This window comes from Streptomyces sp. NPDC057280 (assembly GCF_042668605.1).
In the GTDB taxonomy this organism is placed as follows: domain Bacteria; phylum Actinomycetota; class Actinomycetes; order Streptomycetales; family Streptomycetaceae; genus Streptomyces.
On sequence record NZ_JBHUYR010000001.1, the window covers coordinates 1,469,060 to 1,584,402 of the forward strand.

At 70.8% G+C, this 115,343-nt stretch carries 87 protein-coding genes, 1 tRNA gene and 2 pseudogenes (1 of these 90 cut by a window edge); 40 read left to right on the top strand and 50 right to left on the bottom strand.

Annotation, left to right across the window (positions count from 1 at the left end; genetic code table 11):
* Window positions 1-130: 130 nt before the first annotated feature.
* Both ACFUO4_RS06785 and ACFUO4_RS06790 read right to left on the bottom strand, forming a co-directional pair.
* Window positions 131-799 (bottom strand): annotated as a pseudogene (locus ACFUO4_RS06785) (4'-phosphopantetheinyl transferase); the annotation flags it as partial.
* A complete protein-coding gene (locus ACFUO4_RS06790) occupies window positions 796-1,656 on the bottom strand; it encodes a metallophosphoesterase (RefSeq protein ID WP_079307699.1) in 861 nt (286 codons plus the stop codon). The gene ACFUO4_RS06790 and the pseudogene ACFUO4_RS06785, both read right to left, overlap by 4 nt.
* Before the next feature lie 247 nt (window positions 1,657-1,903).
* Between ACFUO4_RS06790 and ACFUO4_RS06795 the strand changes: the two genes are divergently transcribed.
* Entirely contained in the window at window positions 1,904-3,031 is a 1,128-nt protein-coding gene (locus ACFUO4_RS06795; RefSeq protein ID WP_079307701.1) for an ATP-grasp domain-containing protein, read from the top strand.
* Window positions 3,032-3,212: 181 nt separating this feature from the next.
* Window positions 3,213-4,898 carry a carbohydrate binding domain-containing protein gene (locus ACFUO4_RS06800; RefSeq protein WP_383480536.1) on the top strand — a complete coding sequence of 562 codons (1,686 nt, stop codon included), beginning with the start codon at window positions 3,213-3,215 and terminating at the stop codon, window positions 4,896-4,898.
* Between the two features lie 71 nt (window positions 4,899-4,969).
* Here ACFUO4_RS06800 and ACFUO4_RS06805 read toward each other — a convergent pair whose 3' ends face one another.
* The 4 genes from ACFUO4_RS06805 to ACFUO4_RS06820 all read right to left on the bottom strand — a co-directional run bounded on the left by ACFUO4_RS06805 (window position 4,970) and on the right by ACFUO4_RS06820 (window position 11,446).
* Window positions 4,970-6,220: an alpha-L-fucosidase gene (locus tag ACFUO4_RS06805; protein WP_383480538.1), complete on the bottom strand. Its 1,251-nt coding sequence runs from the start codon at window positions 6,218-6,220 to the stop codon at window positions 4,970-4,972.
* A gap of 3 nt (window positions 6,221-6,223) precedes the next feature.
* The gene (locus tag ACFUO4_RS06810; RefSeq protein ID WP_383480540.1) at window positions 6,224-9,265 is read right to left on the bottom strand and encodes an alpha-mannosidase; all 3,042 of its coding nucleotides are present in this window, start codon (window positions 9,263-9,265) and stop codon (window positions 6,224-6,226) included.
* An 82-nt stretch (window positions 9,266-9,347) separates the two neighbouring features.
* On the bottom strand, window positions 9,348-10,685 hold the full coding sequence (locus ACFUO4_RS06815) for a 6-phospho-beta-glucosidase (RefSeq protein ID WP_383480542.1): 1,338 nt from the start codon (window positions 10,683-10,685) through the stop codon (window positions 9,348-9,350).
* Window positions 10,682-11,446: a DeoR/GlpR family DNA-binding transcription regulator gene (locus ACFUO4_RS06820; RefSeq protein WP_383482341.1), complete on the bottom strand. Its 765-nt coding sequence runs from the start codon at window positions 11,444-11,446 to the stop codon at window positions 10,682-10,684. The genes ACFUO4_RS06815 and ACFUO4_RS06820 overlap by 4 nt, the downstream gene beginning before the upstream one ends.
* Window positions 11,447-11,574: 128 nt before the next feature.
* Here ACFUO4_RS06820 and ACFUO4_RS06825 point away from each other — a divergent pair, with 128 nt between their 5' ends.
* From ACFUO4_RS06825 to ACFUO4_RS06870, 10 genes are all read left to right on the top strand, one after another.
* Window positions 11,575-12,594: a carbohydrate kinase family protein gene (locus ACFUO4_RS06825; protein WP_383480544.1), complete on the top strand. Its 1,020-nt coding sequence runs from the start codon at window positions 11,575-11,577 to the stop codon at window positions 12,592-12,594.
* 64 nt (window positions 12,595-12,658) lie between these two features.
* Window positions 12,659-13,945, top strand: coding sequence for an ABC transporter substrate-binding protein (locus ACFUO4_RS06830; protein ID WP_079307709.1), 1,287 nt, complete (start codon window positions 12,659-12,661; stop codon window positions 13,943-13,945).
* Window positions 13,945-14,895, top strand: a complete 951-nt coding sequence (locus ACFUO4_RS06835; RefSeq protein ID WP_079307711.1) for a carbohydrate ABC transporter permease — start codon at window positions 13,945-13,947, stop codon at window positions 14,893-14,895. The genes ACFUO4_RS06830 and ACFUO4_RS06835 overlap by 1 nt, the downstream gene beginning before the upstream one ends.
* A gap of 12 nt (window positions 14,896-14,907) precedes the next feature.
* Entirely contained in the window at window positions 14,908-15,747 is an 840-nt protein-coding gene (locus ACFUO4_RS06840; protein ID WP_079307713.1) for a carbohydrate ABC transporter permease, read from the top strand.
* Window positions 15,744-18,683: a glycoside hydrolase family 2 TIM barrel-domain containing protein gene (locus ACFUO4_RS06845; protein WP_383480547.1), complete on the top strand. Its 2,940-nt coding sequence runs from the start codon at window positions 15,744-15,746 to the stop codon at window positions 18,681-18,683. Before ACFUO4_RS06840 ends, ACFUO4_RS06845 begins: the two co-directional genes overlap by 4 nt.
* A gap of 57 nt (window positions 18,684-18,740) precedes the next feature.
* Window positions 18,741-20,576 carry a LamG-like jellyroll fold domain-containing protein gene (locus ACFUO4_RS06850; RefSeq protein WP_383480549.1) on the top strand — a complete coding sequence of 612 codons (1,836 nt, stop codon included), beginning with the start codon at window positions 18,741-18,743 and terminating at the stop codon, window positions 20,574-20,576.
* A 23-nt stretch (window positions 20,577-20,599) separates the two neighbouring features.
* Window positions 20,600-22,267, top strand: a complete 1,668-nt coding sequence (locus ACFUO4_RS06855) for a histidinol-phosphatase (RefSeq protein ID WP_383480551.1) — start codon at window positions 20,600-20,602, stop codon at window positions 22,265-22,267.
* On the top strand, window positions 22,267-23,118 hold the full coding sequence (locus ACFUO4_RS06860; protein WP_383480553.1) for a hypothetical protein: 852 nt from the start codon (window positions 22,267-22,269) through the stop codon (window positions 23,116-23,118). The genes ACFUO4_RS06855 and ACFUO4_RS06860 overlap by 1 nt, the downstream gene beginning before the upstream one ends.
* 55 nt (window positions 23,119-23,173) lie before the next feature.
* Window positions 23,174-23,995, top strand: a complete 822-nt coding sequence (locus ACFUO4_RS06865) for a PaaX family transcriptional regulator C-terminal domain-containing protein (protein ID WP_383480555.1) — start codon at window positions 23,174-23,176, stop codon at window positions 23,993-23,995.
* A gap of 142 nt (window positions 23,996-24,137) precedes the next feature.
* A complete protein-coding gene (locus ACFUO4_RS06870) occupies window positions 24,138-25,031 on the top strand; it encodes an alpha/beta fold hydrolase (protein ID WP_383480557.1) in 894 nt (297 codons plus the stop codon).
* 12 nt (window positions 25,032-25,043) lie between these two features.
* Here the strand turns inward: ACFUO4_RS06870 and fxsT are convergent, their stop codons facing one another.
* From fxsT to ACFUO4_RS06910, 8 genes are all read right to left on the bottom strand, one after another.
* Entirely contained in the window at window positions 25,044-29,114 is a 4,071-nt protein-coding gene (gene fxsT / locus ACFUO4_RS06875) for an FxSxx-COOH system tetratricopeptide repeat protein (RefSeq protein ID WP_383480559.1), read from the bottom strand.
* Window positions 29,101-30,399 (bottom strand): TIR-like protein FxsC, encoded by a 1,299-nt coding sequence (locus ACFUO4_RS06880; protein ID WP_383480561.1) that lies wholly within the window; start codon window positions 30,397-30,399, stop codon window positions 29,101-29,103. The genes fxsT and ACFUO4_RS06880 overlap by 14 nt, the downstream gene beginning before the upstream one ends.
* A 42-nt stretch (window positions 30,400-30,441) precedes the next feature.
* Window positions 30,442-31,278 carry an aminoglycoside N(3)-acetyltransferase gene (locus tag ACFUO4_RS06885; protein ID WP_383480563.1) on the bottom strand — a complete coding sequence of 279 codons (837 nt, stop codon included), beginning with the start codon at window positions 31,276-31,278 and terminating at the stop codon, window positions 30,442-30,444.
* Entirely contained in the window at window positions 31,275-33,401 is a 2,127-nt protein-coding gene (locus tag ACFUO4_RS06890) for an FxsB family cyclophane-forming radical SAM/SPASM peptide maturase (protein WP_383480565.1), read from the bottom strand. Before ACFUO4_RS06890 ends, ACFUO4_RS06885 begins: the two co-directional genes overlap by 4 nt.
* A gap of 419 nt (window positions 33,402-33,820) precedes the next feature.
* Window positions 33,821-34,276: a MaoC family dehydratase gene (locus ACFUO4_RS06895; protein WP_383480567.1), complete on the bottom strand. Its 456-nt coding sequence runs from the start codon at window positions 34,274-34,276 to the stop codon at window positions 33,821-33,823.
* On the bottom strand, window positions 34,273-35,787 hold the full coding sequence (locus ACFUO4_RS06900) for a long-chain fatty acid--CoA ligase (protein WP_383480569.1): 1,515 nt from the start codon (window positions 35,785-35,787) through the stop codon (window positions 34,273-34,275). Before ACFUO4_RS06900 ends, ACFUO4_RS06895 begins: the two co-directional genes overlap by 4 nt.
* 10 nt (window positions 35,788-35,797) lie before the next feature.
* Complete coding sequence (locus ACFUO4_RS06905; protein WP_383480571.1) at window positions 35,798-36,673, bottom strand: amidohydrolase family protein; 876 nt, start codon at window positions 36,671-36,673, stop codon at window positions 35,798-35,800.
* The gene (locus ACFUO4_RS06910; RefSeq protein WP_079307735.1) at window positions 36,673-37,590 is read right to left on the bottom strand and encodes an SDR family NAD(P)-dependent oxidoreductase; all 918 of its coding nucleotides are present in this window, start codon (window positions 37,588-37,590) and stop codon (window positions 36,673-36,675) included. Before ACFUO4_RS06910 ends, ACFUO4_RS06905 begins: the two co-directional genes overlap by 1 nt.
* Before the next feature lie 140 nt (window positions 37,591-37,730).
* Here ACFUO4_RS06910 and ACFUO4_RS06915 point away from each other — a divergent pair, with 140 nt between their 5' ends.
* Together ACFUO4_RS06915 and ACFUO4_RS06920 are read left to right on the top strand one after the other, a co-directional pair.
* The gene (locus ACFUO4_RS06915; protein ID WP_079307737.1) at window positions 37,731-38,231 is read left to right on the top strand and encodes a MarR family winged helix-turn-helix transcriptional regulator; all 501 of its coding nucleotides are present in this window, start codon (window positions 37,731-37,733) and stop codon (window positions 38,229-38,231) included.
* Complete coding sequence (locus tag ACFUO4_RS06920) at window positions 38,228-39,007, top strand: IclR family transcriptional regulator (RefSeq protein ID WP_079307739.1); 780 nt, start codon at window positions 38,228-38,230, stop codon at window positions 39,005-39,007. The genes ACFUO4_RS06915 and ACFUO4_RS06920 overlap by 4 nt, the downstream gene beginning before the upstream one ends.
* A gap of 63 nt (window positions 39,008-39,070) precedes the next feature.
* On the opposite strand, the gene ACFUO4_RS06925 is transcribed toward ACFUO4_RS06920, so the two are convergent.
* Window positions 39,071-40,348 (bottom strand): lipase family protein, encoded by a 1,278-nt coding sequence (locus ACFUO4_RS06925; RefSeq protein WP_383480574.1) that lies wholly within the window; start codon window positions 40,346-40,348, stop codon window positions 39,071-39,073.
* Between the two features lie 200 nt (window positions 40,349-40,548).
* On the opposite strand from ACFUO4_RS06925, the gene ACFUO4_RS06930 reads away from it, so the two are divergent.
* Window positions 40,549-41,877, top strand: coding sequence for a sensor histidine kinase (locus tag ACFUO4_RS06930; RefSeq protein ID WP_383480576.1), 1,329 nt, complete (start codon window positions 40,549-40,551; stop codon window positions 41,875-41,877).
* Entirely contained in the window at window positions 41,874-42,542 is a 669-nt protein-coding gene (locus ACFUO4_RS06935; RefSeq protein ID WP_383480578.1) for a response regulator, read from the top strand. The genes ACFUO4_RS06930 and ACFUO4_RS06935 overlap by 4 nt, the downstream gene beginning before the upstream one ends.
* Here the strand turns inward: ACFUO4_RS06935 and ACFUO4_RS06940 are convergent.
* On the bottom strand, window positions 42,539-42,973 hold the full coding sequence (locus ACFUO4_RS06940) for a VOC family protein (protein WP_383480580.1): 435 nt from the start codon (window positions 42,971-42,973) through the stop codon (window positions 42,539-42,541). The genes ACFUO4_RS06935 and ACFUO4_RS06940 overlap by 4 nt on opposite strands.
* A gap of 230 nt (window positions 42,974-43,203) precedes the next feature.
* Between ACFUO4_RS06940 and ACFUO4_RS06945 the strand changes: the two genes are divergently transcribed.
* The 4 genes from ACFUO4_RS06945 (at window position 43,204) to ACFUO4_RS06960 (ending at window position 51,561) form a co-directional block, all read left to right on the top strand.
* Window positions 43,204-45,306, top strand: a complete 2,103-nt coding sequence (locus ACFUO4_RS06945) for an MMPL family transporter (protein ID WP_383480581.1) — start codon at window positions 43,204-43,206, stop codon at window positions 45,304-45,306.
* A gap of 391 nt (window positions 45,307-45,697) precedes the next feature.
* Window positions 45,698-46,933, top strand: coding sequence for an Ig-like domain-containing protein (locus tag ACFUO4_RS06950; RefSeq protein WP_383480582.1), 1,236 nt, complete (start codon window positions 45,698-45,700; stop codon window positions 46,931-46,933).
* 169 nt (window positions 46,934-47,102) lie between these two features.
* Window positions 47,103-48,488 (top strand): glycoside hydrolase family 16 protein, encoded by a 1,386-nt coding sequence (locus ACFUO4_RS06955; protein WP_079307749.1) that lies wholly within the window; start codon window positions 47,103-47,105, stop codon window positions 48,486-48,488.
* A gap of 136 nt (window positions 48,489-48,624) precedes the next feature.
* Window positions 48,625-51,561, top strand: a complete 2,937-nt coding sequence (locus tag ACFUO4_RS06960) for a TIR domain-containing protein (RefSeq protein WP_383480583.1) — start codon at window positions 48,625-48,627, stop codon at window positions 51,559-51,561.
* A 4-nt stretch (window positions 51,562-51,565) separates the two neighbouring features.
* Here ACFUO4_RS06960 and ACFUO4_RS06965 read toward each other — a convergent pair whose 3' ends face one another.
* Complete coding sequence (locus tag ACFUO4_RS06965; RefSeq protein ID WP_079307753.1) at window positions 51,566-52,459, bottom strand: AraC family transcriptional regulator; 894 nt, start codon at window positions 52,457-52,459, stop codon at window positions 51,566-51,568.
* A 160-nt stretch (window positions 52,460-52,619) separates the two neighbouring features.
* Between ACFUO4_RS06965 and tkt the strand changes: the two genes are divergently transcribed.
* The 8 genes from tkt to ACFUO4_RS07005 are packed head-to-tail and all read left to right on the top strand — an operon-like array spanning window position 52,620 to window position 62,948.
* Window positions 52,620-54,704 (top strand): transketolase, encoded by a 2,085-nt coding sequence (gene tkt, locus ACFUO4_RS06970; RefSeq protein WP_383480585.1) that lies wholly within the window; start codon window positions 52,620-52,622, stop codon window positions 54,702-54,704.
* A 19-nt stretch (window positions 54,705-54,723) separates the two neighbouring features.
* Window positions 54,724-55,869, top strand: coding sequence for a transaldolase (tal, locus tag ACFUO4_RS06975; protein WP_383480587.1), 1,146 nt, complete (start codon window positions 54,724-54,726; stop codon window positions 55,867-55,869).
* Window positions 55,866-57,425 (top strand): glucose-6-phosphate dehydrogenase, encoded by a 1,560-nt coding sequence (gene zwf, locus ACFUO4_RS06980; RefSeq protein ID WP_079307757.1) that lies wholly within the window; start codon window positions 55,866-55,868, stop codon window positions 57,423-57,425. Before tal ends, zwf begins: the two co-directional genes overlap by 4 nt.
* Window positions 57,422-58,360 (top strand): glucose-6-phosphate dehydrogenase assembly protein OpcA, encoded by a 939-nt coding sequence (opcA, locus tag ACFUO4_RS06985; protein ID WP_383480589.1) that lies wholly within the window; start codon window positions 57,422-57,424, stop codon window positions 58,358-58,360. The genes zwf and opcA overlap by 4 nt, the downstream gene beginning before the upstream one ends.
* Window positions 58,353-59,999 (top strand): glucose-6-phosphate isomerase, encoded by a 1,647-nt coding sequence (gene pgi, locus ACFUO4_RS06990; protein WP_383480591.1) that lies wholly within the window; start codon window positions 58,353-58,355, stop codon window positions 59,997-59,999. Before opcA ends, pgi begins: the two co-directional genes overlap by 8 nt.
* 1 nt (window position 60,000) lies before the next feature.
* Window positions 60,001-60,876: a phosphogluconate dehydrogenase (NAD(+)-dependent, decarboxylating) gene (gene gnd / locus ACFUO4_RS06995; RefSeq protein WP_059195116.1), complete on the top strand. Its 876-nt coding sequence runs from the start codon at window positions 60,001-60,003 to the stop codon at window positions 60,874-60,876.
* 7 nt (window positions 60,877-60,883) lie between these two features.
* A complete protein-coding gene (locus ACFUO4_RS07000; protein ID WP_383480594.1) occupies window positions 60,884-61,471 on the top strand; it encodes a histidine phosphatase family protein in 588 nt (195 codons plus the stop codon).
* A 46-nt stretch (window positions 61,472-61,517) separates the two neighbouring features.
* Complete coding sequence (locus ACFUO4_RS07005; protein ID WP_383480596.1) at window positions 61,518-62,948, top strand: membrane-associated oxidoreductase; 1,431 nt, start codon at window positions 61,518-61,520, stop codon at window positions 62,946-62,948.
* On the opposite strand, the gene ACFUO4_RS07010 is transcribed toward ACFUO4_RS07005, so the two are convergent.
* Both ACFUO4_RS07010 and ACFUO4_RS07015 read right to left on the bottom strand, forming a co-directional pair.
* Window positions 62,935-64,722 (bottom strand): bifunctional sugar phosphate isomerase/epimerase/4-hydroxyphenylpyruvate dioxygenase family protein, encoded by a 1,788-nt coding sequence (locus tag ACFUO4_RS07010; protein ID WP_383480598.1) that lies wholly within the window; start codon window positions 64,720-64,722, stop codon window positions 62,935-62,937. The genes ACFUO4_RS07005 and ACFUO4_RS07010 overlap by 14 nt on opposite strands.
* Window positions 64,723-64,736: 14 nt before the next feature.
* Window positions 64,737-65,612, bottom strand: coding sequence for a shikimate dehydrogenase (locus ACFUO4_RS07015; RefSeq protein ID WP_383480600.1), 876 nt, complete (start codon window positions 65,610-65,612; stop codon window positions 64,737-64,739).
* A 158-nt stretch (window positions 65,613-65,770) separates the two neighbouring features.
* Between ACFUO4_RS07015 and ACFUO4_RS07020 the strand changes: the two genes are divergently transcribed.
* Entirely contained in the window at window positions 65,771-66,436 is a 666-nt protein-coding gene (locus ACFUO4_RS07020) for a TetR/AcrR family transcriptional regulator (protein ID WP_383480602.1), read from the top strand.
* A 175-nt stretch (window positions 66,437-66,611) separates the two neighbouring features.
* On the top strand, window positions 66,612-67,961 hold the full coding sequence (locus ACFUO4_RS07025) for an MFS transporter (protein WP_383480604.1): 1,350 nt from the start codon (window positions 66,612-66,614) through the stop codon (window positions 67,959-67,961).
* A gap of 69 nt (window positions 67,962-68,030) precedes the next feature.
* Here the strand turns inward: ACFUO4_RS07025 and ACFUO4_RS07030 are convergent, their stop codons facing one another.
* Both ACFUO4_RS07030 and ACFUO4_RS07035 read right to left on the bottom strand, forming a co-directional pair.
* The gene (locus ACFUO4_RS07030) at window positions 68,031-68,441 is read right to left on the bottom strand and encodes a VOC family protein (protein ID WP_383480606.1); all 411 of its coding nucleotides are present in this window, start codon (window positions 68,439-68,441) and stop codon (window positions 68,031-68,033) included.
* 289 nt (window positions 68,442-68,730) lie between these two features.
* Window positions 68,731-69,168 carry a PPOX class F420-dependent oxidoreductase gene (locus ACFUO4_RS07035; protein ID WP_383480608.1) on the bottom strand — a complete coding sequence of 146 codons (438 nt, stop codon included), beginning with the start codon at window positions 69,166-69,168 and terminating at the stop codon, window positions 68,731-68,733.
* A gap of 84 nt (window positions 69,169-69,252) precedes the next feature.
* Between ACFUO4_RS07035 and ACFUO4_RS07040 the strand changes: the two genes are divergently transcribed.
* The 3 genes from ACFUO4_RS07040 to ACFUO4_RS07050 all read left to right on the top strand — a co-directional run bounded on the left by ACFUO4_RS07040 (window position 69,253) and on the right by ACFUO4_RS07050 (window position 72,438).
* A complete protein-coding gene (locus tag ACFUO4_RS07040; RefSeq protein ID WP_383480610.1) occupies window positions 69,253-69,831 on the top strand; it encodes a TetR/AcrR family transcriptional regulator in 579 nt (192 codons plus the stop codon).
* Complete coding sequence (locus tag ACFUO4_RS07045) at window positions 69,828-71,144, top strand: MFS transporter (RefSeq protein WP_383480612.1); 1,317 nt, start codon at window positions 69,828-69,830, stop codon at window positions 71,142-71,144. Before ACFUO4_RS07040 ends, ACFUO4_RS07045 begins: the two co-directional genes overlap by 4 nt.
* A gap of 64 nt (window positions 71,145-71,208) precedes the next feature.
* Window positions 71,209-72,438 carry a serine hydrolase domain-containing protein gene (locus tag ACFUO4_RS07050; RefSeq protein WP_383480614.1) on the top strand — a complete coding sequence of 410 codons (1,230 nt, stop codon included), beginning with the start codon at window positions 71,209-71,211 and terminating at the stop codon, window positions 72,436-72,438.
* On the opposite strand, the gene ACFUO4_RS07055 is transcribed toward ACFUO4_RS07050, so the two are convergent.
* The 4 genes from ACFUO4_RS07055 to ribA form a co-directional block, all read right to left on the bottom strand.
* Window positions 72,439-73,593: a saccharopine dehydrogenase family protein gene (locus ACFUO4_RS07055; RefSeq protein WP_383480616.1), complete on the bottom strand. Its 1,155-nt coding sequence runs from the start codon at window positions 73,591-73,593 to the stop codon at window positions 72,439-72,441.
* A complete protein-coding gene (locus ACFUO4_RS07060) occupies window positions 73,586-74,647 on the bottom strand; it encodes a saccharopine dehydrogenase (protein WP_383480618.1) in 1,062 nt (353 codons plus the stop codon). The genes ACFUO4_RS07055 and ACFUO4_RS07060 overlap by 8 nt, the downstream gene beginning before the upstream one ends.
* A complete protein-coding gene (locus ACFUO4_RS07065) occupies window positions 74,644-75,783 on the bottom strand; it encodes an NAD(P)/FAD-dependent oxidoreductase (RefSeq protein WP_383482344.1) in 1,140 nt (379 codons plus the stop codon). Before ACFUO4_RS07065 ends, ACFUO4_RS07060 begins: the two co-directional genes overlap by 4 nt.
* Before the next feature lie 84 nt (window positions 75,784-75,867).
* Window positions 75,868-76,527 (bottom strand): GTP cyclohydrolase II, encoded by a 660-nt coding sequence (gene ribA, locus ACFUO4_RS07070; protein ID WP_079309412.1) that lies wholly within the window; start codon window positions 76,525-76,527, stop codon window positions 75,868-75,870.
* Window positions 76,528-76,568: 41 nt separating this feature from the next.
* Here ribA and ACFUO4_RS07075 point away from each other — a divergent pair, with 41 nt between their 5' ends.
* Window positions 76,569-77,345 (top strand): creatininase family protein, encoded by a 777-nt coding sequence (locus ACFUO4_RS07075; protein WP_383480620.1) that lies wholly within the window; start codon window positions 76,569-76,571, stop codon window positions 77,343-77,345.
* Between the two features lie 80 nt (window positions 77,346-77,425).
* Here the strand turns inward: ACFUO4_RS07075 and ACFUO4_RS07080 are convergent.
* From ACFUO4_RS07080 to ACFUO4_RS07100, 5 genes and pseudogenes are all read right to left on the bottom strand, one after another.
* Window positions 77,426-78,544 (bottom strand): annotated as a pseudogene (locus tag ACFUO4_RS07080) (YbhN family protein); the annotation flags it as partial.
* On the bottom strand, window positions 78,541-79,491 hold the full coding sequence (locus ACFUO4_RS07085; protein ID WP_383480622.1) for a class I SAM-dependent methyltransferase: 951 nt from the start codon (window positions 79,489-79,491) through the stop codon (window positions 78,541-78,543). The gene ACFUO4_RS07085 and the pseudogene ACFUO4_RS07080, both read right to left, overlap by 4 nt.
* Before the next feature lie 353 nt (window positions 79,492-79,844).
* A complete protein-coding gene (locus ACFUO4_RS07090; protein WP_079309410.1) occupies window positions 79,845-81,035 on the bottom strand; it encodes a glycosyltransferase family 4 protein in 1,191 nt (396 codons plus the stop codon).
* On the bottom strand, window positions 81,032-81,430 hold the full coding sequence (locus ACFUO4_RS07095) for a 6-carboxytetrahydropterin synthase (protein WP_079309409.1): 399 nt from the start codon (window positions 81,428-81,430) through the stop codon (window positions 81,032-81,034). The genes ACFUO4_RS07090 and ACFUO4_RS07095 overlap by 4 nt, the downstream gene beginning before the upstream one ends.
* Window positions 81,431-81,546: 116 nt before the next feature.
* Window positions 81,547-82,530, bottom strand: a complete 984-nt coding sequence (locus ACFUO4_RS07100) for a zinc-binding alcohol dehydrogenase (protein WP_383480624.1) — start codon at window positions 82,528-82,530, stop codon at window positions 81,547-81,549.
* A 107-nt stretch (window positions 82,531-82,637) separates the two neighbouring features.
* Here ACFUO4_RS07100 and ACFUO4_RS07105 point away from each other — a divergent pair, with 107 nt between their 5' ends.
* The gene (locus ACFUO4_RS07105) at window positions 82,638-83,396 is read left to right on the top strand and encodes a CDP-alcohol phosphatidyltransferase family protein (protein WP_079309408.1); all 759 of its coding nucleotides are present in this window, start codon (window positions 82,638-82,640) and stop codon (window positions 83,394-83,396) included.
* A 1-nt stretch (window position 83,397) separates the two neighbouring features.
* Here the strand turns inward: ACFUO4_RS07105 and ACFUO4_RS07110 are convergent, their stop codons facing one another.
* Genes ACFUO4_RS07110 through ACFUO4_RS07125 form a run of 4 tightly spaced genes read right to left on the bottom strand, consistent with a single transcriptional unit; the run spans window position 83,398 to window position 88,440 of the window.
* Window positions 83,398-84,624: an MDR family MFS transporter gene (locus ACFUO4_RS07110; protein ID WP_383480627.1), complete on the bottom strand. Its 1,227-nt coding sequence runs from the start codon at window positions 84,622-84,624 to the stop codon at window positions 83,398-83,400.
* Window positions 84,621-86,396: an ABC transporter permease subunit gene (locus ACFUO4_RS07115; protein WP_383480629.1), complete on the bottom strand. Its 1,776-nt coding sequence runs from the start codon at window positions 86,394-86,396 to the stop codon at window positions 84,621-84,623. The genes ACFUO4_RS07110 and ACFUO4_RS07115 overlap by 4 nt, the downstream gene beginning before the upstream one ends.
* Window positions 86,397-86,399: 3 nt before the next feature.
* On the bottom strand, window positions 86,400-87,896 hold the full coding sequence (locus tag ACFUO4_RS07120) for an ABC transporter substrate-binding protein (protein WP_383480631.1): 1,497 nt from the start codon (window positions 87,894-87,896) through the stop codon (window positions 86,400-86,402).
* Between the two features lie 7 nt (window positions 87,897-87,903).
* On the bottom strand, window positions 87,904-88,440 hold the full coding sequence (locus tag ACFUO4_RS07125; RefSeq protein ID WP_383480633.1) for a GNAT family N-acetyltransferase: 537 nt from the start codon (window positions 88,438-88,440) through the stop codon (window positions 87,904-87,906).
* Between the two features lie 133 nt (window positions 88,441-88,573).
* Here ACFUO4_RS07125 and ACFUO4_RS07130 point away from each other — a divergent pair, with 133 nt between their 5' ends.
* Window positions 88,574-89,509: an ATP-binding protein gene (locus ACFUO4_RS07130; RefSeq protein ID WP_383480635.1), complete on the top strand. Its 936-nt coding sequence runs from the start codon at window positions 88,574-88,576 to the stop codon at window positions 89,507-89,509.
* A 39-nt stretch (window positions 89,510-89,548) separates the two neighbouring features.
* The gene (locus tag ACFUO4_RS07135) at window positions 89,549-89,941 is read left to right on the top strand and encodes an SCO5389 family protein (RefSeq protein WP_079309404.1); all 393 of its coding nucleotides are present in this window, start codon (window positions 89,549-89,551) and stop codon (window positions 89,939-89,941) included.
* A 6-nt stretch (window positions 89,942-89,947) separates the two neighbouring features.
* Here ACFUO4_RS07135 and ACFUO4_RS07140 read toward each other — a convergent pair whose 3' ends face one another.
* From ACFUO4_RS07140 to ACFUO4_RS07170, 7 genes are all read right to left on the bottom strand, one after another.
* Window positions 89,948-92,266: a DUF4132 domain-containing protein gene (locus ACFUO4_RS07140; protein ID WP_383480637.1), complete on the bottom strand. Its 2,319-nt coding sequence runs from the start codon at window positions 92,264-92,266 to the stop codon at window positions 89,948-89,950.
* 125 nt (window positions 92,267-92,391) lie between these two features.
* Complete coding sequence (locus ACFUO4_RS07145; protein ID WP_383480640.1) at window positions 92,392-93,234, bottom strand: alpha/beta fold hydrolase; 843 nt, start codon at window positions 93,232-93,234, stop codon at window positions 92,392-92,394.
* A 54-nt stretch (window positions 93,235-93,288) separates the two neighbouring features.
* A complete protein-coding gene (locus ACFUO4_RS07150) occupies window positions 93,289-94,707 on the bottom strand; it encodes a NarK family nitrate/nitrite MFS transporter (protein ID WP_383480643.1) in 1,419 nt (472 codons plus the stop codon).
* A 164-nt stretch (window positions 94,708-94,871) separates the two neighbouring features.
* Entirely contained in the window at window positions 94,872-96,230 is a 1,359-nt protein-coding gene (locus ACFUO4_RS07155) for a GH1 family beta-glucosidase (RefSeq protein WP_383480646.1), read from the bottom strand.
* A gap of 20 nt (window positions 96,231-96,250) precedes the next feature.
* Window positions 96,251-97,090 (bottom strand): carbohydrate ABC transporter permease, encoded by an 840-nt coding sequence (locus tag ACFUO4_RS07160; RefSeq protein WP_079309399.1) that lies wholly within the window; start codon window positions 97,088-97,090, stop codon window positions 96,251-96,253.
* A gap of 7 nt (window positions 97,091-97,097) precedes the next feature.
* Window positions 97,098-98,090, bottom strand: a complete 993-nt coding sequence (locus tag ACFUO4_RS07165; RefSeq protein ID WP_079309424.1) for a carbohydrate ABC transporter permease — start codon at window positions 98,088-98,090, stop codon at window positions 97,098-97,100.
* A gap of 5 nt (window positions 98,091-98,095) precedes the next feature.
* Window positions 98,096-99,412, bottom strand: a complete 1,317-nt coding sequence (locus ACFUO4_RS07170) for an ABC transporter substrate-binding protein (protein ID WP_383480650.1) — start codon at window positions 99,410-99,412, stop codon at window positions 98,096-98,098.
* Window positions 99,413-99,635: 223 nt separating this feature from the next.
* On the opposite strand from ACFUO4_RS07170, the gene ACFUO4_RS07175 reads away from it, so the two are divergent.
* Window positions 99,636-101,381 (top strand): coagulation factor 5/8 type domain-containing protein, encoded by a 1,746-nt coding sequence (locus ACFUO4_RS07175; protein WP_383480653.1) that lies wholly within the window; start codon window positions 99,636-99,638, stop codon window positions 101,379-101,381.
* Window positions 101,382-101,398: 17 nt separating this feature from the next.
* Here ACFUO4_RS07175 and ACFUO4_RS07180 read toward each other — a convergent pair whose 3' ends face one another.
* The 4 genes from ACFUO4_RS07180 to ACFUO4_RS07195 form a co-directional block, all read right to left on the bottom strand.
* Window positions 101,399-102,313, bottom strand: a complete 915-nt coding sequence (locus ACFUO4_RS07180) for an LLM class flavin-dependent oxidoreductase (protein WP_383480656.1) — start codon at window positions 102,311-102,313, stop codon at window positions 101,399-101,401.
* 131 nt (window positions 102,314-102,444) lie between these two features.
* Complete coding sequence (fusA, locus tag ACFUO4_RS07185; RefSeq protein ID WP_383480659.1) at window positions 102,445-104,490, bottom strand: elongation factor G; 2,046 nt, start codon at window positions 104,488-104,490, stop codon at window positions 102,445-102,447.
* 358 nt (window positions 104,491-104,848) lie between these two features.
* Window positions 104,849-104,933, bottom strand: a tRNA-Leu gene (locus ACFUO4_RS07190).
* 164 nt (window positions 104,934-105,097) lie between these two features.
* A complete protein-coding gene (locus ACFUO4_RS07195; RefSeq protein WP_383480662.1) occupies window positions 105,098-105,802 on the bottom strand; it encodes a GntR family transcriptional regulator in 705 nt (234 codons plus the stop codon).
* A 234-nt stretch (window positions 105,803-106,036) separates the two neighbouring features.
* On the opposite strand from ACFUO4_RS07195, the gene ACFUO4_RS07200 reads away from it, so the two are divergent.
* On the top strand, window positions 106,037-106,462 hold the full coding sequence (locus ACFUO4_RS07200; protein WP_079309394.1) for a PAS domain S-box protein: 426 nt from the start codon (window positions 106,037-106,039) through the stop codon (window positions 106,460-106,462).
* 71 nt (window positions 106,463-106,533) lie between these two features.
* Here ACFUO4_RS07200 and frc read toward each other — a convergent pair whose 3' ends face one another.
* Window positions 106,534-107,790, bottom strand: coding sequence for a formyl-CoA transferase (frc, locus tag ACFUO4_RS07205; protein ID WP_079309393.1), 1,257 nt, complete (start codon window positions 107,788-107,790; stop codon window positions 106,534-106,536).
* A gap of 29 nt (window positions 107,791-107,819) precedes the next feature.
* Window positions 107,820-109,568, bottom strand: coding sequence for an oxalyl-CoA decarboxylase (gene oxc, locus ACFUO4_RS07210; RefSeq protein ID WP_079309392.1), 1,749 nt, complete (start codon window positions 109,566-109,568; stop codon window positions 107,820-107,822).
* Between the two features lie 257 nt (window positions 109,569-109,825).
* Here oxc and ACFUO4_RS07215 point away from each other — a divergent pair, with 257 nt between their 5' ends.
* Complete coding sequence (locus ACFUO4_RS07215) at window positions 109,826-111,436, top strand: FadD7 family fatty acid--CoA ligase (protein WP_383480667.1); 1,611 nt, start codon at window positions 109,826-109,828, stop codon at window positions 111,434-111,436.
* A gap of 3 nt (window positions 111,437-111,439) precedes the next feature.
* Here ACFUO4_RS07215 and ACFUO4_RS07220 read toward each other — a convergent pair whose 3' ends face one another.
* The 3 genes from ACFUO4_RS07220 to fdhF all read right to left on the bottom strand — a co-directional run.
* Entirely contained in the window at window positions 111,440-112,381 is a 942-nt protein-coding gene (locus ACFUO4_RS07220; protein WP_383480670.1) for a LysR family transcriptional regulator, read from the bottom strand.
* 114 nt (window positions 112,382-112,495) lie between these two features.
* Complete coding sequence (locus ACFUO4_RS07225) at window positions 112,496-112,708, bottom strand: formate dehydrogenase subunit delta (RefSeq protein ID WP_383480673.1); 213 nt, start codon at window positions 112,706-112,708, stop codon at window positions 112,496-112,498.
* Window position 112,709: 1 nt separating this feature from the next.
* Window positions 112,710-115,343, bottom strand: the 3' portion of a protein-coding gene (fdhF, locus tag ACFUO4_RS07230) for a formate dehydrogenase subunit alpha (protein ID WP_383480676.1). Its footprint extends 135 nt past the window's final position; 2,634 of the gene's 2,769 nt are visible here — the last part of the coding sequence; the start codon falls outside the window, past its right edge; its stop codon occupies window positions 112,710-112,712.

Here is a 115,343-nt window from a genome sequence, read left to right on the forward strand (position 1 = left end):
GGGGGGGGGGGGGGGTCTTTTGCGGCGGGGTGGGGGGGGGGGGGGGGGGGGGGGGGCCCGCCCGCGGGGGGGGGGGGGGGGGGGGCGCCCCCCCCGGGGGGGGGGGGGGCCCCCCGGCGGGGGGGGCCCCCACGACCACCGACGTGGCCACCAGGCCGTCCCGGACGGTCCAGCGCCCTTCGAAGACACCCCGCCGCCGCCCGCCCAGGACCGGTCCGGGGACGAGCAGTTCGGCGCGCAGCCGACCACGGGGGACCTCGCCGGGGTCGGCGAGGATCTCGATGTCGGCCTCGGCGAAGTCGAGCCAGGTGCCGGTGAGCGGGAACCACGCCTTGTAGACGGACTCCTTGGCGCTGAACAGCAGCCGGTCCCAGTGGACGCCGGGCCGGCTCTCGGCGAGCCGGCGCAGTCTGATCCGCTCGCCGGGCAGCGACACACTCTCGAGGACGCCGTCCGGGAGCGGTCCGTGCGGTTCGGCGTCGATGCCCAGCGAGGCGAGGTCGGCCGCGCGGACGAGGGCGGCGGCGCAGTAGCCGTCGCAGTGGGTCATGCTGCCGGTCAGGCCGGCGGGCCACTGCGGGGCGCCGCGCTCGCCGGGCAGCACCGGCTGCGGGGGGACGCCGAGCTTCTCCATCGCCCGCCGGGCACAGGACCGTACGAGGGCGAACTCGCGGCGGCGCTTGGCGACGGACTGCGCGACGAGCGCGGCCTCCTCGGGGTACAGCGTGATGGTGTCCGCCTCGGCCTGGCCGAAGGTCTCCACGGCCACCACGGAGGCCGGCAGCAGGTCCTCGATCACAGCGCGCCGACCTCCCCGGGCGCGATGCGGCGCAGCCGTCCCGGCGGCTCCGGACGCTTGCGCCACTCGCGCGGGTAGCCCACCGACACCTCTTCGAAGCGGACCCCGTCGAGCCAGGTGGTACGGGGGATGTGGAGATGGCCGTAGACCATGGTCTCGACGCGGAACCGGCGGTGCCAGTCGGCGGTCAGGGTGGTGCCGCACCACATGGCGAACTCGGGGTGCCACAGGACGTCCGTGGGGTGCCGGTCCAGCGGGTAGTGGTTGACCAGGACGGTGGGCAGATCGTCCGGCAGCGACTCCAGCCGGCGCTCGGTCTCGGCGACCCGGGCGCGGCACCAGTCCTCGCGGCTCGGATGGGGGTCGGGATGCAGCAGGTGTTCGTCGGTGCAGACGATGCCGGTGCCGTACGCGTACTCCAGGCCCTGTTCCTTGGTCGTGCAGCCGGTGGGCAGGAAGGAGTAGTCGTAGAGGAGGAAGAGCGGGGCGACGGCGACCGGGCCGCCGGGGCCCTCCCAGACGGGGTAGGGGTCCTCGGGGGTGAGGACGCCGATCTCGCGGCAGACCTCGACGAGGTGCTCGTAGCGGGCGACGCCGCGCAGGGTGACCGGGTCGCTGGGGTGGGTCCACAGTTCGTGGTTGCCGGGAGCCCAGATCACCTTGCGGAAGCGGCCGGCGAGGGTTTCCAGCGCCCAGCGGATCGCCTCGACGGTCTCCGCGACGTCACCGGCGACGAGCAGCCAGTCGTCGTCCGTCTCCGGGCGCATCGCCTCCACCAGGGCGCGGTTCTCGGGGTAGCCGATGTGCAGGTCGCTGATGGCCAGCAGTTGTGCGGCGCCACCGGCCCTCGACGTCACGTCCCGCCCCCTCCGTGCGCCCGGATACGACCAGGACAGGATATGCGGGCGCCGCCGGGAGAGTGGTTCAAGATCGAAAAATCCGTAACACGCACGTTGCACGCGAGGGCCCCGGCAGGCCGTATGATCGCCCCAACACCACCGCCATGAACTTCCCTTCTTACAGGGCGGTTTGGTGTCCCTAAAAACCACCCTGGCCGGGCGCGGCCTGCTTCGCCGTGCCCGAAAACCCCGAAAGGCGGCCTGCATGATCTCTCGCGTACGCGTCTGGCTCAACCGCACGTACGCGGAGAACGTGTTCTTCATGGATCAGCTGCGGAAAAATCCCAGCGATCGCGCCGTCGAGATCCATGCCACGCACGGCGACGCGGACTCCCCCGTACTGGCCGCCGCCGACACGGCGGACCTGGAGCCGGAGGGCCTCTCCCCCGCCGGGTACGTGGAGTACGCGCTCGACCAGTGCCAGCGCCGCGGCATCGACGTCTTCGTGCCCCGGCTGCACCAGTCGGCGATCGTGGCGCACCGGGCCGAGTTCGAGGCGGTGGGGACGGCACTGCTGGCGCCGCCGCCGGAGGCCGTGGCCGTCTTCGAGGACAAGGTGATCGCCTACGAGGCCGTGCAGGCGATCGGGGTACCGGTGCCGCCGTGGTTCCGGGTGCGGTCCGCCGACGAACTCGTCGCGGCGGTCGAGGAGTTGGAGGCTGACGGCCACAAGGCGTGCTTCAAGCCGGCGTCCGGTGCGGGCGGGGTGGGCTTCCGCGTGATCACGCGCGCCCCCTTCTCGCTCGTTCACCTCAACGGCTTTCCCAGCCCGTACGTCCCGCTGGACGTCGTCGTCGAGGCCTTGCGGCAGGCCGACGAGGCGGTGGACTGGCTGGTGATGCCGCGCCTCGAGCAGCCGGAGGTGTCGGTGGACTGCCTCACGGGGCCCGACAACCGGATCCGGCTGGCGGTGGGCCGTACGAAGAACGGGCGCCGGCGCGGGTTCACGCTGCACGAGCAGTGGCTGGAGCCGGCGCGGTTGATCGCGGAGGGGTTCGGGCTGCACTACCTGTCCAACATCCAGTTCCGGATGTTCGGGGACCGGCCTGTTCTCATGGACGTCAACACGCGTCCAGCTGGGGGTTTGCACCAGCTGTCGCTGTGCGGGGTCAACGCGCCCTGGGCCGCTGTGCAGTTGGCGCTGGGTGAGGACCCGGGGGAGATGGTGCCGCCGTTCCTGGGTCAGGACTACACGGTGGTGTCCGGGCCGAGGCCGTTGCGGGCCGTTTCACTGCCGCAGCAGAGGGCTTTGGAGCCGTTGCCCGCGGTGCCGGCGCCGGTGATGGCGGAGCCGGTTGCCACCGAGGCCGCGGCTTCTGTACTGCCGCTTTAGGTCTGTCGCCGGGTGCGGGTTGTCTGTGGCTGATCGCGCAGTTCCCCGCGCCCCTGGGTATCTCACCCCACCGGTATGGACCAATTCTCGTCAGTCATCTTGACAGGCGGATTGGTCCATACCAACTTTGTTGCGCACCCCCCTGCACTCCCGAACACCCCCATTCCTTCAGGGAGATCGCGTGCGCAACAAAGCCAGGCGTCCCAGACATCGTCTCCTCGCCCTTCTCGCCACCGCCGGGCTCGCGCTCACCGGAGCCGTCGCTCTGCCCGGTACCGCTCAGGCGGCGAACATCCTGACCAACCCCGGCTTCGAGTCGGGCAGCGTCTCGCCCTGGTCCTGTACCGGGAACCTCGGCTCGGTCGTCTCCTCCCCCGTGCACAGTGGCTCCAAGGCCCTTGCGGGGGCGGTGAGTTCGAGTGACAACGCCAAGTGCAGCCAGACCGTGGCCGTGAAGCCGAACACCGCCTACACGCTCAGCGGCTGGGTGCGTGGCAGCTACGTCTACCTCGGCGTGGACGGCGGTGCCTCCACCTGGACGTCGTCGCCGTCGGCGTACGCCCAGCTCAGCGTCAACTTCACCACCGGCGCCTCGCAGACCAGCGCCACGATCTACACCCACGGCTGGTACGCGCAGGGCACCTACTACGCCGACGACATCAGCCTCGACGGACCCGGTGGCGGCGGCGGTTCGGACACGCAGGCGCCGACCGCGCCGACCAGTCTGCGGTCCACGGCGAAGACCTCCTCCACCGTGTCGCTGGCCTGGAACGCCTCGACCGACAACGTCGGCGTGACGGCGTACGACATCTACAGCGGCTCCAACCAGGTGCTGAGCGTCTCGGGTACGACGGCCACCGTGAGCGGGCTCTCCGCCAGTACCGCCTACACCTTCACCGTGAAGGCCCGGGACGCGGCCGGCAACACCTCGGCGGCCTCCAACTCCGTGAGCGTCACGACCGACGCGGGCGGCGGGGGCGGCACCGGGTTCAAGCAGGCCGCGCCTTACCTGTACGAGGGCTGGGGCGATCCGCCCAGTGTGTCGACGGTGATGAGTTCGACCGGCATCAAGTGGTTCACGATGGCGTTCATGCTGGACGGCGGCGGCTGCAACCCCATGTGGGACAGCGCCCGGCCGCTGACCGGCGGGGTCGACCAGTCGGTGATCAACCAGATCCGCTCAGCGGGCGGGGACATCGTGCCCTCGTTCGGCGGCTGGCAGGGCAGCAAGCTGGGCGCCAACTGCTCCTCCGCCAGTGCGCTCGTCGCCGCGCTGCAGAAGGTGATCGACGCCTACTCGCTCAAGGCGATCGACATGGACATCGAGAACACGGACGAGTTCGAGAACGAGGCCGTGCAGGCGAGGATCCTCACCGCGCTGAAGACGGTCAAGGCCAACAACCCCGGCCTGAAGACCATCGTCACCTTCGGCACCTCGACCACCGGACCGACCTACTACGGCAACCGGCTGATCGAGCAGGCCAAGTCCATCGGCGCCGACATCGACGTCTTCACCATCATGCCGTTCGACTTCGGCGGCGGCTCCGACATGTACGGCAACACCGTGAACGCCACGGAGGGGCTGAAGGCCAAGCTGAAGTCCACCTTCGGCTGGGACGACGCCACCGCCTACGCCCACATCGGCATCTCGGGCATGAACGGGCTCTCCGACCAGCAGGAGAACACGACCCCGGCGATCTGGACCCAGATCCGGGACTGGGCGAACTCGCACCACATCGCCCGGCTCGCGTTCTGGTCGGTCAACCGCGACCGGCCCTGCCCGGGCGGCGGCGTGGTCAGCAACTGCTCCGGCATCAGCCAGAACAACTGGCAGTTCACCTCGATCACGGCCGGTTTCACCGGCTGAGCGGGCGGTCCTGCCGGTCCCGCAACCAACGGTGCCTGCCGGTCCCTGAACCGGCAGGCACCGCCGCGGTGTCAGAACCGGCCCGAACCCCGGTACAGCTCCGACTCCCCGTCCAGTTCGACCTTGAGGACGGTGGCGTACGGGTCGAGGTCCGCCGCGGCCGGCGGGTCGATCCACACGATGCCCACGGCCTCGTGCAGGCCGCCCACCTTGCGGTGGCCCAGTTCCGTGCCGGTGCCGAGGACGGTGACCTTGCGGACCGGGGTGACCAGTCCGCGCAGGCCGATCTCGGCGCGCGGCGCGTCGAAGAGGACCAGGTACAGCGTCCGGCCGTCCGCGGAGAGGGTGCTGGGACCGTAGTGGTGCCCGGCGGGCAGTCCGCGCCGGGTGCCGTACACCGCCTCGGCGTGCTTCCCGATCCACTCCCCCAGTCCTTCGAGCCGCTCCACCTGCGGCTGCGGGATGCTGCCGTCCTCCATCGGGCCGACGTCGAGCAGCAGGTTGCCGCCCCCGCCGATGGTCTCGGTGAAGTAGCGGATCAGCTGGGCGAGCGACTTGTGGTTGTGGTCCTGGTGCTGGTAACCCCACGAGTCGTTGATCGTCAGGCACAACTCCCAGGGCCCGTCCGGCGGTTCGATGGGCGCGCCCTGTTCGGGGGTGGCGTAGTCGCCCTCGCTGAGCATGCGGGCGTTGAACACGACGTCCGGCACGTACGACCGTATGAGCGCGGCCAGTTCCGGGATGCGCCACTGCTCCTCGCTGCGGTCCCACTCGCCGTCGAACCACATCAGGTCCGGCCGGTAGCGGGAGGCCAGTTCGCGGATCTGGCCGTCGCGGTAGGCGATGAAACGCTCCCAGGCCTCCAGGTCCTCGTCCTCGGCGGCCACCTCGGAGTAGCGGTTGTCCTCCTGCTCCGGCGGGCGGCCCGGCTTGCGCGTGGAGGCGTAGTCCGGGTGGTTCCAGTCGGAGTGGGAGTAGTAGAAGCCGACCTTGAGGTTCTTCTCGCGCAGGGCCTCGGCGTAGGGGCCGACATAGTCCTTGCCGAGGTTGAGGTCGCCGAACCCGGTGTCCCACAGGGCGACTCCGTCGTGGTGACGGGTCGTCAGCACGGCGTACCTGGCGCCCGCGCGGGCGAACAGGTCGGCCCACGCGCGCGGGTCGTACCTGGCGCCGGTGAAGCGCTCCAGCTGGGACATGTACCGGTCGTGCGGGACGATGTCGTCGTAGAACGACCAGGACTCCTGGACGCCGTCGACGGCGTAGATGCCCCAGTGCACGAAGATCCCCAACTTGGCGTCGGTGAACCACGGTTGCATCGGCATCGGTCACCCCCTCTGCAGGCGGAGCGTCAGGATCTGGAAGGGCCGCAGCACGACGGAGACGGCTGTGTCGGTGACGTCGGCGGCCTCCAGGGGGCGCTCCAGCAGGTCGGTGACCTCGGCTCCCGCAAGCGGGAAGCCGGTCCGCAGCCGCCCCTGCGCACGGCCGCCGCGCGACTCGTACAGCCGCACCACCACGTCACCCGACCCGTCGTCGGCGAGCTTGACGGCCTCGACGGTGATGCCGTCGCCGTCGACCGAGACGACCGGCTCGGGCGCGCCCGCCGCGTCGGCCACCCGGAGCGGCAGGTTGAGGGCGTAGCCCTCGGCGACCGCGTCCTCGATGCTCGCGCCGGGCAGCAGCGCGTAGGTGAAGCGGTGCTTGCCCTGGTCCGCCTCCGGGTCCGGGATGCGCGGGGCGCGGACCAGGCTGAGGCTGACCTTGGTCGTCGTGCCGCCGTCCTCGCGGACCGTGCGGGTGACGTCGTGGCCGTACGTCGAGTCGTTGATGACGGCGACGCCGTAGCCGGGTTCGCCGACGTGCACCCAGCGGTGGCCGGAGACCTCGAAGCGGGCCGCTTCCCAGCTGGTGTTGGTGTGGGTGGGGCGCTGGATGTGGCCGAACTGGATCTCGGCGGAGGAGTGCGCGGCGCGGACATCCACCGGGAAGCCGGCTTTGAGGATCTTCTCGGCCTCGTGCCAGTCGATCTCGGTCTCGAAGTCGATGCGGGGGCTGCCGGCGCGCAGGGTGATGGTCTGGACGAGCTTGGAGCCCTTGCCGAAGTCGCGCGTGACGCGGACCGCACCGAGCAGCGGGTCGTCCGAGACGACCTCGACCGCCGAGGCCTCCAGGAGGTCCGTGTACCGGTTGCGGTAGTGCTTGTCGATGTCCCAGGCGTCCCAGTAGTTCGGGAGGTCGGTGTGCAGGCGCAGGAGGTTGCCCGCCTCGGCGAGGACTTCACGCTGAGCCCGCAGGTCGTACACGGACGACAGCGTGCCGTCCTCCGCCACCTCCACCCGCACCAGGCCGTTGTCGAGGACCCGGCCCTCGACCGTCACCGGCTGCGCGGGCTCGGACGGCGTCACGGCTGCGCTGCCGTTGGCGGGCACCGACACGTAGGCCAGGGAGCCCTCGGCCGTACGGATCACCTCGGCGCGCTGGTACGGGCTGGTGTTGAAGACCCGCGCGCTGCCGCCGCCCAGGGCCGCGACCGCCTCCGCCGTCAGCGCCTCCAACTCCTCGGCGACGCGGGCGTATTCGGCCTCCGCCTCACGGTGCACCCAGGCGATCGAGGAGCCCGGCAGGATGTCGTGGAACTGGTGGAGCAGGACCGTCTTCCACAGCCGGTCCAGCTTGTCGTACGGGTAGGTGTAGTCCGGCGCGTGCAGCGCGGCCGTCGTCGCCCACAACTCGGCCTCGCGCAGCTTGTGTTCGCTGCGCCGGTTGCCCTGCTTGGTGCGGGCCTGGGAGGTGTAGGTGGCGCGGTGCAGCTCAAGGTAGAGCTCGCCGTGCCAGACGGGGGCGTCCTCGTACTCGGCGCGGGCCTTGGCGAAGAACTCGTCGGGGTGCTCGACGACGACCTTGGGCGAGCCCTCCAAGTCGGCGAGACGGCGGGCGCGTTCCATGATCTCGCGGGTGGGGCCGCCACCGCCGTCGCCCCAGCCGAAGGGGGCGAGCGAGCGCGTACCGGCGCCCTTCTCGGCGTAGTTGCGGACGGCGCGGTCCATCTCCTCGCCGGAGAAGCGGGCGTTGTAGGTGTCGACGGGCGGGAAGTGGGTGAAGATGCGGGTGCCGTCGATGCCCTCCCACCAGAAGGTGTGGTGGGGGAACTTGTTGGTCTGGTTCCAGGAGATCTTCTGGGTGAGGAACCAGTCGTTGCCGGCGAGCTTGGCGAGCTGCGGGTAGGCGGCGTTGTACCCGAAGGAGTCCGGCAGCCAGACGCCCTTGGTCTCGATGCCGAAGTGCTCGATGAAGAACCGCTTGCCGTGGATGAGCTGGCGGGCGATGGCCTCGCCGCCGGGCAGGTTTCCGTCGGACTCGACCCACATGCCGCCGACCGGCGCCCACTGGCCCTTCTTCACGGACTCCTGGATGCGGGCCCAGACGTGCGGGTAGTTGTCGCGGACCCACTCGTACTGCTGGGCCTGGGAGCAGGCGAAGATGAAGTCGTCGTACTCGTCGGCGAGCGAGGTGACGTTGGAGAAGGTGCGGGACGTCTTGCGCTTGGTCTCGCGGATGGGCCAGAGCCACGCGGAGTCGATGTGGGCGTGACCCACGCCGGAGATGACGTGGGCGCTGGCGTGGGCGGGCTTGGCGAGGACGGGGGCCAGCACCTCGCGGACGGCCGCCGCGCTGCCGGAGATGTCGTCCAGGTCGAGGACGTCCATGGCCCGGTCGAGGGCGTGCATGATCTCGTGGCGGCGCGGCTCGTGGTCGCCGAGGTGGTTCATGACGCCGAGCAGCACCTGGATGTCCAGGTCGAGGTGCCAGACCTCCTCGTCGAGGACGGCGATGTCGGCGCGCTGGAAGGTGTAGAGCGGCTTGTCGCCCGCCGTCAGCACATCGCCCAGCAGGGTGGGCTGGGAGAAGTTGTTCGCCAGGATGTCGGGGTTGGAGGCGGCCTCGACCAGGTAGTCGATCCGCTCGCCGCCGGTGGCCGGGTTGGCGATCGGGACGTACTGGTTGAGCGGGTTGACCGCCTTCAGGGGGCGCCCGTCGGGCAGGTGGACCAGGGCTTCGGCCTGGTTGCCGGGCCAGTCGCCGACGAAGCCGAGGTCGATGACCGCCTCGACCCGCTTCCCGGCGAACGCGGCGGGCACCTCGCCGCGCATCCGGAACCAGGTGGTGCCCCACGGCGGGCCCCAGGGGGTGTTCATGGCGAAGGGCTCGTAGCGGGCGGCCGCGGCCTCCTCGAAGGAGACCGGCTCCCCGGGCGCCTGCCACGCCTCGACCTCGAAGGGGACGGTGGCGGCGTAGATCGCGGGCTTGATGCGCTGGGTGTGGAGGCGCTCTACGCGCTCCTCGATCCGTCGGCGTTCGTCGTGCATGGAGAGCTCCAGGGAGGAGGAAGAGAAGGGGTCGGCGGAGGCGGCGGGGACACGCGCTTGGAAAGCGCTTACCGGCAGGTGTTCACCTAAGGTACGCCAGGCCTGGATGGACCTCGCGATAGCCCTCCACCAGCCGCCGGGCGACGTTCACGGAGTCCACGAGCGGGTGCAGCGCGAAGGCCTTCACGGCGGTCTGGCGGGAGCCGGACCCGGCCGCGGCGAGCACCTCGCGCTCGACCGCCTTGACCGCGCAGACCAGGCCGGTGGCATGGTCGGGCAGCGGGGCGACGGTGACCGGGTGGGCGCCGTTGGCGTCCACGAGGCAGGGGACCTCGATCACGGCATCGTTGTCGAGCACCGCGAGGGTGCTCTGGTTGCGGACGTTGAGGATCAGGGTGGTGCGCTCGTCGCGGGCGATGGCCCGCATCAGGGCGAGGGCGACCTTCTCGTAGCCGCCGGAGAGGTCGTCGGCGTCGCGCTCGCCCGCGCCGGCGGTCTCGCGGTTCTCGGACATGTAGGTGGCCTCGCGCTCGGCGCGGGTGCGGTCCCAGACGTCCAGTGCCTTCGCACCGGGGGCGCCGACCTCGTCGTAGAAGCGGGCCTGCTGGTCGTGGAGGAAGGCGCCGCGGGTCTTCTCGGCCTGCTGGTAGGCGCGGACGGCCTCGCGGTTGAAGTAGTAGTAGTGCAGGTATTCGTTGGGGATCGCGCCGAGGGCCTGGAGCCAGTCGACGCCGAAGAGCTTGCCCTCCTCGAAGGAGCCGAGGAGCTCCGGGTCGGCGAGCAGGCGCGGGAGCTCGTCGCGGCCGGCCACACGCAGTCCGCGGACCCAGCCGAGGTGGTTGAGGCCGACGTAGTCGATCCAGGCCTCGCGCGGGTCGGCGCCGAGCACGCGCGCGATACGGCGGCCGAGGCCGACCGGCGAGTCGCAGATGCCGATGACGCGGTCGCCGAGGTGGCGGGACATGGCCTCGGTGACGAGGCCTGCCGGGTTGGTGAAGTTGATGACCCAGGCGTCGGGCGCGAGGCGGGCGACGCGCCGGGCGATGTCGACGGCGACCGGGACCGTGCGCAGGCCGTAGGCGATGCCGCCCGCGCCGACCGTCTCCTGGCCGAGGACGCCCTCGGCGAGGGCCACCCGCTCGTCGTTGGCGCGGCCTTCGAGGCCGCCCACCCGGATCGCCGAGAAGATGAAGTCGGCGCCGCGCAGGGCCTCGTCGAGGTCGGTCGTGGCGGTCACCACGGGGGCGTCCGGGACTGCCGCGGCCTGCTCGGCGAGGACCCGGGTCACCGCGGTGAGCCGGCCGGCGTCCAGGTCGTGCAGGACGACCTCGGTCACCCGCCCTTCGCCGCGGTCGCCCAGCAGCGCCCCGTACACGAGCGGCACACGGAACCCGCCGCCGCCCAGAATCGTCAGCTTCACGTTTGAGCCTTTCCTACCGGCACCACCTCGACCCCGGCCTCCTCCAGGGAGGCCCGCGTCGCCGGGTCCACCGGCGCGTTCGTCACCACCACGTCCAGGTCCTCGGGACCGCAGACCTTCGCCATCCCCGTACCCGGGAACTTCGCCGCGTCGGCGAGCAGCACCACCTTGTCGCTCGCCTTGATCATGGCGCGTTTGACCGGCACCTCGACAACCGTCGTGTCCATCACCTGCCCGCCGGGGCGCACTCCACTGGTGCCGAGGAAGAGCCAGTCCGCGTGCAGCTGGCGCAGGTTGTCCTCGGTGAGGAAGCCGACCAGGGAGCGGTACTCGCGGCGGACCATGCCGCCGAGCAGGACCAGCTCGATGCCCTCGTCGTCGGCGAGCTCCTCGTAGACCACCAGGTTGCTGGTGATCACCGTGAGACGGCGGCCGTGCAACTGGCGGGCGAGGCGGTAGGCGGTGGTGCCGATGTCGAGGAGGACCGACTGGCCGTCCCGGACCATGGCCGCCGCATGAGCGGCTATGGCGTCCTTCTCGGCCACCCTGACCTCGGCGACCTCGGCGAAGGGCTGGTCGCCCTCCTCGGCGCGGGCGCCGCCGTGGACCCGGGTGAGCAGCCCGTCCTCCTCCAGTTTGACCAGGTCACGCCGGATGGTGGCGGGGCTCACACCGAGCTGCTCGGAGAGGTCGGTCACAGCCGCGGGGCCGCCCGAGCGCAGGGCCCGCAGGATGAGTTGATGTCGTCGTTCCGCCAGCATGCCGTGAACAGTACTCGTCATCTTCAATCATTTCCATGCTCAGTTCTGCTCGGGTATTGACCAATCGTGCGGAGCGGCGCACGATTCCGGTCATCGAAATTGACGAGTTTTGACGAGAGGTGCCGAGTGTGGATGACGACAGGCCCGACGTACTCCTGACCGGGCTGCTCTTCTACGACCTCGTCCTCACGGGGCTCGGAAAGCCGCCGACGCCGGGCGAGGAGATCTGGACCGGCGGCATGGGCTGCGGCCCCGGCGGCATCGCGAACCTCGCGGTGGCCGCCTCCCGCTTCGGCCTGCGCACCTCGCTCGCCACGGTCTTCGGCGACGACTTCTACGGCGAGTACTGCCGGGACGTGCTGTGCGACCAGGAGGACATCGACCTCGCGCTCTCCCGCACCGCGGACGGCTGGCCCACCCCCGTCACCGTCTCGCTGGCCCAGGGCCACGACCGGGCCCTCGTCACCCACGGCTCCGAGCCGCCCTTCTCGCAGGACGCGCTGATGGGCGACCCGCCCGAGGCGCGCACCGCCCTCGTCCACCTGGAGGCCGAGCCCCGCGAGTGGATCGCCAAGGCCGCCGCGAACGGCACCCACATCTACGCCGACGTCGGCTGGGACCCCACCCAGCAGTGGTCCACCGACCTCCTGGACCAGCTCAAGCTGTGCCACGCCTTCCTCCCCAACGAGGCCGAGGCGATGGCCTACACCCGCACCGACAGCGCACGGGCGGCGCTCGGCACGCTCTCCGAGCTGGTGCCGGTGGCCGTCGTCACGCGCGGCGGTGACGGCGCCGTCGCGGTCGACCAGACGACGGGCGAGTACGCGGAAGTCCCCGCCCTCGACATCGATGTCCTGGACGCCACCGGCGCCGGCGACGTGTTCGGCGCGAGCTTCGTCGCCGCCTCGCTCGGCGGCTGGCCGCTTCAGGAGCGGCTGCGCTTCGCGGTCCTCGCGGCCGGGCTCTCCGTCCAGCGGCCCGGTGGCGCACTGGCGGCTCCCGGCTGGTACGGCGTCGACCGCTGGTGGCGCTCCCTGACCGACCCCGACCTGAAGTCGGCGTACGGCTTCCTGGCGGACCGGCTCCCGGACGATCCCGGGCCACCGGTCGCGTACGCCCCCGTGACCCCACCCGCACGGCAGACCTGACTCCCCCCACGCCCCGTCCCCTTCCCTGCGAAGTCCCGAAAAGATCCGAAAGGCGGTGGGAGCTGTGCGGCTCTCACGAAGAGGCCTGCTCCGCGCGGGCCTGGCCGGTACGGCCGCCACGGCGCTCGGCGGCCTGGCGTCCGGCTGTGCCGTTCCGACCGGCTCCACCGGCCGGAACATGGTCCTGTGGTACTGGAGCGGCGGTCTGAGCGACACCGTCGTGAAGAACGCCAAGGCCCGCTACGACCGCTCGGTCGACCTCCAGGCCATCCAGATCGGCGGCCAGTACCGCTCGAAGCTGATCACGACCATCACCGGCCGGGCCCACATCCCCGACATCGCGGGGCTCAAGGGCGAGGACATGGCCGCGTACCTCCCCAACGCGGACCAGTTCATCGATCTGCGGACGCTCGGCGCGGAGAAGTACAGGAGCCAGTACCTGTCCTGGAAGTGGGACCAGGGCATCGCCGACGACGGCACGATGGTCGGCTTCCCGATCGACTGCGGGCCGGTCGCGCACTTCTACCAGTACGACATCTTCCAGAAGGCCGGACTGCCGTACGAACCGGCGGACGTGTCCCGCGAGTTGAACACCTGGGAGAACTTCTTCGCCGCGGGTGAGCAGCTCAAGAAGCGGCTCCCGGGGACCATGCTCCTCACCGACGTCAACTCCGTCTTCGAGAACGTCGTCCAGCAGGGCTCCAAGCGGTACGTCGACAAGGACCGCCACTTCATCGGCGACCAGGAACATGTGCGCCACGCCTGGGCGCTCGCCGTGGAGGCCAAGCGCCGCGGCATCGTCTCCGACCTCGTGAACGGCACCCCGGACCAGCTGTCGGCCAAGCAGGAGGGCAAGCTGCCGAGCGAACTGGGGGCCTCCTGGGCGGCGTTCGACATCAAGAACGGTGTGCCGAAGACCAAAGGCCGGTACCGGGTCGCCGACATGCCGGTGCGGCCCGCGAACAACGGCGGCTCGTTCCTGTCGATCACCAAGGAGTGCCGGGAGCCCGAGCAGGCCTTCCGGATCATCACCTGGATGCTCAACGCGCCCAACCAGGCCCAGGGTTACGTCGACGCGGGCCTCTTCCCCTCCACGCCCGCCTCCTACGGCCTGAAGCAGATGCAGGAGCCGGACCCCTTCTTCGGCGGCCAGGTCACCACCGACGTCTTCGGACCGGCCGCACAGAAGATCGCGGTCGCCTACAACAGCCCGTTCGACGTCGCTCTCGGGCAGCCCATCAAGGACGAGATCAAGAACGTCGGCGTCCTCGGCAAGGACCCGAAGAAGGCCTGGAGTGACGCCATGAGCAAATGCCGTCGCATCGCGAAGCACCTGGGGGTGAGCTACTGATGGCCGTCCTCGAACAGACCCCGCCGGCAGTGGCGCAACCGTCCATGACCAAGCCCAGAAGCGGCTTCCGCAAGTACTGGCATCTCTACGCCGCGATCTCCCCCTTCTACCTGATCTTCCTCGCCTTCGGCCTCTTCCCCGTCGGCTTCTCGCTCTACCTGTCCTTCCACCGCTGGGACGGCCTCGGCTCGATGGAGTGGGCCGGGCTCTCGCAGTACCAGTACCTGCTGAGCGACAGCGACTTCTGGAACTCGATCGGCAACACGGTCATCATCTGGGCGCTGGCCACCTTCCCCATGATCTTCCTGGCGATGGTCACGGCCGTGATGCTCAACTCGGCGGTCCGGTTCAAGGGCCTGTACCGCGTCGCGTACTTCCTCCCGAACGTCACCTCGGTCGTCGCCATCGCGATCGTCTTCGGGTCGATCTTCTCCACCAACAACGGCGTCGTGAACGCCGTGCTGCACGGGGTCGGACTCGACCAGGTGGCCTGGCTGAACACCCCATGGGGCATCAAGGTCACCATCGCCGCGCTCATGACCTGGCAGTGGACCGGCTACAACGCGATCATCTTCCTCGCGGGCCTCCAGACCATCCCGAGCGATCTCTACGAGGCCGCCCGCATGGACGGCGCCGGTCCGGTCCAGACCTTCTTCCGGATCACACTGCCGCTGCTGCGGCCGACGCTGCTCTTCGTCCTGGTCGTCTCGACGGTCACCGGCCTGCAGAGCTTCTCCGAACCGCAGGTGCTGCTCCAGACCTCGTCCAACGACTCAACGTTCGCGGGCGGTCCGGGCCACTCCGGCCAGACGATGGTCCTCTACTTCTTCCAGCAGACCTTCGACAACAACGACTTCGGGTACGGCGCCGCCGTGGCGTGGGGCATCTTCCTCGTCGTCGTCCTCTTCTCGATCATCAACTGGCGCCTCGTGCAGCGCCGGGGCGACTAGGAAGGGCCCGCCATGTCTTCCATCAAGGGGTCCCGCCGCAGAGGGATCGCGCTGCACCTCCCGCTGATCCTCGGCACGATCGTCTCGGCCTTCCCGTTCTACTGGGCCGTGATCATGTCGACGCACAGCTCGACCGAGATCTTCTCCTACCCGCCCAAGCTGCTGCCGGGCACGCACTTCCTCGAGAACGTCCGCCATCTCTTCGACGCCGTCGACTTCTTCGGGTCGATGTGGAACTCGCTGATCGTCGCGGTGTCGGTGACCTTCCTGGTCCTGCTCTTCGACTCGCTCGCAGCGTTCGTCTTCGCCAAGTTCGAGTTCCCAGGAAAGAACGTCCTGTTCGGGCTGCTGATGGTCATCTTCATGGTGCCGGCGCAGCTGTCCGTCATCCCGCAGTTCGTGATCATGGCCAAGATCGGCTGGATCGGCTCGATGACCGCGCTCATCGTGCCGGCCGCGGCCAACGCTTTCGGCATCTTCTGGATGCGCCAGTACATGAAGTCCGCCATCCACGACGAGCTCCTCGACGCCTCCAAGCTCGACGGCGCGAACTTCCTTCGCCAGTACTGGCACGTGGCGCTCCCGGTGGTCCGCCCCGGTCTCGCCTTCCTCGGCATCTTCACCTTCATGGGCCAGTGGAACGACTTCGCCTGGCCCCTGATCGCCCTCACCAACCCCGACAACGTGACCTTGCAGGTCGCCCTGTCCCAGCTCAACGGCACCCACGGCACCACGGACTACGGCATCGTGATGACGGGCGCGCTGCTCGCCCTCATCCCGCTGCTGATCGTGTTCGCGGTCGGCGCCAAGCAGATCATCGGCGACCTCGCGAAGGGAGCCGTCCGCGGATGAACCGCGATCCGCTCGACCCGCTCATCGCCCTGCGTCCCTGGGAGGCACCCGAGGTGACCTCCTGGGGGCGGCTCCCCATGAACGCCGTCGACCGGCGCTCCGGATCACTCCCCCTGGACGGCGACTGGCGCTTTCAGCTGCTGTCCGGTCCGGACGCGCCGGTCGGCGGTTCCTGGTCGTCGGCCCACGTCCCGGGCGTCTGGACGACGCAGGGCACGGACGACCTGCCGCAGTACCTGAACGTCCGGATGCCGTTCGCGGAGTTCCCGCCGTCCACACCCGCGGCGAACCCGACGGGCGTGTACGAGCGTGAAGTGACCGTCCCGGCCGAGTGGGCCGGACGCCGGATCGTCCTCCAGGTCGGCGCCGCCGAGAGCGTGCTCCTCGTCCATGTCGACGGGCATCCGGTCGGCATCTCCAAGGACTCCCACCTGGCGTCCGAGTTCGACCTGACGGGCCTGATCGCGCCCGGTTCGGCCGGCGTGCTGCGTCTCACGGTCGTCAAGTGGTCCGACGCCTCGCACATCGAGGACCAGGACCAGTGGTGGCACGGCGGGATCACCCGCTCGGTGCGGCTGTACGCCACGGACCCGCTGCATCTCGCGGACGTGACCGTACGGGCCGCGCACGGCGGCGAGCTGCGGGTCGACTGCCGGGTACGGGACGCGGACGGCCCGCTGCCCGCGGGGTGGTACGTCAGCGGGGACCTCGACGGCCTCCCGCTGACGCAGGACACGGAGTTCGACCGCCTGAACACCGAGGACGAGCGCGTCTCCGACTTCCTCGGCGAGGCGCGCATGCGGACCGTCGTGCCCGACGTGCGCACCTGGAACGCCGAGACGCCCGAGCTGTACGGCCTGACGGTCCGACTGCACCGCGCGGACGGCACGGTCGCCGACACGTCGTCCCACCGCATCGGCTTCCGTGACGTCGAGATCGTGGGGCGGGACCTGCTGGTCAACGGCGAGCGGATCTACGTCCGGGGCGTCAACCGCCACGACTTCCACCCGCTGACCGGGCGGACGGTGTCGTACGACGACATGCGCGCGGACCTGATCCTGCTGAAGCGCTTCGGGTTCAACGCGATCCGCACCGCCCACTACCCGAACGACCCCGCTCTGTACGACCTGGCCGACGAGCTCGGCTTCTACGTCGTCGACGAGGCCGACATCGAGTCGCACGACCACGCCCACGAGATCGCCGACGACCCGCGCTATCTGAACGCCTTCGTCGACCGCGTCTCGCGGATGGTGCTGCGCGACAAGAACCACCCCTCGGTGATCATCTGGTCCCTCGGCAACGAGTCCGACTACGGCGCCAACCACGACGCCGCGGCGGGCTGGGTGCGCCGGCACGATCCGACGCGGCCGGTCCAGTACGAGGGCGCGGCCAAGCTGGGCTGGGCGGAGCCGGGGGTGGCCTCCGACATCGCCTGTCCGATGTACGCGCCGCTGGAGGACTGCGTGGCCCACGCGCTGTCCGGCGAGCAGACCAAGCCGCTCATCCAGTGCGAGTACTCGCACGCCATGGGCAACAGCAACGGCACGCTGGCCGACCATTGGGCCGCCATCGAGTCCACCCCGGGTCTTCAGGGCGGGTTCATCTGGGAGTTCTGGGACCACGGAATCCTTCAACGCGTGAGCGACGGAAGACCGGTCGGGCGTGGGGGCGCCGGGCTCTATGACAACGGTGTCGCCGCGCCCGGGTACCGCTGGGCGTACGGCGGCGACTTCGGCGAACGCCTCCACGACGGGGCGTTCATCGCGGACGGCGTGGTGTTCCCGGACCGCACGCCCAAGCCGGTGATGTACGAGCACCGCGAGATCGCGGCGCCGGTCCGGATCGAGGCCTACCGGCACGAGGGCATCGTGCTCGGCAACCATCAGCACTTCCGGGGTCTGGACTGGCTGTCCGGCGAGTGGGAGCTGTCCTTGGCCGACGGCCGGGTGCTGACGGCGCCGGCCGAGCTGCCCGACCTGCGGCCGGGGCAGACCGCGGCCGTACCACTGCCCTTCGCGCTGCCGGGGGACGGCGGGGAGGCGTGGCTGACGCTGCGGATCACCACCGCGCGGGAGGAGGCGTGGGCGCCCGCGGGGACCGTGGTGTGTCTGCCGCAGGTGCGGTTGCGGGCGGCGGGCGCGGTGCCTGAGGGCTTGACGAACCGTTTCTCCGCAGCACCTGTCGAAGTGGACGCCGACGGTCTGCTCGTCCACCCGGTCCTCACCACCGCCCCCACGCTGTCCCTGTGGCGGGCGCCCACCGACAACGACGAGCTGGGCGGCATGGCGCCGCGCTGGCGGTCCTGGGGTCTTGACGCCCTAGTCCGCAAGGTCGTCGACGTGCGCCGGGACGGGGACCAGGTCACCGTGCTCGCCGAGTACGCCGCCGAGGTCGGTGTCGTACGGCATGTGCAGGTTTTCACGCCGGTCGAGGGCGGGGTGCGGATCGAGGAGTCGGCCGAGCTGCCGGACGCGCTCGCCGATGTGGCGCGGGTGGGCTCGGTGTTCGAGACGGTGCCGGGGCTCGACCTGATGGAGTGGTTCGGGCCCGGGCCGTGGGAGTCGTACCCCGACCGCCGCACCGCGCCCGTCGGCCACCACGCGGTGCCGGTGGACCAGTTGTTCACCCCCTATCTGCGGCCTCAGGAGAGCGGCGGCCGCAACGGCGTACGGCACTTCCGGCTGTCGGCGCCGGACGCCACCGGGCTCGCGGTCGCGCTCGACGGGCCGCGGCAGGTGTCGGTGACGCGCCACCGGGCCGAGGACCTCACGTCCGTCACCCACCACGACCAACTGGTCCCGCGTCCCGGGTGCGTCGTGCACATCGACGCGGCCCACCGGGGACTCGGCACGGCGTCGTGCGGCCCCGACACCTTCCCGTCCTATCTCGTCGCGCCGGGTGTCCACCGCTGGAGCTGGACCCTGCGCGCGCTCTGAACTCCCTCTTCCTTTCGCCTTCCTGGGCATTCCCTTTCTCTTTCTCACGGAGCACACGTGTGCACTTTGCCTGAACACGGGGCCGAGCATGCCCAGGCGGGCGCCGGACGGCGCAGCTTCCTGCGGGCCACCGCGCTGCTCGGCGCCGCCGCCACGGCCGGGGTCGCGCTGCCGACCGCGGCCGAAGCCGCCCCCGAAGCCGCAGCCGGGTCGCATTGGCGACCGGACACCCACAGCCGCCGCTTCACGCTGGCGGTCATGCCGGACACGCAGTACCTCTTCGACGGACCGAGCATCGACAAGGCACCCGTCGAGGCCTCCCTGCGCTATCTGCTGGAGCACGGCAGGAAGGAGAACATCGTCTTCCTGTCCCACCTCGGTGATCTCACGCAGAACGGGGCGAGTGCCGAAGTCGCCGCGATCAGCCAGGCGTTCGGGCTGCTCGACCGGCGCGGGGTCGGCTACAGCGTCCTCGCCGGCAACCACGACGTGAAGTCGTCGACCACCGACCAGCGCGGGGCGACGCCCTATCTGGACGCGTTCGGCCCCGACCGCTTCAAGGGGAAGCCCACGTTCGGCGGTGCCTCCGCAGACGGCTACAACTCCTTCCACCTCTTCAAGGCCGCGGGCCGGGAGTGGATGGTGCTGGCGCTGGACTGGCGGCTGTCGGACCAGGGCTACGCCTGGGCGAAGGCCGTGCTGGCCGCCCACCCGAAGACGCCGGTCATCCTCACCACCCACGAACTGGTCGTCGAGGACGACACCCTGTCCCCGTACGGGCAGCAGCTGTGGGACCGGCTGGTCGCGGACCACGACCAGATCTTCCTCACCCTCAACGGCCACTACTGGCCCGCCGCCCGCGCAACGCGCAAGAACGCGGCCGGACATGACGTCCACCTCCATCTGACGAACTACCAGAACCGTTACTTCGGCGGCGCCGCGATGATCCGGCTCTACCGCTTCGACCTCGACCGGAACGTCATCGACGTCGAGACCGTCTCGCCGTGGATCCTGGGCCGGGCCGGGAAGGGGCTCAACGAGCTGGAGCGGCAGGAGATCGAACTCAGCGGTGACGCCGACCGGTTCACGGTCGACCTCGACTTCGCCGACCGCTTCTCCGGCTTCGCGCCGGTTCCTGCCCGGCCGGCGCGTCCGGCGTCGCGCATGCTGATCCCGGGCACGGTGGCCTACTGGCGGTTCGACAGCGCGGTGACGGACACGGTCCGCGACCTGTCCGGACGCGGCAACGACCTCGCTGTCGTCACGGTCGGCGGCGGCACCCTCGGCTGGTCCGCCGACCACCATCCGGACCAACCCGGCCACGGCAGCCTGGAGTTCCAGGGCTACAAGTCACCGCTGAAGGGCGCGTATCTGCGCACGGTCGACGGCGCCCCGCTCAACTCGGCGACCTTCAAGGCGGGTTACACCATCGAGGCGTTCTACCGCCTCCCCGCCGACTGGGACCCCGACCACCACGCCTGGTCCGGCGTCGTCAGCCGGACCGGTACGGGCGGCGCCGCCGGAAAGACCGCCGACGACCCCGACGAGCCGCTGGCCACGCTGTCCCTCTCCAACGACCGTGAGCCGCAGTGGGCGATGCGCCCGCTGAACCAGGAGGGCATCGCCACCAACTGGGGCCAGGAGACGCCACTGGAGACCTGGTGGCACCTCGCCGTCGTCAACGACGGCCGGCACACCACCCTCTACGTCGAGGGCTGCCCGGTCGTCCGCAACCCGAAGGCGACCGCGACCGGCATCACCTCCGTGGGCCTGCCGTGGCTGCTCGGCGGCTACGAGTACGGCGGGAAGATCGACCAGATCCTGCACGGCCGCCTCGGCGACGTCCGCGTCGTCGAACGGGCCCTGCCCGTCACGTCCTTCATGAACCACTGACCTGTCGAGGATCAACGATCACCATGACCGAGCAGCAGCTGCCCTCCTGGGCCGACCCGTCCGTCTCCCCCGCCGAGCTCGACCCGCAGGGCCTGTCGCGGCGCGGACTCCTGCGCCGTGCGGGCCTGTTCGGCGCCGCCTTCGCCCTCGGTGGAGCGGCCGTACCCGCCGCGGCCGCCGAACAGCGCCTCGGCGGCCACGACCCGCATCTCGCCTACCTCGTCGGCGACCACCACGTCCACTCCGTGTACAGCCACGACGCCAAGTACACGTTCTCCCAGCAGGCGCGGGCCGCCGCCAAGTACGGCCTCGACTGGATGGTGTTCAACGAGCACTCCAACTTCGGCCACGCCAACTACGGTGCCAAGCTGGAGCACGCCGAGATCGTCAAGGCCCGTGCGGAGAACCCGCGTCAGCTGATCTTCCAGGGTCTGGAGTGGTACATCCCGGCCGCCGAGCACTGCACGGTCTTCGCCGCGCCCGGCCCGCACGAGACCGACCTGCTCACCCAGTTCGAGCTCGCCTACGACGGCAAGCTGCTCGGCTACACCGACGGCTCCGCGACCGGCGCGGACACCGCCCGCAACGAGGCGCACGCCGTCAAGGCCATCAAGTGGCTGGCGGAACAACGCCGTTCGGGGTACGTCGACGACGTCCTCGTCCTCGCCAACCACCCCCTCCGCCTCGGCATCGACTCCCCGCACGAGATGCGCAACTGGCGGGACGCGGCCCCCGAGATCATGATCGGCATGGAGGGCGCACCGGGCGCCCAGGGCGCGGCGATCCCCGGCTGGCGCGGCGCGACGTCGATCCGGGGCGAGTACGAGAACAAGCCGACCGCCCAGTCCTGGGCGGGCTACCCGGCGGACGCCTACCTCACCTACGGCGGCTTCGACTGGGCGACGGCGACGGTCGGCGGCCTGTGGGACGCGCTGCTCGCCGAGGGCAGGCTGTTCACGATCACCACCAACTCCGACAACCACCGCACGGTCTTCGACACCTGGAAGAACGGCGACTGGCCCGCCGGCCAGAACTTCGACAACACCGGCAAGCTGCCCGACCCGGTGAACACCGACGTCGCACAGCCCGGCAGCGACTTCTGGCCCGGCGAGTTCAGCCGCACCCACGTCGGCGTCACCCGCTACGGCTACCGGGCGGTGATGGCGGGCCTGCGCGCGGGCCGCGTCTGGCTGGACCACGGCCATCTGCTCGACGGCCTCGACGTCCGCCTGAAGCGGGACTGCGACGCGGGCCGGGGCGTCACGCTCGGCGGCCGGCTGCGCGTCCGCAAGGGCGAGCGGATCAGCCTGTATGTGACGGTCACGACCGCGTCCCGCCCCAACCCCCAGGGAATCCTGCCGGAGTTGGCGCACGTGGACGTGATCCGGGGCGCGGTGCGCGGCCCGGTGACCGACCGGGACTCCTGGCGGGCCCCCGACACCAAGGTCGTACGGACGATGGACGTGAGCGGCCGGAAGGGGACGTACACCCTGCGCATCCCGCTGACCGCCGGGGACGAGTCCTTCTACGTCAGGCTGCGCGGCAGCGACGGCAACCGCCATGGTGCGGGCTACCTCGGCGCCTCCGTCGACTCCAACGGTCCGATTCCGCACCCGCCCGGGGACGGTGACCCGTGGGCGGATACGTGGTTCTATTCGAACCCCATCTTCGTCGACGTGGCGGGTGCCTGATGAGACGTCATCTCACTGTCCTGGGCTGCTTATTCGGTGCCGCCGTGCTGGGCACGAGCCCGGCGTCGGCGACCGGGGAGCCGGCTTGGGCCGAGACCGGTACGACGTACACCGACACGCTCGGCGGCGGGCAGGGGCTCGCCGCCCGGGCGGACGGCACCCTGCTGCACCGCGGACTGGCCGACATCCCGCTGTCCCTGCGCGTCAAGGGCTGGAACCACGTCGGCGACCCGGACATCGCGCACGGCTATGTCTTCGATGCCTACCAGGGCCCGGACACCGGCACGTCGAAGATGTTCGCGGTGACGACGCCGGCCGGGAAGCGCTACGAATACGTCCATCGCCTCAACCCCGGCGAGAAGATCAACAACTCCTTCGCGGCCGTGTCACCGGACGGCCAGTGGCTGGTGTCGGGCGAGTGGGGCGACCAGAACAGACTCCAGGTCTTCCCGACACCGGTGTTGAATGCGGCGACCCCACCCACGGGCGGCGCACTGGCGGAGGCGTGGCAGATCACTCTCGACAAGCCGGTACGCGACATCCAGGGCTGCGACTTCGTGACGGACACCCGCCTGCTCTGCGCCTCGAACGACGCCACGGGCACCCTGTTCCCGGAGATCCGCCCCCTCCTCCAGGTGGACCTGCCCCGCAAACTGGACGGACAGCCGATCACGGGCACGGTGAAGAGCCTGTTCGCCCTGCCCCGGCACAGCATCTGCACGGACGGCACCTTCGAGGCGGAGGGCATCGACTACGACACGCACACCGGCACGCTCCGAGCGGAGGTGATCCCGCCGGGGGTGTGCGCGGTGGCGACCGCCGTCCACTCGTACCGCCAGGTCACAGGCTGATCGGAGCACGGTACCGGCGGCCTGGCGAGCGGCCGGGAGAGGTACCGTGGGCCGCGTGACCACGGAAGAGTCGCTGCGGCCCCAGTCCCTCATGCTCACGTTCCTGGGCGACCAGGTGCTCGGGCGTGACGTCTGCGTGTACTCCGGCAGCGTCATCGATGTGTTCGCCCGCGTGGGCGTCGGCGAACAGGCGACCCGCTCCACCCTCACCCGCATGGTGAACCGCGGCCTGCTGCGCCGCCAGCGCGAAGGCCGCCGCATGTACTTCGGCCTGACCGAGCACTCGGAGGCGGTCCTGCGGGACGGCGAGCGCCGCATCTGGCAGACCGGCGCGGTGAACCGCCACTGGGACGGCACCTGGACCCTCCTCGGCTTCTCCCTCCCCGAGTCCTGGCAACGCCAACGCCACGACCTGCGCTCGAAACTCACCTGGTCCGGCTTCGGCCCCCTGTTCAGCGGCCTGTGGATCGCCCCCGGCGAGGTCGACGTCGCCGACCTCGTGGGCGAGCTGGGCCTGTCCGCCCACGTCAAGGTCTTCCGCGCCCACGCCGACGCGGGCATGGACATCGGCGCGATGATCGAGGAGACCTGGGAACTGCCCGAACTGGCGGCGCGGTACGAGGCGTTCGTAGAACGCTGGCAGCCGTGGGAGTCCCGGGCACCGGAGGCCGACGACGCGCTGGCGCAGCGGTTGCTGTTGCAGGCGGAGTGGCTGCGGGTGATCCGCCGCGACCCGCGCCTGCCGGTGAGGCATCTGCCGGACGACTGGCCGGCGGAGGGGGCGGAGAAGACGTTTCGGGGGGTGCATGAGCGGTTGACGCCGCTGGCCAGGGAGGCGGCGCGGCGCCTCATCGAGCTGGTTCCCGCCCACGGCTGACGGGCGCATCGCCTCGCGGACCGGCACCTCACAATGTCGCAAAACCCGCGCGCTCCGGGATGATCTGAGCTTCCATGGGGAATGGCCGTTGCACCGACACAGGGAATTCCGCAGTTGACGGGGGCTTTGAAGGGGGCCGCGGATGCGCACGGACGTGCACATGGGTGACGGACGACGATTAGCAGTCGAGGTGACCGGCGACCGCACCGGCTCGCCGGTGTTCCTGCTGCATGGCACTCCTGGTAGCAGACTCGGCCCTGCGCCCAGGCCCATGCGCCTGTATCACCAAAGAGTGCGGCTGATCACTTACGACCGGCCCGGTTACGGAACCTCCGATCGGCTGCCTGGTCGCAAGGTCGCTCATGTCTCGTCCGACGTCGCCACCATCGCCGACAATCTCGGTATCGACCGCTTCGCCGTGGTCGGCCGCTCCGGCGGAGGACCGCACGCTCTGGCCTGTGCCGCCCTGCTGCCCGACCGGGTGACCCGGGCGGCAGTGCTGGTCAGTCTCGCCCCGCGTGACGCGGACGGGCTCAACTGGCTTGAAGGTATGGCTGCTTCGAACATCCGCGAGTACACCAAGGCGCTGAACGGTCCCGACAAACTCGCCGCCAGTCTGAGGGAACGCTCGGTCGACATCCGTGCGGATCCACGCAAACTGCTGGCGCAGCTGCGCTGGGAACTCACCGAATCCGATCTGAGTGTGGTCGCCGACGCAGGCATCCGCGCGATGCTGGTACGCAACTACCTTGAGGCTCTCAGCGTGTCCGCAGACGGCTGGGTGGACGACGCCCTGTCATTCTGCAGCCCGTGGGGCTTCTCCCTTGACGACATTTCCGCGCCCGTACTGCTATGGCACGGCGAACAGGATGTCTTCTCGCCGGCCAGTCACACACGGTGGCTGGCCGAACGCATTCCAAGGGGCAGAGCCGTCCTGCATCCGGAAGCAGCGCACTTCGCATCGCTGCGTGTGCTGCCCGACGTCATGACCTGGCTCCTCGGCGGACGATCCCGGCTGACGACCGACCACACGTGAGGTCCCTGCAGGTCAGACGGCCGGCGGCTCCAGGTCCCGGTGGATGCGTTTGCCCTGGCGCACGCTCACGGTGTGCGGATGGTTGTCCCCGAGCCTCTGCGCCAACTCGGCATGTGCGCTCTCCTGAAGTTGATCGGCTTCCGGGATACGCCCCAGAGCACGCAAGGTGACGCCCAGATTGGCACGCGAGACGATGGTGTCCGGATGGTCGTGGCCCAACGCGGTTTGGAAGCCGCTGACCGCGACGCGCTCCAGTGCCTCGGCCCGGCGCAACTCGTTCAGCTCCGCGAGCACATTGGCCAGATTGACGGCGCAGGCCAAGCTATAAGGGTGCTCGTCGCCCAGCACCTCCCGCAGGATGGCGAAGTTCTCCTCCATCAGCATCAGCGCGCGGCGCACGTCGCCGGAACCCCGCATGAAAATGCCGAGGTTGTTGATGGCTGCCAGCGTCGCCGGATGACGCTCGCCGGGTGCTGTGCGATATTGCCGCACCACGTCCTGCGCCAGAGTCAGGGCTTCCTCGCGCGCGCCAGTGGCGTACAGATCGGTTGCGAAGTTCAGTGTGCAGTCCAGCACATCGGGAGTCGACGCCAGGGCGTCACGCAAGCGGTAGTGCTCGCGGGTCTGATGCGTGAGCAGTCGCGCCTCTTCCACCCGCCCGGCCTTGCGCAGCGAAACCGCGAGGCTCTTGGCTGTCCGCAGCGTTTCCGGATAGACCTCGCCGAACAGTTGCTTGTACGACTCCAGGCTGCCGTTCAGCAACGAGATCGACGACTCGTATTCGCCTGTCTCGCGCATGTCGCGTCCCAGATTCGTGATGCTGATCAGCGTGTGCGGGTGCTCGGCTCCGAGGTCGTTGCGCCGTAGGTCGTAGATCTCCTGGTCGACATCGCGGGCCTCGGTGTAGCGGCCCAGCAGCCTGAGGCACACAGCCCGGTTGTTGTTGGCGCTGAGGGTCCGCGGGTGGTCCTCGCCGAAGTTGTCCTTGAATCCGTTGTAGGCCTCGGTGGCCAGTTCCAGGGCGTCGTTGAAGCGGCCGATGCTGCCGAGATCCGTGGCCAGTCCGCTCGCTGTCATCAGGATGTGCGGATGCCCGGCCAGCAGCAGGGCACGCTGCTGGGAAAGAGTTTTCGACCCCAGTTCCTCTGCCTCGACGTACTTGCCGAGCGATCGCAGCACGTTGGCCTTGTGGAAGCCCAGGTGCAGCAACTGTGTTTCCAGTTCCGTGGCATAGCGTCGCTCCTCGGCAGATGTACGCTGCGCTCCGCCACCGAAGCGCGCATCCGCCGACCCTGTTACAGGGTTTCCTTCTGTGCGTTCACGTTCCTCGAGCGCGGCGGCACGCCCCTGGCTCTCGGCCAGCTGCTCCTCCCACAGTTCCCGAAGTTTGTCGGCAAGCGCGGAAGACGCGTCGAGGTCACCGCGCTTCCACAGGTAGCGAACACGGTCGATGAGCAGTTGCCTGGTTTTCGGCTCGTCGCAGGTGCTGGCCTCCGACGCCTCCAGATGCGGCCAGATCGCGGCGAATGTGGGCTGGTTCTCGGGGTCGTCGATGGGCTCCTCCCCCGAGGGTCGGGCACCGGCCAGGATGCGGTGCACGACATGCTTGGCTTCTTCCTGTTCCCAGGGCTTGAGCTGAGAACGGATCACCGCCTGCACCAGACGGTGCACCTGGATGGATTCGGTGGCCCTGTCCACCTTGGCCAGGGCGAACTTGCCGATCTCCCGGATCACCCGGCCCAGGACCATCTTCTCCTGCAACGACGGGTCCTTCTCGGCCAGGACGGTCGTCATCGCGTCGCCGTACAGCAGCTTCATGGAGATCGGTTCGGCAGCGAAGAAGGCGCACAGCTGCAGCAGACGCACGGCAGCGGGAGAACGTTGCTTCAGCCGTTCGATGGAGACGTTCCAGGTAGCGCCGACCGGTTCGGGGTAGTTCGTGGGCTGGCTGAGCGAGAGCACTCGCTCAGCCTGATGCTCGAGTTCGGCGAGGTAGGTGTCGACGGGCGTTCCTGTCTCTGCCAGCCAGGCACCGGCCTGGTCGAGGGCGAGTGGCAGGTCCCCCACCGCCGCGGCGACCCGGTCGGCGTCCTCGGCGCTGAGGCCCGAGGCTCGACGCAGCAGATGTTCGATGCTCTCCTCGCGCAAGAAGGGGTCGATCTCCAGGGCTTCACCATGCTGCAGCCAGGTCTGGTTGCGAGAAGTGACCAAGACATGGCCGGAGCCTCCGGGGAAGTGCTTGCTGAGCTCCTCCGGCTCGTCGGCGTTGTCGAACACCAGCAGCCAGCGCAGCAGTGAGGAGGACTGGCGCAGATGGTCGCAGACCTCCTGGGCGGCCTGGGCCACATCGTCGCCAAGCCTGAGGCCCAGCCTGCGTCCGAGGTCGGAGAGGGCCGAGACCACGAATTCGTTCTGCTCAGAGGGAATCCACCACACGAGGTCGTAGTCGGCAGCGAATCGATGCACGTACTCCAGTGCGATCTGCGTCTTGCCGACGCCGCCGAGCCCGTACAGGGCGTACGGTGCTGTGGAGCTGCCCGATGCGCTGCTGCCGAGCCCGTCGCGGAGCTTCTCCAGCAACGCGCTGCGGCCGGTGAACGAGGAATTGCGCGGAGAGATGTTCCAGAACTTGGGCGCGGTGTCCGGGAAGCGTGCATCGACGAGCGTCGAGTCGTCTGGCGACTCCGCAGCGAGCGGCGGCTTGCCGAGGGCCCTGAGCAGTGCCGAGGCCGCAACCCTCTCGTTGGTGCGCACCAGGTCGACCGAGGGTCGCTCACTGAAGCTGGGCATGGGACGCAGGTCACCGACCCGGACAGCGACGACTTGACGGCGGGCCGAGAAGGTACTGCCGGTGGCTGCGTCCCACACCTGGCGGGCCCGCGCAGAGCGCTGGAAAGCTGCTGAGAGCACGAAGACGGTGCGGTCGGCGGGTTTCTCGGCGCCGTCACCCTCGCAGCCGACGTACTTGCGCGACACCTTGAAGCCGGCCCCGGACAGGAGCACGGCGATCCAGTCAGCCCACATCCGGTCCTCGGACACGTAGCTGAGATGCAGGTCAGGAAGCGCCAGCCGGGGCCGGGTGAACTTCGCCGTGACCGCCTCGCGCTTCTCGTCGGGCATGCGCGGCAGCGAGATCACGGCCTGGTCGCTGATCACGCCGGTGAGCCGTTCGAACGCGGCCAGGAGGGAGGTGGCGTTGCCGGCCTCGTCGCCGAACGTGGCCAGCGTCTCCTCGTAGGCGTAGTAGGGCCGATAGGGGACCTCCACCGAGCCCCAGTACCCGGTGAGTTCATCCTCCGTCATGCCGGAGGGGAACCCGTCGAACTTCGCACGGGCCAGCGCGCGCCCCGCGTCGGCCTTCTCCTTCTCCCCTTCGTCGATGCGCATGGGAACGGGGAGGATGCGGATGCGCCGGCTGCCGAACCGGTCGCGGATGTCGTGGGCGACTGCGGCGGCGCCGTCGATGCTCTGATCGCTGAGCGTGAAGCAGTCGACCAGGAGATCGGGCAGATGGACGGTGCAGATATCAGCGATATCCGATAAGCCGGTGCGGCTGTCGATGAGGACGTAGTCGTAGTTGCTCCGCATGTCCTCGCGCAGCGCGTCGAAAAAGAGGCCCCCGCCCAGCTCGTCGTAGAAGTGATCCCAGTCGAAAGTGCTCACCAGCGCCGAGTAGTCGCGGTTCTGGCGTCCTGCGGACACCAGGTCGAGCGTGCCGGAATCGGGGAACGACCAGTCCAGAGAGACAGCGTGGGGCTGGATGCGGGCGTAGCCCCGGTGCCAGTCTGGTGCTCGTTCCCCCGCCCCGCCGTCAGCGTCGTCGGTGACCGCCCAGGCGTATTCCTTGAGCATGTCGATGACACCTGTGGTGGCGCCGACCGTGGACGGATCGAGGAACGGGTGGAAGAAACGATGCAGGCCCGGGGCCTCGAGGTCCCAGTCCACGACGAGGACGCGTTTGCCGTTGGCAGCCAGGATCCAGGCCGTGTTGGCGAGGGCCATCGTTCGGCCGGTGCCGCCTTTGTACGAGTAGAACGTGACGATGCGGCCCACGCGGCCGTCCTGTTCGTCAAGACTGCTCATCGCGGTCTTCCTCCTCGGCGTTCCGCAGACGTCCCTGGGACCGGCTGTCAAAGCTGTCGTTCCCGCGCAGCCGGAAGCGCGGCGTGCTGTCTCCGACCGGCGGTCGGGGCTGAGCCCGCTTGCGGTACTCGCTCTCGGCCCACTGCACGACATAGCGCAGCACGGCGTCGAACGCCGACGGGTCGGGGACGCCTCGCACCGCGGGTCGGCACACTTGCCGCCCCACCCGGATGCGACGCGTCAAAGTGGCCTCGGTCTGGGCGGCCAGCTCGAACTCGGCTTCGTCGCTGTCGGGATCGTTCTCGTTCCACGGCACGACCAGGCCGGTCAGGGGCAGGTCACTGCGATCGAACTCTCCGAGATTGTCACGGCGTTCGGCGTCACGTAACACCCAGCGGTCGAGGAGCAGGACCTCCGGCCCTTCGGCCGGGCGCGACGTGTGGTCGAACTCGCGCACGTCGGGGCGCAGGGCCAGATCCACGGCGATGTCGGCAGCGATCTGGGCCAACGGCCGCTCAGAGGTAGGGTGGTAAGGGTTCCAGTCCAGTGCCGAGGGTCCGTAGTAGTCGCGCGCTCTCCCCTCGGGCAATCGGTCCAGGGTCGCGGCTGCCACGCTGACGCGTAAAGTACGTCTGGTCGTCGAAGTCGTGGCAGAGGTGGCCGCGAAGGCGTCGTGCGCCGTACTGAGTCCGTTACGGCGGCCGGGTTGGACGACTACACTCTCGCCCACCGCGACTATTCGCTTGGCCAGATGGTGGATCGCCTTCTCGTAGTCCCCACGGAAGGACGTCAGTTTGGCCAGCCCGTAGAACCCGTTCTCACGATAGGCCTCCCCGAATTCCGGGTCCATGTACTGAACTCCCTTGACGCATTCCGGGAGTCGGTTGTCCGGGACGGGCGCCCAGAGGGCCGGCACCACCGCGCTGGGGGTGCTGAGCGGCCCTGGATTCCGGTGCCGCACCGTGCGGTTGCTGAAGGCGGTCCACTCCTTGCCGCACCACGAGCTGATGAAGTAGCGCGGTGAGTAGAGCGGCACGAAGACCCGGCAGCGCGCCAGCGAATAGTCGAGTTCCGCATTCCAGAGCTGCCCGGTCTTCATCGACCCGTCCATGAACCCTGGCATACCGGGATGGTCCGTCAAGTTGTCGATGCAGTCACACAGTTCGTGAAACAGGTCATGGACCCACAGATCCGGGTTGGTGCGACCGGATCCGTCCCGCGGCATGCGGGCGTAGCTGAGGAAGAAGTAGGGGACGGCGCCCCCTGGCGGTTCCGTCGGCTCCACGCGATCCCCCGATCCCGTCCCCTGTGCCGCAGGGGTGGACACTTAGTGTAAGAACCCAGCCGCGATTTGTGACGTGTCTGTGGAAGGACGGATACGGCGGTTTCCGGCCAGCCATCCGGTGGCGAACTCCACCGCCGCGCCGAGCGGGAAGAGCCGGGCATGCGTGGCACCGACGCTGCCACCGAGGATGACGGGGGAAGACCTCTTCGCGTCGTCCTTCTCGAACTCGGCTCCGAGCGCACCGAAGTCGCTGTCATCCAGGTCCACGTCCTCGTACGACGTCCAGCGCCGCACCCCGTCTCGCAGCACCACACACCGGTAGGTCCGCTGCGGCGGGGCGAGAACCCGGTATTCGCCGAGATGAAAGGCACTGCACACCTCGAAGCCCACACCGAGCAGGAGCACCTGCGCCCCGGCCGCGTCCAGGCTGGCGAGCGGGGACCGCTCCCCGAGGTGGCAGTCTTCGTCGTGCACGGCCAGCAGTTCCGCCGCGCTGGCGCCCACAGCGGCGAACGACGTCTGCGGGTGTGTGCTGCGGGCCCGGCCGGGAGCGCAACGCACCGCTTCTGCCAACCGCCCCATGCCCTCGGAAGGAGTGCGGTTCACCTCGAAGGGCGGCATCTGCCTGCGGTACGCCCCGAGTTGATCCACCGCCATGTTCCGGGTGCGGGCCCGATAGGCGGGTGAGGTGTCGGAGTTCCCCGCAGTGAACGTCGGGACGACGACGGTCCCCTCCTGGCCGACGGCCCGACGCAATGCTTCAAGGACGGTCTCCGGCGCGGCGCCCACCCTGCGCAGGGATGCATGGACCAGCAGGACGGCCCCGGGCCGGACGCCCAGTGCCTCGAAATCCTCGGCGAGCGAGGCCGTGTCGGTCACAGACTGCGCCCCACACCGTCGACGAACCGTCGCCCCAGCGCAGTCAGCGCATCGGCGGCCACCAACTCCTGCAACAGTGCCCGTGTACGCCCCACCGCTCCCGGGTCGCCCCGGAGCATGTCGGTAGCCGCACGGGCGTAGACGTCGGCAAGCAGCGCTCCCGTGCGAACGTCCGATTCGTCGTAGAGCTCGCACACATCGAGCAGAGCGTCCAGGAGACCGAGCCGGTATCCGCGCACCAAGTCCTCGGCGACGAGGGCCGGGTCGGAGGTCAGGCGGACGGCCAGCCCCGTGAAGCCTCCTCCTGGCGCGGGGTAGGCCGTGCCCGGTGTGAGCGGAGTGATGACGCGAACAGCCTGGCTCATTCCGGACGCGGCTGCGGGCACGTCCCTGCGGATCAGCGCCCAGGCCGCTGGAAGCACACGTCGCCGAAGTTCTTCCTCGCCGTCCGTCGGCCCTTCGGCGGACGGAGCGTCGTAGGAGTGCCGGAATGGATCGGCACGGTCCACCACGACGTCGAGCGTGTCTGTCCGTACGCGGCGCAGCGGCTCCCAGTCGGGGCCCTGGAGATGAGCCCTCGTGAGCTCAACCGTGTCGGCTGCGAAGCGGATCCGCAGTCTGCCGAGACCCGGCAGCTGAGCAAATCCTCCTTGAACCGGTACGGTCACCCGGTCCACGGCTCCGGTCGGCAGCGCCACGGCCGCCACGAGCGAGGCGAGGTGGTCGGCGGAGGCCGTGCCGTCGAGGCATCGCACGGCCCACGAGCGTACGTAGGGGGAGGACAGGAACTCGTCCAGAAGCGCGCCATGATGGCTTGCGAGGTTCGAGGCGCTCTGCCACGCCTCGGACCACAACTCACCGCTGGGGACGCCGATTTCATGATGGATCCGGGTCAACAGGTCGCGGGCCACGTCGCTCCGCGTCCGCAGGAGTCCCTGTTGCCCGATGCCGTAGTCGCTGCCCTCGGCCAGGGCGTCGAAGCCGCCGATGGGACGGTCCGCACCGGCCTCGGTCCGGGAGTCGATGGAGTAGATGAGTTCCTTGAGGTCGGCGCAGTAAACCGACGGGTTGTCAAACCCGGTGCCGTCCCCTCGATGCCGGTGTGCGAACAGCCCACCACCGCAGGAGCGCCTCACGGGACATGCGCGGCACTCCGCGCACAGACCGTCCAACCCCCGTTGCCTGGCAGCGAACCCAGGATGCTCCGCCACCTCGTCAAGACTGTGACGGAAGACGTCCATGCCGGTGAACGGAGCCCCGTCGAACGCTGTCTTCAGTGAGTCTGCCTGCTCATAAGACCCGTCGGTCTCGACCACGACCACATCAGCCGCGTCAAGTCCCACCGCCTCAGTCAGGCTGGGACCCCCGCCGAGGGTGCTGACGATGGAGTCGAACAGCCGAACAGGCATCGGGCAGTGCTGCCGAGTCCAGTGATCATGGACGGTGAGGAGCCAATCGGCATAGGGGGTGGCGACATCGTCGGGGCGCAGCGGGGGGTCGTCCCACGTGCCATGGGGAAGAAGGAAGTCGATGCGCGGGGGGCGCAGGGCGGCCAGAGCGTCATAGACGGCGACGGGATCGTTGCGCACGTCGACGGTGCACAGGATGCCGGCGAAGAGGTGCCGGTAGCGGTCCTGATCGAGCAGTCTGATCGCCTTGAGAACCTTCTCATGGCTGCTGCGGCCGTTCGTGAAGACCCTGAAACGGTCATTGGCCGCACGGTCGCCGTCGAGAGATACCCCCACCTTGACGTCGAACTCTGCGAAGAGCTCCAGATGCCGCTCGTTGAGCTGTACTGCATTCGTGTGAATACGCAGATCGAGATCGCACAGGCCGTGCAGAGCCGCAGTGAGTTCCTCGCAGATGCTGCGTAAGCGGCTCGGGCCGGCAAGCAGCGGCTCGCCTCCGTGCAGAATCACCTGTACGGAGGCGAGCTCGTGCTTCTTGGCATGCTCCGCCAGCCGGAGAGCTGTCCAAGAGATCACTTCCTGCGAGATCACCTTGGGCTGGGAACTCCAGCTCTGGTCGGCGTGCTCGTAGACGTAACAGTGCCGACAGGCTAGATCGCACCTGCTGTGCACTTTCCACACGAGTTGCCGGAACGGGACGGTCAGACCGGTCATGACGGAGTATGCGGTGCGCTCAGATGGCCGACTGGAACGTCGGCCCCGCTCCTGTGCGTGCCTGCGTGGACGAGAGAGCGCGCCGCACACCTCGGACACTCTTGGGGTTGTACGGAGCGTCGAGGAGAGACACGGTCTTACGAGCCGGGGCAAGCATCGGGATGCCGGCGGTGGCTCTTGTTGGAACAGTCACGTTAATCCCTGGTCAGGAGAGGTGAGGTGGAAGTTACTGAATGGCCGCGTGGTGGAGGGGCGGCAATCATCCAGGCAGAACGGTACAGCCGAGGGAGCCCTCGCGAGGCCTAAACTATGCCCCCGGCTGGGTGATGCGGTAGGCGTAGCGGATGACAATCCCTCTTACCCTAACGGCCAATCCTGACAAGCACCTGGCGGAATGCCCGCCCGGCGCCACTCCGCCCTCAGGCGTAGAACCGCGACAGACTCTGCAACACCGCCGCCGGCTTCCCCCCGCCCTCGATCTCGATCGCCCCGTCGACCGTGATCTGGACTCCGCCCGGCACGTCCTCGACGTCCGCCAGTTTCGCCACGAGACGGATGCGTGAGCCGACCTTCACCGGCGACGGGAAACGGACCTTGTTCAGGCCGTAGTTGACCTTCGTCGTGACGCCCTGGACGTCCAACAGCTCGGTGAACAGCGGGATGAACAGCGACAGGGTGAGGTAGCCGTGGGCGATCGGGGCGCCGAAGGGGCCCTCGGCCGCGCGCTGCGGGTCGACGTGGATCCACTGGTGGTCGCCCGTCGCGTCGGCGAAGGTGTCGATGCGGTCCTGGGTGACCTCGATCCACTCGCTGGTGCCCAGGTCGCTGCCGGCCAGCTTCTTGAGTTCGTCGAGGCCGTTGACGGTGATGCTCATGAGGTTCCTTCGCTGTTGCCGTACCGGGTACGGACACGGGACTTGAGGAGCTTTCCGGAGGCGGTGCGCGGCAACTCGGCCGCGAGGACCACCGACTTGGGGATCTTGTACTTGGCGAGGCGGCCGGAGAGGGAGGCCAGTACCTCGTCGGGGTCGAGCGAGGCGCCCTCGCGGGGGACCACGACCGCCCGTGGCACCTCGCCCCACTTGTCGTCCGGTACGCCGATGACCGCGCACTCGACGATGTCGGGATGGGTGAGGAGCAGGTCCTCGATCTCGGCGGGGTAGATGTTCTCGCCGCCCGAGATGATCATGTCCTTGATGCGGTCGACGATGAAGACATAGCCGTCCTCGTCGACACGGGCGGCGTCCCCGCTGCGGAACCAGCCGTCCGTGAAGGACGCGGCCGTCTCCTCCGGCAGACCCCAGTAGCCGGGCATGACGTGCGGGCCGCGGACGACGACCTCGCCGGTCTCGCCGACCTCGACCGGCGCCATGTCCGGTCGTACGACCCGTACGTCGCTGAAGAAGTGCGGCACGCCCGCCGAACCGGTCTTGCCCACCGCGTGCTCGGCGTCCAGGAAGAGCGTGCCGGGGGCGGCCTCCGTCATGCCGTAGCCCTGGAGGAAGGTCAGGCCGCGTTCCTGGTAGACGCCGATCATCGAGGTGGGGACCGGGGAGCCGCCGCAGGTGAGGATGCGGAGGGAGGAGAGGTCCGCGTCCGGCCAGCGCGGGTGGCGGGCGATCTGTTCGAACATCGTCGGGACGCCGAACATGAAGGTGATCCGGTGGCGTTCGATCAGGTCGAAGGTCGCCGACGGGTCGAAGGCCTCCACCAGGACGCACGTTCCGCCCTTCAGGAGGACCGGGAGCGTGAGCATGTTCAGGCCCGCCGTGTGGAACAACGGGGCCGAGACCAGGGCGCGTTCGTCGGCGATCAGATCGTGGTCGACGAGGACGTTGACCGCGTTCCAGGTCAGGTTGCCGTGGGTGAGCATCGCGCCCTTGGGGCGGCCGGTCGTGCCCGAGGTGTACATGATGATGCAGGTGTCGTCGGGCGTCACCGGCTGGTCGATCGGCTCTGCGGAGGACCTCGCGAGCTCCTCCTCGTACTCGGTGCCCACCTCCACGTACGCCCGTACGTCCGTGTCGCCCGGCAGGCCCGCGACCAGGCCCGTGTACTGGGGGCCGTAGACGAGCGCCTTGGCGCCGGAGTCGGCGAGCTGGTACGCGATCTCCGGGCCGGCGAGGCGGATGTTGAGCGGGACGAAGACCGCGCCGAGGGTGCCCGCCGCGAACAGGGTCTCCAGGTAGGAGGGGTGGTTCGGGCCGAGGTAGGCGATCCGGTCGCCGCGCCGGACGCCCCGGGCGCGCAGGGCGTGCGCGAGGCGGGTCGTGCGCTCGTGCAGCTGGGCGTACGTCCAGGTCGTGTCGCCGTGCACCAGAGCGGTGCGGTGCGGGGTCTTGCGGGCCCGGCGTGCGGGCCACGACCCCAGTCCCTCGTTGCGCATCTACGGCCCCTTATGGCTTCGTCAGCCCGAGCAGGCGGGCGGCGTTCTCCTTGAGGATCTTCGGCTTCACCTCGTCCTTGATCGACAGCTTCTCGAAGTCGGCGAGCCAGCGGTCGGGGGTGAGGACGGGGAAGTCGGAGCCGAAGAGGACCTTGTCCTTGAGCAGGGTGTTGGCGTACTGGACGAGCTGCGGCGGGAAGTACTTCGGGGACCAGCCGGAGAGGTCGATGTGGACGCCCGGCTTGTGGGTGGCGACCGCGAGGGCCTCGTCCTGCCAGGGGAAGGACGGGTGCGCCAGGATGATCTTCAGGTGCGGGAAGTCGGCCGCCACGTCGTCCACGTGGAGGGGGTTGGAGTACTTCAGGCGGATGCCGCCGCCGCCCGGGACCCCGGCGCCGATGCCGGTCTGGCCCGTGTGGAAGAGGGCGATCGTGCCGGTCTCCTCGATGACCTCGTAGAGGTCGTACGCCACCGAGCGGTCGTTGGGGAAGAAGCCCTGGATGCTGGGGTGGAACTTGAAGCCCTTCACCCCGTACTCCTCGACCAGGCGCCTGGCCTGCCGGACGCCCGCCTTGCCGCGGAAGGGGTCGATGGAGGCGAAGGGGATGAGGACGTCCGCGTTGGCGGCCGCCGCCTCCGCCACCTCCTCGTTGGGGACGGGTGCGGTGCCGGTGGCCGACTCCGCGTCCACCGTGAAGATGACCGCGGCCATCTTCCGCTCGCGGTAGTAGGCGGCCGTCTCCTCCAGCGTCGGCTTCCGCTTGCCCTCGACCTTGAAGTAGGCGGAGGAGGCGTCGTGCAGGTCGTCGTCGAGGGAGGAGTGGCCCTTCGACGACACCTCCGCGTGGGTGTGTACGTCGATGGCGACCAGCTCGTCGATGTCCATCACGCCTCCGGCAGCTTCGGGGCCGGGATGCCGACCGACTGGAGTTCGGCGCCGACCGAGGTGGGGAAGGCGTCGGCGAGGGTTTCCGGGGTCCAGCCGCCGTCGGCGTACGCCGTCTTGATCTCCTGCGGATGCGACCAGAGTGCCACCTTGTCGCCACCGATTCCTATGGCCTGCCCGGTGATGCCGCGGGCCGCCTCGGAGGCGAGGAAGGGGACGAGGGCCGCGCAGTCCTCGGGGGTGCCGAAGCCCTCGCCCTTGCGCAGGAAGTCGGGGAGCGGTTCGCCGTTCCTCATGGCCTCGATGTACGGGGCGAAGGCGGGGATGGTCTCGGTCATCGCGGTCGCGGCGACCGGCACGATCGCGTTGACCGTGATGCCCGCGCGGCCCAGCTCCATGGACCAGGTACGGGCCATGGCGGCGATGCCGGCCTTGGCGGCGGCGTAGTTGGTCTGGCCGAAGTTGCCGCGCTGGCCGGCCGGGGAGCCGACCAGGATCAGGGAGCCGCCCTCGCCCTGCTCGCGCATGCGGACGGCGGCGGCGCGGGCGCAGGTGAAGGTGCCCTTGAGGTGGGTGGTGATCACCGCGTCGAAGTCGTCGTCGGTCATCTTCCACAGCACCTTGTCGCGCAGGATCCCCGCGTTGGTGACCAGGACGTCGAGCCGGCCGAACTCCGTCACGGCCCGGTCGACCAGGCGCTCCGCCGCCTCGGTGGTGCCGACCGGGACGACCTCGGCGACCGCCGTGCCGCCGGCCTCGGTGAGGGACTTCACGGCCTGCTCGGCCACCGCCTCGTCGACGTCGTTGACGACCACGGAGGCGCCGTGGGCGGCGAGGGCGTGCGCATAGGCGAGGCCGAGGCCCCGGCCGCTGCCGGTGACGACGGCGACCTTGCCGGAGAGATCGATGCTGGGCACGGGGGAGGTCCCTTCACGAGCTGATGCGGGGGACGCGCCCGGGAGGCGCGTCGCTGCGGCTTCGAGATCGAAGCTAAGAGCAATAATTGTTGACGTCAATAGTTGTTGGTGACCGACGGGTGCGTCATGCTGGAATCTGCATGCCGGTACCGCGACCCAGGGAGCCCGCCATCACTCGCCAGCACGCCACCCCCAAGCCCATCGACGCGGACGAGCCGTGGATGCGCGGGCTGCACGCGGACACCGGCTATCTGCTCTACCGCCTGGGGCTCCGCTCGGGTCAGCTCTTCAACACGTTCCTCCAGGAGTCCGGGCTGCGGCTGCGGCACTACGCGGTGCTGCGCTATCTCGCCGGTTCCGCGGGCGCCCTCCAGCGGGAGCTGAGCACCCGGCTCGGTTACGACCCGAGCGCGATCGTCGGCCTGGTCGACGACCTGGAGAAGCTGGACCTCACCGAGCGCCGGCCCTCCCCCGACGACCGCCGCAGCAAGATCGTCGTCCTCACCGAGAAGGGCCGCGCCTTCCTCCGCGACACCGACGAGGCGGGGCGGCGGGTGACCAACGACCTGCTGGAACCGCTGGACGCCGAGGAGCGCGACGCGCTGCACGCGCTGCTGCTGAGGATCGCCGACCAGCCATGACAGGCCAGTCGAGGGTCCGCTCCCACAGGGGCACCCCCACCGCGCCCGACCGGCTGCTGTCCGTGCTCGGCGCGTTCGACCACCAGCACCCGGCGCTGAGCCTGACGGACATCAGCCGCCGGGCCGGGCTGAGCCTCACCACCGCGCACCGGCTCGTGGGCGCCCTCACCGAGTGGGGCGCCCTGGAGCGGGACGAGTCCGGCGTCTACCACGTGGGCCTGCGCCTGTGGGAAGTCGCCGCCCTCGCCCCGCGCGGGCTCGGACTGCGGCAGACCGCGCTGCCGTACCTGGAGGACCTGTACGAAGCGACGCACGAGAACGTGCAGTTGGCGGTCCGGGACGGCGGGGACGTCGTCTACATCGAGTGGCTGTCCGGGCGTTCGTCGGTCGGCGTGCACATCAGGGTCGGCGCCCGCTGGCCGCTGCACGCCACCGGCGTCGGACTCGCGCTGCTGGCCCATGACACCCCGGAGTCCCAGGAGCGGTACTGCGCGGGGCCCCTCGCCTCCTTCACCCCGTACACGATCACGGACCCGGCACGGCTGCGCCGGGTCCTGGCCGAGACCCGGCGCACGGGGGTGGCGGTGAGCGACCGTCAGGTCACCGACGACGCGCTGTCGGTGGCCGCCCCCGTGCGCGGGACCGGCGGGGCGGTGGTGGCCGCCGTGTCGATCGTGGTGCCCCAAGTCGACGCGCAAGTACCGGTGTTGGTGCCGGCGGTGCGGGTCGCTGCGCGCGGGATATCGCGGGCGTTGGGGTGGCGGCCGGAGAAGTGAGGCCACCCATGACCCACCCCATGACACCCCCGCGGCGCGCCCCGTACGGCATCCCGCGAGGCTCTAGCAGTTGCCGGTCATCACCCGCCCCGCGAACCGCTCCCCCAGCCACGCCACCACGTCGTCGACCGCCTGCGGATCACCCAGCAGATGGTCCCCCGCGTACGCCTTCCAGCGCGTCTCGACCCCCGCGTCGCAGTACGCCCGCCGCGTGCCGTACCCGGTCTCCGCGGGGATGACCTCGTCGAGGAGGCCGCGGTACTGGAGGACCGGGAAGCCGATCTCGTAGCGCGCCCCGGAGCCGGACGGGCCGATACCGACGCCGAGTTGGTTGCCGTCGACGAGTTCGCCCCAGGTGGTGCCGTCGGGGCCGCGCAGGGCGTAGATGTCGGCCAGGGAGAGGTGGTCGGTGGTGTAGTTCTCGATGCGGGCGCCGACGAACTGGGCCACCGTGCCGACCGCGCACAGGGACTTGACCTTCGCGATCGCCTTGCGGCCCCGGTCGTTGAGGAGTTCGTCGAAGGGCATCTCGGGGTGGGTGACCGACAGGCCGATCACCGCGTCGACGAGGAAACCGGCGAAGCCACTGCCGTTGAGCTGGGTGCCGACCTGCTTGAGGTCGCCGGGAACCCCGCCCGAGGCCACGCCCGCCATCTTCAGCTCGGGCGCGTAGGAGGCAGCGAGCTGCGCCGCCCAGAGGCTGCCGGAGCCGCCCTCGGAGTAGCCCCACAGACCGACCTTCGCCTGTGCGCCGACCCCGCTGCCCGGGACCTTGGAGGCGACGCGGGCCATGTCGAGGACGGCGTGACCGGCGTCGAGGCCGGAGACGTACGGGTGGACCTGTCCGTCGAGGTAGCCGACGCCGTCGGTCGCGGCGACCGCGTACCCCGCCTTGAGGAGGGCCGCGATGTTCGGGCCCTCGTAGGCGTCGACCCACTCGCCGGCGAGCTGCCTGGAGAAGGCGCACTGCGGGCCGATGCCGAGGGTGCCGGGCGCGAAGGAGACCAGGGGGCGGGCGCCGGGCCCGGTCCACGGCTCCTCCGGAACGGCGACGGTCCCGGCGACGGCGATGGGCCTGCCGTGCGCGTCGGTGGAGCCGTACTGCACCTTCCACGCCTTCAGGGGCGTGCCGTCGCCCACCATCGGCAGCGCGGAGACGGCACGGCAGGCGATGACCGTGCCGGGGGCCGACGGCCGGGCCGGCGGCCGGTAGATGTCCGCGTCGGCGGCGGTGCAGACGCCCGGTGTCCCGGCCTCGGCGGTGACCGCGGGTCCCGCCAGGGCTCCCCCGAGCAGTACGGCCGCGAACCCCAGCAACAGCGGCTTCCGTTTCCTCTTCACCTCAGAGCGTCCCTTCTGTGCGGTGAATGGGAGCCGTGAGGTTACGGACGCGTAGGTAAGCACTGATAGTTAAACGAGGACGAACCGGAGCGGCCGTGACTGCGCCCCGCTGACTAGCGCGCGGATATCCCTCTCACCGGCGAGGCCGCGCCCCGGACCGCTCGCGATACTGGAACGGCCCCTGCCCCGAGGAGCCGCCGATGTCCGCTCACCCCTGGTTCGCGCCGCTGGTCAAGCGGGTGCGTACGGCGAATCCCTACGTCGTCGACACCGCGCTCGCCGCCCTCGTACTGTTCGCCGCCTCGCTCCAGTGGATCTTCCCCGACGAGGGGGACGACCGGCTGACCTGGCAGGGCTGGCTGCTCGGCGCGGCCACCGCCGTGCCCCTGGTCTGGCGGCACCGGGCGCCGTTCGCGATGGCCTGCGCGGTGTCGGTGGCCACCCCCGCGCAGGCGCTGTACCACGCGCCGCCGCCGGACCTGATGTACGGCGGGTTCGTGGTCCTCTACACCATGGCCGCCCTCGGCACGCCGTGGCAGCGGCGGTTCATGCTGGTGGGCTGGACGATCGGGGTCACGCTCGTCATGACGCACAAGGAGAGCCCGGAACCCTTCGAGTACGCCTTCCAGTTGATGAGCGTGGCCTGCGCCTACGCGTTCGGTGTGCTCGCCCGTGTCCAGCGTGCCTACACCGCCGAACTGGAGGACCGGGCGCGGCGGTTGGAGCGGGAGCGGGCCGCGGACACCGCGCGGGCGACGGCGCAGGAGCGGGCCCGGATCGCCCGGGACATGCACGACATCCTGGCCCACGCGGTGAGCCTGATGGTGGTGCAGGCCGAGGCCGGGCCGGTGGTGGTGCGCAGTGATCCGGCGCGCGCGGAGGCCGCGTTCGACGCGATCGCGGGGGCGGGCCGGGACGCGATGGCGCAGTTGCGTCGCATCCTCGGCGTCCTCAAGGAGGAGCAACGCAACGGGACTTCACCGCAACCCGGCATCCGGGCACTGCCGGCGCTGGTCCGTCAGGTGGGTGAATCCACCGGCCTGCGGGTGAGGTTGAGCACGACGGGTGAGCCCCTGCCCCTTCCGCCGGACACCGACATCGCCGCCTACCGGGTGGTCCAGGAGGCCCTCACCAACACGGTCAAGCACGCGTACGCTTCCTCCGCGACCGTCGAACTCGACTGGGCGGAGGAGGCGTTGACACTGACGGTGACGGACGACGGACGCGGTCCAGCGGGTTCGGGACCCGGCCACGCGGGTTCCGGATTCAGCCCCGCGAGTTCGGGACACGGCCACGCGGGTTCCGGATTCAGCCCCGCGAGTTCGGGACACGGCCACGCGGGTTCCGGGTTCAACCCCGCGAGTTCGGGACCCGGCCACGCGCGGCCGGGTGGTGGGCACGGGCTGATCGGTGTCCGGGAGCGGGCGGCCGCCTGCGGCGGCGAGGCTCATGCCGGGCGCGGCCCGGACGGTGGCTTCCGGGTCGTCGTACGGCTCCCGGCCGGAGACCGGCAGGCGGCCCTCGGGTGAGCATCCGGGTGGTCGTCGCCGACGACCAGGAACTCGTGCGCAGCGGCTTCAGCATGATCCTGGAGGCGCAGACGGACATCGAGGTCGTCGCCGAGGCCGGGGACGGCGCCGAGGCGGTCGCCGCGGTGCAGCGCCACACGCCGGACGTGCTGCTCCTCGACATCCGCATGCCGGTGATGGACGGCCTGGAGGCGGCCCGCCGGGTGTGCGGGCAGTCCGCGTGCAAGGTCGTCATGCTGACCACGTTCGACCTGGACGAGTACGTCTACGAGGCCCTGTACGCGGGTGCCAGCGGTTTCCTGCTCAAGGACGTGCGCCGGGACGACCTGGTGCACGCCGTGCGCGTCGTCGCCGCCGGGGACTCACTCCTCGCGCCGGCCGTGACCCGCCGGCTGGTCGCGGACATCGTGCGCCGCCGCCGGGAGGAGGCCACGGTCGAGGTCACCCCGGACCGCCTGGACGTGCTGACTGCCCGCGAGGTGGAGACGCTGCGGATGCTGGCGCGAGGGCTGTCCAACGCGGAGATCGCCACCACGCTGTTCGTCAGCGAGCACACCGTGAAGACCCATGTCAGCAATGTGCTGAGCAAGTTGGGGCTGCGGGACCGGGTGCAGGCGGTGATCTGCGCCTACGAGACCGGGCTGGTGACGCCGGGTTCCGCCTAGTCCCCGAGTTGGTCCTGGTCCCCGAGTTGGTCCCCGAGCTCCTCGAAGAGTGTGAGTTGCAGCGAACCCGGAGCCTCCAAGCGGGAGTTGAGGGAGTTCCAAGGGGTGCGGGTCGGCTCGGCGAGCACCTCGGCGCCCGCTGCGGCCAACCTCGCCGTCGCGGCCGTGGAGTCGCCGACCTGGAAGGCGACGCGGATGTGCCCGGCGACCCGGCTGCCGACCTCCACGTCGTCGATGAACGCCGCATGGTTCGGATCGGTGATCTCCAGCGTGGCCCGACCCGCCTCCAATATGGTCACCCGGCCGTCGGGCGAGGAGAAGGCGGCGCGTTCGGGCAGGCCGAGGACATCGCGGTAGAAGCGCAGCGCCTCGTCGTAGTCGTCGGCGGTGACGACGAGGCGGAGTTCACGGACGGCGGGCACGTCGGACATACGGGCTCCTTCACGGGCACGGGCGCTGGCGCTGGCGCTGGCACTGGCACTGGCACTGACATGGAGGGCAACTCTCCTACCCGTCCGTTCGTTCCTCCCTCTGAGGAGTGAGACCGGCGACTTCCTCCCCCGTACGACCGAGCCCCGGAAACCGCTCCCTCCGGCGATCCGGCGCCACCCCCTCCCCCGCGAGCCTGAGGGCATCAACCGACGCCTCGCCGGGAGGGACCGTGCTCTCCACACTCGCCCGGACGGCCACACGCCGTCCGCTCACCGTCATCGCCCTGTGGGTGCTCTTCCTGCTGCTCGGCTTCGGGCTCGGCACCGGTGTCTTCGGGCGCCTGTCGGACAACGTGCCCGAGGTGCCCGGCACCGAGTCGGAGGCGGCCGCGGAGTATCTCGACCGGGTCGACCCGTCCGGCGACTCGATCACCGCCGTCGTCGAGGGCACCGCCGTCACCGACCCCGCGCTGCGGACCCAGGTCGAACAAGCCGTCGCCGACGTACGGAGGATCGCCGGGGTGGCCGCCGTACCGGACCCGTACACGACGCCCGGTCTGACCGCCGAGGACGGGCGGGCGCTCCTCGTCCCCGTCGCCCTGAAGGGCGGTCTCGACGACGACGCCGAGGAACGGGCCGTGAACGACGCGGCCGACCGCATCAGGCAGATCGACGCGCCCGAAGTCCACGTCAGCGGTGGCCCGTTGCTGGGTCTCCAGATCGGCGAGAAGGCCCAGGAGGACGTCCGCAACGCGGAGTTGATCTCCCTGCCCGTGGTCCTCGCGCTGCTCCTCGTCGTCTTCGGCGGGCTGCGCTCGGCCGCGCTGCCCCTCGTCATCGCGGTGAGCGGCATCGCGGGCGCGTTCCTGGCACTGTTCCTGTTCAGCTCGGTCACCGACATCTCCGTGTACGCGATCCAGGTGACGACGATGCTGGGGCTCGGACTCGCCGTGGACTACGCCCTGTTGATGCTGGTCCGCTTCCGCGAGGAACGCCGCAGGACCGAGGACGTGGTGGAGGCCGTGCACCGTACGGTCGCCGCGGCCGGGCGGACCGTGCTGTTCTCCGGGCTCACCGTGGCGGTCAGCCTGACCGGGCTGCTGGTCTTCCCGAGCGTCTTCCTGCGCAGCATGGGCCTCGCGGTGGCCGCCGTGGTGGTCGTCGACATGCTCGCCGCGGTGACGCTGCTGCCGGCGCTGCTCGCTCGCTTCGGCCGGAAGATCCCGCCGGCGAAGGACCGGCCGGAGAGCGAGGAGGGCCGGGTCTTCGGCCGCCTCGCCCGCTTCTCCGCGCGCAATCGCGTCGCCGTCCTGGCGGTGATCGTCCCGGCGTTGCTGGTGCTCGCCCTGCCCGTCACAGGCATGCGGATCAACGTCGGCGACGCCCAGCAACTGCCGTCGAGCACCGAGGCACGGCAGCTGTACGACACCGTCGACGCCCACTTCCCACCGGGTACCGGCGTGTCCACGGTCACCGTCGTCCTCAAGCCCGGAACCGACGCGGGCACCGCCGACCGCATCCGCTCCCTGTCACCGCGCGCCGAGTCACGGGATCTGCCGAACGGCACCACCGTCGTGGAGCTGCCGCCGGCCGGCAGCGCGGACGGGGACGCGGCGACCGGCCTGGTGAAGCAGGTCCGTGAGCTGCGCGGGGACGCTCCGGTCGAGGTCACCGGCCCCGCCGCCCGCCTCGTCGACTTCCGGGCCATGCTCGCCGACCGGGCGCCCTGGGCCGCGCTGACCGTGCTGGCCGGCATCTTCGTCCTGCTGTTCGCCTTCACCGGCTCGGTGCTGATCCCGCTGCGCACGATCGCGACGACGCTGCTCAGCCTCGGTGCCGCGCTCGGTGCGGTGGTGTGGGTGTTCCAGGACGGGCACCTGGCCGGGCTGTTCGGCGCCGAGGGCCTCGGGGCGCTGAGCCTGACGGCACCGCCGCTGATCATCGCGATCGCCTTCGGCCTGGCGATGGACTACGAGCTGTTCATCCTGGCCCGGATGCGGGAGGCCCGCCGGGCCGGCGGGGACGAACAGGAGGCCGTGGTGACCGGCCTGCGCCGTTCGGGGCGGGTGGTGACCTGCGCCGCGCTGCTCCTCGCGGTCGTGTTCGGTGCCTTCATGACGGGCGGCTTCTCCCCCATCCTCCAGATCGGTCTGGGGCTCACCCTGGCGGTGCTGATCGACGCCACCGTCGTCCGCATGCTGCTGGTCCCGGCGACGATGACGCTGCTCGGGCGGCGGGCGTGGTGGGCGCCGAAGCCGCTGCGGCGGGCGCATGACCGGTTCGGGCTGAGGGAGGAGGGGACGGCCGCGCCACGGGTGCCGACCAACGTCTGACGGGGGGGTGCGAGGGGCCCGTCTTTTCAAGACGGGCCCGGTAAGCAGGACCCCGGTTTTCAGGACGGGCCCCGTTTACCGTGCGGCGGCTACAGTCTCTTTCATGAGCGGGGATACGGGGGAACGGCCCACGCGGCCGTGCAAGTGGTGCGGTGCGCCGGTCGAGCAGCCGCGCAGCCGGTGGCGCCGGCGGAGTTTCTGCAGCAAGTCCCATCGGCGCAGGAACCGGGTGATGGAAACCGTCGTCGAATTCCTGGACTTCTGGTAGCCCGCGCGTCCCCGCGCCCGTCCTCACCGGAATCTCAGGAAGCGGCACGGGGATTCAAAGGATCAGCACATCTGCGCGACGCAGGATGCCCACGCAAAGGCGGATATCCCAGGAAGGCCTGCCGTGGGCGTGTCGCACATATCGAACCGGTCCGACCAGCCGTCGCAGAGGTGGTCGCGGCGCGGAGTGCTCAGCGTGCTCGGCGCCGTCCCCGCGGCGGCGCTCACCGGATGCAGCGGGTCGGCCGGTGCCACGGAGGACGCCGAGGCGACGGCGTCGGTGAAGTCCGCGCCGGCGAAGAAACCGGTCGTCACGGTCACGCCGGCAGACGGCACCAAGAAGGCCGCGTTCACCCGCCCCGTCGAGGTCACCGTGACCGACGGCACCCTCGCGTCCGTCGAGGTGAGCGGCAACGACGGCTCGACGCTGAAGGGCACCTTCAACGACGCGAGGACCAGCTGGACGTCGACGGGAAACCCGTACTCGGCGACGAAGTACACGGTGACGGCGACGGCGCGGGGCGCCGACGCGCAGACGACGACCTTCACCACCAAGGCGCCCGGCGAGACCTTCGTCGGCTACTTCACCCCGGAGGCCGGCTCCACGTCCGGCGTCGGCATGCCGGTCTCGATCAACTTCACGCACGCCGTGTCCGACAAGGCCGCCGTCGAGAAGGCGATCACGGTGACCGCGGAACCGGCCGTCGAGGTGGTCGGCCACTGGTTCAGCGACACCCGCCTCGACTTCCGGCCCGAGACGTACTGGTCGCCCGGCACCACCATCACGCTCGCCCTGCGCCTGAAGGACGTCGAGGGCGGGGACGGGGTCTACGGCGTCCAGTCCAAGGACGTCACCTTCCACATCGGGCGCGAGCAGATCAGCACCGTCGACCTGTCCGCGAAGGAGATGGTGGTCAAGCGGGACGGGGCGACGTACGCCACGTATCCCGTCTCCGGCGGCGACGCCGAGCACACCACCTGGTCCGGGATCATGGTGATCAGCGAGCGGTTCGAGGAGACCCGGATGGAGTCCTCGACCGTCGGGCTCGGCGACGAGTACGACATCTCCGACGTCCCGCACGCCCAGCGGCTCACCACCTCCGGCACCTTCATCCACGGCAACTACTGGGCGTCCGCCTCGGTGTTCGGCAGCCGGAACACCAGCCACGGGTGTGTCGGACTGCGGGACGCCAAGGGCGCGAACGACAGCTCGGTGCCGGGCTACCAGTTCTACAAGAGCTCGATGCTCGGCGATGTCGTCATCGTGAAGAACTCCGGCGAGCGGACGGTCGATCCGGCGAACGGGCTCAACGGCTGGAACCTGCCGTGGGCCAAGTGGAAGGCGGGCAGCGCGCTTTAGGGCGTATGCGCCGTTCATGACCTGAACCTGCCTGGAGCGAAAGGACTTTCCTTGTTTTAACTCTTGACGGCCTCCTGGCCGGAGAGCACATTGGGCCCACTTTGAGAGCGCTCTCAAAGGTTCTCGAGAGGTACCCGCGCATCCATCTCCGTACCCGGGAGGCACCCCCATGAGCGACACCTCCGGCATACCCAGACGGCGACGGGCCCTGGTCGCCGTCCTCGCCACGCTCGGTCTGGCGGCGGCCGTGGCCTCGGCCGCGACCCTTCCCGCGAACGCCTCCGCGCCCACGCCTCCCGCAGGCTGGACGCAGGTGTTCCTCGACGACTTCAACGGCTCCGCCGGAACCGGCGTCAACACCTCCAACTGGCAGTACGCGACCGGCACTTCGTATCCCGGCGGCCCCGCCAACTGGGGCACCGGCGAGGTCGAGACGATGACGAACAGCACGTCCAACGTCTCGCTCGACGGCAACGGCAATCTGCGCATCACCCCGATCCGCGACTCCGCCGGCCGGTGGACGTCGGGTCGCATCGAGACCAACCGCACCGACTTCCAGCCCCCGGCCGGCGGCAAGTTGCGCGTCGAGGCGCGCATCCAGATGCCGAACGTGACGGGCACGGCGGCCGAGGGCTACTGGCCGGCGTTCTGGATGCTGGGCGCTCCCTACCGCGGCAACTACCAGAACTGGCCGGGCGTCGGCGAGCTGGACATCATGGAGAACGTCCAGGGCATGAACCGCGTGTGGGCCACGATGCACTGCGGCACCAACCCGGGCGGCCCCTGCAACGAGACGACGGGCATCGGCAACAACGTCGCCTGTCCGGGCTCGACCTGCCAGTCGGCGTTCCACACCTACTCGATGGAATGGGACCGCTCGGTGAGCCCCGAGACGATCCGCTTCTTCGTCGACGGCACCCAGTTCCACTCCGTCAACGCGAGCCAGATGGACGCGACGACCTGGGCCAACGCCACCAACCACGGCTTCTTCATCATCCTCAACGTGGCGATGGGCGGCGCCTTCCCGGACGCGTTCGGCGGCGGGCTGGACAGCGGCACCCAGTCCGGTGTGCCGATGACGGTGGACTACGTCCAGGTGCTGTCGTCCGGTGGGGGCGGTACGACTCCCCCGCCGTCGGGCAGCCGGGACGCCTACAGCACCATCCAGGCCGAGTCGTACAACAGCCAGTCCGGCACGATCACCGAGACCACCACCGACACCGGCGGCGGCCAGAACATCGGCGCGCTGGCCAACGGCGACTGGGCGCTCTACCAGAACGTCAACTTCGGCTCCACGGCGGCCACTCAGTTCGTCGCCCGGGTGGCGAGCGGCGCGGGCAGCGGGGTCAGCGGCCTGGTCGAGGTACGCCTGGACAGCCGCTCCAACGCCCCCATCGGCAGCTTCGCCCTGGCCAACACCGGCGGCTGGCAGTCCTGGCGGACGGTACCGGCGAACATCTCGTCGGTGACGGGGACGCACGACGTGTATCTGACGTTCACGAGCGGCCAGCCGGCGGACTTCGTGAACGTGAACTGGTTCAACTTCGGGCGCTGACGCCCCCGCACCCGTGAGGGGTCCGTGACCGCGGACCCCTCACGGTCGTGCACGGACATGCTGTCGCCCTACGCACATGGACGCATCTTCCGTCCTCGCACGGCCGGAACCGAGCCCTTCGCCCCATCCTCGACGCATGCTGCCGCGCAAGCGCCCCGGTGCCGCCGCCGACCCCGGCAAACACGTCTTCCTCTCCTACTCGCGCCGTGATCTGGCGTACGTGGAGCAGCTGGAGGAAAGGCTCGCGGAGCGGAAGGTCACCGCGTGGATCGACCTGTCCGACATCCCGGTGTCCGCGCGGTGGCGTGAGGAGGTCGCGGACGGGATCCGGCGTTCGGACGTGTTCTTCTGTGTGGTCTCGCCCCAGTGGCTGGCCTCGGCGCCCTGCCGTGAGGAACTCTCGCTGGCGCTGGAGTTCGGCAAGCGGATCGTGCCGCTGCTGCACGGGACGGCACCGGAGGACCTGCCGGTGGCGCTCGCCGACCGCAACTGCCTCCGCGACGGCGTAGACGCCCAGGTGGTCGCCGACGCCTTGGCGCTGGACCTCGAACGGGTGCACCACCACACGCGGTTGCTCGTGCAGGCCCATGAGTGGAGCGTGAGCGGGCGGCGGCGCAGTGCGCTGTTGCGGGGCGCGGAACTGCGGGCGGCGCGGGCCTGGTTGGCGGGTGCCACCGCAGGAGACGAGCCCACTCCCACCCCGTTGCAGCGGGAGTACGTGGCCAAGGCGCGTACGGCGCGCGGCCAGCGGTGGGGGCTGGGGACGGTGCTCACGGCGGTGCTGGTGACGGTCGCGCTGCTCGTGGGGTTCGCCCGGGTCGAGGCGGAACACCGGGACCGCTCACGGGAGTTGGCGACGCGCTCCGAGGACGCGTTGCAGGACGGGCTGGACCGGGCACTGCTGCTCGGCCGGGAGGCGGCCGCCGAGAGGCCCACGGTGGAGGCGCGACGGGCCCTGTTGACGGCGCTGCGGACACGGCCTCGGCAGCAGCGGTATCTGGACGCGCTGGCGGGGGTCCCGGCGGCACAGCGGGAGGAGCCCCGCAGCCATCTGCCGTTGGCCGTGCAGCCCGGCGGGCGGCTGCTGGCGGTACCCGTGAAGGACGGGGTGCGGCTGGTGACGCTGCCCGCGGGGCGGCCCGCCTGGACGGTGAAGGGGCCGGTGGGCAGTCCCGTGTTCAGTCCCGACGGCCGGTGGCTGGCGGTCGCCACGCATGCCGATCCGCGGACGGTCCAGCTGGTCGACGTCCGGGAGCGGCGCGTGGTGGAGCGGCTGACGGTGCCGCAGAGCCGGGGGCGGCCGAACCCCGGGAACGACTGGGGCCCCTCGACCTCGCCCGACGCCGTGGCCTTCGCGCCGGACAGCGCCTCGCTGGCGATTCCCGCGAACGACAACACGGTGCGGATCCGGCTGCTGCGGGAACACCGCTGGCGGGACCCGCTCAAGGGCCACTCCCAGGTCTTCGTGGGCGGGCTCGGCAAGGACACCAACTTCATCACGGCGGTGGCGTTCAGCCCGGACGGCCGCACCCTTGTCTCCGGGGACTGGCGGGGAGACGTCCTGGTCTGGGACGTACGCACCGGACGGCGGCTGAAGACGCTCAGCGTGGAACCCGAGGGGGACGATCCGCCGTACGGCGTGGAGTCGTTGGCGTTCCACCCGAAGGGCGGCTACCTGGCGGCCGGCACCGGACGGCAGACCCTGGTGGTGTGGCACACCCGGGACTGGTCCCCGGCCATCGCGCCCACCCGTGGCGACACGGTCAACCCGATCCAGGCCCTCGCCTTCAGCCCGGACGGAGAGTTCCTGGTGACCGCCGGCTGGCGGACGGGCCCGCTGATCCGTGCGGTCGGAGCCGGCTGGGACGTCGTCGGCGACCGGCTCTCCCGCGACCATCTCACCGGCACCAGCGTCGTCTTCACCGATCAGGGCCGCTCCATGATCTGGGGCGTCCAGGGCACGGGCATGCTCGCCGTGTGGGACGTCCACGGCCCCGGCCCGCTGGGCGAGGTCGTGCCCGGCAGCCCAGGCGACGCCGTGGCGCTGGCCGTGGGCGACGACTCGGCGAAGCCCTTCGCCGTCGGGGGCGCCGACGGCACCATCGCCCTGGCCGACGGACGGACCCTGCGTCACGCCCTCGGTGACCGGAGCACCGACGTCTCCTTGCGGTCTCTGGCTCTGAGCGAGGACGAACGGACGCTGTACTCGGCCGCCGACGACGGCTCGGTGAACGTCTGGGACGTCGCCTCCGGCACGCCGCGCTCCCGTTGGGCGCTGGGGAACGGAATCTCGGCGATGGCCTTCGGTGACCACGGACGGCTCCTCGCGGTCGCCCGGGGCGAGTGGCTCCTCGTGTACCGGACCAGCGACCACAGGCGGCTCGTGAAGGTGCCGGAGGGCGCCGCGAACGTGCGCGAACTCGTCTTCGCCCAGGACGGTTCGCTGCTCGCCGCCGGTGCGGAGGCGGGGGTCTTCTCCCTGGTGGACGTCGGGAAGGGCCGGGTTCTGGACCGGTTCAGCGGCTACCGGTCCTACGTCCGCGCCCTCGCCTTCAGCCCGGACGGCAGGACGCTGGCGGTGGGCAGCGAGGATGGCACGTACGCCCTGTGGAACGTGCGCGACCGCAAGCGGATCGGGGACCGGTCGGCCGCGCACATCGGCAAGGTGTTCAGCGCCGACTTCTCGCCCGACGGGACCCTTCTCGCCCTCGGCGGCGAAAAGGGGCGCACCCTCCTCGTCGACGTCCCGACCCGCCGTGCCCTGGGCCCCGCACTGACCGCCGACACCGCTCCGCTGCCCTGTGCGGGCAGCCCCTGCCGGCCGGTGCGGGACGTCGTGTTCACCCAGGACGGCAAGCATCTGCTGTCCACGACCAACGCCGCCCGGCACATCTACGGCACCGACCTCACGGTGATCAACGACCCCGCGTCCGTCCGCCGGCCCGGCGCCACCGTCTGGTCCACCGGCCTCGACGCCTGGCTGCGCGCGGCCTGCGTCCGCGCCGCCCGCGACCTCACTCCGGCGGAACGGGAACGTTTCCGCCTCGACGACGCGACGCCCTGCACGCCGTGACGGCTCAGCGCAGCTCCGCCCGGAACGCCACCGGCGTCTGCCCCGCGTGGAGTTGGAAGAACTTGGAGAAGTTCGCCGCGTCGGCGAAGCCCACCGCCGCACCGACCCGCCCGATGGGCAGGTCCGTGTGGGCGAGGAGGCGTTTGGCCTCCAGAACGACCCGCTTGTCGATGAAGCCCTTCGGGGTCTCGCCCGTCGCGGCGCGGACCGCGCGGACCAGTGTCCGGCGCGAGTAGCCGAGGGCGTCGGCGTAGGCGCTGACGCTGTGGTTGGTGGCGAAATCCCGTTCCACCGCGTCGCGGAACAGGGTGAAGGTCGTGTCCGCCTGCGCCCGCGCCGCCTCCTGCGAGCTCGCGGCGAGATGCGCGAGGCGGAGGAGGAACGCCGTGAGGGAGTGGCGGAGGACGGCCGTGTGCAGGCTGAGGGGGAGCGTCGTCGTGTCCTTGTACTCGCGTCGCAGCTGGGCGAGGGCCGCTCCCAGGCCCGCCAGTTGCGCCGCGTCGGGGTGGAGCAGGGGCGGCAGGTCGTAGCGGTACAGGCCCGTCGCCTCCACGGTCGCCCGGGGCAGGAAGCCCGGTTGCATGGTCAGGACCGTTCCGCGGTACCCGCTGAACTTCGAGAAGCGGTGGACCTGGCCGGGCCGGATCCAGAGCACGTCGCCGGCGTACGCCTCGTACTCGGCGAAGTCGATCATGTGGCGGACGGGGCCCTTGTCGAAGAGCATCACGACGTGGAAGTCGATCCGGTGGACGCGCTGCAGCGGGGCGTCGGCGTGCCAGGTGCGGTGCGGGCCCATCGGGCCGACCTGCATGCCGACGCCGCCTTCGCTCAGTTCGACCGGGAAGGGGAAGGTTCTGATCCCGTCACCGTCGCCGCCTTGGGATGTTCTGTCCGCCATGTCCTTCTCGTGTCGCCTCGAAGCCGTTGCCCGTGTCCCACTTTCACCACAGGCTGACACACCCCGACCTTCCCTCGTAAAAGTCAGACTTTTACAGTCGAACGCGTCCCACCAGGAACGATGCACGAATCCATGAACTCTTGAAGAGGACTGGTCACAGATGAGCACGCAGACACCGGGCAGCGCGGACGGCTTCGAGTGGACCGACCTCGACCGGCGTGCCGTCGACACCGCCCGTCTGCTGGCGGCCGACGCCGTGCAGAAGGTCGGCAACGGGCACCCGGGCACCGCCATGAGCCTCGCCCCGGCCGCCTACACGATCTTTCAGAAGCTGATGCGGCACGACCCGGCCGACCCGGAGTGGACCGGACGCGACCGCTTCGTCCTGTCCCCGGGGCACACCTCCCTCACCCTCTACACCCAGCTCTTCCTCGCCGGGTACGAGCTGGAGCTGGACGACCTGAAGGCGTTCCGGACGCAGGGGTCCAAGACGCCCGGTCACCCCGAGTACGGGCACACCGCAGGCGTCGAGACCACGACCGGTCCCCTCGGGCAGGGCGTCGCCAACGCCGTCGGCATGGCCATGGCCGCCCGCTACGAGCGCGGCCTCTTCGACCCCGAGGCGCCGCAGGGCACCTCGCCCTTCGACCACACCGTCTGGGCGATCGTCTCCGACGGCGACCTGGAGGAGGGCGTCTCCGCCGAGGCCTCCTCCCTCGCCGGGCACCAGAAGCTCGGCAACCTGGTCTTTCTCTACGACGACAACCACATCTCCATCGAGGGCGACACCGCGACCGCCTTCTCCGAGGACGTGCTGAAGCGGTACGAGGCCTACGGCTGGCACACCCAGCGCATCGAGCCCACCGGCGACGGCGACATCGACGTACCGGCCCTGTACGCGGCGCTGAAGGCCGCGCGGGACGAGACCGAGCGGCCCTCGATCATCGCGATGCGCACGATCATCGCCTGGCCCGCGCCCAACGCGCAGAACACCGAGGCCTCCCACGGCTCCGCGCTCGGCGCGGACGAGATCGCCGCCACCAAGCGGGTCCTGGGCTTCGACCCGGAGCGGTCCTTCGAGGTCGCGGACGAGGTCCTCGCCCACACCCGTCAAGCCCTCGACCGCGGTGCCGAGGCGCACGCCGCCTGGGACAAGCGGATCGCCGAGTGGCGTGCCGACCAGCCCGAGCGCGCCGCGCTCTTCGACCGGGTCGTCGCCGGTCAGCTCCCCGAGGGCTGGGAGGACGCGCTCCCCGTCTTCGAGGAGGGCAAGTCCGTCGCCACCCGCGCCGCCTCCGGCAAGGTCCTCCAGTCGCTCGGCACGGTCCTGCCCGAGCTGTGGGGCGGCTCCGCCGACCTCGCCGGCTCGAACAACACCACCATCGACAAGACCTCCTCGTTCCTGCCGAAGGGCAACCCGCTCCCCGAGGCGGACCCCTACGGCCGTACGGTCCACTTCGGCATCCGCGAGTTCTCGATGGCGGCCGAGATGAACGGCATCGCCCTGCACGGCAACACCCGCATCTACGGCGGCACCTTCCTGGTGTTCTCCGACTACATGCGCAACGCCGTCCGCATGGCCGCGCTCATGCAGCTGCCCGTCACCTACGTCTGGACCCATGACTCCATCGGGCTCGGCGAGGACGGCCCCACCCACCAGCCGGTCGAGCACCTCGCCTCGCTGCGCGCCATCCCGGGCCTGAACGTCGTACGCCCCGCCGACGCCAACGAGACCGCCATCGCCTGGGCCGAGATCCTCAAGCGGCACGGCACCAAGCCCGCCCCGCACGGCCTCGCCCTCACCCGGCAGGGCGTGCCGACCTACGCGCCCAACCCGGATGCGGCGAAGGGCGGTTACGTGCTGGCCGACTCCTCCACGGACGTCCCCGACGTCGTCCTCATCGCCACCGGCTCCGAGGTGCAGCTCGCCGTCGCCGCGCGGGAGCGGCTGGAGGCCGAGGGGATCGGCGCCCGGGTGGTGTCGATGCCGTCCGTGGAGTGGTTCGAGGAGCAGCCGCGCGAGTACCGCGACAGCGTCCTTCCGCCGTCCGTGCGAGCCCGGGTCGCAATCGAGGCCGGGATCGGTCTGACGTGGTACCGGTTCACAGGTGACGCAGGACGCATCGTCTCTCTCGAACACTTCGGCGCCTCCGCCGACGCCCAGACCCTTTTCACCGAGTACGGCTTCACCGCCGAGAACGTCGCCGCCGCCGCCCGGGAATCCCTGGCCGCCGCGCGTGGTTGATCCGACCGCCAGAAAGAAGATGATCACTGTGACCGAAGCAACCGCGACCGCGGGAGCACTCAAGCGCCTGTCCGACGAGGGCGTCTCCATCTGGCTGGACGACCTGTCGCGCAAGCGGATCGAGTCCGGGAACCTCGCCGAACTCGTCGAGAACAAGAACGTCGTCGGTGTCACCACCAACCCCTCCATCTTCCAGGCCGCCATCGGCTCCGGGGAGGGGTACGAGGAGCAGCTCACCGATCTCGCCGTGCGCGGCGTGACGGTCGACGAGGCCGTCCGCATGATGACGACCGCCGACGTGCGGGCCGCCGCCGACATCCTGCGCGGCGTGTACGACGCGACCGACGGCCGGGACGGCCGGGTCTCCATCGAGGTCGACCCGCGCCTGGCCCACGAGACGGCCGCCACCATCGCCGAGGCCAAGCAGCTGGCCTGGCTGGTAGACCGCCCCAACGTCATGATCAAGATCCCGGCGACGAAGGCCGGCCTCCCGGCGATCACCGAGGTCATCGGCCTCGGCATCAGCGTCAACGTCACGCTGATCTTCTCGCTGGAGCGCTACCGCGAGGTCATGGACGCCTACCTCGCCGGTCTGGAGAAGGCCGCCGCGAAGGGCCTCGACCTCGCCACGATCCACTCCGTGGCCTCCTTCTTCGTCTCCCGCGTCGACTCCGAGATCGACAAGCGGCTGACGGTGCTGGGCACGGAAGAAGCCCTCGCCCTCAAGGGCAAGGCCGCCCTCGCCAACGCGCGGCTCGCGTACGAGGCGTACGAGGAGGTCTTCGCCGGAGAGCGCTGGACCGCCCTTTCCGGTGCCCACGCCAACAAGCAGCGTCCCCTGTGGGCCTCGACCGGCGTGAAGGACCCGGCGTACAAGGACACCCTGTACGTGGCCGACCTGGTCGCGCCCGGCACCGTCAACACCATGCCGGAGGCGACCCTCAACGCCACCGCCGACCACGGCGAGATCACCGGCGACACGGTCACGGGCGGCTACGACCGGGCGCGCGCCGACCTGGCCGCCGTGGAAGCGCTGGGGATCTCGTACGACGAGGTCGTGCAGCAGCTGGAGGACGAGGGCGTCGCCAAGTTCGAGGTGGCCTGGAACGACCTGCTGGCCACCGTCACCAAGTCGCTGGACAGCAAGGGGGTCGACGCGGAATGACCGACACCACCGCAACCGGGACCGTCCAAGCGGTCGACTGGGAGAACCCGCTGCGCGATCCGCGCGACCGGCGGCTCCCCCGCATCGCCGGCCCGTCCGGGCTCGTCATCTTCGGTGTCACCGGCGACCTGTCCCGCAAGAAGCTGATGCCGGCCGTGTACGACCTGGCCAACCGCGGCATGCTGCCGCCGGGCTTCTCGCTCGTCGGGTTCGCCCGGCGGGACTGGGAGGACCAGGACTTCGCGCAGGTCGTGCACGACTCGGTGCGCGAGCACGCACGGACGGAGTTCCGCGAGGAGGTCTGGCAGCAGCTCGCCGAGGGCATGCGGTTCATCCCGGGTGACTTCGACGACGACCAGGCGTTCAAGCAACTGGCCGAGGCCGTCGAGGAGTTGGACTCCTCGCGCGGTACCAGCGGCAACTACGCCTTCTATCTCTCCGTACCGCCGAAGTTCTTCCCGAAGGTCGTCCAGCAGCTGAAGAAGCACGGGCTCGCGGACGCTCCGGAGGGTTCCTGGCGGCGGGCGGTCATCGAGAAGCCGTTCGGCCACGACCTCGCCAGCGCGCGGGAGCTGAACGCCCTCGTGCACGACGTGTTCGACCCGGACCAGGTGTTCCGGATCGACCACTACCTCGGCAAGGAGACCGTCCAGAACATCCTGGCGCTCCGCTTCGCCAATCAGATGTACGAGCCGATCTGGAACCGGTCGTACGTCGACCACGTTCAGATCACCATGGCGGAGGACATCGGCATCGGCGGCCGGGCCGGGTACTACGACGGCATCGGTGCCGCCCGTGACGTCATCCAGAACCACCTCCTCCAGCTGATGGCGCTCACCGCCATGGAGGAGCCGATCGCCTTCGACGCGGACGCGCTGCTCACCGAGAAGCTGAAGGTGCTGAAGTCGGTGCGGCTGCCGAAGGAACTCGGCAAGCACACCGTGCGCGGGCAGTACGCGACCGGATGGCAGGGCGGCGCGAAGGTCGCCGGCTATCTGGAGGAGGACGGCATCGACCCGAAGTCGAAGACCGACACCTACGCGGCCATCAAGCTGGAGATCGACAACCGGCGCTGGGCGGGCATCCCGTTCTATCTGCGCACCGGCAAGCGGCTCGGCCGCCGCGTCACCGAGATCGCGGTCGTCTTCAAGCGCGCCCCGCACTCCCCCTTCGACTCCACGGCCACCGAGGAGCTCGGGCAGAACGCGATCGTGATCCGCGTCCAGCCGGACGAGGGCATGACCGTGCGGTTCGGCTCGAAGGTTCCGGGCACCTCGATGGAGATCCGGGACGTGTCGATGGACTTCGCCTACGGCGAGTCGTTCACGGAGTCCTCGCCCGAGGCGTACGAGCGGCTCATCCTGGACGTCCTCCTCGGCGACGCCAACCTGTTCCCGCGCCACCAGGAAGTGGAAGAGTCCTGGAAGATCCTCGACCCGATCGAGGAGTACTGGGCACGGCACGGCAAGCCCGCGCAGTACGCGTCGGGCAGCTGGGGACCGAAGGAAGCCGACGAGATGCTCGCACGAGACGGACGGAGCTGGCGCAGGCCATGAAGATCGACCTGACCGACACCACGGCAAGCAAGATCAACAAGGCGCTGGTGCAGGGCCGCCGCGCCATCGGCACCCCCGCCGTGGGCATGGTCCTGACGATGGTCATCGTCACGGACGAGGAGAACGCCTACGACGCGATCAAGGCGGCCGAGGAGGCCTCGCACGAGCACCCCTCGCGCACCCTGGTCGTCATCAAGCGGCACGCCCGCACCCCGCGCGACCGCCAGGCCTCCCGGTTGGACGCCGAGGTCCGGGTGGGCGCCGACGCCGGCACCGGCGAGACGGTCGTGCTGCGCACCTACGGCGAGGTGTCCGACCACGCCGACTCGGTCGTCCTGCCGCTGCTGCTGCCGGACGCGCCGGTCGTCGTGTGGTGGCCGGTGGACGCGCCGGAGAACCCGGCGAAGGACCCGCTGGGCGCGCTGGCCCAGCGCCGGATCACCGACCTGTACGCGGTGGAGAACCCTCTTGAGGTGCTCGCCACCCGGGTGCGCTCCTACGCGCCCGGTGACACCGACCTCGCCTGGACCCGGCTGACCCCGTGGCGCTCCATGCTCGCGGCGGCCCTGGACCAGGCCCGCGCGAAGATCATCTCGGGGGCGGTGGAGGCCGAGGCCGACAACCCGGCCGCCGAGCTGCTCGCGCGCTGGCTGGAGGCGCGACTGAAGGTGAAGATCGACCGCGTCGTCACCGCCGGCCCGGTCGTCACCGCCGTGCGGCTGCGCACCGCGGACGGCGAGGTCGTCATCGACCGCCCCGAAGGCCCGCTGGCCACGCTGTCCCTGCCGGGCCAGCCCTCGCGGACGCTCGCGCTGAAGGTCCGCACCACCTCCGAACTCATCGCCGAGGAGCTCAGGCGCCTCGACGCGGACGAGATGTACGCCGTCGCCCTGCGGGGCGAGGGCAGCGCCAAGGAGACCCCCGCCCATGTCTGACTCCCCCCTGCTGACCCGTCGCCCCGAGTGGACGGCTCTCGAGGACCACCGCGCCGAAGGGCTCACGCCGCTGCGGGAGCTGTTCGCGGACGACCCCGGGCGCGCCGAGCGCTACGTGGTGCGGGTGGGCGATCTGCGCATCGACTACTCCAAGCACCTCGTCACCGACGAGACGCTGGCCCTGCTCCAGGAACTGGCCACCGCCACCGACGTGTTCGGGCTGCGGGACGCCATGTTCCGCGGCGAGAAGATCAACCTCACCGAGGACCGGGCCGTCCTGCACACCGCGCTGCGGGCGTCGCGGGACGCGGTCGTGAACGTCGACGGCGAGAACGTCGTGCCGCAGGTGCACGCCGTCCTCGACAAGATGAGCGACTTCGCCGACCGGGTCCGCTCCGGCGAGTGGACCGGTCACACCGGCAAGCGGATCAGGAACGTCGTCAACATCGGCATCGGCGGCTCCGACCTCGGGCCGGCGATGGCGTACGAGGTGCTGCGGCCCTACACGGCACGGGACCTGACGTTCCGTTTCGTGTCGAACGTCGACGGTGCCGACCTGCACGAGGCGACCCGTGACCTGGACCCGGCGGAGACGCTGTTCATCGTCGCGTCCAAGACCTTCACCACGATCGAGACGATCACCAACGCCACCTCGGCGCGATCCTGGCTCCTGGAGGGGCTGGGCGGCGACGACAAGGCCGTGGCCAAGCACTTCGTGGCCCTGTCCACGAACGCCGGGAAGGTCACCGAGTTCGGTATCGACCCGGACAACATGTTCGAGTTCTGGGACTGGGTCGGCGGGCGGTACTCCTACGACTCGGCGATCGGCCTGTCGCTGATGATCGCCATCGGTCCGGACCGCTTCCGGGAGATGCTCGACGGCTTCCGTATCGTCGACGAGCACTTCCGCACCGCCCCCGCCGAGGCCAACGCCCCGCTGATCATGGGCCTGTTGGGCATCTGGTACGGCAATTTCCTGGGCGCCCAGTCGCACGCGGTGCTGCCCTACAGCCACTACCTGTCCAAGTTCACGGCCTACTTGCAGCAGCTGGACATGGAGTCCAACGGCAAGTCGGTGCAGCGCGACGGCCGGCCCGTGGACTGGCAGACCGGCCCGGTGGTGTGGGGCACGCCCGGCACCAACGGGCAGCACGCCTACTACCAGTTGATCCACCAGGGGACGAAGCTCATCCCGGCGGACTTCATCGGCTTCGCCCGGCCCGTGGGCGAGCTGAGTGACGAACTCAAGGCGCAGCACGACCTGTTGATGGCGAACTTCTTCGCCCAGACGCAGGCCCTCGCCTTCGGCAAGACGCCGGACGAGGTGCGCGCCGAGGGGGTGCCCGAGGAGCTGGTCGTCCACAAGACGTTCAAGGGCAACCATCCGACGACGACGATCCTCGCCCGTGAGCTGACGCCGTCCGTGCTCGGCCAGTTGATCGCGCTCTACGAGCACAAGGTGTTCGTGCAGGGCGCCGTGTGGAACATCGACTCCTTCGACCAGTGGGGTGTCGAGCTGGGCAAGGTGCTCGCCAAGCGGGTCGAACCCGCGCTGACCGAGGGCGCGGACGTGCCCGGTCTCGATCCCTCGACCGCCGCTCTGGTGGCCGCCTACCGTGAACTGAAGGAAGTGCACTGACATGCAGCTCGGACTCATCGGCCTCGGCAAGATGGGTGGCAACATGCGCGAGCGGATCCGCCGCGCTGGGCACACCGTCATCGGCTACGACCGCAACCCCGAGGTCTCGGACGTGGCGAGCCTCGCCGAGCTCGTCGACAAGCTCGAAGGCCCCCGCGTGGTCTGGGTGATGGTCCCGGCCGGCGCCCCGACCCAGTCCGTCGTCGACGAGCTCGGCGACCTCCTCTCCCCCGGTGACACGGTCGTCGACGGCGGCAACTCCCGCTGGACGGACGACGAGAAGCACGCCGAGGAGCTCGCCGCCAAGGGCATCGGCTTCGTCGACGCGGGCGTCTCCGGCGGTGTCTGGGGCCTCCAGAACGGCTACGCGCTCATGGTCGGCGGCGACGCCGAGCACGTGGCGAAGGTGCAGCCGGTCTTCGACGCGCTGAAGCCCGAGGGCGACTTCGGGTTCGTCCACGCCGGCAAGGTCGGCGCCGGGCACTTCGCGAAGATGGTCCACAACGGCATCGAGTACGCGATGATGCAGGCCTACGCCGAGGGCTGGGAGCTGCTGGAGAAGGTCGACTCCGTCACCGACGTGCGCGAGGTCTTCCGGTCCTGGCAGGAGGGCACGGTCATCCGCTCCTGGCTGCTCGACCTCGCGGTCAACGCCCTGGACGACGACGAGCACCTGGACAAGCTGCGCGGCTACGCGGAGGACTCCGGCGAGGGCCGCTGGACCGTCGAGGCGGCCATCGACAACGCCGTACCGCTGCCCGCGATCACGGCCTCCCTGTTCGCGCGGTTCGCGTCCCGGCAGGACGACTCCCCGCAGATGAAGATGATCGCGGCGCTGCGCAACCAGTTCGGCGGCCACGCGGTCGAGTCGAAGTAGGCGCACCGTGGGGGATCTCCTGCTGGTCCGCCACGGGGAGACGGAGTGGAGCGTGTCGGGACAGCACACCAGCTGGACCGACCTGCCCCTCACCACTCACGGTGAGGAACAGGCCAAGGCACTCGCTCCGCTCCTGTCCGGACGGACCTTCTCGCTCGCGCTGACCAGCCCGCTGGGCCGCGCGATACGCACCGCCGAACTCGCGGGCGTCACCGGGGCGTTGCCCTACGGCGACCTGCACGAATGGGACTACGGCGGCTACGAGGGTGTCACCACCGTCGACATCCACCGCACCCGCCCCGACTGGTACCTGTGGACGGACGGCGTGCCGCCCGGCCCCGAGGGCCACCCGGGCGAGTCGCCCGCCGAGGTCGGCGCCCGCGCCGACCGGGTGCTGGCCCGTGTGGACACGGCCCTTCCGCAGGGGGACGTGATCCTCGTGGCGCACGCCCACTTCCTGCGGGTGCTCACGGCCCGCCGGCTTGGCCTGGACCCGGCGGACGGCCGCCTGTTCCAGCTGGCGACCGGCACGGTGAGCCGGCTCTCGACGGAACACGGCCGTCCCGTGATCGCCGAGTGGAACACCCGCGCCTGAGAACGCACCGGCGTCCTGCGGAGTCGTGGCACTAGAGTCCCGCTTGATGGACCTCAATGATCTGACTCCGGCCGAACTGCGGGTGTGGGAGGCGTTTCCGACCGGCGCTGCCGTGGACTTCCAGGGCAGCGCCGAACGGACGGTACGGGCCGCGGTGTTGCGGGCGCTGATGCTGAACGGGCCTCTTCGGGACGGGGAGATCGCCGCTCTGAAGGTGGCGGGCGCGAGAATCACCGGCTTGCTCGACGTCCAGCACGGGACGGTGGAGCGAGTGGTGCGGCTGAGTCACTGCGAGTTCGACGAGGCACCTCAGCTCTACGGCAGCCAGTTCCGGCAGCTCAACCTCCGCGGGTCCGTGCTGCCCGGCCTGGCGGGTGCGACCTTGCGGGTGGAGGGGGTGCTCAGGCTGACGGACTGCCGCTTCGAGCGGCCCGTGACGCTCGGCGGGGCTCACATCGGTGGGGCGCTCTTCATGGACCGCGCCGAATTCCACGCCCCCGACGACAGCGACGAACCCGCCCTCCGCCTCAACCACTCCTCCATCGGGGAAGACCTGGTCGCCCCCGGTGTCCGCGTCCACGGCCGGATGGTGTGCAACGACGCCTCCGTCGACGCCTCGGTCAATCTCATGGACGCCGTGCTGGACAACCCCGGCGGCACAGCCCTCGACGCCCAGACCCTCTCCGTGGCCTCCGACGTGCACGCCAGGCGCCTCACCGCCCGGGGCAAGCTCGATCTGCGCGGCGCCCGCGTCACCGGCCGGCTCGACCTCGCGCACTCCCGGCTGTCCCACCCCGGCCACACCGTGCTCCAGGCGAGCAGCGCCGTGATCGGGGAGGTGTGGCTCAACGAGGCCGCGCCCTTGGACGGTTCGGTGAACTTCCGGCAGACCCAGACCGACCTGCTGCGGGTGGCGCCGGAGACCCTGGCCGGTGCGGTGCGGCTGAACGGCCTCACCTACACCATGCTGTCCCCGCACGTCCCCGCCGAGCGCTGGCTGCCGGTGCTGCGGCGGGACGTCGACGGCTATGTCCCGCACGCCTACGAGCAGTTGACCGCGTTGTACCAGCGCATCGGCGACGACCACGCCGCCCGCCTGGTCCAGCTCGCCAAGCAGCGGCGGCTGCGCACCACCCGCGCCTGGTACGGCCGTCTCTGGGGCTACCTCCAGGACGTCACCGTCGGCTACGGATTCCGCCCCCTGCGCGCCCTCGCCTGGCTGCTCTCGCTCCTCGCCATTGGCTCGATCGTGTACGCACTGCACGAGCCGCCGCCGCTCAAGGCGTCGGAACACCCCGATTTCAACCCGGTGTTCTTCACCCTCGACCTGCTGCTGCCGGTGATCAGCTTCGGTCAGGAGGGCGCCTTCGCCCCCAAGGGCGGCTACCAGACGCTCTCCTACGCCCTGGTGATCACCGGCTGGTTGCTCGCCAGCACGGTGATCACCGGCATCACCCGCACCGTCAGCCGCCAGTGACCGTGTGCTGCGCGGCCAGCCGCACCGGCGCGTTCTGCGCGCCGTAGCCCCGGTAGCAGCCGTCCCGCTGGACGAGTTCGAAGAAGACGCGGCCGACCGTGCGGGTGTAGCAGTGCCGGAACTCGCCGTACGCGTCCCGGTCGTAGAGGATGCCGAGTTCGCGATAGGTCTCCAACTCGCCCTCGGCGAACTCGAATCGGGCGGCCAGGTCGTCGTAGTAGTTGGCCGGGATCGGCAGGACGCGACCGCCCGCGTCCCGGAAGCGGCGCGCCGCCGTCACCACGTCGTCCGTCGCCAGGGCGATGTGCTGCGCGTGCACGGTGTCGTCGCTCGGGGCCGCGCCCACCGACAGGGCGATCCGCACGCTGCCGTCCGCGTTCGTCACCGCGCGGCTGCGCATCAGGCCGTACGGGTCGGCGACGTCCACGCTCTCCTGGGCGTGCAGCCCGAGCACGCTGCGGTGGAAGAGCGCCGCCTCGTCGAACTGGTGCCAGGGCTGGGCGAGGGCGAGATGGTCGATCCCCCGTACGCCACCGGGACCGGTCTCGTGCGGTACGTCCTCGAAGTCGCCGCGCCAGTCGGGCAGTCCGGCGCGGTCCGTCGCGCAGAAGAACAGTTCCGTGCCGTCCGGTGCCGCCACCGCGTCCAGCGGGGCGTCCGCCGCCGCTCGCCGCCGCGGCAGCACCGGCGCGAGCAGTGCCTCCGCCCGCAGGGCCGCTCCGGCCGGGTCGGGCGACTCCAGGCCGATCGCGGCGAGGCTGGTGCCGTCGCGACGGCCCGCCGGTCCCGTGTTCACGAGCACGCGTGCCTCGCCCTGCTGCCACAGGTCCACCGGCTTGCTGCGGTGCCGTGCCGTGCGGGTGAAGCCGAGCGCGCCGAGCAGCGCGACGACCGGTTCGGCGTCCGGCGTGAGCAGTTCGGCGAAGGCCACGCCCGTGGGGACGACGGGTGCGGGCGGGGTCGTGACGCCGACCGTCTCCTGGAGCAGCAGCAGCGAGCGGTGTGCGTCCACCGCCGTGGGGCCTGCCTCGGCCTGCCGGTAGACGTCGTTGAAGACCTCCAGGGACAGCGGTCCGTCGTACCCCGTGCGCAGGACCCGGCGGACCAGGTCCGCCACGTCGAAGCCGCCCTGGCCCGGGAAGCAGCGGTAGTGGCGGCTCCACTGGAGGACGTCCATCGCCAGCAGCGGGGCGTCGGCCAGCTGGAGGAAGAAGATCTTCTCGCCGGGGATGTCCTCGATGCCCTTGGGGTCGCTGCCGCGGGAGAGGATGTGGAAGCTGTCCAGGCAGGTGCCGAGCGCGGGGTGGTCGGCCGCCGCGACGATGTCCCAGGCGTGCTCGTACGTGCTCACGTGCCGGCCCCAGGCGAGCGCCTCGTAGGCGACGCGGATGCCGAACTCCTGGGCGAGTCCGGCCAGTTCGCGCAGTTGCCCGGCGGCGAGATCGTCATTGTCCACGGCGAGCGGATGCACGCTGGAGCAGACGAGGACGGTGTCGGCGCCGAGCCGGCCCATCAGCTCGAACTTGTGCCGGGCCCGGCGCAGGTTGGACGCGAACACGTCGGCCGGTACCGCCTCCATGTCCCGCATGGGCTGGTAGAGGTCGATGCCCAGGCCCAGGTCGGCGCACCTCGCCCGGATCTCCTCCGGGGTGAGGGGGCTGGCGAGCAGGTCGTTCTCGAAGATCTCCACGCCGTCGAAGCCGGCCCGGGAGGCGGCCGTGAGCTTCTCGGTGAGGGAGCCGCTGAGGGAGACGGTGGCGATGGACGTACGCACGGCGGTGGTCCTTCCTACTTCGGTGCGCTGACGGCGCCCGCCAGTTCCCCGATGTCCGCGAGCATGCGGGCCGCGTCGGGTTCCCGGCCGGTGAAGAGACGGAACGCGTCCGCGGCCTGGAAGACGGCCATGCCGCCGCCGTCGAGGGTGGCGCAGCCGATCGCGCGGGCCGTGTGCAGCAGTTCCGTCTCCAGCGGGCGGTAGACCACCTCGGCGACCCACAGCCCGGGGTGCAGGAGCTCGGCGGGGAAGGGCAGGCCGGGGTGGGCGGCCATGCCGGTGGGGGTGGCGTGGACGATGCCGTCGGCGTCCGCGAGGAGGTCCGGCAGGCGGTCCGGCGTGGCGTGGGCGGCGCGGCCCGCGCCGAAGTGGCGTTCGAGGGAGGCGGCGAGGGCCGCCGCCCGGTCGGCCAGCGCGTCGACGACGGTGACCCGCTCGGCGCCGAGGGTGAGCGTGGCGTGCGCGACGGCCGCGCCGGCCCCGCCCGCGCCGAGCTGCACGACCCGCTCCAGCGGTACGTCGGGCAGCCCGCGGGCGAAGGAGGCGGCGAAGCCGGTGACGTCGGTGTTGTGGCCGACGGCCCGGCCGTTCTCGAAAACGATCGTGTTGACCGCTCCGAGCGCCTCGGCCTGCGCGGACAGTCCGTCGAGGTGCTCGATGACCAGCTGCTTGCAGGGGTGGGTGACGTTGAGCCCGTCGAAGCCGAGGTCGCGGGCGGATCGCACCAGGTCGCCGACCGCTTCCGGCGGGACGCCGAGGGCGTCGATGTCGATGAGCCGGTACAGGTAGCGCAGCCCTTGCCGGTCGGCCTCCCGCTCGTGCAGGGCGGGGCTGAGGGACGGGCCGATGCCCGCGCCGATCAGTCCGACGAGATACGAGTCCTTGGCCACGCGGACCTCCTGAGCGGCTCACAATGTACGAACTAGTGAGTTAGTCATAGCACCGGGAACCTCCGCTTGGGAAGCCCTCACCCGCCGCGCGGGCGTGGCCGCCTTCTAGAATCTGCGCACGCGGCCAGAGAGCCTCGCCCTACGCCCGAAGGAACCCGATGACCAGCGTCGAAGAACCGGCACGATCCAACGGGCGCACCCGTGACGCCGCCCGCACCAAGGCCGAGATCCTCGACGTGGCCACGCGCGAGTTCGCCCGGGTCGGCTTCGCCGGTGCCCGCGTCGACGACATCGCGGCCCTCACCAGCACCACCAAGCGGATGATCTACTACTACTTCGGCGGCAAGGAGCAGCTGTTCACGGCCGTCCTGGAGCGGGCGTACGGCGTGATCCGCGAGGCCGAGCAGGGGCTCGACGTCGAGCATCTCGACCCGGTCGCGGCCATCCGGCGCCTCGCGGAGCTGACCTTCGACCATCATGAGGCGCACCCCGACTTCATCCGGCTGGTCAGCATCGAGAACATCCACGAGGCCGAGCACATCGCCGCCTCCGAGAAGCTCGGCAGGATCGGCTCGCCGGCCCTGGACGTCATCCGCCGCATCCTGAAGTCCGGCCAGGAGTCGGGGCTGTTCACGGCCGACGTGGACGCCGTCGACCTGCACGCGATGATCAGCTCCTTCTGCTTCTTCCGGGTCGCCAACCGGCACACCTTCGGCGCCCTCTTCGGCCGCGACCTGGTCGACCCGGCACAGCGGGAGCACTACCGGAACATGCTGGGCGACATGGTGATCGCGTACCTGACGGCGGACCGCGCCGCGGACTGAGGTCGGCGACCGACTTCGCGGACGCGACCTCTTGACAGCGGGGAAACGCGCGCGCAACATCCCTACCCACCGGGACTAACTATCCAGTGGGTTAATTAGCCGGGGTTCACGAGACCCGGCCTCTCCCTCCCCGCCGCTCACTCCGCTTACGTTGGAGTTCCCCAAAGGAGCCGCCGTGTCCGTCCCCTCCCCCGTCACCGCGCCACCCGGCCAGCCGAAGAAGGCTGCCACCGCCGCCTGGATCGGCAGCGCGCTGGAGTACTACGACTTCTTCATCTACGGGTCCGCCGCCGCGCTGATCTTCCCCAAGGTCTTCTTCGACGAGTCCGACCCGGCCACCGCCACCCTGCTGTCCCTGGCCACGTTCGGTGTCGCGTACGCCGCCCGCCCGGTCGGCGCGCTCTTCCTCGGGCACTTCGGCGACAAGCTCGGCCGCAAGAAGATCATGGTCTTCACGCTGATCCTGATGGGTCTGTCGACGTTCCTCATCGGCTGTCTCCCCACCCGCGCCCAGGTCGGCACGCTCGCCCCGGTCCTGCTGGTGCTGTGCCGGGTCCTCCAGGGCATCTCCGCCGCCGGTGAGCAGGCCAGCGCCAACTCCATGACGCTGGAGCACGCGCCGCCGCACCGGCGCGGCTTCTTCACCAGCTTCACCCTCAGCGGCACCCAGGGCGGTCAGCTGCTGGCCACGCTCGCCTTCATCCCGATCGCCGCGATGCCCGAGGACCAGCTGCTGTCCTGGGGCTGGCGGGTGCCGTTCTGGCTGAGCATCGCGGTCGCCGTCGTCGGGTACTTCATCCGCCGCAACCTGGCGGAGACGCCCGCCTTCGAGCAGCAGACGGCCGACGAGGGCGTGGTGAAGATGCCGCTGGCGATCCTGCTGCGCCACCACTGGGCGGACGTCCTGCGGGTGATCGCGGGCGCGGTCATCGCCTCGGTCTCGACGATCTTCACGGTGTGGGCGCTGGCGTACGCGACGAGCGACTCGGTCGGCATGAGCCGTTCCTCGATGCTGTGGGTGGGCGCGCTGGCCAACCTGGCCGCGCTGGCCGCGATCCCGCTGTGGGCGACGCTGTCGGACCGCATCGGCCGCCGTCCCGTCTACCTGATCGGCGCGGCGGGCAGCGCGATCGCGATGTTCCTCTACCTCTGGGCGATCTCCACGGGCAGCTACCCGCTGATCCTGCTGCTCGGCATCGTCGCCTTCGGCGTGGTCTACAGCGCGGCGAACGGCGTGTGGCCGTCCTTCTACGGCGAGATGTTCTCGACCCGGGTCCGGCTGTCCGGCATGGCCATCGGCACCCAGATCGGCTTCGCCGTGGCCGGGTTCGCGGTGACCTTCGCCGCGGAGATCGCCGGTCCTGACGGCGACGACTGGTTCTCGGTGGCGCTGTTCACCGCGGCCCTGTGCGTCCCGCCGGTCATCGCGGCGCTCTCGGCGCGCGAGACCCACCAGGTCCCGACGGAGCTGCTCGGCGAGCGTGCGCCGGAGACGGCGGCCGAGCGGGCGACCGTGACGGCCTGATCCGCCGCTCGGTCCCCCGGTCCCCGGACGCCCACGACGGCTCCGGGGGCCGGGCGTTCACCGGGCCTCTCAGGCGTTGGACCAAGCCCGCTCGCACAGCACCAGCCGGTATCCGTCGGGGTCCTCGACGGTGACACCCCACTGGTTCCAGTACGGGTTGGGCGAGGAGACCCGCTTGCCGCCGTGCGCTTCGAGGCGGGTGACCAGGTCGTCGGGGACGGGGCCGTCGACGTAGATCACCAGGAGGTCCTCCTCCGTGGGCCGTGGCTCGACCGGGTCGGCCGGTTCGTGGACGAGTTCCAGATGCCAGTCGGCATCGGGCCAGCCGAGCATGAGCAGGTCGTGCTCGCCGGGTTCGGTGCCGCCCTCGGCACGCCAGACGACGGACAGTCCGAGCCCGCCCGCCCAGAAGCGCTCGGCCGCCGCGAGGTCACGGGACGGGCGGGCGACGCGGATGTGGCTGCGGCCGTTGACGGGCATCGTGATCTCTTTTCCAGGGGTGAACCGACCTTCGGAAGCCTAGGCACCCGGGGCGGGGCGGACCATCGGTCGTCCGGCCTGCACCTCCGGTCGTAAGACCCCCGCGCCCCCGCCCCGTTGACAGGCGGCGCCCGCGGCAAGACCATCGGCACCTACGAGCAGTGAAGAGCGGCGCCGACCGCACCCCGCACACTTCACCAGCCGGAGAGGGTGGCCCCCGTGCGTCCCGGCCGATTTCAGGGGCGGCCGGTGCGCGCGGTGCGGCCGATGTCCGTCGCCGGCCGCGCCCTCAGCCCCGGTCCGCCCCGGCCGGAATCCCGTACGCCCGCTCGATCTTCAGCCGCAGCACCAGCCTCCGGTCGCGGACCATCGCGGCCCGGTAGTCGTCCCAGTCGGGGTGCTCGCCCTGGACGTCGCGGTACAGCCGGATGAGCTCCTCCACGGTGTCGTCGTACGGGTCCTTCGCCACCGGGGAGAGCTCGGCGGTGCCCTCGACGACGGTGTACGCCCACCGGTCGGGGCTGGTGACGTGGTACGACGCGCGGGCGTCGCGGCGCAGGTTGCGGGTCTTGGCGCGGTCGTCGGTGATCGACACCCGGATGACGCCCTCGTCCGGGTAGTAGGCGTGGGTGACGTTCGACAGCTGGGGCCGGCCGTCCTGTTTGAGGGTGACCAGCACCCCGCCGTGTCCGGTGCCGAGCAGCTGGAGCAGCGCGTTCTGAGTCATGAACGGATCAACCCCGCCACCGCCCGCAGCCATTCCTGCCACCCTCAGTAGACAGTGTCTACGTCTGCTTGGTAGACACTGTCCATGCATGCATCCGAGACCGGGCTGCGGGCCCGGCTGGTGGACGTCGGCGTGGAGTTGGTGGCCCGGGAGGGTGTCCAGGCGCTCACGCTCCGGGAGATCGCCCGCCGGGCGGGCGTCTCGCACGGCGCTCCGCGCCGTTATTTCCCGACCCATCTGGAGCTGCTGTCCGCCATCGCGCGGCGCGGCTTCGGCGAGCTGGCCGAGCGGGTGGCGACGGCGGCCGGTGACGGTACGGCGAGTCCGCGCGCCCAGGTCACCCGACTCGCCGGCGCCTACCTGGCGTTCGCGCTGGAGCACCCCGGCATGTACGAGCTGATGTTCCGTCACGATCTGCTGGAGAGCGGTCATCTGGGCCTGCGGGACACCAGCCTGCCGCTCTTCGGGCGCCTGGTGGAGCTGGTCGGCCTCGTCCGGCCCGACCTGGACGCCCGCCTGGTCGCGGGCGCGTTGTGGGCGAACCTGCACGGCATCGCCCAGCTGTGGGGCTGGGGCAGTCTCCAACTGGCCACCGGCGCCGACGACTTCGCCCCTTTGCTGCGGTCGGCCCTCGACGCGCACCTCGGTCAGGAGGACGGATGAAGCCGCGTCTCGCGCTCGCGAGCAGCGTCGTCGGTGCCGTGATCGTCGCCCTCGACGGCACCGTCCTCACCATCGCCCAGCCCAGCCTGCAAGCGGACTTGGGCGCGTCGTACGCGCAGGTCCAGTGGACCAGCACCGGTTATCTCATCGCCGTGGCCGGGTTGTTGGTGTTCGCGGGGCGCCTCGGGGACCGGTACGGGCATCGGCGGCTCTACGCGATCGGCATGCTCGGGTTCGGGGCGGCTTCGGCGGGCATCGGGCTGGCGCCCGGGATCGGCTGGGTGGTCGGACTCCGCGCCGTCCAGGGCGTGTTCGGGGCGCTGCTGCAACCCGCCACGCTCGGCATGCTCCGGGCCGCGTATCCGCCGGACCGGCTGCGCACGCCGATCGCGGTGCGCACCGCGGCCATCGGGGTGTCGGCCGCGGTGGGGCCGCTGCTGGGCGGGGTGCTGGTGGCCGGGCCCGGGTGGCGGGCGGTGTTCTTCCTCAATGTCGTTCCGGCGCTGGTGTTCGGGCTGCTCGCGCTGACCGGCCGGGAGTCGGTGCGCGCGACGCCGGTGCGGCTGGATGTGCCGGGTGCCCTGCTGCTCGCGGTGACGCTGGGCTTCCTGGTCCACGCGCTGGTGTCGCTGCAGTGGCCCGGGCTGGCCGCTTCCCTGGTCGCCGGTGCGGCCTTCCTGCGCCATGAACGCCGTACCGCGAGCCCGCTGTTGCCGCGGGCCGTCGCCGGTCCGGCGCTCGGGGTCCTGGTCGCCGCGTCGGCCGCGCTGTCGGGCACCTTGTTCGTGAGCACGTACACCCTCCAGTACACGCTCGGTCTCGATCCGCTCGAAAGCGCCCTGCGCTGCCTGCCGCTGGCGGTGCTGATGGTGGCCGCAGCACCCGTGTGCGCGGTCCTGCTGCGCCGGGTGGGGGCCCGGCGTACGGCGGTGACCGCGATGGCCGTCCTCACGGCGGGCGTCCTGCTCCTGGTCCGGGCCGCGGGCACCTTCGCGCTCTGCGCCGGATTCGCCCTGCTGGGCGCCGGGTTCGGCACGGTGATGGTGGCGGCCACCCATGTCGTCGTACGGCACAGTCCCGTCGAGTCGGCCGGGGTGGCGGGCGGGCTCCAGCAGACCGCGATGAACGTCGGGCCCGTGCTGGGTGTGGCCGTGGCGACGACCCTGATGGGGCACGGGGCGCTGGTGGTGCTCGCCGGGGTGGCGGTCGTCGGGGCGGTGGCGAGTGGGGTGCTGCCGGGGCTCCCGGCGCACATCACACCCGCCGATCTTGGCCGGACGCGGGGACGTTCACGGCTCACTGAGCGACGATGAGGTCTGAGGTCGCTACGGCTGGGTATGCCGGATCGCACCTCGACGAACGTTTCGGAGGAGAGCAATGGCACAGCTGCGACAAGAGGTGGACCCGGATGAGGTCGGGCTGGACGTGAAGGCGCTGGACCGCCTCGACCAGCACGTCGCCCACTACGTCGACGAAGGGCGCCTGCCCGGCTTCCTCGTGGCCGTCGCCCGCGGCGGCCGGGTCGCCCACCTCACCACGCACGGCCGGCGCGACCTGGCGGCCGGGCTGCCCGTCACCTCCGACACCCTGTGGCGGCTCTACTCCATGACCAAGCCGGTCACCTCGGTGGTCGCGCTGCTCCTGGTGGAGGAGGGCAAGCTGTCGCTGGACGACCCGGTGGCCCGGTATGTGCCCGCCTTCGCCGGCATCCAGGTCCACGAGAGCGGCTCGGGCGCCGACCTCCGGACCCGCCCTGCCGCGCAGCCGGTGCTGATCCGACACCTCATGACCCACACCGCGGGCCTGACCTTCGCCTCGTACCGCTGTCATCCGGTGGACGCCCTGTACCGGGAGGCCGATCTGGAGTCGTCCGTGGTGCCGGGTTCGACGCTGGCCGAGACGGTCGACGTGTACGCGAGCCTGCCGCTCCAGTTCGAGCCGGGCACGCAGTGGAACTACTCGGTCGCCACCAATGTGCTGGGGCGCGTCATCGAGGTGGTGTCCGGGCAGCCGCTCGACGCGTTCTTCGGGGAGCGGATCTTCCGGCCGCTGGGGATGCCCGACGCCGGGTTCTGCGTGAACGACGAACAGGCGGGCAGACTCGCCGAGTTGTACGGGGAGACCGACGGGGGCGGTATCGAGCCGATCGCCGGTCTGCCGCTGCGCGGGCGGCCCCGCTTCCTGTCCGGCAGCGGCGGCATGGTGGCCTCGGCGTACGACGTCCACCGGTTCATGGAGCTGCTGCGGCGCCGCGGCGAACTCGACGGCGTACGGCTGCTGTCCCCGGCGACGGTGGACCTCATGGCCTCCAACCACCTCCCCGGCGGCGTCGACCTGCGCGCCTTCGGCAGCAGGCCCGCGCATGACGAACCCGGCAACGACGGCGTCGGTTTCGGTCTCGGCGTCTCCGTGGTGATCGACCCGGAGCGCACCAGGGTCCCCACGAGTCCGGGCATGTTCGGCTGGAGCGGGGTCGCCACGACGACGTTCTGGGTGGACCCGCGCCGCGATCTGACGGTGCAGTTCATGACGCAGGTCCGGCCCAAGGGCTCGCACACGCTCTATCCCGAGCTGAAGCGGCTGGTGCACGAGGCCGTGACGGACTGATCAGGCGTCCACGCGCAGGGTGAAGTCCACTCCTTCCAGGGCGAGTTCGCGCAGCCAGGCCTCCGACCGTGCCGCCGTCTCGGCGGCGCGGTTCAGGCCGGGCGGCAGGGAGCCGTCCAGGATGTGGCGGACGCCGAGGGCGAGGGTGCGGGAGACGCAGCGGGCCATGGCGCTCTCCTCCTCGTCCCCGGTCAGGTCGAGCAGATAGCTGCCCGACCAGGCCTGGCCCGCCGGACCGGCCACATCCAGCGTCACGACGAGGACCACCCGGTCCCGGTCGGCGTCGGTGGTCGGGTAGGTGGCGGCCAACTCCTGTGCCAGGGCGGCGATCCGGGCGTCGTCCCCCGCCTTCAGCTCCTCGAAGACCTCGCCCCAGGCCTCCAGCCAGCCCTCCAGGCGCAGGGTGCCCCGGACGAACGTCTGCGGTTTCCAGGCGGCCGGCATGCCGTACTGCTCGACGAAGGGCACGCTGTCGCGGTTGGGATAGACCTCGAAGGTCTCCCCGTCGACGACGTGCCGCCGGGTCGCCTCCCATGGCCGCGCGGCGGTGGTCTCGGCGCCGTCCGCGAGGTAACGGGCGGGCGAGCGCAGGGCGTTGAGGACACCGAGAGGCGCCCAGCTGGAGCGGTACCTGAAGTCGTTCGGCACCGCGGGGATGCCGCCGCAGTAGGAGGTGAGGCGGTACGAGGCCGCCGTGCCGTCGCCGATCGCGTCCCGCGCGCGGGCCACGAGGCTGTGCGCGAAGAGGTGGTCGATGCCCGGGTCGAGCCCGGCCTCGGTGAGGACGACGAGCCCGGCCGCGCCGGCGGCGGGGACCTGCTCCAGGACCGCGTCCGACACGTAGCTGGAGCAGGCGAAGTGGGCCCGCGAAGCGACGCAGACCGCGAGGATCCCGGCGTGCTCGGGCGCGGGCAGCATGGAGACGACGACGTCGCCGGGCTGGAGGGCCGCCGTCAGCCTGTCCAGGGTGTACGCGCGGGGCTCGGCGTGCCCGCTGAGGCCCAGCCGGTCGAGGGCCTGGGCCGCGCGTTCCTCGGTGCGATGCCAGACCCGCACCCGCGGGGCGCTCTCGCACAGCTTCGCCAGTCCGCTGCCCGTGGACAGTCCGGTGCCGATCCAGTGGACGGTGCCGCTCGCGGGTACCAGGTCAGTCATGCGGCAACTCCCCTTCCTCGATGCCGTGTTCACGGCTCGCCTGATGGAACCGGTCCGCAGCGCGCCCCCACGGCCCGCCGGTCCCGAAATCGAGGAGCAGGGGCAGCAGCGAGGCGGAGAAGTCCTCGCTGGACTCCCTGGGCAGCAGCGAGGGCAGGTTGTCGATGGCGATCAGGTCGAGCGGGGGCTCCTTGCGCAGCCGCCGTACCGGGTCGTCCCACTCCGTGGTGCGGTCGTAGACCGGCAGGACGTTGAGCGGGGAGCCGACGTCGCAGGTGACGTCGGAGAGGGTGCGCAGCCGGCGGGCCGGGTCGTCGAGGTCGGCCTCGCGGACGAAGGCCGGGACCGGGGTCGTGGCCAGGACACAGTTGACCAGGACGTCGTGGGCGAGGAGGGCCGGCCGGTCCAGGTTCCGGGTCTCGTCGAGGTCCCAGCAGGTGGGCGTGACGCCCGCCGCCTCGAAGGCCCCGCGGGCACCGCGACCGCTGCGGCCGAGGGCGCCGATCACCAGGGCGGTGAAGTCCGCGTCCCCGGCGGCGGCGCGGAGGGTGGCGTCCAGCTCCTCCTTCGAGGTGGGCGTCAGCGGCGCGACGAGACGGCCCCGCTGCTGGAGCACCGCGAGGGCGGCGCCCAGGTACCCGGCCCAGTAGCCGAAGGCGGCGAGCCTGCGGCCCTGGTCGTCCACCAGGTACTCCAGGTCGAGGAGCGTCCCGCCCCCGGCGGCGAACCGGCGCAGCAGGTCGGCGGCGCCCGGCTGCCGTTTGTAGGCGTGCCCGAAGAAGATGTGCCGGTGCGCCAACCGGTCGGGGCCGTCCGGGAGTTCCTTCAGGCCGAGGATCACGGCCTGCGGCGGCGCCGACACCCACGACCCGGCGGGCGCGACTCGGGCGCCGACCGCCTCGTACTCCTCGATCGGGAAGATCCGCTGCGGGGACTCCTCGACGGTCAGGGTCACCCCGCTCTCGACGAGCCGCCGGGCGTCGGACGGCACGATCGGCGTGCGTCGCTCGGTGGGACGGACCTCGTGGCGCAGCCACAGATGGAGCTCGGTCATACGCAGTTGGCCTCCGGGCGCGGGGCGTCGGCCGCGAACCGGCCGGCGCTCAACGGGCTGACGTCCACGAAGGGTACGCGGCCCAGGACCAGGTCACGGACCACCTCGCCGACCGCCGGCCCCTGGAGGAAGCCGTGGCCGGAGAAGCCGGTGGCGTAGAGGAACCGGGAGACCGAAGTGGCCTCGCCGATCAGGGCGTTGCGGTCCGGGGTGACCTCGTACAGGCCCGCCCAGCCGCCGGTGCGGCGCAGGTCGAGGAGGGCCGGGGCGCGCTGTTCCATGGCGGCGGCCAGCCGCGGGATCCAGCGGTCGTGGGTGTCGGTGGCGAAGCCGGCGCGTTCGTCGGGGTCGGACATGCCGAGGAGGAGGCCGGGGCCCTCCCGGTGGAAGTAGAGGGTGGTGCTGAAGTCGATGGTCATGGGCAGGTCCGGCGGCAGGTCCGGGACCGGCTCGGTGACGGCGATCTGGCGGCGCAGCGGCTCCACCGGCAGGTCCACGCCGGCCATCCGGCCGACGGCCCGCGACCAGGGTCCGGCCGCGCAGATCACCGTGTCGGTGGTGATCCGGCCGAGGGTCGTCGCCACGGCCGTGATGCGGTCGCCGTGCAGTTCGATGCCGGTGACCTCGGTGTGCCGCAGGACGCGAGCGCCGAGGGCACGGGCGGCGGAGGCGTAACCGTGGACGACGGCCTCGGGGGTGCAGTGGCCGTCGTCGGGCGAGTAGGCGGCGGCGAGGAGGCCCTCGGTGCGGATCAGCGGGGAGAGCTTGCGGGCCTCCTTCGGGGTGAGCAGGCGGCTGGGCACGCCGAGCGCGTTCTGCAGCCGTACGCCCGCCTCGAAGGAGGCCACGTCCTCGGGGGTCGACAGCAGGAAGAGGTAGCCGACGCGGTGCAGCCCGATGTCGTACCCGATCTCCTCCCGGAACCGGCCGAACGCGGCCAGGCTGCGCGCCCCGAGCTGCACGTTGAGCTCGTCGGAGAACTGGGCCCGCACCCCGCCCGCCGCCTTCGAGGTGGAGCCGGAGGCCAGCTCGTCCCGTTCGACGAGGACGACGTCGCGGACACCGGCGGCGGCGAGGTGGTAGGCGATGCTCGTGCCCATCACTCCGCCGCCGATCACGACGACTTCCGCCTGCATCCTCACGGGCGAGCCTCCCACGGGTGTCGGTGCCGGGCCCGTGCGGGCCGCCCCCTCTTCCTGTCCGGACTCCGGCCCCCGTAATCAGGACAGGTGGGCCACCGCGTCCAGATGGGGCAGGTGATGGTCGAGGCGTTCCCGCTTGGTGCGCAGGTAGGTGATGTTGCTCTCGCACGGCTGGATCAGCAGCGGCACGGTCTCGGTGACCTCGATGCCGTGCCGTACCAACGCCTCCCGCTTGTCGGGGTTGTTGGACATCAGGCGGACGCTGTTCACGCCGAGGTCGTGCAGCATGCCGGCGGCGACGCCGTAGTCCCGGGCGTCCACCGGCAGGCCGAGGGCGAGGTTCGCCTCGACGGTGTCCAGGCCCTCCGCCTGCAGGGCCATCGCGCGGAGCTTGGCGAGCAGGCCGATGCCGCGGCCCTCGTGGCCGCGCAAGTAGACGACGATGCCGCTGCCTTCGGCGACCACGGCCCGCATCGCCGAGTCGAGCTGCTCGCCGCACTCGCAGTGCCGGGAGCCGAAGGCGTCACCGGTGAGGCACTCGGAGTGCAGCCGGACGAGGACGTCCTCGGTGCCTATCTCGCCGTGGACGAGGGCCACTTGTTCGTCGCCGCGGTCGTGATCCAGGTAGCCGACCGCCCGGAATTGCCCGTACACGGTGGGCAGCGGGGCATTCACTATGCGTTCCACGCCGGTGCGCTGCGGGGACTTCTTGCCGAGGACGCCAATTTTGTCTGTCATGATTCTCGAGTTCCTAAGCAGAGACGAAAGGCCGTGAAAGAATGAGTGATTCGCAAGCGCGGTCGGCGGCATACGGTCCGTTGCCGGCGGACACCACGGAGGACGTACGGACGCGGGGCGCGAATGTCTCACGCCAGGTCGCGGTGCTCCCCGTCGGAAGCTTCGAACAGCACGGCCCGTACCTGCCGTTGGCGACCGACACCCTGGTCGCCTGTGCCATCGCCCGGGAGATCGCCGCGGCGTACCCGGTGCACCTCCTTCCCCCGGTGACGATCTCCTGCTCGCACGAGCACGCGGCCTGGGCGGGGACCGTCAGCATCTCCTCGGTGACCCTTCACTCGGTGATACGGGACATAGCGGCTTCACTCCGGCGTTCCGGCATCGACGCCCTGGTCGTCGTCAACGGACACGGCGGAAACTACGTACTGGGCAACGTCGTTCAGGAATCCTCCTCCCGCGGCGAGAAAATGGCACTCTTCCCGGCGGCGGAGGACTGGGAGTCGGCGTGCGAACGGGCGGGGGTGGTCACGTCTCTGCTCACCGACATGCACGCGGGGGAAATCGAGACCTCCATCCTTCTGCACGCTCATCCCGAATTCGTCCGACCCGGTTATGAGACCTCCGATTTCGTCGCCGACGACCGTCGTCATCTGCTCACTCTGGGCATGTCCGCCTATACCGATTCGGGTGTCATCGGCCGTCCTTCACTCGGTTCGGCGGAAAAGGGCAAGGCGCTGCTGGAGAGCCTGGCGGACGCGTTCGGACCGTACTTGTCGCTGTTCACCTCCGACGGCTCCGGTGACTCGTCGCGCGGGTAGCGGGCGAGCAGGACCAGCACGCCGGGCAGGCTGGCCACGAGGCTGAGCACCCCGTAGACGACGGCGACGGCCAGCCCGCTGCTCGCCCCGAGGCCGGCCGCGCCGAACGCCCAGGCGGTGACGCCCTCGCGGGGCCCCCAGCCGCCGACGTTGAGCGGCAACCCCATGGCGAGCAGCGCCAGCACGGCGATCGGCAGCAGTGCGGCGACGGAGGCGTCGGACCCGGCGACGCGGGCGGCGAGCACGAACATCCCGATGTGCCCGGCGAGGACGACCAGGGACGACAGCGCGACGCCGGGACCGTTGCGCCGGGACAGCAGCCCCTCGCGCACCCCCTCCAGCGTCCGGCCGTACCGTGCGGGCGTCCGGTTCATCCGCAGGGCGAGCACGACGGCCAGCGCACCCACCAGGGCGAACAGGACCACCGGCGCGAGGTCCCGGGCCTGGTTCAGCACCGGTGACGGCATGGTGAGCAGGACGCCGGCGCCGACGACCGCCAACGCGAGCTGTCCGGCGACCCGTTCGAGGACGACGGCCCGGACACAGCGGCCGAGGTCGCGGGTGCTCTGCCCGTGCCGCACCGCCCGGTGGACGTCGCCGAGGACGCCGCCGGGGAGCGCCGCGTTGAGGAACAGGGCACGGTAGTAGGCGGCGACGGCGGGCCCGAGCGGCAGCCGGATCTCCAGTCCCCGGGCCACCAACTGCCAGCGCCAGGCGCTGAACACGGTCGTGACGACACCGATCCCGACAGCGGCGACCAGCGATCCGCCGTCGATCCGCCGCAGCCCGTCCAGGAAGACACCGGTACCGAGCCGCCACAGCAGGACGGCGAGGATGACGACGCCGACGGCACTGCCCACGTGGGTGCGCACCGCCGGTGCCGTGAGGCGGGCGAGGGCGCGGCGCCACCGAGGGGTGTGGGGGGTGGCGGCTTCGGGGCGGGGGGTGGAGACGATCACGCCGATACGGGAATCGGCGACGGCGACGTCCGGCGGGGGGACGGCCGTGACGGGGGGTACGAGGACGATGTCGGCGGTGTGCGGGGTGCGGCCGGTGAGGGTGGCGGTGGCCTTCCTGAGTGTGGCGGTGGCCTCGCTGAGGGTGGCGGTGGCCTCGCTGAGGGTGGCGATGGCCTCGTCCTCGGCGGCGGAGACGTCCCTCCCCGTCACCCCGTACGCCCGTACCGTCTCCACGCTCATGCCGCGCCGCCCGTCGGCCGGGACAGCGCCAGCAGGTCCGTGTGATGGACGAGGACGGTCAACTCGCCCGCCTCGCACGCCTCCAGGCGCTCACGGAGATACCGTTCGGCCCGCTCCTTCAGCTCCGGACGCTGCTCCACCGCCGCGCCGACCCAGCCGCGCAGCCACTGCGCGGTGAGCGCGGCCTCGGCGGGACCGAGCCGCCAGGGGCTGGGGTTCAGCCGTACCGTCGCCCCGCGCTCGGAGAAGGCCTCGCAGGCCGCGGTGACCGAATCCGGACCGAGCAGGCCGGAGCGGCGCTGGTGGGCGTTGAACGCCTCCATGATCTCACGGTCCATCGGGTGGGACGGGGTCAGGTCGACGCGGCCGGCCACCGACAGGGTGAGCAGCGCCGGGCAGCCGGCTCCGGTGCAGGCCTCGGCGAGGGTGTCGATCTCCTCGCGGGTGAGGACGTCGAGGAGTGCGGAGGCGGTCACCAGGGAGGCGCCGGCGAGGGCGTCCGCGGTGAGCCGGGCGACGTCGCCGCGCCGGGTCTCGACGGTGACGCGGCTGCCGTCGGCGGCCACGCGCGGGGAGGCTACGGCGGCGAAGTGCAGCAGGTAGGGGTCGCGGTCGTGCAGGACCCAGTGCTGGGCGCCGTCGAGGCGAGGAGCGAGCCAGCGGCCCATCGAGCCGGTACCGCAGCCGAGGTCGTGGATGACCAGGCCGGACTTGCCGGGCAGGTTCGCCAGCCGGATGCGCAGCGGGTCGAGCAGGTCGTGCGCCCGTGCGGCCGCGTCGGCCGGCTCGCGCAGCTGCAACCACTCGGGCGCGTAGCGGGGCTGCTCGTCGGGACCGTCCTCACGGAGCCGTACGGTGGGACGCTCGCCGGGACGGGCGGCGGTGGGCCCGGCGCCAGGGATCACGGAGTCGGCGGACGGGTCGGGCGTCACGGACGGCGTGGGCATGAGGGGCACCTCCGCGGTTCCGCTCGCGCTCATGGACGGCGTGACGGACGCCTCGGCGCTGCTGCCTGTGCTCGCCGGGGTCAAGGGAGAAGCCTCCCCAGTCGCCGAGGTCAGAAGCGCCGCCTCCCCGCTGACCGAGGGGAGTCGGGAGGCCTCCATGCTCGCCGAGGGCAAAGGGCCCGTCTCCGTGCTCGCCGAGGGCAAAAGGCCCGTCTCCGTACTCGCCGAGGGCAAAAGGCCCGTCTCCGTACTCGCCGAAGGCAAAACGGATGCCTCTCCGCCACCGCCCGGCTCGGCTCGTCGTCCCGGCTGGGACGGGATCCTGCCGCTGCGCTCCGTGGTAGCCGTCTTCCTCATGCCGCCCTCCTGGGTTCGTTCGGCAGTCGGCCCAGTACTCCGGCCAGGCTGCGGGCCGTGGTCGCCCAGCCGTCGAGGGCGGCCCGGCGGCTCCGGGCAGCCGCCTTCAGCCGGCGTCGTACGTCCGCCTCGTTGAACCAGCCGCGCAGTTCGGCCGCGAGGGCGGCGGGGTCCTCCGGCGGGACGAGGATGCCGGGCACTCCCCCGTCGGGGGCGCGTCCGACCGCCTCGGGCAGGCCGCCGACGTCGGTCGCGAGGACCGGGATGCCGCGGGCGAGGGCCTCCGTGACCGCCATGCCGTAGGTCTCGGCGTAGGAGGTGAGGACCATCAGGTCGGCGGCGGCATAGCTGGCGTCGAGCTGGGCGCCCGCCTGCGGTCCGGCCAGCTCCAGCCGGTGCTCCAGGCCGTGCTTCGCGATCAGGGCCCGGAGTCGGCCGACGTACTCGGGGTCCTGGCCCAGGCCGCCGACGCACACGCAGCTCCACGGCAGGTCCCGTACCGTCGCGAGCGCCTCGATCAGCCGGTGCTGTCCCTTGCGGGGCGTGACGGCGGCGACGCACAACAGGCGGGAGACGCCGTCGGTTCCGGAGGCGAGCGGCGCGATGTCGGCGCCGGGGGCGGCGACATGGACGCGGTCGGGGGCCAGGCCGTGGTGGGAGACGAGGCGGCGGACCGCCCAGTCGCTGGTGGCGACGACCGCGGGGACCGCACGCAGCACGGCACGTTCCTTGGCGTCCAGCTCGGCGGCGAGCAGGGGGTCCAGGCCGGTCTCGTCGCCGAGCGGAAGGTGGACGAGGACGGCGAGCCGCAGGCGTTCCGCCTCCGGGACGACGATCTCGGGGACCCCGCAGGCGACCAGGCCGTCCAGCAGGACGACCGTACCGTCCGGGAACTCCCGCAGGATGCGCGCGAGTTCGGCGCGGGCCGCGGCACCGGGCCGGGGCCACTCGCCGTCGACCGCGTGCTTGTGGACCTGCCAGCCGAAGCCGGGCAGGTCCAGACTGACCCGCCGGTCATAAGCGTTGCCGCCGCTGGGGGCCGCCGGGTCGTCGACCCCGCCCGGCATGACGAAGTGCACGGAACTCAGGGACATGGGGATGATGTCCGCGTTCTTGAGAGTGGCGTGCTGGACGGGCACGTAACCGAGCGACGGTGCCGCGGTCTTCTCCAGGGTCGTGTCGGTCACAGCGCACGCTCGTAACTCGCCCACGCGACATGCGACTCGTGGAGCGTGACGCCGATCGCGGCGATGCCCCGGGCCCCTTCGCCGAGCGCGCCCTTCTCGATGCGCTCGGCGAGCCGGTCGGCGATGACCTTGGCGAGGAACTCCGTCGAGGTGTTGATCCCGGCGAAGTCGGGCTCGTTGTCGAGGTTTCTGTAGTTCAGCTCGGCGACGACGGCGCCGAGCTCCTGGGTGGCCAGTCCGATGTCGACGACGATGTTGTCGTCGTCCAGCTGTTCCCGGCGGAAGGTGGCGTCCACGAGGAACGTCGCTCCGTGCAGGCGCTGCGCGGGTCCGAAGACCTCGCCGCGGAAGCTGTGGGCGATCATGATGTGATCGCGGACGGTGACACTGAACAACGGACGACCCTCCAGGTGCGGCGCGTCTGATCCCCTCGGCCTGATCGCCGCCGGGATGCCGTGTAGTACGGCTCTTCGCTTCCCCGTGTTCAGCCCGATCTCACTCTTTTCTCAGGTCAGGCGCTCTTGTCGTACCTGATGCGGTGACAAAGGGCCGGAATCTCCCCCGCCGCGAGCTTCGGCATCACCGCCGGCAACTCCTCGAACACGCTTTCCCCCGTGATGAGCGCGTCGAGTGACGGGTCGGCGAGCAGTTCGAGGGCGAGGGCGAGCCGGTCGGCGTAGCTGCGGCTGGCGCGGCGGGCCGGGGAGACGGTGCCGACCTGGCTGGAGCGGATGACGAGGCGGCGGGAGTGGAAGGCCTCGCCGAGCGGGAGGCTGATCTGCCGGTCGCCGTACCAGCTCAGTTCGAGGACGGTGCCCTCGGCGGTGAGGAGTTCCAGCGCGCGGGTGAGCCCTTGTTCGGTGGCGCTGGCGTGCACGACGAGGTCGCACTCCCCGAGCGCGTCCCGCGGCAGCGCGAAGTCGACGCCGAGCGCCTCAGCGGTCTTGGCGCGGGCCGGATCGGCGTCGACGAGCTGCACCCGTACGCCGGGGAAGCGGGCCAGCAGCGCGGCCACCGAGCAGCCGACCATCCCGCCGCCCACCACCGCGATCCGGTCCCCGACCAGGGGCGCCGCGTCCCACAGGGCGTTGACGGCGGTCTCCACGGTGCCGGCGAGGATGGCGCGTTCGGCGGGCACGGAGTCCGGTACGACGGTGACGGCGGCGGCCGGGACGACGTACCGCGTCTGGTGCGGGTAGAGGCAGAAGACCGTGCGCCCCAGCAGCTCCGCCGGCCCCTCCTCGACCTCTCCGACACTGAGGTAGCCGTATTTCACGGGGGCGGGGAACTCGCCCTCCTGGAAGGGTGCCCGCATGGCCGCGTGCTGGCTCGCGGGGACCCCGCCGCGGAAGACGAGGGTCTCGGTGCCGCGGCTGACGCCGGACCACAGGGCGCGGACCAGCACCTCGTCCGCGGCGGGGGCCGGAAGGGTGACCTCCCGTATCCCGCCCTCACCCGGCCTGTTGAGCCAGAACGCCCGTGCGGTGCGGTTCATCGGCATCCTCCTGAACGATCGGGAAGTGGTTCACGTACCGAGGTGTGCACAGGTCGCGCACAGTACGCGGCGTTGATCGACTCTGTCACACGGCCGGAGGATGTTCGGTGGCCCTGAACAACACTTACGACGCAAGGCTGGTCCAGCAGGAGACCGCGGTCGGAGCGGGTGTCCAGATCCTGTTGCTGGCTCTGCTCGGCACCGCGATCGGCATGGGGCCGGCGGGCTGGCTGACCGGCCTCGCCTTCGCCGTGGCCACCTGGGCGGTGCTCTCCCGGGCCCTGCACCGCACCCAGCCCCGCTCGTTCGGCCCCGCCAACCGGGTGACTCTCGGCCGCTCCATCCTGGTCGGCGGGGTGACCGCCCTGGTCGCCGACTCCTTCCAGAGCTCCCCGCCGGTCACGCTCTTCGTCGGCCTCACCGCGGTGGCTCTGATCCTCGACGGCGTGGACGGCAAGGTGGCCCGCCGCACCGGCACCTCCACCCCGCTCGGCGCGCGCTTCGACATGGAGGTCGACGCGTTCCTGATCCTGGTGCTGAGTGTGTACGTCTCGATGTCCCTGGGCCCGTGGGTGCTGCTGATCGGCGGCATGCGCTACGCCTTCGTGGCCGCCGCCCGTGTCTGGCCGTGGCTCAACGCCCCGCTCCCGCCGAGCATGGCCCGCAAGACGGTCGCCGCGCTCCAGGGCGTGTTCCTGCTGCTCGCCGCCTCGGGCCTGCTGCCGTACGCCCTGGAGTTCGCGGTCGTGGCGACGGCGCTGGGGACGCTGGTGTGGTCGTTCGGCCGGGATGTGCTGTGGCTGCTGCGGACCTCGCAGATCGAGACGCTCCTGGTGGAGGACGTGCGCGAACTGGTCGCCGGATGAGCTACGTCCCGCGCGGCAGCAACGCGATCGCCGCGGCCGGTACGGCCGCCAGGGCGAGCCACGCAGCGGCCGCGGGCAGCCCCGTGTCGAGGAGCGTGCCCGTCGCCGAGCTGCCGATCAGGACCACGAGGCCGGACACGGAGGACAGCGCCCCGGTGTAGAGGCCGAGGCGGCCGTCCTCGGCGAGGTCGGGGACCCAGGCGCGGGAGACCGGGGCGACGAGCATCTGGCCGAGGGTGAGCAGGACGACGAAGCCGGCGGCCGGGAGCAGCCCCGCCGTCCCCGTCCGTTCGGCGGGACGGGCCAGGGCCACGACGGCGAACCCCGCGGAGATCAGCAGCAGCCCCACGGCCATCGAGCGGCGCGGCTCCAGCCGATCCCCCACCCAGCGCGTGACCGGCAGCTGCGCGGTCACCACCAGCAGCGACGACAGCGCGAACAGCCAGGCCAGCGGCGCCTGGGTGCCGGTGACCCGCTCCACCTCCGCGGGGAGGGCGAGGTAGAGCTGGTTGTAGGCGAGGAGACAGGCGCCGTACGCGCAGCACAGCGCGAGGAAGCGCCGGTTGCGGAGCAACAGCCGTACCCCGCCCTCGAGTCGGACGCGCTCACGGCCCGGGATGTGCTGGGGCAGCAGCCAGGCGTGACCAGCGAGCACCAGGACGAAGATGCCGGCACCGGCCAGGCACACGGTCCGGAAGTCCACCGAGAGCAGCAGCGCGCCGAGCAACGGCCCTACGAACGCGCCCGCTTGGCCCGCGACCGTGAACAGGGCGAGGACGCGGGTGCGCGAGGTGCCGGTGGCCCGCTCGTGCACCACGGCCTGCCGGGCGACCTCGGACTCGACCGCGGGTGAGAACAGGGCGGCGGCGAAGCCGATCAGCAGGACGGCGCCGATGACCGCCCAGGTCCGCGTCGCGTACCCGAGCCAGGCGAACCCGGCGATCCGCAGCGCGCAGCCCGCGAGGACGACGGGTCGGATGCCGTACCGGTCGGCCAGCGCCCCGCCCACCACGAACAGCCCCTGCTGGCTGAAGGTCCGCAGCCCCAGCACGAAGCCGACGAGCCAGCCCGCCATGCCCACCGCCTGCCCGAGATGCCCGGACAGGAAGGGCAGTACGGCGAAGAAGCCGACGTTGAAGGCGAGTTGGGTGAGGATCAGCAGGCGGAGGAGAGGGGTCAGGCGGGCCCGTCCGGGTGCCTTCCGCGGGCCGGTCGACAGCGCGCTCATCCCGCTCCCGCCCCTTGCTTGGTACGAGGCTGCTGTCGGAGCACCTCCACCGCCGTACGCCGTTTCCGCCGAGGCACCCGTATCCCGCCCGCCGCCGTCACCGCCAGCGCGCCCAGCAGGGCGAGGGCCGCGGCCGGGGCGAGGACGGCCCAGGGGGCGCGCTCGGCGTAGGGCTGGTTCTCGGCGAGCAGCAGGCCCCACTCCGGGGCCGGCGGCTGGGCGCCCAGGCCGAGGAAGGTGAGCGAGGCGAGCGCGAGGGCGATGCCCGGGAGCCGCAGCAGGGCGTGGCGGGTGACGGACGGCAGCACGGCGGGCAGGAGTTCGTGCCGGAGCAGGTACCAGGAGTCGGCGCCCAGGCCGCGGGTGGCGGTGATGTGGAGGGCCGCGCGTTCCTGGCGTAGCAGTGCGGAGGTGTGGGCGGCGAGGGGTGCCCAGGCCACGGTGCCGACGGCGAGTGCGGGGGTGGCCGGTCCGCCGCCGACGACCGCGGTGACCAGGAGGGCGACCAGGACCGGCGGCAGGGCGACGACCGTGTCCACGAGGGGACCGGACAGGCGGGGCAGCAGGCCCAGCAGGACGCCGGTCAGCAGGGCCGCGGCGCTGATCAGGAGGGCGAGCAGGAGCGTGTCGAGGGCGCCGTGGGCGACGCGGGCGAGGACGTCCCGGCCGAGTCCGTCGGTGCCGAACGGATGCTGGAGCGACGGGGGTCGGAGGCGTTCGCCGGTGTCGAGGGCGAGCGGGTCGCGGGGCAGGCCGAGGGCGATGACCAGCGCGAGGAGGCCGCCGTACGCGAAGGGCTGGAGTGTGCGGGCCGGGGGTTTCGGGCCGTGCAGGGACGGCAGGGCGCCGTCGCGCAGGGCGGGGCCGACGAGGAGGCGGCCGGCGAGGGCGGCCAGGCCTGCGGCGGCGGCTGCCAGCAGGACGAGGGCGAGGGTGCCGGCCTGGAGGACGGGGAGGTCCTGGGCGAGGGCGGCCTGGAGGGTGGTGCGGCCGAGGCCGGGGATGTCGAAGATCTGTTCCACGGCGACCGCGCCGCCGGTCAGGCCGACCGCGAACAGGCCGGTGTTCGGGAGCAGTCCGGGCAGACAGCGGCGGATCGCCTGGCGGGCGACGCTGCGGCCAGGCAGTCCGCGGGCGGCGGCGGCCAGCGCCCAGGGTTCGGCGAAGGCGCCGGGCAGCAGGTCGTCGAGGAGCCGGCCGAGCACCGCCCCGGTGGGCAGACCGAGGGCGAGGGCGGGCAGGATCGTCCACCGCGGCCCGTACCAGCCGAGGGCGGGCAGCCAGCCGAGTTGGACGCCGAAGACGGTGGCGAGCACGGACGCGGTGAGGAACTCGGGCAGCGCGGCGAGGACCGCGGAACCGCTGCCTCCCGCCCGCCGTCCGCCGAGCCGCCGGCGGGCGCCCAGCCACAGGGTGCGCGCGCAGATCAGCGCGGCGGTGACGGCGGCGACCGTGAGGGCGACCGCCATCAACAGCAGGGAGGCGCCCAGCGCTTGCAGGACCGCGGGCGTGACCTCGGCGCCGGAGATCCACGACCGCCCCGCGTCGCCGCGCAGCCACTTCACCAGCAGGTGGAACGGGCCGTCGTCCAGACCGAGTTGGGCGCGGATGTCGGCCAGCACCGCGGGGTCGGGGGCACGTTCGGCCGAGCGGGCCTTGAGCACGGTGAGCGCCGGATCGGTGCGGGTCAGCCACGGCAGCAGGCCGATCGCGCACACGAGGGCGGCCGCGATCCCGGCCCGCCACAGCAGCGCGGCCGCTCGGTTCCGCACGGGTCAGCGCCGGGTGCCGGTGCCGACGAGGGTGCGCTCGTACGGGTCGAGGAGCGCGCCGCGCACGCCGCTGCCGACGCCGGTGATGATCCGCTGGTGGACCAGGGGGACGACGGCGTCGGTGCCGAGGATCTCGGCCTCGGCGGTCATGACCGCGCCCTGCCGTTCGTCGGTGTCGGTGACCCTCTCGGCGTTCGCGACGGCCTTGTCCACGTCCTTGTCGCAGAGTTGGGCGATGTTGTAGCCGCCGTCGCAGGTGTAGTCACTGGCGAGGACGGAGACGGGGTCGCCGGTGTCCACGAGGGTGTTGCGAGCCAGGACGAACGCGTCGAACTTCCCGTCCAGCGCGTCGGTTTCGAGCCGCGAGTACTCGCGCACCTCCAGGTCGACGCGGAATCCCGCCTTCTCCAGCTGCTGCTTCAACACCTGGGCGACCTCGGGGAGTTCGGGACGGTTGTCGTAGGTGGCGAGGGAGATCCTGGTCCCGTCGGCGTCGGCGTCGGTGGCCCGGGCCCGGCCGGTCGGCGCGGTCCGCTTGCCCTCGGCCCAGGTGACGGCGGGCCCGTAGATGCCAGTGCCGGCATCCGCGTAGCTCTCGTAGACGTCCTTGGCGAACACGGAGGTGTCCACGGCCTGACGGGCGGCGGCCCGCAGACCGGCCTTCTTGAAGGGCCCGGACCGCGCGTTGAGCAGCAGGCTGGTGGTGCGGGTGGTCGCGGTCGTCCTGCGCATGCCCTGGTCGAGGGTGGCGGCCTGGGCCACGGGTATCGCCTCGGCGAGGTCGACCTGGCCGGTGCGCAGGGCGTTGGCGCGGGCGGTGCCGTCGGCGACGAACTTCACGTCGATGCCGGAGGCCTGGGCCCGGCCGCCCCAGTAGTCGGCGAAGCGGTCGAGGGTGGCGGCAGTGGTGCCCATGACCTTGGTGAGCTCGAAGGGTCCGGTGGCGTGGCCGACCGGGTCGGCGCGGCCCTCGTCGGCGTACGCCGCGGCGGAGAGGACGGCGAGGCTCGGGCTGGACAGGCGCAGCGGCAGCACGGGGTCGGGGTCCTTGGTGGTGACCCGTACTTCTGTGCTCCCCTCGGCCTGCGCGGTGAGGGTCACGCCGACGAGGGCGGCCGGAGCCGGCCTGGCCTCGATGGCGTGGGTAAGGGAGGCGGCGACGGCGGCCGGGGTGACCTCGGTGCCGTCCTGGAAGGTGGCCTCACGCAGGGTGAACCGCCAGGTGCGGTCGTTCTCGCGGCGCCAGGAGGAGGCGAGCGCGGGGGCGGCGGCGCCGTTGGCGTCGAGGGCGGTCAGGCCCTCGGTGACGCCGAGGCGGCTGAGGATCGTGGCGTCGGCGCCGTACGGCGAGAGGTTCTCGGCGGGCGGGAAGGCGAGAGCGATCCGCAGCCGGGAGCCGTCGCCCGTGTCGTCCGGCGTCCCGTCGGCGCCCCCGGAGGCGAAGCAGCCGCTCAGGACGGGGGCGAGCAGGAGTGCGGAGAGCAGTCGGAGGCGGCGCATCGGCCGGTCACCGTCCCATCGGAAGGTCGAAGTGCAGGACGCCGTTGCCGCCGTCCGGGTCGTCGCGCTCGTCGTGCACGAGCGTGCCGAGCGACCGCCAGAAGGCCTCGGCGCCGGGGACGGACGGATCGGTGTGCAGATATACGGCGCGGTAGGCGCCGTCCGCCGCGGCGAACGCCAGCAGCTCGGCGACCAGCCGGCGGGCGAGGCCGCGTCGGCGGTGCTCGGGGCGGACGTAGAGCCGGCGCACCTGGGCGGTGTCCCCGGAGGGGTAGCGCTCGGCGATGTGGCGGGGGTTCGGCGGGTGGGCGGGTCCGCGCGCGTCGAGAGCGCCGGTGGCGACCACCTCGCCGCCGTGCGGGTCGACCGCGACGAGGAGCGTGTGGCGGGGCGGGGTCAGATAGGCGGTGGCCGGGTCGATGATGTCGCCGTGCCAGCGGGGCACGTACCCGGTGCCGAAGTCGCGGTAGACGGTGTCGAGCATCACGGCTCGCGCACCGTCCAGATCGTCCGGGCCCGCGGCCCTGATGCTGTAGTCACGCACTTGCACATCATATGCATTAAGGACGAGTGCTTGATCAACAGCCGATTTGACAGTGATCGAGGACACCCCTAAAACCTACCGACATGACATCCATTTTCAAAAACGCCGAGGCTGTCCCGCCGAGGTGGCGCTGATGCGCATCGCCTTCGTCGGCAAGGGCGGCAGCGGCAAGACCACCCTGTCTGCCCTCTTCTCCCGCCACCTCGCCCGGGCCGGCGCACCGGTCCTGGCCATGGACGGGGACATCAACCAGCACCTGGCCGAGGCACTGGGCCACCACGGGCCGCCGCTCGACGCCCCGCCCCTGGGCGCACACCTGACGGCCGTCAAGGACTACCTGCGCGGCACCAACCCGCGCATCGCCTCGGCCGAGGCGATGATCAAGACGACGCCGCCGGGCCGCGGCTCACGCCTGTTGTCGCTGCTCGGCGACGACGAACTCCACGCCCGCCATGTCCGGCACGTGGGCGACGTACCGCTGATGGTGACGGGCGAGTTCGACGAGAGCGACCTCGGGGTGGCGTGCTACCACTCCAAGCTCGGCGCGGTGGAGCTCTATCTCAACCACCTGGTCGACGGACCCGGCGAGTACGTGGTCGTCGACATGACGGCGGGCGCGGACGCGTTCGCGTCGGGCCTGTTCACCCGCTTCGACATGACCTTCCTGGTGGCCGAACCCACCCGGAAGGGCGTCTCGGTCTACCGCCAGTACCGGGACCACGCCCGGGAGTTCGGAATCCGTGTCGCCGTCGTCGGCAACAAGGTGACCGGCGAGGACGACCTGCTCTTCCTCAAGGAGGAGGTGGGCGACGACCTCCTGACCCACCTCACCCAGTCCCCGTACGTCCGGGCCGCCGAACAGGGCCGCGCCCAGGGCGAGCTGGAACCCCAGAACCAGCACGCCCTGAGAGTCCTGCGCGAAACGGTCGACGCCCACCCCCGCGACTGGCCCCGCCTCCACCGCCACGCGGTCGAGTTCCACCTCCGCAACGCCCGCGCCTGGGCGGGCGAGGACCTGGCGACGCAGGTGGACCCGGAGTTCGTACCGGGCCGCGTCCCCCACTCCTGACCCGACCAACCCCCTCACAGCACAGACAGGACCACCCCCATGTCTCTCGACGTCTCCCCTCAGCTCCTCGCCGCAGCCGAACAGGGCGCCGTCCGCGAGGAGGACTTCGTGGACACCGTCCGCACGTCCCTCCCCTACGCCTACGGCCTCATCGCGTCCCTCGCGGGCGAACTCAAGTCCGGCACCGCCGACTTCACCGACAACCAGACCCCTCCCCCGTCCGAGAAGGAGCGCGGCCAGCTCCTGCGCGCCCTGGCCAGCGACGCGATCCGGGGCAGCCTGGAACGCCACTTCGGAGTGACCCTGGCCTTCCAGAACTGCCACCGGGTGGCGGCGTTCCGCCCTGGTGCGGAGACGAGCGAGACGTACACCCGCTTCACCTCGCTCCGCTCCCAGATCCTGAACCAGTCACCGGAGTTCAGGGACTGCTGACGACGCTCAGGCGGCTCCGTCGATCTGGGCGCGGATGGAGGCGTCTGTTATCTCGCTGTCCGCCGCCAGCAGCATCGCCTTGCTGAGGATCACCGACAGGCGGTCGTCCTCGAACGGCAGGAAGACCTTCGCGGTGGTCCTGTCGCGGGACGGGACGATGCACAGGTAGGAGTCGTCGGGCCGCATGAGGATGTTGGCCGAGCCGAGGTGGATGCGGTAGGTGCGCAGGTCGCCCCGGACGGTCAGGAAGCGGTCGTCCAGTGTGCAGCGGTCCGCGATCTTCAGGCGGGGCAGGATGCGGGTGAGGGCGTCGCGGCGGGCCTCGGCGGTCTCCGTGAGGCCGGCGAAGCCGGCGCGTTCCCAGTAGGCGCGGGCCGGGCCCTGCTCGGTCCAGTCGGGGTCCGCGGCGATGGAGGTCACGCCGACGAAGAGGTCGACGTCGCGCATCGCCTCGCTGAAGACCAGCGGGGGCACCTCGGACAGTGGGGCCTCCTGCCAGCGGGCGTCCACCTTTCGGTCGAAGCGGACCCGGTCCGTGGCGGCCACCGGGTCGTCGTCCGCCCAGTCCACGAAGGTGTGGGAGAAGCGGGCCCGCCAACGGCCGGACACCAGCACGCGGGTCGCTTCGTCGCCGTCGCCTCCGTCCCACGGGCCGAGCAGCCGGCTCGTCCAGCCGCGGGCCCGGAACAAGCCGCGCATCCTGCGGTAGTGGACGAGGTGGGCGGCGAAGCGCAGGGAGTGCAGGCGGGTCTCCTCCTCGGCCGGGGTGAGCCGGTAGATCTCGCGGAAGGCCTGCTTGAACGGCTGTCTCAGCTGCCCGTCCACCAGCCTGTCCCGCCAGGCGCTCACGGTCTCGGCATCGGCGCGCATCGGGTGCCACAGACGCACGGAAGCGTCGTCGGGGGCGTCGGGGAGGTCGTCCACGGCCGGGAGGAAGGCCTGCCACGTGCCAGGGGCCGTCTCGATCTCCCAGATCAGTCCGCCGACGACCGTCCAGGCGAGCGGGTGCCCGGCGAGCCGGGTGCGCCACCAGCCGTAGGCGTGGACGGCGTCGACGGGCAGCCCGCCCTCCAACGCCCGGGCCAGTGTGGCCAGTTGGAGGTCGACCCGCTTGACCAGCTCCCGCAGCTCCTTCACCAGGTCGGCGTGGTCGCGGCGGACCGGTGCGGGCACTCCGCGCAGTGGGCGGCCGTCCTTCTCCCATGTCAGCCGGGCGGTCTCGGTGACCGTGACGACGGCCGTGTAACCGTCGCCCGCCGGCCTGCGCAGGACACCCTCCTCGTCGAAGTCCAGTTCTGGCAGGCGCAGGGCCACCTCCGTGCGCTGGGCCAGCGCCGCCTCCACCTTCTTCAGCAGCTTGTCGAGCTGCTTGGGCACGCCCGCGTGCCGGGTGACCGAGCGAGCGGTCCGGATCGCGGTGACCGCCTCCGGCGTCGGGAACTCCTTTGCGGCGCGCACCAGTTCGTACAGGAGCGCCTGCGACGGCACTGCCCTCGCCGCGGTCGGCGCCACCGCGATGCCGGGCAGCAGCCGCGCGCACACTCCCGGCAGCCACTCCTCGTCCCGCAGCAGCGCCACCCGGGCGGCCTGTCCGAGCACGGCGACCTCACGTGCCGTGAACGCCTTGTCGGCCAGGTACGGGATCGCGCCGGACCGGATGCCGTCGGCCCGGTCGGCCGCCGCTTCCAGGGCGCGCCGGGTGAAGTCGACGTACGGCGGGAGGTCGGCCAGCTTCTGCCACACCGCGGGGGGTGACTCCGGCTCGCTGTACGTGTCGACCAGGTCGAGCTCCGTCATCACGAGTCGCTCCGCCGGGGTGAGCCCGGTGAGGACGTCCACCTCGTCCATGGCGATGGGCCCCTCTCCGAGCCGCTCCGCCACCGCGCGCAGTGCCGTGTCGTCCGCGAGTCCGGCGACCAGGAACAGCGAGTACGGATGCGCGATGCTCTTCCGCGCCACCAGACTCTCGGTCAGGGCCCGGGCGGGCTCCGCCAGCTCGGGCCACGGGCCGGCACACTCCACCAACGCCGTCACTCCCGGCGCCAGGTCGACCGCCCACTCGCTGTGCCGACTCCGCACGACAAGCGCCTCGAACAGGCGGCGACAGGCGTCGGGCGTGACACGCGGCCGCCGCTCGTCGGCCGCTTGCCGCACCGCCATGGCTGCCCGCCAGGTCGCCGGTGTGACGTCGGCGTGGTGCACCCGGTGGGCGGCCGGGAGCAGCTCACCGAGCTGTTCGTCGGTGAGCCCCGCCAGGTCGGCGGACCGGACGTCCCGTTCGAAGGCCGCATCGGACAACGTCCGCGCCAAGTCGTCGTAGAGCATGCGAGGGATCATGGCAGGCGGCACTGACAATGCGGGCTGCCGCCGATGCCCCGACCCGCCCGGACTCCGCTCCCAGCCGTGCTCCGAGCCTCGCTTTCAGTCCCGCGGAAAGTCCTCCACCGCCTTCACCCCCGCAGAAACCCCTCCACCGCCTTCACGAAACTCCCCGCGTCGTCCAGCCACGGAAAATGCGCCGCCCCCGCCTGCACCACCGACTCGGCCTTCCCGAACAGCCCCGCGTACTCCCCCATCGCCCGCGGCGGTGCCGCCACGTCCACCTCGCCCGCCAGCACCAGCACCCGCCCCGCGAACTCCGCCAACGCCGCCCGTGTCGCCTCCGGATCGAAGGCTCCCGCCGAGCCGTACACCCCCGCCGCCTCGCCGTTGCGCTGCTCCGCCTCCGCCGCGCGCACGGCCCGCGCCCGCTCGTCCCAGCGGGCGAACCAGAACGGGGCGACGGCCTCCCAGTCTCCGCCCGCCGCGCGCCCTTCGGTCACCGCCTCCAGCGCCGCGTACGCCGCGTCGAACCACTCCTCGCCCCGGCGCAGCCGCGCGGCCCCCAGCCGGTCCTCGGCGGTGATGTCGATGCCGACCGCGTACACGCTCGGGGTGATGAGGGCGAGGCGGGCGACCCGGTCGGGGCGGTGGGCCGTGTAGAGGGCCGCGAGGTTCGCGCCGGCGCTGTGCGCCAGCAGGTCCACCCGCTCCAGGCCCAGTGCGTTCCGCAGCGCCTCGACGTCGTCCACCAGCCGGTCGCAGCGGTACGACGCCGGGTCCGCCGGTGTCGCCGAGTCACCCGTCCCCCTCAGGTCCAGGCGGATCAGGGTGCGGTGGGCGGTGAGGCCGCCCAGGTCGCCGAGGTAGGCGGAGGCCTGCATGGGGCCGCCGGGGAGGCAGATCACAGGCGGGCCGTCGCCGGTGGCGTGGTAGGCGAGGACGGTGCCGTCGGGGGCGTTGAAGGTAGGCATGACGTGAGCCTTTCAGCGGGCCTCACCTGCGGCAACGGATTTAGTCCGGGACGTTCAGCTCGGCGACTCCGCGCCCTCACGCGCGTAGTACCACCACGTCACGCCGATGCAGGTGACGTAGAAGGCCACGAAGCCCCACATCGCGCTGGTGACGGCGAAGTTGGCGAACAGGGCCGGGATGAAGAAGAAGCCGTAGGCGGCGACGGCGGCGGTGAAGCCGGTGACCGCCCCCGCTTCCGTCTCGGTCTGCCGCAGGGCCTTGGTGTACTCCGGGGTGCCCTCGGTCAGGCCCTTGAGGTGCTGGTTGCGGAAGATGACGGGGATCTGACGGAACGTCGAGCCGTTGCCGATGCCGGAGAAGAAGAACGCGGCGAGGAAGCAGGCGAAGAAGCCAGCGAAGTTGCCGGTGTCGCCACCGCTCGGGAGGAAGGTGATCACGCCGATGATCGAGGCGGCCATGCCGACGAAGGAGAGGATCGTGACGCGGGCGCCGCCCAGCTTGTCGGCGATCCAGCCGCCGGCCCAGCGGGCGAGGGCACCGAGGGCCGGGCCCATCCAGGCGTAGGTGGCGACGGAGTAGGCCGGGAAGGTCGTCTTGATCAGCATCGGCAGGGCGGCGGCGAAGCCGATGAAGGAGCCGAAGGTGCCGACGTAGAGCCAGGTCATCACCCAGGTGTGCTTGCGGCGGAAGATGACCTTCTGCCGGGCGAAGGAGGTGGACGCGGTCTTGAGGTTGTTCTGGCCGAACCAGGCGACGGCCGCCAGGACGATCAGGACGGGGACCCAGACGAAGGCCGCGTTCTGGAGGTAGACCGTCTCGCCGGTCCTGGAGTCGGCCTGGCCGGAGCCGATCGCGACGACCGAGCTGGTGATGACGATCGGGGTCAGCAGCTGGACCACCGACACGCCCAGGTTGCCGAGGCCGCCGTTGATGCCGGTGGCGTTGCCCTTCTCGCGCTGGGGGAAGAAGAAGCCGATGTTGGCGAGGGAGGAGGAGAAGTTGGCGCCGCCGATGCCGCAGAGCGCGGCGATCACGGCCATGGTGGTGAAGGACGTGGAGGTGTCCTGGATCGCGTACCCCAGCCAGATCAGCGGGACGATCAGGACGACCGTGGACAGCGCGGTGAAGGTGCGCTGGCCGATGCGCGGGCCGAGGAAGGTGTAGATCATCCGGGCCGTGCCGCCGGTCAGACCGGGTATCGCGGTGAGCCAGAACAGCTGCGAGGTGGTGAAGGAGAAGCCGACGTCGGCGAGGTTGGTGGCGGTGACGCTCCACACCTGCCAGACGACGAAGGCCACGAGCAGCGCCGGGACGGCGATCCAGAGGTTGCGCCGGGCGACCCGCTTCCCCACGGAGGTCCAGAAGAGCTCGTTCTCGGGCTCCCAGTCGGTGATGTCCCGGCCGGGCCGGTACTGGGCGAGGTCGTACGACCGCCCGGCGACCGTGGTCGTCGCTTCTTGTACGGCAGGCATGGCTGTTCCTGGTGGTGAGGAGGTTGTCCTTGCTTCTTCAGCCTCCTCCCGCGGTAAGGGGGACAGCAGAGTCCTAGGGCGCGACCACGAACCGCCCTAGGACCCGATGAGCTGGGACTTCCGGCCCGTCCGCCGTCTACGGGGACTTCCGGCCAGTCCGCCGCCTATGCCGCGTGCCGCTCCCGTCCCCGGTGGGCCCGGATGATCTCCGCGTACCGGTGGCCGGAGCCCTTGATCGTGCGGGTCTGGGTGCGGTAGTCCACGTGGACGAGCCCGAACCGCTTGTCGTAGCCGTAGGCCCACTCGAAGTTGTCGAGCAGCGACCAGGCGAAATAACCGGCCAGCGGGGCGCCCTTGCGGGCGGCGGAGGCGCAGGCGGCGAGGTGCCGGGTCAGGTAGTCCTGCCGCTCCGGGTCGTGGACGGTGCCGTCGGGGCGTACGACGTCGGGGTAGGCCGAGCCGTTCTCGGTGACGTACAGCTTGCGGGCGCCGTACTCGTCGGTGAGGCGGAGCAGCAGGGTCTCGATGCCGCTCGCGTCGATCTCCCAGTCCATGCCGGTGCGGGGGACGCCGTCACGGCGGACGGAACGGACGTACGGGGCGGGCCCGTCGGGGTCGTCGGCGACGGTCTGCGGGAAGTAGTAGTTCAGGCCGAGCCAGTCGAGCGGGGCGCCGATGATCTCCAAGTCGCCCGGCTTCTCCGGGAGGTCGACGCCGTACACCTCCCGCATGTCCGCCGGGAAGCCGCGGCCGTGGACCGGGTCCAGCCACCAGCGGTTGGTGTGGCCGTCCATGCGGCGGGCGGCGCGCAGGTCCGCCGGGCGGTCGGTGGCGGGGTGGATGGTGGAGAGGTTGTTGACGATGCCGACCTGGGCGCCGGGGGCGGCCGCGCGGATGGCCTGGGCGGCGAGGCCGTGGCCGAGGAGCAGGTGGTACGAGGCACGGACCGCCGCCGTGAGGTCGGTCCAGCCGGGGGCCATCGTCCCTTCCAGGTGGCCGATCCACGCCGAGCACAGGGGCTCGTTGAGGGTGGTCCAGTGGTGCACCCGGTCGCCCAGCCGCTCGGCCACGGCCGAGGCGTACGCGGCGAAGTGCTCGGCGGTCTCGCGCTCGGGCCAGCCGCCGCGGTCCTGGAGGGCCTGGGGCAGGTCCCAGTGGTAGAGGGTGACGGACGGGGTGATGCCGGCCGCGAGCAGGGCGTCGATCAACTCGTCGTAGAAGGCGAGGCCCTTGGGGTTGACCGGGCCGTCGCCGCCGGGTACGACCCTCGGCCAGGCGACGGACAACCGGTAGGCGTTGGCGCCCAGTTGACGCATCAGCCCGATGTCCTCGCGCCAGCGATGGTAGTGGTCGCAGGCGATGTCGCCGGTGTCGCCGTTCGCCACCTTGCCGGGGGTGTGCGAGAAGGTGTCCCAGATCGACGGCGATCGGCCGTCCTCCGTCACGGCTCCCTCGATCTGGTAGGCGGCTGTGGCCGTGCCCCACAGGAAGTCGTGCGGGAGTGCGGCGAGATCGATGGTCACGAAAGTCCTTTCAGGAGTGGTCACTTGACGGCGCCCGCCGTCAGACCGGCGACGAGATAGCGCTGGAGGAGCAGGAAGCCGGCCACCACCGGGACGCTCACGACCAGTGAGGCGGCCATGATCTGGTTCCAATACACGTCGTAGAGCGTGGAGTAGCCCTGGAGGCCGACGGCGAGGGTTCTGGTGGTGTCGTTGGTCATCACCGACGCGAACAGCACCTCGCCCCAGGCCGTCATGAAGGCGTAGACGGTCACCGCGACGATGCCGGGGATCGCGGCCGGCACGACGACCCGGAAGAGCGCGCCGAGCGGTCCGCAGCCGTCCACGAGGGCCGCCTCGTCCAGATCCCGCGGCACCGAGTCGAAGTACCCGATGAGCATCCAGATCGAGAACGGCAGGGAGAAGGTGAGATACGTCAGGATCAGTCCGCCGCGCGAGCCGAACAGGGCGATGCCGGTGGCGTTGCCGATGTTGACGTAGATCAGGAACAGCGGGAGCAGGAAGAGGATGCCCGGGAACATCTGCGTCGACAGGACGGTGACCGTGAAGACGCGTTTGCCGCGGAAGTCGTAGCGGCTGACCGCGTAGGCCGAGAAGACCGCGATGACCACCGAGCAGACGGCGGCCGCGCTCGCCACGATCAGGGAGTTCACGAAGTACCGGGCGAGCGGGACCGTCGACCAGATGTCGATGTACGGCTGGAAGGTCAGCTCACTCGGTATCCAGCGGAACTTGCCGGTGACGTCCGCCAGCGGCTTCAGCGAGCTGGAGATCATCACGTACACCGGCAGCAGCACGAAGCCGGCCAGCAGGGTCAGGAACACGCGCCGGGTCCACAGGAAGGACCGCGGCGGCGCCATGGGGGAGCTAGGCACGCGACGCCCTCCGTCCGCGCGAGGTGACGGCGAGGTACACGCCCGTCACGAGGAGCAGGAACAGCAGCAGGAGCACGGACATGGCGGAGCCGGTGCCGAAGTTCCAGGTGACGAAGGAGGCTTGGTAGATGTGGACGGAGATCAGGTCCGCGGCCTCCGGCGCCGACTTGCCGAACAGGACGTACGGCGTGTTGAAGTCGTTGAACGTCCACAGGAACAGCACCAGGATCAGCACCTGGTTCACCGCGCCCAGCGACGGCAGGGTGATGCGGCGGATCTGCTGCCACATCCCGGCGCCGTCGAGGGCGGCGGCCTCGTACAACTCCCGTGGGATGTTCTGGAGTCCGGCCATGACGATGAGGAAGGCGAACGGCCAGCCCTTCCACACGGACACGACGAGCAGGGCGATGAAGCTGTTGTCGCCGATGAGCCAGAAGGACGGCTTGTCGGTGACGCCGAGCTGGTCGTGCAGGACGTGGTTCACCAGGCCGTTGTCGTGCTGGAACATGAACACCCAGGTGATGACGGCCGCGTAGACCGGCAGCGCGTACGGCACCAGGAACAGGGCGCGCAGCAGGCCGCGGCCGCGGAAGGTGTCCTGCATGCAGATCGCGGCGGCGGTGCCGATCAGCCAGCACAGGCCGACCGAGGCGAGCGTGAAGCCGACCGTGACGAGGAAGGAGTGCAGCAGGGCCTCGCCGACGGGGGCGTCGAAGTCCACCGACATCCGGAAGTTGTCGAGGCCGGCCCAGGGCGCGGCGCCCCAGTCGCGGATGTAGAACTGGGTGAGTTCCTTGAAGCTCATCACGATGCCGATGACCATCGGCACGAGATGGACGAGGAGCTCGAGGATCAGGGCGGGCAGGAGGAGCAGGTAGGGCAGTCCGATGCGGCGGACGCGGCCGGGGACCCGGCGGCGCGGGCCACGCGCCGCCTTGTCGCCCGACTCCCCTTTGCGCACCGGGAGTTCGACAGTGCTGGTCATCAGGGTCACGCCGCCGGCATCTGCGCCTGGGCCTTCTCCAGGGCCGCCTTCACCGACTCGGTGGTCACCGCGCGACCGGCGGCCGCGTCGGCGAACAGGCCCTTGATGGCCGTGCCGACCGCCGTCTCGAACTGCGATTCGTCGGCGACCTGCGGGGCCGCGACGGCGCTGGTGGCGAGGGTGTTCTTCAGGACGCCGTTGGCCGGGGTGTTGAAGGCCGGGTCCGCCTGGGCGCCCTTGACCGGCGGGATGGAGCTGTAGGCGGTGTTGAGGATCTTCTGCTCGGCGTCGCTCGTCATGAACTTCACGAACTTCTTGGCGCCGTCGAGGTTGTCGGAGTTCTTGAAGACGGCCAGGTTGATGCCCATCACCATCGAGTTGACGCCGGTGCCGGTGCCGGGGGTGCCGGACTGCACGGGCACCGGGGCGATGCCGAAGGAGTCCTCGCTCATGCCCTGGGACTTCAGGTTCGCGGACGCGGACTGCCACAGCAGCATGGCCGTCTTGCCCTTGGCGAAGTCGCTGACCGACTGGTTCTGCGCGTACTCGGCGTTGCCCGGCGCGATGACCTTGTCCTTGGCCATCAGGTCGACGAACTCCTTGACGCCGGCGACCGCCCCGTCGTTGGTGAAGTCGGGCTTGCCGTCGGCGGTGAAGAAGTCGCCGCCGTGCTGCTCGGCGAAGACGACCGCGTGGTGGATGTTCTCCGACGGGTTCGCGCCCTCGACGCCGAGCGCCCACTTGCCGCCCTTGGTCAGCTTCTTGCCGTCCTCGACGAACTCGGCCCAGGTGGCGGGCGGCTTCGTTATGCCCGCGTCGGCGAACATCTTCTTGTTGTAGTAGAGCGCGTACGACATCGAGTACAGCGGCACCGCGGCCGGGTCCTTGCCCTCGGCGCCGGTGGAGCCGAGCGCCGAGTCGACGAAGCGGTCCTTGCCGCCGATCGCCTCGAAGTTCTTCGCGTCCCACGGCAGCAGGGCGCCCGTCGCCTGCAGGGAGGCGCTCCAGGTGTTGCCGATGTTCAGGACGTCGGGGCCCTGGCCCGAGGTCGTCGCGGTGAGGATGCGGTTGAGCAGATCCGACCAGGGCACGACCTCCACCTTCACCTCGATGCCGGTCTGCTTCTTGAACTTGTCGAGTTCCGGCTGGAGGACCTTCTTGTCGACCTCGACGCTCGCCCCCTGGTTGGAGGCCCAGTAGGTGAGCGTCTTGGGAGAGTCGTTGGACCCGCCCTCGGTCGACGAACCGCCTCCGCAGGCCGACGCGGCCAGGGCGAGAGACATGGTGACGGCGCCTACGGCCGCGGCTCGGATGCTGCGCATGGCTCCTGGTGTCCCTTCAGGGAATGCACTCATGACTTAATTTAGGACGTGAGTTAAACGCCACGCGTTCGGCGCGTCAAGGGGTTGAACAGCACTTGTTGAACTCGGCGGCACCTCTTGACGTCCGCGTTTGAACACTGAAGCATCCCTCGGCGAGAGAGCGCTCCCAACCCTTCCGCCGTTCACTTCCCGAACGAGAACCTTTCTGATCAAGGAGCCGCCCATGAGTCCGTCCCCGCTCAGCCGGAGAACCGTCCTGGGTGCCGCGGTGCCCACCGCCCTCGCCCTGTCCGCGACCCCGTCCTGGGGGCGCCCGAAGGCCCTCCCCGGAGGCGGCGACCTCGGCCCGAACGTCCTGGTCTTCGACCCGGACACCCCGGACATCCAGGCGAAGCTGGACGCGGTGTTCGCCCGACAGGAGTCGGCCCAGTTCGGCACCGGCCGCTACGCGCTGCTCTTCAAGCCCGGCACCTACCACGGCCTCAACGCCCAGCTCGGCTTCTACACCTCGATCGCGGGTCTCGGCCTCTCCCCCGACGACACGACCATCAACGGGGACGTGACGGTCGACGCGGGGTGGTTCGGCGGCAACGCCACGCAGAACTTCTGGCGTTCGGCGGAGAACCTGGCGCTGGTCCCGGCGAACGGCACCAATCGCTGGGCGGTCGCGCAGGCCGCGCCGTTCCGCCGGATGCATGTCCGCGGCGGCCTCAACCTCGCGCCCACCGGCTACGGTTGGGCCAGCGGCGGCTACATCGCCGACAGCCGCATCGACGGTCAGATCGGCCCGTACTCCCAGCAGCAGTGGTACACCCGGGACAGCGCGATCGGCAGCTGGCTCAACGGCGTCTGGAACATGGTGTTCTCCGGCGTCGAGGGCGCCCCCGCACAGAGTTTCCCGAACCCGCCGTACACCACCCTCGACACCACACCCGTCTCCCGCGAGAAGCCCTTCCTGTACCTCAGCGGCAGCGAGTACCGGGTCTTCCTGCCGTCCCTGCGCACCAACGCACGGGGAGTGACGTGGGGCAACGGCACACCCCGGGGCACATCGCTCCCCCTCTCGCGGTTCTACGTCGCCAAGCCGGGCGTCTCGGCCGCGACGCTGAACCAGGCCCTCGCCCAGGGGCTGCACCTGCTGCTGACGCCGGGGATCTACCACGTCGACCGGCCGATCCAGGTGAGCCGCGCCAACACCGTGGTCCTCGGCCTGGGTTACGCGACCCTCGTGCCGGACAACGGCGTCACCGCCCTGAAGGTCGCCGACGTGGACGGCGTGCGGCTGGCCGGGTTCCTGATCGACGCCGGGCCGGTCAACTCGGCGTCCCTGCTGGAGGTCGGCCCGAGCGGCGCCTGGCGGGACCACTCCGCGAACCCCACCACCGTGCAGGACGTGTTCATCCGCATCGGCGGCGCGGGCCCCGGCAAGGCCACCACCTCCATGGTCGTCAACAACCGGCACACCATCGTCGACCACACCTGGGTCTGGCGCGCCGACCACGGCGAGGGTGTCGGCTGGGAGACCAACCGCGCGGACTACGGCGTGGTCGTCAACGGCTCCGACGTCCTCGCCACCGGCCTGTTCGTGGAACACTTCAACAAATACGACGTCCAGTGGTTCGGCGAGCGCGGCCGCACGATCTTCTTCCAGAACGAGAAGGCCTACGACGCCCCGAACCAGGCCGCGATCCAGAACGGCGCGGTCAAGGGCTATGCGGCCTACCGGGTCGCCAACTCCGTCACCACGCACGAGGGTTGGGGACTTGGCAGTTACTGCTATTACAACGTCGACCCCACGATCGTGCAGCACCACGGCTTCGCCGCCCCGAACCGGCCGGGAGTGCGCTTCCACGACCTGCTGGTCGTCTCACTCGGGGGCAACGGCCAGTACGAGCACGTCATCAACGAGACGGGAGCGGCGACATCGGGCACGTCGACCGTGCCGTCCACCGTGGTGTCGTATCCCTGACGAAGCTTGACGGCTCGTCAGGTGCGGGCGGCCATGGCGGCCTCCCGCACCGCCGGGGCGATCTCCTGGGCCCAGCGGCCCAGTGTCACGTCGGCCGGGGTGCCGTCGTCCACGCGGAAGTGCACGAACCCGTGGGCGCCGAACTCCAGGACGGCCCCGGTGAGTTCCTCGACCCACTGCGCCACCGAGCCGCCCCGCCACACGCCGCCGGCGTCACGCGGGGCGGCGACGGGCGCGGCGGTGATGACGCCGGGGAGGTTGTACACGGTGACGATGTCGGCGGGGTCACGGCCCGCCGTCAGGGCGGCCTCGTCGATGACGGGCCGGGAGTCGCGGTAGCGCGGGCTCAGCCAGTCGGCGGCGTGGCCGGGGATCCACCCGTCGGCCACCCTGCCGGTGGCGGCGAGCGACTTCGGCCCGACCGAACCGGTCCACACGGGCGGCACCTCGGCCGCGGCCGGTTCGAGGCCGTGCACCTGGTAGAACTCCCCCTCGAACGTGACCGGTTCGCCGCCACCACCGAGCAGCCTGATCAGGGTGACGGCCTCCTCGAAGGCGCGCACGGCGGCCCCCGGCCCGAGGCGCTCCACCCCGAGCCGGGCGATCTCGTCCCACAGCCCGCCCGCCCCCATGCCCAGCACCAGCCGGCCGCCGGTCAGCGCGGACAGCGAGGTGACCGTGCGGGCCAGCACCGGCGCCGGGCGGCTGGGCAGGTTGCTGACGCTGACCAGGGCCGAGACGCGCTCGGTCCGCCCGAGCACGACCCCGACCTGGGCGTACGCGTCGAGTCTGGCCGCGTAGTAGGGGTGGTCGGAGACGGTGACCAGGTCGAGGCCCTGCCGGTCGGCCTGGGCGGCGAGCCGCAGCGACTCCCCGATGTCAGCGACGGCTGTGCTGATACCGGTACCGAACACCGGCTTGTGCGATGACATGGTGGATTCCACCCTCCCCGTCGACTGCGTGCCCCTCCCCGGGAGCACCTTTTCGGTTCGCACCACGAACGTTATTCGTTCGCGGTGCGAACCGACAACGGGACCTGTGACCTAGGACCGCAGCCCCAGAACTACACAGCCGCCACCCCGGACGGCGCCGGGGCGTACCCCGTCGGCCGGGCCGTGAACGTGCCGCGGCCCTGGGTCCGGCTGCGCAACCGGGTTGCGTAGCCGAAGAGTTCGGCGAGCGGCACGGTGGCCGTGACCACCGCCGAACCGGCACGTGCCGCCGAACCCGTGACCCGGCCGCGCCGGGCCGCGAGGTCGCCGAGCACACCGCCGACCGCGGCGTCCGGCACGGTGACCGTGACCTCGGCGACGGGTTCCAGCAGCACCATGGTGCAGGCTCGCAGCGCGTCCCGGAGCCCGAACCGGCCCGCCGTGCGGAAGGCCGTGTCGGAGGAGTCCTTCACATGGGTGGCCCCGTCGGTGAGGGTGACGCGGAGCCCGGTCACCGGGTGACCGCCGAGCGGGCCCTCGGCCAGGGCGTCCCGGCAGCCGGCCTCGACCGCCCGGACGTACTCCTGCGGCACCCGCCCGCCGACGACGGCCGACCGGAACTCGAACCCGGCGTCCACGGGCAGCGGCTCCACGTCGAGGACGACATGCGCGAACTGACCTGCTCCACCGTCCTGTTTGACGTGCCGGAAGACGAACCCGGACACCCCGCGCCCGACGGTCTCCCGGAGCGCCACCCGCGGCCGCCCGGCGTTGACGTCCAGCCCCTGGTCACGCCGTACCTTCTCCAGCGCGACCTCCAGATGCAGTTCGCCCATACCGGACAGCACCGTCTGCCCGGTCTCCGGGTCGGTCCGCACGACGAGCGACGGGTCCTCCTCGGCCAGCCGGGCGAGCGCCTGGGCGAGCCGGTCGGTGTCGGTGGACCGTACGGCCTCGACCGCCACGGACACGACGGGTTCGGCGGCACCGGGCGGTTCGAGGACGAGCGGGGCGTCCGGCGCGCACAGCGTCGACCCGGCGCGGGCCGCCTTCAGCCCGACGACGGCCACGATGTCCCCGGCGACCGCCCGCTCCAGCTGGGCGTGCCGGTCGGCCTGCACCCGCAGGATGCGCCCGATGCGCTCGGTGCGCCGTACGCCCGAGTCCCACACCGTGTCTCCCTTCTCGATCGTTCCGGAGTAGACCCGGAGGTAGGTGAGGCGTCCGGTCGGGGTCGCGTTCACCTTGAACACCAGCCCCGCGAACGGCGCCGCCGGGTCGGCGGGCCGCTCCTGCCCGTCGCCCTCGCCGGTGCCGCGTACGGCGGGCACGTCGAGCGGCGACGGCAGATAGGCCACCAGCGCGTCGAGCAGCGGTTCGACACCGCGGTTGCGGTAGGCCGAGCCGCACAGGACCACGACCCCGTCGCCGGAGTGCGTGAGGTCGCGCAGCGCATCGCTGAGCGTCCGCGCGTCGAGCGCCGACCGGGCGCAGAACTCCTCCAGCGCGCCGGGGTGGAGTTCGGCCACCGCTTCCTCCAGCAGCCTCCGCCGTCGCGCCGCTTCCTCGGCGAGTGCTCCCGGGATCTCCTCTGCGACCATGTCGTCGCCGTCGGCCCAGGTCAGCGCCCGCATCCCGACCAGGTCGACCACTCCGCGGAAGCCGTCCTCCGCCCCGATGGGCAGCTGCACCACGAGGGGCGCCGGGTGCAGCCGCTCCCGGATGGAGGCGACGGCGGCGTCGAGGTCGGCGCCCGCGCGGTCCATCTTGTTGACGAACGCGATCCGCGGAACGCCGTACCGGTCGGCCTGACACCAGACGGACTCGCTCTGCGGCTCCACGCCCGCGACGGCGTCGAACACCGCGACCGCGCCGTCGAGGACGCGGAGCGAGCGCTCCACCTCGTCGGCGAAGTCGACGTGCCCCGGGGTGTCGATCAGGTTGATGCGATGACCGTCCCAGGCACAGCTGATCGCCGCCGCGAAGATCGTGATGCCGCGATCGCGCTCCTGCGGGTCGAAGTCGGTGACGGTCGTACCGTCGTGGACCTCACCGCGCCGGTGGGTGGTGCCGGTGGCGAACAGGATCCGCTCGGTGACGGTGGTCTTGCCGGCGTCGACGTGGGCGAGGATGCCCAGGTTGCGGACGGTGGCGAGAGGGTTGCTGCGAGTACGCACGGCCCATGGCCTTTCGAGGTGTTCCGTGAAAAAAGGGGCAGCGCGATTCCCGTACGAAACACATGGCTTGACGATGCGTCAGGAGTTCGTGACGGGCATCCGGCACCGGCCGCGCAGCGGGCGCCGGGCGGCCGGGGACACGAGGATCACCTCGTACCGGGTACGGGAAGCGACGACAGCGGTGCGGTCACACACGGCCGGGCTCCCCTCGTTCGTCACGGATCTCTTTGATCTCGTGGTGAGTGTAGGGAGGGGACGGGAAGGTCGGCACATGATTATTCGACGGCCGCCCACAGCACGGAAAACAGCTGTGCGGGTCGAGGAGATCCTCGACCCGCACAGCTGTGCTTACTCTCTGTGTCCGAGGGGGGACTTGAACCCCCACGCCCGATAAAGGGCACTAGCACCTCAAGCTAGCGCGTCTGCCATTCCGCCACCCGGACTAGGTGTCTGCCGCCTGGCCGGGGGTGTTCCCCGCGGCGACATGGACAACAATACCAAGCTTTCGGAGTGCCTTTCACCTGCATATCCGTCCTCCGGACAGCCGTCCCCCGCCACCTGCGGCAGGCCCCTCACGGCCACACCCTGCGCGACCGGGCGGTTACCGTCAGCGCGGCCGGTTCCCCCGCGCGTGGTACATCTTCCGCGTCTGCTCGGTGTGGGTCCGCATGGCCTCGGTCGCCCGGTGTTCGTCGCGGTCCGCGATCGCGGCGATCAGTTCGCGGTGCTCGATCCAGGACTGCTGTCCGCGCTGCCGCGCCACCGGCGTGTAGTACCAGCGCACCCGCCGGTCGACCTGGGCGGCCAGCTCCGCGAGGACCTTGTTGCCCGCGAGCTCCATGATCTTCGCGTGCAGTCGGGCGTTGATCGCGACCGCGCCGTCCACGTCGTCGGCCGCGACGGCTCGCTCGCCCTCGGCGCACAGCTCCTCGAGGGCGGCGATGGCCGCACTGCCGGCGATGGCCGCACTGCCGGCGTTGGCCGCGGCGAGCCGGGCCGCTTCGGCCTCCAGGAGGGTGCGGACGGTGAGGAGCTGGTCGGCCTCCTCCTCCGTCGGTTCGTGCACGAACGCGCCCTGGGCCGGGCGCAGGTCCACCCACCCCTCGGTGCTGAGCCGCTGCAGTGCCTCGCGCACCGGCTGACGCGAGACGCCGAGGTGCCCGGCGAGCTCGCTCTCGACCAGATGCCGGCCGGGCTGCAGGGCACGGGTGGTGATGAGTTCGAGGAGTGCCTCGTAGACACGGTCGCGCAGCGGGCCGGGACGTTCGAGCTTGGGCACCGCACCCTGTGGCAGGCCAGTCGTCGACAACATCACGGCCCCTCCTCGTCGGCGTCGTCGCTGCGTGCAGGAGGCAATTATGGATTGGCTTTCGCCTACAGTCTACGGCGCACAAACGCGCGGAAGTCTTGCTGGCACCTCTTCCATCCTGTAGACAATATTTCGTCGACATGATTCGACGGCGGCGGGACCCTGAGTGGCGGGGAGCGCCCCCTGCGCCGCAAGGGTCCCGCTTCAGCCCACCAACTGCCCCTGCTCGGAGGCGACATGGAAGATCTGCATCCCGAGGTGGTCCTGGGAATGGCCGCCCAGGCGCCCGACGGCATCGTGATCATCGACGGCGACGGCCTCATCCGTTACTGGAACCAGGGCGCGGAGCGTATCTTCGGGTTCTCGGCGGCTGACGTGGACGGCCGGAGTCTGGACGTGATCATCCCGGAGAAGCACCGCAAGCGGCACTGGGACGGCTTCCAGGAAGCCATGGACCGCGGCACCAGCAAGTACGGCGAGGCGGACCTGCTGAACGTGCCCGCGCTGGCCGCGGACGGGCGCAGGATCTCCATCGAGTTCAGCGTGGTCATGCTCCCGGCCGCCGACGGTGCCATGTACTGCGGTGCGGTCATCCGGGATGTGACCGCGCGGCGGGAGCGGGAGCGCGAGTTGATGCGGCGGCGCGCCGAGGCGACCGTCTGAAGCTCCCGGCACGCACCTGAGTGGGGGCCGTTGCCTCAAGGCAACGGCCCCCACTCACATGTCACCCCTGCCTACACGATGACGCCGTTCTCCTTCAGGCGGCCGATGGTCTCCTCGTCGTAGCCGAGTTCGACCAGGACCTCGGAGCTGTGTTCGCCCAGCAGCGGGGCACCGGTGATGTCGGGCTTGAAGGAGGAGAACTTCACCGGGCTGCCCACGGTGAGGTAGGTGCCGCGTTCCTTCTGCTCGACCTCGACGACCGTGCCGCTCCTGCGCAGGTCCTCGTCGTAGGCGATCTCCTTCATGCTCATCACGGGGGCGCAGGGCACCTCCCATTCGCGCAGGATGTTCACCGCCTCGTACTTGGTCTTGTCGGCGAGCCACTTCTCGATCTCCGCGAAGATCTCGAAGATGTGCGACTGCCGGGCGCGCGCGGTGGCGTACTCCGGGTCGTCCGCCCACTCGGGGTGGCCGATCACCTCGGCCGTCCGCTTCCAGTTCTGCTCCTGGACGGTGAAGTAGATGTACGCGTTCGGGTCGGTCTCCCAGCCCTTGCACTTGAGGACCCAGCCGGGCTGGCCGCCGCCGCCCGCGTTGCCGCCGCGCGGGACGACGTCGGTGAACTCGCCGTTGGGGTACTGGGGGTACTCCTCCAGGTAGCCGACCCGCTCCAGGCGCTGCTGGTCGCGCAGCTTGACGCGGCACAGGTTGAGGACGGCGTCCTGCATGGAGACGGAGACCTTCTGGCCCTTGCCGGTCTTGGTGCGGTCGATGATCGCGGTGAGGATGCCGATCGCCAGGTGCATCCCGGTGTTGGTGTCGCCGAGGGCGGCGCCGGAGATGGTCGGCGGGCCGTCCCAGAAGCCGGTGGTGGAGGCGGCGCCGCCGGCGCACTGGGCGACGTTCTCGTAGACCTTGAGGTCGTTCCAGGACGACTGGTCGTTGAAGCCCTTGACCGAGCCGAAGATCAGGCGCGGGTTGAGCTCCTGGATGCGCTCCCAGGTGAAGCCCATGCGGTCCAGGGCGCCTGGCGCGAAGTTCTCCACCAGGACGTCGGCGTCCTTGATGAGCTTCTCCAGCACCTCCTTGCCCTCGGGGGTCTTGGTGTTGATGGCGAGGGAGCGCTTGTTGCTGTTGAGCATCGTGAAGTAGAGCGCGTCGAGGTCCTCGATGTCCCTGAGCTGACGGCGGGTCACATCGCCGCCGTTGGGGCGCTCCACCTTCAGGACGTCGGCGCCGAACCAGGCGAGCATCTGTGTGCAGGCGGGACCGGCCTGGACCCCGGTGAAGTCGATCACCTTGATTCCGGCGAGCGGCTTTTCACTCATGTCTGCTTCCTTTGCGTGAAGTTACGTGGTCACTTCTTGGCCGGCGTGATGTTGCCGACGGTGATGCCCTTGGGGTTGAGGTGCGAGATGTGGCCGCTCTCGGTGCCGGCCGAGGGGTCGATGACGCAGTCGATGAGCGCCGGGCCCCCGGAGGCGAGGGCGTCGGTGAGGGCGGCGGTGACCTCGGCGGGGGTGGTGGCCCGGTAGCCCTTGCCGCCGAACGCCTCGATGAGGAGGTCGTGGCGGGCCGCCGACATGAGCGTGGTGGGCGCGGGGGCGTCGTCGTACGGGTTGGTGTCGTCGCCGCGGTAGACGCCGCCGTTGTTCATGATCACGGTGACGACCGGCAGCCGGTAGCGGCAGATCGTCTCGATCTCGATACCGCTGAACCCGAAGGCGCTGTCGCCCTCGACGGCCACGACCGGCTGTCCGCTCTCGACGGCGGCGGCGATGGCGTACCCCATGCCGATGCCCATGACGCCCCAGGTGCCGCTGTCGAGGCGGTGGCGCGGTACGTGCATGTCGATGACGTTGCGCGCGATGTCCAGGGCGTTGGCGCCCTCGTTGACGAGGTAGGTCTCCGGGCGGGCGTGGATGACGTCGCGTACGGCCTTCAGGGCGCCCATGAACTGCATGGGGTGCGGGTCGGCCGCCAGCCGCTGGGCCATCTTGGCGACGTTCTGCGCGGAGCGCGCCCCGAGTTCGTCGCGCCAGGCCGAAGGGGCCTGGATCTGGCCGGGCTTGGTGCGTTCGGCGAGGGCGTCGAGCACCGACTCGATGTCGCCGACGAGCGGCGCGGCGATGGGCTGGTTGCTGTCCATCTCCTTGGGGTCGATGTCGATCTGGACGAACTTGGCGTCCGGGTTCCAGCCCGCCTGGCCGTGGCCGAGGAGCCAGTTGAGGCGGGCGCCGATCAGCAGGACGACGTCGGCCTTCTTCAGGGCCAGGGAGCGGGCGGTGGCCGCGGACTGCGGGTGGTTGTCGGGCAGCAGGCCCTTCGCCATCGACATCGGTACGTACGGGATGCCCGTGGACTCGATGAACTCCCGTACCTTGTCGTCCGCCTGGGCGTACGCGGCGCCCTTGCCCAGCACGATCAGCGGGCGCTCGGCGGAGGCCAGCAGCTCGATCGCGCGGTCCACGGCGTCGGGGGCGGGAAGCTGGCGCGGCGCGGGGTCGACGAGGCGGCTCAGGGTCCTCTCCCCCTCCGCCTTGGGCATGATGGCGCCGAGCACCGCGGCGGGGATGTCAAGATAGACACCGCCGGGGCGCCCGGAGATCGCGGTGCGCAGGGCGCGGGCGATACCGCGGCCGATGTCCTCGACACGGCTGACGCGGTACGCGGCTTTGACGAACGGCTGGGCGGCGGCGAGCTGGTCCATCTCCTCGTAGTCGCCCTGCTTGAGGTCGACGAGGTGACGCTCGCTGGAACCGGAGATCTGCACCATGGGGAAGCAGTTGGTGGTCGCGTTCGCCAGCGCGACGAGGCCGTTGAGGAAGCCCGGTGCCGACACCGTGAGGGCCACGCCCGGCTTCTTGGTGAGGTAGCCGGCGGCGGCGGCCGCGTGTCCGGCGTTGCTCTCGTGCCGGAAGCCTATGTAGCGGATGCCCTGGGCCTGAGCGAGGCGGGCGAGGTCGGTGATCGGGATGCCGACGACCCCGTAGATGGTGTCGACGTCGTTCATCTTGAGCGCGTCGACGACCAGGTGGTACCCGTCGGTGAGGTCGGTCGGCACGTCGGCTGCTGCCGCGGTCTCCTGTGTCGAGGGGGCGGTCATGGTCCGGGGTCCTCCTTGGGCAGGTCCTGCCGGTGCGGCTACTCCTCTCACCATCCGCAGCGCGTTCGCCCACGTCCAAGACCCATCGGCGACCAGCCGATAAGCAACTTCTATCGAGAGCCGGCGCAGGCCCTCACAACTGCCTTGATAGCCGCCCGTTATCGACCGTTCGGCAGTGCGTATTGGACGACCGGCGGAGGTCGCCGCAGGCTCGCAGAGGACTGTTCCGTCGGACCTGGCGCTAGGGGGGTGGGGTGATGGCCGCTGTGGTCGATGCATCGGTGCGCGACGCGGGCCGGTACCGGCCTCCGACGCTGACAGGCCTCGTCGACCTCCTCGACCGGCAGGTCCGGGAACGTCCGTACGCCCGTGCGCTCGTCGTCGGCGGTGAGCGGGTCCATCTGTCCTACCGCGCCCTCGCCGCCCTGGCCGACGACGTGGCCGCCCGGCTCGGCGGGGCGGGGCTGCGCCGCGGCGACGCGGTCGGGGTGCTGTCCGCCAACACGGCCGAGTTCGTGGTGGCGTTGTTCGGAGCGGCACGGGCCGGGCTGGTGGTCGCACCGCTCGACCCGGCGCTCCCCCAGGCACAACTCTCGGCCCGCGTGGGTGCGTTGGGTGCCCGGAGCGTGCTGGTGGGACCGCCCGTCGCGGACGCTCGACTGCCGGTGCCGGCGTGGCCCTTGCGCGTCGGCGCCTCCCGGGCGGGCACGGCATCGGTCACCCTCGACGTCGGCTCTGCGGCCCATGTTCCGGGAGCCGCAGACCGCGGTCCCGCCGCCCATGCACCGGGAGCCGCCGCCGAGTTGTCGGCGGACGACGCCCTCGTCATGTTCACCGCGGGGACCAGTGCCCGGCCGAAGATGGTCCCGCTGACCCACGCGAACGTCACGGCGTCCGTGCGGAACATCTGCGCCAGTTACGAGTTGGGGCCGGGAGACGCGACGGTGGCGGTGATGCCGTTCTTCCACGGGCACGGACTGTTCGCGGCACTGCTGGCCTCGCTGGCGAGCGGCGGTTGTGTGCTGCTGCCCGAGCGGGGGCGGTTCTCCGCGACGACGTTCTGGGACGACATGCGGGCGGTGGCGGCCACGTGGTTCACGGCGGTTCCGGCCATGCACGAGATCCTGCTGGACCGGTCGGAGCAGGAGTATCCGGGGGCGCAGGCGCCGCCGCTGAAGTTCGTCCGCAGTTGCAGCGCTCCGCTCAACACCGCCACGCAGCGGGCGTTGGAGCGCACGTTCGGCGCGCCCCTGCTGTCGGCGTACGGGATGACCGAGTCCTCGCACCAGGCGACCAGTGAACCCCTGCCGGGACGTGGGGAGTTGAAGCAGGGCTCGGTCGGCCGGCCGACCGGCGTCGAGGTCCGGGTCGTCGGCCCCGGCGGGGTTCCCCGCCCCGTGGGTGTGGAGGGCGAGGTGTGGGTGCAGGGGCCCACGGTCGCCCGCGGGTATCTCGGCGACGCGGACGAGACGTCGTACATCTTCGTCGACGGCTGGCTGCGCACCGGTGACCTGGGCATGCTGGACGCGGACGGATATCTGTCGCTCACCGGGCGGATCAAGAACCTCATCAACCGCGGTGGGGAGAAGATCGCGCCCGAGCATGTGGAGGACATCCTCGCCGGGTGCCCGGGGGTGGCGGAGGCGGCCGTGTTCGCCGTACCGGACGCGACGTACGGGCAGCGGGTCGGGGCCGCGGTGGTGGTGCGGGACGGGGAAGGCGTGGACGCGGCGGAGATCCTGCGGTACTGCCGGGACCGGCTCGCCGCGTTCGAGGTGCCCGACCGGCTCGACGTGGTCGACGCGCTGCCGTACACCGCCAAGGGAGGACTCGACCGGAAGGCCGTACAGGCACGGTTCGCGTCGTGAGCGTCAGGGGACGGTCCGCACGAGGTGTTCGGTGGGCAGGGGCCGGGCGAAGACGTCGTCCAGGGACAGGCCCGTCGCCGCGTTGACGAAGGCGCGGGCGGCGACCGAGCCGGGGGTTCCGGCGTGGATCGCCACCGAGACCTGGGCGCCGGCCTCCGGATCGACCAGGGGCAGCGCCCGGGTGCGGCCGACGACCGGCATCGCGCGCAGCCAGGTGTGCGGGACGATGCTCGCCCAACCGCCGCCGCCCACATGGGCGTAGAGGGAGGCGATCGAGTCCGTCTCGATCTGCGGGGTCACCATGAACCCCTTCTCGGCGAAGACGGTGTCGACGATCTGCCGGATGCGCATGTCGGGTGTCAGCAGGGCGAGCGGCAGTTGGGCCGCGTCCGCCCAGGTGACGGTGGCGGACTGGGTGACCGGCTGGTCGTCCGACACCAGCAGCATGTACCGCTCCTGGTAGAGCGGGACGACCTGGAGGCCCTCCTGGTCGCCGGGGTCGAAGTGGGCGATCGCCACGTCGAGTTCGAAGTCGCGGAGCTGGCGGTGGAGTTCCTTGGTCGACAGCCGGGAGCGGACCTGCACCTTGGCCAGCGGGTGGGCGGCGCAGAACGCGGCGACGGGCAGCGCGAGGGTCGTCGAGGCCGTGGGGTCGGTGCCGAGCCGCAGGGTGCCGGTGATGCCGGACTGGACCGCGGCCACCTCGGCCTTGAAGGCGTCCTGTTCGGCGAGGATGCGTTTGGCCCAGACGACCAGCCGCTCGCCCTCCGGGGTGAGGCCCTGGTAGGTGTGCCCGCGGTTGATGAGGGTGACGTTCAACTCCCGTTCCAGCTTGGCGATCGCCGCCGACAGCGCCGGCTGCGACACGAAGCAGGACTCGGCCGCCCGGGCGAAGTGCCGCTCCCGCGCCACCGCCACGAAGTACTCAAGCTGCCGGAACAGCATGAACGACTCCTCTCTCGCCGGGCAGGCGGACCCGGAGGCTGCAGACGGCCGACCCAGATACTGTATGCAGTATCCGTTCGACGTGTACAGCCCCGGGCACGCCCCGGCGCTGCCTCAGCGGAGGAGCTCCACCGCGGCGACCACCAAGGGGTCGAGACCGTCCGCGCCGGCGTCGGCGTACTCGTACAGCCGGGCGCGCATCCGCGGGTCCCAGAACCGGTCGATGTGCCCCGCGATCTCCGCCGCGGCCCGCTCCTCGGGCAGGTGCCGGAGGTTCCTGGCGATGTCGTTCGCCATCCGCTGCTCGGACGGCACGGTGGCTGTCATCTCAGCTCCCCGCCGTCGCCAGGCCCACCTGCACGGCGGTCACCTTGTACTCCGGGCAGTTGGTGGCCCAGTCGGAGTTCTCGGTGGTCACGACGTTCGCGCCGGTCACCGGATGGTGGAAGGTCGTGTAGACGACCCCGGTCGGCATCCGGTCGGAGATCTCGGCGCGCAGGGTGGTCTCACCGACCCGGCTGGCCAGGGTGACCAGGTCACCGTTCTTGATGCCGCGGTCCTCCGCGTCATGCGGGTGCAGTTCGAGGATGTCCTCGGGGTGCCAGGCGACATTGCCGGTACGACGGGTCTGCGCGCCGACGTTGTACTGGCTCAGGATGCGGCCGGTCGTCAGGACCAGCGGGAAGCGCCTGGTGCTGCGTTCGCTGGTCGGCACGTACGACGTGACCACGAACCTGCCCTTGCCGCGCACGAATTCGTCCACGTGCATGATGGGCGTGCCCTCCGGTGCCTCCTCGTTGCAGGGCCACTGCACGCTGCCGAGCTTGTCGAGCAGTTCGAAGGAGACGCCGGTGAACGTCGGGGTCACGGCGGCGATCTCGTCCATGATCTGGCCCGGGTGGTCGTAGGCCATCGGGTAGCCCATGGCGGTGGCGATCTCGCTCACGATCTGCCACTCGTGCTTGCCGGTCTTGGGCTTCATCACCGCGCGGACGCGGTTGATGCGGCGTTCGGCGTTGGTGAAGGTGCCGTCCTTCTCCAGGAAGGAGGCGCCCGGCAGGAAGACGTGCGCGTACCTGGCGGTCTCGTTGAGGAACAGGTCCTGGACGACGACCAGTTCCATGGCTTCGAGCGCGGCGGTGACGTGCTTGAGGTTGGGGTCGGACTGGGCGATGTCCTCGCCGTGCACGAACAGGCCCCGGAAGGAGCCGTCGATGGCCGCGTCGAACATGTTGGGGATGCGAAGTCCCGGCTCGGCGAGGAGAGTTCCACCCCAGAGGTTCTCGAAGACGGTGCGCACCGCGTCGTCCGAGACGTGACGGTAGCCGGGGAGTTCGTGCGGGAAGGAGCCCATGTCGCAGGAGCCCTGGACGTTGTTCTGGCCACGCAGCGGGTTCACGCCGACGCCGTCACGGCCGATGTTGCCGCACGCCATCGCGAGGTTGGCCATCCCCATGACCATGGTCGAGCCCTGACTGTGCTCGGTGACACCGAGGCCGTAGTAGATGGCGCCGTTGGGCGCGGACGCGTACAGCCGTGCGGCGGCGCGGAGTTCGGCGGCGGGTACGCCGGTGATGTCCTCGACCGCCTCCGGGCTGTTCTCGGGACGGGCGACGAACTCCGCCCAGTCGTCGTAGCCTTCGCAGCGCGCGGTCACGAAGTCCCGGTCGACCAGGTCCTCGGTGACGACGACATGGGCCATGGCGTTGACCACGGCCACGTTGGTGCTGGGCCGCAGCTGGAGGTGGTGTGCGGCCTCGATGTGCGGCGAGCGGACCAGGTCGATGCGGCGCGGGTCGACGACGATGAGCTGGGCGCCCTCGCGCAGCCGGCGCTTCATCCGGGAGGCGAACACCGGGTGCCCGTCGGTGGGGTTGGCGCCGATGACCATGATGACGTCGGCCTCGGCGACCGAGCGGAAGTCCTGGGTGCCCGCGGACTCCCCGAAGGTCTGCTTGAGGCCGTAACCCGTCGGGGAGTGGCAGACGCGGGCGCAGGTGTCGACGTTGTTGTTGCCGAAGGCCGCGCGGACCATCTTCTGGACGACGTACACCTCCTCGTTGGTGCAGCGCGAGGAGGTGATGGCGCCGACCGCGCCCGAGCCGTGCCGGTCCTGGATCTCCCGCATCCGGCGGGCGACCGTGCCGATCGCCTCGTCCCACTCGACCTCGCGCCACGGGTCGGTGATGCGGTCGCGAACCATTGGCTTGAGGACGCGGTCGGGGTGGGTGGCGTAGCCGAAGGCAAAGCGGCCCTTCACACAGGAGTGGCCCTCGTTGGCGCCGCCGTCCTTGTACGGGACCATGCGCACGAGTTCGTCGCCGCGCAGCTCGGCCTTGAAGGAGCAGCCGACGCCGCAGTAGGCGCAGGTGGTGACAACGGACCTGGTGGGCATGCCGAGTTCGACGACCGAGCGCTCCTGGAGCGTGGACGTGGGGCAGGCCTGGACGCAGGCGCCGCAGGAGACGCACTCGGAGTCCATGAAGGACTCCCCCGCGCCCGGCGAGACCTTGGAGTCGAATCCGCGGCCCTCGATGGTGAGCGCGAACGTGCCCTGGACCTCGCCGCAGGCGCGGACGCAGCGCGAGCAGGCGATGCACTTGGACGGGTCGAAGTCGAAGTAGGGGTTGGAGGTGTCCTTCTCGGCGTCGAGGTGGTTCGCGCCCTCGTAGCCGTAGCGGACCTGCCGCAGACCCACCACGCCTGCCATGTCCTGGAGTTCGCAGTCGCCGTTTGCGGGGCAGGTCAGGCAGTCGAGGGGGTGGTCGGAGATGTAGAGCTCCATGACGCCCTGGCGGAGCTTCTCCACCTTCGGTGTCTGGGTGCTCACCTTCATGCCGTCCGAGCAGGGGGTGGTGCAGGAGGCCGGGGTGCCGCGGCGGCCGTCGATCTCGACCACGCACAGACGGCAGGAGCCGAAGGCCTCCAGGCTGTCGGTGGCGCACAGCTTGGGTATGTCGAC

Coding starts and splice junctions, on each gene's coding strand:
- ACFUO4_RS06795 (WP_079307701.1), top strand. CDS start 1,904: ATGATCTCTCGCGTACGCGTCTGGCTCAACCGCACGTACGCGGAGAAC.
- ACFUO4_RS06805 (WP_383480538.1), bottom strand. CDS start 6,220: ATGCCGATGCAACCGTGGTTCACCGACGCCAAGTTGGGGATCTTCGTG.
- ACFUO4_RS06810 (WP_383480540.1), bottom strand. CDS start 9,265: ATGCACGACGAACGCCGACGGATCGAGGAGCGCGTAGAGCGCCTCCAC.
- ACFUO4_RS06820 (WP_383482341.1), bottom strand. CDS start 11,446: ATGCTGGCGGAACGACGACATCAACTCATCCTGCGGGCCCTGCGCTCG.
- ACFUO4_RS06835 (WP_079307711.1), top strand. CDS start 13,945: ATGGCCGTCCTCGAACAGACCCCGCCGGCAGTGGCGCAACCGTCCATG.
- ACFUO4_RS06840 (WP_079307713.1), top strand. CDS start 14,908: ATGTCTTCCATCAAGGGGTCCCGCCGCAGAGGGATCGCGCTGCACCTC.
- ACFUO4_RS06845 (WP_383480547.1), top strand. CDS start 15,744: ATGAACCGCGATCCGCTCGACCCGCTCATCGCCCTGCGTCCCTGGGAG.
- ACFUO4_RS06855 (WP_383480551.1), top strand. CDS start 20,600: ATGACCGAGCAGCAGCTGCCCTCCTGGGCCGACCCGTCCGTCTCCCCC.
- ACFUO4_RS06860 (WP_383480553.1), top strand. CDS start 22,267: ATGAGACGTCATCTCACTGTCCTGGGCTGCTTATTCGGTGCCGCCGTG.
- ACFUO4_RS06870 (WP_383480557.1), top strand. CDS start 24,138: ATGCGCACGGACGTGCACATGGGTGACGGACGACGATTAGCAGTCGAG.
- fxsT (WP_383480559.1), bottom strand. CDS start 29,114: ATGAGCAGTCTTGACGAACAGGACGGCCGCGTGGGCCGCATCGTCACG.
- ACFUO4_RS06890 (WP_383480565.1), bottom strand. CDS start 33,401: ATGACCGGTCTGACCGTCCCGTTCCGGCAACTCGTGTGGAAAGTGCAC.
- ACFUO4_RS06895 (WP_383480567.1), bottom strand. CDS start 34,276: ATGAGCATCACCGTCAACGGCCTCGACGAACTCAAGAAGCTGGCCGGC.
- ACFUO4_RS06900 (WP_383480569.1), bottom strand. CDS start 35,787: ATGCGCAACGAGGGACTGGGGTCGTGGCCCGCACGCCGGGCCCGCAAG.
- ACFUO4_RS06905 (WP_383480571.1), bottom strand. CDS start 36,673: ATGGACATCGACGAGCTGGTCGCCATCGACGTACACACCCACGCGGAG.
- ACFUO4_RS06915 (WP_079307737.1), top strand. CDS start 37,731: ATGCCGGTACCGCGACCCAGGGAGCCCGCCATCACTCGCCAGCACGCC.
- ACFUO4_RS06920 (WP_079307739.1), top strand. CDS start 38,228: ATGACAGGCCAGTCGAGGGTCCGCTCCCACAGGGGCACCCCCACCGCG.
- ACFUO4_RS06930 (WP_383480576.1), top strand. CDS start 40,549: ATGTCCGCTCACCCCTGGTTCGCGCCGCTGGTCAAGCGGGTGCGTACG.
- ACFUO4_RS06940 (WP_383480580.1), bottom strand. CDS start 42,973: ATGTCCGACGTGCCCGCCGTCCGTGAACTCCGCCTCGTCGTCACCGCC.
- ACFUO4_RS06955 (WP_079307749.1), top strand. CDS start 47,103: ATGAGCGACACCTCCGGCATACCCAGACGGCGACGGGCCCTGGTCGCC.
- ACFUO4_RS06960 (WP_383480583.1), top strand. CDS start 48,625: ATGCTGCCGCGCAAGCGCCCCGGTGCCGCCGCCGACCCCGGCAAACAC.
- ACFUO4_RS06965 (WP_079307753.1), bottom strand. CDS start 52,459: ATGGCGGACAGAACATCCCAAGGCGGCGACGGTGACGGGATCAGAACC.
- tkt (WP_383480585.1), top strand. CDS start 52,620: ATGAGCACGCAGACACCGGGCAGCGCGGACGGCTTCGAGTGGACCGAC.
- tal (WP_383480587.1), top strand. CDS start 54,724: ATGATCACTGTGACCGAAGCAACCGCGACCGCGGGAGCACTCAAGCGC.
- zwf (WP_079307757.1), top strand. CDS start 55,866: ATGACCGACACCACCGCAACCGGGACCGTCCAAGCGGTCGACTGGGAG.
- opcA (WP_383480589.1), top strand. CDS start 57,422: ATGAAGATCGACCTGACCGACACCACGGCAAGCAAGATCAACAAGGCG.
- pgi (WP_383480591.1), top strand. CDS start 58,353: ATGTCTGACTCCCCCCTGCTGACCCGTCGCCCCGAGTGGACGGCTCTC.
- gnd (WP_059195116.1), top strand. CDS start 60,001: ATGCAGCTCGGACTCATCGGCCTCGGCAAGATGGGTGGCAACATGCGC.
- ACFUO4_RS07005 (WP_383480596.1), top strand. CDS start 61,518: ATGGACCTCAATGATCTGACTCCGGCCGAACTGCGGGTGTGGGAGGCG.
- ACFUO4_RS07020 (WP_383480602.1), top strand. CDS start 65,771: ATGACCAGCGTCGAAGAACCGGCACGATCCAACGGGCGCACCCGTGAC.
- ACFUO4_RS07030 (WP_383480606.1), bottom strand. CDS start 68,441: ATGCCCGTCAACGGCCGCAGCCACATCCGCGTCGCCCGCCCGTCCCGT.
- ACFUO4_RS07035 (WP_383480608.1), bottom strand. CDS start 69,168: ATGACTCAGAACGCGCTGCTCCAGCTGCTCGGCACCGGACACGGCGGG.
- ACFUO4_RS07040 (WP_383480610.1), top strand. CDS start 69,253: ATGCATGCATCCGAGACCGGGCTGCGGGCCCGGCTGGTGGACGTCGGC.
- ACFUO4_RS07045 (WP_383480612.1), top strand. CDS start 69,828: ATGAAGCCGCGTCTCGCGCTCGCGAGCAGCGTCGTCGGTGCCGTGATC.
- ACFUO4_RS07050 (WP_383480614.1), top strand. CDS start 71,209: ATGGCACAGCTGCGACAAGAGGTGGACCCGGATGAGGTCGGGCTGGAC.
- ACFUO4_RS07055 (WP_383480616.1), bottom strand. CDS start 73,593: ATGACTGACCTGGTACCCGCGAGCGGCACCGTCCACTGGATCGGCACC.
- ACFUO4_RS07060 (WP_383480618.1), bottom strand. CDS start 74,647: ATGACCGAGCTCCATCTGTGGCTGCGCCACGAGGTCCGTCCCACCGAG.
- ACFUO4_RS07065 (WP_383482344.1), bottom strand. CDS start 75,783: ATGCAGGCGGAAGTCGTCGTGATCGGCGGCGGAGTGATGGGCACGAGC.
- ribA (WP_079309412.1), bottom strand. CDS start 76,527: ATGACAGACAAAATTGGCGTCCTCGGCAAGAAGTCCCCGCAGCGCACC.
- ACFUO4_RS07075 (WP_383480620.1), top strand. CDS start 76,569: ATGAGTGATTCGCAAGCGCGGTCGGCGGCATACGGTCCGTTGCCGGCG.
- ACFUO4_RS07085 (WP_383480622.1), bottom strand. CDS start 79,491: ATGCCCACGCCGTCCGTGACGCCCGACCCGTCCGCCGACTCCGTGATC.
- ACFUO4_RS07100 (WP_383480624.1), bottom strand. CDS start 82,530: ATGAACCGCACCGCACGGGCGTTCTGGCTCAACAGGCCGGGTGAGGGC.
- ACFUO4_RS07110 (WP_383480627.1), bottom strand. CDS start 84,624: ATGAGCGCGCTGTCGACCGGCCCGCGGAAGGCACCCGGACGGGCCCGC.
- ACFUO4_RS07120 (WP_383480631.1), bottom strand. CDS start 87,896: ATGCGCCGCCTCCGACTGCTCTCCGCACTCCTGCTCGCCCCCGTCCTG.
- ACFUO4_RS07130 (WP_383480635.1), top strand. CDS start 88,574: ATGCGCATCGCCTTCGTCGGCAAGGGCGGCAGCGGCAAGACCACCCTG.
- ACFUO4_RS07135 (WP_079309404.1), top strand. CDS start 89,549: ATGTCTCTCGACGTCTCCCCTCAGCTCCTCGCCGCAGCCGAACAGGGC.
- ACFUO4_RS07140 (WP_383480637.1), bottom strand. CDS start 92,266: ATGCTCTACGACGACTTGGCGCGGACGTTGTCCGATGCGGCCTTCGAA.
- ACFUO4_RS07145 (WP_383480640.1), bottom strand. CDS start 93,234: ATGCCTACCTTCAACGCCCCCGACGGCACCGTCCTCGCCTACCACGCC.
- ACFUO4_RS07150 (WP_383480643.1), bottom strand. CDS start 94,707: ATGCCTGCCGTACAAGAAGCGACGACCACGGTCGCCGGGCGGTCGTAC.
- ACFUO4_RS07160 (WP_079309399.1), bottom strand. CDS start 97,090: ATGGCGCCGCCGCGGTCCTTCCTGTGGACCCGGCGCGTGTTCCTGACC.
- ACFUO4_RS07165 (WP_079309424.1), bottom strand. CDS start 98,090: ATGACCAGCACTGTCGAACTCCCGGTGCGCAAAGGGGAGTCGGGCGAC.
- ACFUO4_RS07170 (WP_383480650.1), bottom strand. CDS start 99,412: ATGCGCAGCATCCGAGCCGCGGCCGTAGGCGCCGTCACCATGTCTCTC.
- ACFUO4_RS07175 (WP_383480653.1), top strand. CDS start 99,636: ATGAGTCCGTCCCCGCTCAGCCGGAGAACCGTCCTGGGTGCCGCGGTG.
- ACFUO4_RS07180 (WP_383480656.1), bottom strand. CDS start 102,313: ATGTCATCGCACAAGCCGGTGTTCGGTACCGGTATCAGCACAGCCGTC.
- ACFUO4_RS07195 (WP_383480662.1), bottom strand. CDS start 105,802: ATGTTGTCGACGACTGGCCTGCCACAGGGTGCGGTGCCCAAGCTCGAA.
- ACFUO4_RS07200 (WP_079309394.1), top strand. CDS start 106,037: ATGGAAGATCTGCATCCCGAGGTGGTCCTGGGAATGGCCGCCCAGGCG.
- frc (WP_079309393.1), bottom strand. CDS start 107,790: ATGAGTGAAAAGCCGCTCGCCGGAATCAAGGTGATCGACTTCACCGGG.
- oxc (WP_079309392.1), bottom strand. CDS start 109,568: ATGACCGCCCCCTCGACACAGGAGACCGCGGCAGCAGCCGACGTGCCG.
- ACFUO4_RS07215 (WP_383480667.1), top strand. CDS start 109,826: ATGGCCGCTGTGGTCGATGCATCGGTGCGCGACGCGGGCCGGTACCGG.
- ACFUO4_RS07220 (WP_383480670.1), bottom strand. CDS start 112,381: ATGCTGTTCCGGCAGCTTGAGTACTTCGTGGCGGTGGCGCGGGAGCGG.
- ACFUO4_RS07225 (WP_383480673.1), bottom strand. CDS start 112,708: ATGACAGCCACCGTGCCGTCCGAGCAGCGGATGGCGAACGACATCGCC.